Below are 112,765 nucleotides of genomic sequence, written 5' to 3' on the forward strand. Positions count from 1 at the left end.
CCGGGCTGTGCGCGGGCCGCGACCGCGAGCTCCCGTACCCACTCGTCGAGCGCAGTCGGGCGCCACGAGAGCACCAGCGCGACCCGCTCGATGCGACCGCCACGCGTGTCGGCCCGTGCACAGTCAGGTTGCCGGAGCCGCATGGGCGACGCCGAAGCCGAACTCGCGGCGTCGGCCGGGTTCCAGGGCGAGGGCGGCGGCGTGTTCTGGGCGGTTGAAGGCGTTGGTCATCGTCTCGACGGGTTCGAGTGCGATGGAGGCGCGCCGGTCGCGGGCCAGGGTGTCTCCGGTGAAGACGTGCATGTAGCCGCGGTCCTGCCAGACCCGCAGTTCCTCACCAGTGGCCGGGTCGGTGAGCGCCGTCTCGATCCGGCCGCCAGGGCCGGGGGTCAGGTCCGCGTAGCAGGCGTCGATGACCGCGTCGCCGAGCCGCTTCGGTGCCCGGAAGTCCATGCCAGGGCAGTCGTCCAGGGCAAGCAGGGCCGCATCGCCGGTCAGGGGGATGAGGGAGGCGTCGGTACGGATGAGGGTGTGGGCGGGGATGTGCAGGAGCAGGTCGTCGATGGGGCGCGACAGTGTGAAGTAGGGGTGCCAGCCCGCTGCGAAGGGGGCTGTGGTGTCGCCTACGTTCGTCGCGCGGATCTGGATGGTCAACTCCGTTGCGGTGACGGTGAATTCGACTTCGACGTCGAGTGCGAACGGGTAGCCGGGGTACCGGTCCGGTCGGATGCTCGTGGTGTGCAGCAGCAGACGGGCGGAGTCGGTCGTCGTGGTGGTGTGGACGAGGTCGAACGGTGTTTCGCGGACCAGGCCGTGGTAGATCGTACGGTCGCCGAGGCGGCCGGGCAGCAGGTCGTGGTCGTGTCCGTCGTAGCGGTAGCGGCCGTCGGCCACGCGGTTGGTGAAGGGGGCCATCAGGCCGGCGCGTACGCCGTCCTGGGAGAGGAGTTCCTCTTCCTCGCGGTAGCCGTCGGTCAGCTCCTTCAACCGGCCTGCCGCTCCGTGCCTGACCTGCCAGCTCAGCAGCGTCGCCCCGCGCAGGGCGAGGACGACGCGTGCCGAATCGTCGGGCGCGGAGACGACAAGGGTGGGTTCGCCGCCGAGGCGGTCCTCGGCGATCCGGTACTCGGCGGTCATTCCCCCGGTGTTCCCTTCAGCCCGCTTCGGGGGCGAGCTTCTTCGCGCCCGTCATGATGGCCACCGCGTCCTCCATCGAGTGCGACTGCGGCGTGATGACGCCCGCGCAGCCACCCAGTCGCTGGATGTGGATGCGGTCGGCGACCTCGAAGACGTTGGGCATGTTGTGGCTGATGAGGATGACGCCGAGGCCCTGGTCGCGCAGGTCGCGGACGAGCTTGAGGACCTGGCCGGTCTCGCGGACGCCGAGGGCGGCGGTGGGTTCGTCGAGGATCACCACCCGGCCGCCGAAGGCCGCGGTGCGGGCGACGGCCACGGACTGCCGCTGGCCTCCGGAGAGCGTCTCCACCGCCTGGTTGATGTTCTGCAGCGTGCCGATGCCGAGCCGCTTGATGTGGTCGGCGGCCTGCTTCTTCATCTCGCCGGTGTCGAGCATGCGGAACACCGAGCCGAGGATGCCCTTGCGGCGGATCTCGCGGGCGAGGAAGAGGTTGCTGGCGATGTCCAGGGCAGGGGACACGGCGAGGGTCTGGTAGACCGTCTCGATGCCGGCGTCGCGGGCGTCCTGGGGCCGCTTGAAGTGGACCTCCTTGCCATCGACGAGGATGCTGCCCTGGTCGGGTACGAGGGCCCCGGACAGGCACTTGATCAGCGTGGACTTGCCGGCGCCGTTGTCACCGATGACGGCGAGGACCTCGCCGGGGTAGAGGGTGAGGTCGACGTCGTTCAGGCCGACGACCCTGCCGAAGACCTTGACCAGGCCCTTGGCCTCGAGAACGGGGGCGGTGGCGGTCGTCACGACTTCACACTCCGGATCCACTGGTCGACGGAGACAGCCGCGATCACGAGGACGCCGACTGCGAGGACTTGGTAGTTCGGGTCGATGCCGGCCAGCGCGAGGCCGTTGACGAAGACCTGGACGATCAGTGCGCCGATCAGCGAGCCGAAGACGACGCCGCGCCCGCCGAAGAGGCTGGTGCCGCCGATGACGACGGCGGTGATGGACTGCAGGTTGGCGTTGAGGCCGCTGTTGGGGTCGCCGCCGCCGACCCGGCCGACGAGGACCCAGGCCGCGACGGCGATGGTGAGGCCGGCCAGCATGTAGGCGCTGAGCAGCACCCGGTTGACGGAGATGCCGGCGAGGCGGGCCGCCTCGATGTCGTCGCCGACCGCATAGAGGTGGCGTCCCCAGGCGGTGTAGCGCAGGGCGTAGCCGACCACCGCGTACAGGGCGATCATGAGGAGGACGCCGTACGTCAGGTTCAGCTGGCCGAGGGAGACCGTCTGGCCGCTCCACATGAGGATATTGCCGGGCTGCAGCGCGATCGTCTGGCCCTTGGCGTAGATGAGGGTGATGGCCGTGAAGACGCTGAGCGTGCCGAGGGTGACGATGAAGGGCGGCAGCTTGACCTTGGTCACCAGCATGCCGTTGACGGCCTGGGCGGCTATCGCGACGACCGCGCCGGCCAGCAGGGCGAGCCAGCCGGGCCAGTGGCTGTCCGCGACGAGCTTCGACATCAGCAGCGACGCGAGCACCATGACGGCACCGATCGACAGGTCGATGCCGGCCGTGAGGATGATGACCGTCTGCCCGACGGCGAGTGAACCGATGACGGCCACCTGCTGGGCGACCAGCGAGAGGTTCTGCAGCGCGTAGAAGCGTTCGTTCACCAGGGAGAACACCACGGCGGCGAGTACCAGGACAATGGCCGGGCTGAGCGCCGGCTGACGGTGCAGTACCGAGTGGATGCGCTGGCTGAGGGTGGCGGGCCGGTTGAGGAACTCCTCCGCCGGCGCCGGTGCGGCTTGAGGGTCCACGTGAGTGGTCACAGGGGGTCCTTCCGGTGTCTTCCCTGGTACGGGCTCATGGGCTCGTGTGGTACGGGTGCGACGCCGGTGCCATCGCGGTGGCTTCCGGCGTTGCACCCGGCTCCGGGGCGGTCGCCCGGTCGGGCGCGGTCGCCCGTCGGGGGGGTGGCACCCGCTCGAGGTGTCAGCTGCCCCAGCAGGCGGAGGCGGCCTGAGACGGGGACTGGACGGTGATGCCGCTGAGGGGCTTCGCGGCGGCGAGGGCGGTGCCGGTGTCGTAGAACGCCTTGCCGTTGGTGACGCTGGGCTTGCTGCCGCCGCGGGCGAGCTTGGCGATGGAGTCGACGCCGAGGGCCGCCATCTTGCCCGGGTACTGCACCGCGTCGGCGGCGAACTCGCCGGTGGAGAGGTTCTTCAGGCCGGCGCAGCTGCCGTCGATCGCGTAGATCGCGACGTTCTTCTCCTTGCCGGCCGCCTTCAGCGCGTTGTACGCGCCTTCGCCCGCGGGCTCGTTGATCGCGTAGACGACGTTGACGTTCGGGTTGGCCGACAGGCAGTTCTCCATCGCGGTGCGGCCGCCGTCGATGGCGCCCTGGGTGGGCTGGTGGCAGGCGATGGTGTAGGTGCCGCCCTTGCCGCCGGTGTACTTGCCGGACTTGGCTTCCTTGCCATTCTCGGTCTTGCTGCCGGGGTCGATGCCCATGCCCTCCAGGAAGCCGTGGTCACGGTTGATGTCGACGGAGACGACCTGGTTGTTGAACAGGTCGAGCATGGCGATGACCGCCGGCTTGCCGTTCAGGGCGGCCGCCGCGTACTGACCGTCGAGCTTGCCGGCCTGCTCGTTGTCGGTGGCGTAGGTGATGTCCGCCGTGCTGGGCGGGTTGGGCGCGGTGTCCAGGGCGATCACGAACAGGCCTGCCTGCTTGGCCCGGTTCAGGGCCGCGTTCACCGCGTCGCCGTTGGTGGTGATCAAGATGCCCTTGTCGCCGCGCGATATGGCGTTGTCGATGGCGGTGATCTGGGTCTGGGTGTCGCCGTCGCTGTTGCCCGCCGCCACCGTGAGACTCACGTTGTCCTTGGCCGCCTGGGTCTTGGCGTCCTTCTCCATGCTCACGAAGTACGGGTTGGTGAGCGTCTTCAGGATCAGCGAGACACCCACCTTGCCGCCACCGCCCGACGCGGACGAAGAGGAGCTTCCGTTCGAAGATCCGCAGGCAGCGAGCGTGGCGCCGAGGCAGACGGTGACGCCTATCGCTGCCGCCCGGGTACGCCGACCGCGGCGGCTCGACACCTGGCTGGTGGAGATGTTCATGGCTTGATCCCTTTCGGAGCCGTCCCTTGGCCGACGCTGAGACAACGTTGACTGGGCGAGATACTGGGCCTGTATGGACGAGCCCGTCAAGACGCTGATAGACATGCGCGGGCAACGAGTAGGTAACGCACAACCGGTTGGAGACAACGATGACTCAGGGCGAGGCCGCGCCCCGGTCCACCCGTAGCCGCCCCACCATGCGTGAGGTCGCGGCGCTGGCCGGAGTGGCCATCAAGACCGTCTCGCGCGTGTTCAACGGCGTCCCCACCGTCGATCCGGCGATCGTCGCCAGGGTTCGCGAGGCCGCCGACAAACTGGGTTACCGGCCCAACCTCACGGCCAGCAGCCTGCGCCGCGGCGACGGCCGCACCGCCACCATCGGCATGCTCGTCGAGGACGCGGCCAACCCCTTCTCCGCCGTCCTGACCCGCACCGTGGAGAACGTGGCCCGGGAACGCGGAGTGCTGGTGCTGGTCGGCAGCCTCGACGAGGACCCGGCCCGCGAACGGGAACTGGCCCAGGCACTCATCGACCGCCGGGTCGACGGCCTGGTGATCGTCCCGGCCGGACGCGACCAGAGCTATCTCATCAACGAGCAGCACACCGGCACCCGCATGGTCTTCGTCGACCGCGAAGCCGGCCTGCTCGACGCGGACGCCGTCGTCTCCGACAACCGGCAGGGCGCCATCACCGCCGTCAACCACCTGCTGAAGGCGGGCCACCGCCGCATCGCCTACCTCGGCGACCGCGCCTCCATCCCCACCGCCGCCCAGCGCTTCAACGGCTACCAGCACGCCCTCGAAGTCGCGCACATCGAGTACGACGCGGAGATCGTCCGCCACGTCGGGTCCAGCGAGGCGGCCGCCATCGCCGCGACCGAGCAGGTCCTGTCGCTGCCCGATCCGCCGACGGCACTGTTCACCAGCCAGAACTTCGTGACCATAGGCGCCGTCCGCGCGCTGCGCGCCATGGGCCTGCAGGACACCGTCGCCCAGGTGGGCTTCGACGACTTTCCCCTGGCCGACATCCTCAGCCCGGGCATCTCCGTCATCGCCCAGGACGTCGAGCAGGTGGGCAGGACGGCCGCCGAGATGCTCTTCCGCAGGCTGGACGGCGACGAGTCGCCGACCCGCACCGTCACCGTGCCGACCCGGCTGATCGAGCGGGGCTCCGGCGAGATCGGAAGGACCACGCCATGACTGAACCTGCGGGGCTGCCCCCGGCCGTGACCGTGATCGGTGAAGCACTCATCGATCTGGTACAGCTCGACGTGCCCGGGGACTACCGCGCTCGCCCCGGCGGCAGCCCGTTCAACGTCGCCGTCGGCTTGGCCCGACTCGGACACCGCACCGCGCTCATGGCACGCCTGGCCGACAACAGCTTCGGCCGCATGCTCCGCGCCCAGGCCGAGACCGAGCGCGTCGACCTGACCTACGCCCCGGCAGCCGCCGAACCCACCACGCTCGCCGTGGTCTCCATGGACCCGGAGGGAAGGGCGAGTTACGACTTCTACCTGGACGGCACCGCCGACTGGCAGTGGACCGAGGCCGAGACCGCCCGCACCCCGCAGGACACCGCCGTACTGCACTTCGGCTCGGTCGCCTCCTGGACCCCGCCGGCCGCCGAGCACATCCACTCCACCGTCCAGCGCCTGCGCACCTGCGGTACGGCGCTGATCAGCTACGACCCCAACGTCCGCCCCGCCCTCCTGAGCGACCCGGCGCGTGGCAGGCACGCCGTCGAACGCAGTGTCGCCACCGCCCACCTGGTCAAGGCCAGCCGCGAGGATGTCGAGTGGCTCTATCCCGAGACCCCCATCGAGCAGATCGCCGCCCACTGGCTGGACCTCGGCGCACTCCTCGTCGTCATCACCGACGGCCCCGACGGGGCTCACGCACTCCACGCCCGTGCGGGCAGCCTGAGCCGGCCCGGCCGGAAGGTCGCGGTGGTGGACACCGTCGGCGCGGGCGACGCGTTCACCGCAGGACTGCTCGGCGCCCTGCTCCGGCACGGCCTGCACTCCCCGCGGACGCTGGCCACGGCCGACCCCGGCGTGCTGACGATCGCCGTGGACGACGCGATCCTCGTGTCCGCGCTGACCTGCGAGCGCCTGGGCGCCGACCCGCCCAGCGCCCTGCCCCGCCGCGACCTGCCTGCTCAGGCGCCCCTCACGGTGACGGATCTGGCCTTCGCCGGCGGCACCGGCTGGGACGAGCCGGCCAGTCAGGCACTGGAGGCCATGAACGGCGGTCATTGATGCGGAGCCGAGTCCCGGGCGTCCGCGATCAGCGGTGGGTTCGAGGCGGATGGGTCTGTCGCCGGCTGCCGGCGGTCGAGGGGGCTCTGCACGCTGGCTCTGCACGCCCCCGAACCGTGCGCCCGCCTTCTCGATCGCCGTCTGCGGACCGCTGTTGCGCCGCGTCGGTCCTGGCGTCGACACGGCCCTCGGCCTCGGCGGTCGTGGGAACCCGGGCGCATCGGTACGACCTTCGGTCCTCCTGGTCGGTGAGGACGACCTGCCGGCCGGAGGCGTTCTCGGCGCAGACCTCGACGGAATCACCGAGCAGGCGGCGCGCCAGGATGGCGACTCGACCCGTACGCCTCGCGACGGCGGTCACCGCCTACCACTTCGGCTCCCCGCTGGGAAGGCTGCCACACGGTTCCTGCATATTTCTACCGCGTGTCGTCCCCCCTCGCTAGGCTGGCCAACAGGCTGGTGAGCGAGGGGAATAGCGTGCCTGAGCAGGAGCGCAGCGAGAGGCGAGTTGGTCCGTCAGGCCCCGGCCGGGCGGGAACGCCCCTGTACGAGCGTGACGATGAGGTGGCCGCGGCGCGGGAGGCAGTGGAGGCGCTGTGCACCCGCCCGGCGGACAGCGGTGGTCGGCGTGGCGGGCTGCTGTTCTTGAGCGGCGCCGCCGGACTGGGCAAGACGACTTTGCTGGCCGAGATCCGAGGCATGGCCTCTGCCCGAGGGTGCACGGTCCTGTCCGCGCGCGGCAGCGAGCAGGAGCATACGGTTCCCTTCCACGTCGTCCGGCAGTTGTTGCAACCTGTCCTGGCATCCTGCACCGAGGCCGAGCGTCGCGAGATCTTCGGTGGCTGGTACGAGATCGCGGGGCCGGCCGTCGGCCTCTTCGCTCAGCAGGCCGGTGCCGCCGTGCCGGATCCACAGGGCGTCCGGGACGGTCTTGACTGGGTCCTCACACAGCTCGCCGTGCGCAAGGCACCGATCATCACGGTCGTTGACGATGCTCACTGGGGTGATGCGGAGTCCCTCACCTGGCTGGCCACGTTCGCCCTGCGTGTGCAGGAACTTCCCGTCCTGATCGTCCTGGGGTACCGCCCGGACGAACTGCCGGCCGAGGCCACGGCGTTCCGTGAGCTCGTCGGCGGCCGCGGGTCACACCCGATCGCCCTGCGCGCCCTCAGCCCCGAGTCGGTCGCGAAGCTGGTCCGAGTCGCACTCGGGCCGGACGCGGATGATCCCTTCTGCCGCGAGTGCTGGGCCGTCACCGGCGGCAACCCCTACGAGACCGTCGAACTCATCGCCAAGGTGCGGGAACGAGGGCTCTCCCCCGCCGAGGAGTCGGCTCCTCTGCTGCGCGACCTCGGTGCGTCGTCCCGCGGCACCGGACTGGTCAAGCGACTGGAGAGGCTCGGCAACCGAGCCGTGAGGCTTGCCTGGTCGGCTGCGGTACTCGGTACCGAGATCTCTCCCGAACTGGCGGCTTCAGTGGCCGGGCTGCCACCGGCCGAGGCTCAGGACGCCACGGACACACTGCGAGTCGCTCGTATCCTGACCGGCACCAGGACGCTCGAGTTCGTCCACCCCCTCATCGCCACTGCCGTGTACCGGGCCATCCCGCCGGCGATGCGGACCGCCATACACGGACAGGCCGCAAGCGCGGTGACCGACGCGGGCTTGAACATCACTGTCGCCGCCCGGCATCTGCTGGAGACCCATCCGAACAACGACCCGCAGACCGTGGAGCAGCTACGCGCGGCCGCGCGGGAGAACCTTCGCCAAGGCGCTCCGGACGCCGCTCGTCGCTGCCTGGAGCGTGCGCTGCGCGAACCGCCCCCGGCCGAGGAACGTGCGGCCGTGCTCTACGAGCTCGGCTGCTCTGCCTTGCTCACCTCCCCGGCCACCACGGTCAACCACCTCTCGGCGGCCTTGGAGCTGCCCGACCTCGACCCCACGCTCAGAGAGGATGCCACTTTCCGGTTGGCCCAGGCTCTCGCCCACAACGACCAGCTCGGAGAAGCAGCTGCCGTGGTGGGGGCCGAGGTCGACCACGCACGGACATACAGGGCGCGGCTGCGCCTGCAGGCGGCACACCATCTGTGGCGGGTCTTTGACACGCAGGAGGTGCACGCGCCTGTCCGTTCCCGCCGGCTCGCGCGCCTCGCCGGACATCTGTCCGGGCAGAACGTGGGAGAGAAGGCCTTGTTGTGCCTGCGTACCTGGGATGCCACGCTGCGCGGTGAGCCGGCTGAACACGCGTTGGCCGTCGCCACACGCGCCGTGGGGCTCAGGTACACCGACCCCGACTGGGGCTTCGAGCTGCCCAGCATCACCGCGCTCGGATACATGTACGCCGACGAGTGCGACCGCGCGGAGGAGCTGTTCAGTTCCGCCATCGCCGAGTGTCAGCAGGTGGGATGGAGCGGAGCCCACCTCTCCTTCGGCTTCAGCCTCCTCGGGCTGGTCCACTTCCGGCGCGGACTGCTCGTCGAGGCCGAGCGCTGCGCGCGTGAGGCAGTCCGGCTGGCGGACCGCGTCGGACCCAGGTTGCCCGCCAAGTGGTACGCCGTCGGTCTGCTGCTCGACGTCCTGCTGTCCCGCGGCCGCTTCGAGGAAGCGCTGAGCGTCGCCGAGGTGCACGACTTCGCGCCTCCTTACCCCAACGCGGTGGTCTTCCCGGACCCCCAGACGCTGTATGGACGCCTGCTGCTCGTCCGTGGCCGACGTAAGGAGGCCATCGCGCAACTCACCGCCGCCGGGGAACGGCTGGAGGACAAAGGCATGTTCAATCCGACCTGGTGTCCCTGGGCGGGACACCTCGCCCTCGCCCTCGCCCCGGAGGACCCCGCGGGCGCCCGCGCTCTCGCAGCACAGACACTGCGCCGTGCGGAGCGTTACGGCACGCCCACCGCCAAAGGTGAGGCACTGCGCTTCAGCGCGGCGGTGTCCGAGGACGGGGACACCATGGCGCTGCTGGAGCGCGCGGTGGAGACGCTCAGCAAGTCCCCGAACCAGTACCTGTACGCCGAGTCACTGGTTGACCTCGCCATCGGCCTCCGGCGCCGCGGGCATGCGCACCGGGCGGCGGAACCGCTCTTCGAGGGCGCCAACTTGGCGGAGAGGTGCGGCGCAGAACATCTCGTGGCGCGAGCGCACGCGGAGATTGCCGCAGCGGGCTCACGCCCGAGTCGCTGACGCATTCGACCTCTGGACCGTGCCGCGCGAGCACGGACGGAGGAGCAGGGCGAAGTCGGGGCGCGGTCGGTCGGCCGTGGGCCCCTCCCGCCCGGGAGCCCACGGCCGTTGCTCACAGGGTGTGCTCCCGCACCACCCTCCGGGCCTGGGCGAACAGCATGCCGACGTTCACCGACTTACGGCAGACGACGACGGCGACGACGTCCTGCTGGTCGTTCATCCGCAGGAACAGGTGGGTGAGGTTCTCGCTGTTGACGAGGATCTCCTGGAAGAAATGGCTGTCGTCGCTGACGCCGCGACGCTCCTTGAAGACATCCTCGATCATGACCACCGTACGCCCCTGGAACAGGTCGAGGGTCGCACCCGCCAGCAGATCCAGGACCTCGGGCGGGTGGTTGTCGACCGTCTCGTACGACAGCAGCATGCCGGTGGCCATGTCGACCACACCGGCCGCGACGCAGTCGGGCGCCTCGGTGCGCAGCGTCTTGACCAGACTCATCACCTGGTCGGAGAAACCCGTCAAGCGCTTCGTAGCCATCCGTCACACCCCCTCTGGCGTCTTCTCGGTGAGGATCGATCCGATGCGGTCGAGGGCTGGGTGGGTCGCCCGGTGCAGGCGGCTCACGTCCATCCCCTCGTCACCGAGGACCACCATCAGGGCGGTGTCACCGACGGCGTAGAAGGCGACGCAGCCGTGGCTGCCGTACGTCACCGTCTGGCGCAAGGCTCCGCGCGCCGTGGCGGCGGCGGTGCGGCGCGCGAGGCCCAGGCCCGCCGCCGCGAGCGCGGCGAGCCCCTCCGGGTCGATGGACTCCGCGGTGTCGGCCGCGATCAGCATGCCGTCGGCCGCCGCGAGGGCCGTGTCGGTGATTCCGGTCACCTCCTCGCGCAGTCCGCGCATCTCACGCGCCAGGGCTTCGTGGTCCATGTGCTCAACTCCCTTGTTTTCCTTGTCGGTTCGACCCTCGCTGCCATCGACTGACCCCTGTCATCCAGCGGTTTCGTGGCGCAGCCGGAAGAACCCTTTCCAGCCCGCCCCGCTCGCCGGCGGGACGAGGACTTCGGTGATGCCGCTGGCACCGGGTGCGCGGCGCGGCAGTTCGGCGGGGTCGGTCGCCTCCGGCTCCGCCGGGGACTGCTCGCGGTGCCGTACGACAGGAGCCTCGGGCGCCACCAGGAGCGGGGCCCGGGCGAGCGGGTCCGCACACTCCAGCAGCCCGTCGCTCAGCATCCGCGCGACCTCCACGGTGACCGTGTAGACCCCGCGGCCGGTGCGGAAGGCAAGGTCGCGGGCGGTACGGCGGCCGTCGGCGGACGCGAGCACCTCCCGTCGCAGCGGGGTGCACGCCTGCTCCGGTGAGGCCACGGGCAGGGGCCGTTCCCGGTCGGGGCGCACGGGGTACGGCAGCGCGTCCACGGCGGCCACCTTGCGCACCGCATCCTCCACCAGCCGGGCGGGCCGCTCGCCGACGGCTACCAGGGCGTGCGGCTCGGTGCCGGTGACCCGTTCGCAGGCGTCCACCCGCCCGGCGACAACGGCGAAGGCCGCATCCCGCAGCGCCAGCAGGCACACCACCCGGAGCTGGGCGGCCCCCGCATAGCCGTGCGCGATCAGCCCGGTGGCCGGCCAGCGCGCCCCGGACTCGCGCACCAACTCCGCCCACTGCTCTCCGTCGATGCGCTCGGAGCGCAGGAGCAGCGCCTCGGCGCCGGGGGCGCCGGGGCTCTCGGCCGCCACGACGAGTCCGTCCCGCAGATGGAAGGCGCCGCCGGGGCTGCCCGGCACCCGCAGCTCCCCCGTGAATCCGTCACGCTCACACGCGGTCAGCGCGTGCGCGAGCCCGCCGTGATCCATCGCTCCCCTTCACATTTCGCACAGACGCCTGACGTGTCGCACCGAGGGGGTATGTGTATCAGTCGATCGACATATTTCAGCCGAAGTTTTCCCATCTGATCCCGACTGACGAAAGTTGGAGTTTGGAGCCGTTCACATCGCTTTGTTCGACACTCATTTGATCGATCGGCAGGCTCAGGCGTCCCGGTCGAGCACCCGCACCGGCGGTGACCGCAGCTCCCCGCGCAGGGCCGCCGCCAGTTCCTCGTACTCGGCGCACCGGGCCGCACCAGGTACTGGTGCTAGGTCGGGCTCCGGTCATCGTCTCCCGGATCGGCGAGGGTGCCGCGACCCGGGGACGAGCAGAAGCAGTGTGTGCCGCAGCGACCGGGTTTCGTCGGTGCACCCCGAGCGATCGCCCTGCCGGCACAGGACCAGATCGTTGCACGTTCAGTCGCCGCAGCTCCGATCAGGCCATCACACAGCGTTACGAGCCATGACTTCTCCTGCTCTGATTCGGTGCCGACGACCTTGTTTCAGGCCTCAACCCTTACATCTCAGAAACAAAGCGACATTCATCACAGACCGGAATTATTAAGCAAGGCGACAGGCCTCCCTTAATGTAGTCGGACATCAGGCCCAAACCGGATGTACCAATCATCTCCATCGACAGCGGGGGTCCGGGGCCGGGCGACGAAGGCCGCCGCCAGACCGACCCCCGGAGCGCTTGGAGCGACCGGTAGCCCCTGTGCGCCGGCGCACAGGGAAGCAAGTCACCAGCGGACCCCGACTACGGGTGCCGCCGTGCCGTCGACCGGCAGCGCGCCTGCGCTCAGCCCTGCCTCGACGTGACCAGTACCAGCACCGATTTGAGCACCGAGTGGTGCCGACGGAGGTAGATCTGTGGCGTTGGCCAGAATCAAAGCGGCGACCGCAACCGCCCTGACGGCGGCGATCGCAGGAGCCGTGATCACGGCGTGCGGGCACCACGCAGGCGGGCACACACCCCAGAGCTCGCCCACCAGCGTGACTCCCTCGACGACGCCGTCCTCTTCCAGGCCGCACTCGTCGTCCCAGGCGCCGTCGCCCTCGCACGCTTCACCGTCCGCGTCGACATCCGGCCGCGCCGCAGGAGGAACGCGGTCCGGCCGCAATGGAGCCTCCGCCGCGGTGCCGTCCGCGCCCGCTTCGCCATCGGGCCCGGCGAGCACCTTCGGGCACCTGCCGAGCGCCCCGACGGGCTCCGACGCGCTGGTCGGCCACGGAGTGGAGGGCAGCGGCAAATCCGTAGCGCTCACCTTCGACGACGGCCCGGACCCGCGATGGACCCCGCAGGTACTCGCACTCCTCGCTCAGCACCACGCGAAGGCCACCTTTTGCGAGATCGGGCCGCTCGCCCAGCGCTACCCGTACCTGACCAAGGCGATCGTCGCGGACGGGGACCGGCTGTGCGACCACTCGGTCCATCATGACGAGCAGCAGAACCGCAAGTCGCTCGAGTACAACATCCACGAGATCGTCGACGCCAAGCGCGACATAACCAACGCGGCGGGAAACGCCGTGAAGCTGATGTACTACCGGGCACCCGGCGGCGACTGGAGCCCTACGATCCGCGGGATAGCCGGAGCCAACCGCCTGCAGCCGCTCGGCTGGAGCGACGACGCCAACGACTGGCGGCGCCCGGGTGTGGACGGCATTCTGCGCAACATCAACCAGGACCTGCGACCCGGCGCGATCATCTTGATGCACGACGGCGGCGGTGACCGTTCGCAGACGGTGCAGGCACTCGCCCGTCTCCTCAACCAGCTGGATTCTCAAGGCTACGGCTACGGCTTCCCGGCCTGAGCCCGACGCCGTCGCGCTGCGCGCCGACGCCTGCTGTGGCGGCGCGGATCCGTCCCGTGATCGCGAGGAGAGCAAGCCACACGGCTCCGGCCTGGGCGTCTTCCGATGTCGTCGAACGAATGATCGCCTGGCTGCACGGATCCCGTCGCCTGCGCATTCGCCGGGAGCGACGGGACGACATCCACGGAGCCTTCCTCGGGCTCGCCGGTCTTCCGGGTCGGCGGGCTCAGGGGTAGAGGCCGGCCCGGAAGGTGAACGAGACGAGTTGCGCTCGATCACGTGCACCGACCTTCGTCATCGCCCGCACCGCATGCGTCTTCACGGTGAACGGCGACACGGACATCTGGGCCGCGATCTCATCGTTGCCGAGACCGCTCGCGACGAGCACGACCACGTCCCGCTCCCTCGGTGTCAGAGCGTCGAAGCGTCGCAGCAGTTCCCTGTCGATCACCGGGGGCGGGCTGTCGGTCATGTGACCGATGAGCGCGGCCGTCGCGGCGGCCGAAAGCGCACCGCCGCCACCGACGACCTCGGTGATTCCGGCGACGAGTTCAGCGGGGCTCACCGTCTTGCTCAGGAAACCGTTGGCGCCTGCGCGAAGGGCGGCGAGAACGATGTCGTCCTGGTCAAAAGTGGTCAGCACGATGACCCTCGTCTTTTGGGGAGGGTGCTCTTTGCGAATCCGGCGGGTGGCTTCGACACCGTCGATGCCTGGCATCCGGATGTCCATCAGGACCAGGTCGACGGGGTGGTCCCGGAGGAAGGGGACGACCTGGAGGCCGTCGGAGAGATCACCCGCGACAACGAGACTCGGGTCGAGCCGGAGCATCGTTTTGATGCCGGCCCTTATCTCGTCCTGGTCGTCGACGATCAGAATCCGCGTCGTCATACGACGGCTCCCAGGGGACTGAACTCCGCATGGACCCGGAATCTCCCGTTGTCGCTGTCGATCGTCAGCCGCCCGTTGGAGGACTCGACGCGTTCGCGCATCCCCACGAGTCCGAGTCCGCTGCCCGAGCCGGAGCCGCGCAGTGAGTGACCGACACGGTTCTTCACGGTGACGCAGATCCTGCCGTCGCGCTCGCGCACATCCACCGTGACCGCCCCCTCTCCATGCCGGTAGGCATTCGTGAGTGCTTCCTGAACGACCCGGTAGACCGTCACGCCGACGCTCGGCTCCACGAAACCGGCGGGGATGTCGATCGAGGGCCGGACGTCGAGGCCGATGCTCTCGAAAGAGGCGAGAAGGCCTTCCAGGCCGCTGAGCGCCGGGGTCGGCCGAAGCGCCTCGTCGTCGGAGATGTCGTCTCCGAGGCGGAGAAGCGCGAGGATGCGTTGCGTTTCGACGACGACGGTACGTGCGCTGGACCTGGCTGAGACGAGGGCCTGCCGGGAGGACTCGGCGTCTTCGGGCAGCCCGATCTCCGCGGCACCGAGATGCATGCTCAGCATCGCGACCTGGTGGCCGATGACGTCGTGGAGGTCCCGGGCGATGCGGAGTCGTTCCTCGGTCACCCGTCGGGTGGCTTCGATCTCGCGGGTGGCGATGGCGCTTTCGGCCCGTTCTTCCAGGGTGCGCCAGTGCTCTCGGTGGATGCGCAGCGCGGCCCCCGTCGCACCTCCCGCTATGGCCGAGAAGAGTGCGGCGGCTCCCACGACCGCGCCGCCACGGAATCCTCCCAGTGTCATGAACGCACCCAGGAAGAACGCCGCCACGATGCCGGTTCCGGCCACCGGCTGCTTCCCTCTGAGGGTGACGGAGAACAGCACGAGCACCGCCATCATCCACACCGACAGGGGGTCGTGGCCGACCGCCGTCACGGCGAAGGACGCCCCGCTCGCCACGACCAGTCCCGCCCACGGACTCCGCCAGGACAGGGCGACACCACCACCGGCGAGGAGCACGGAGAGGGCCGTCGGCCAATCCGACCCTCGCAGGATCACTGCCACGATCTGGCCGGTGAACACCAGCGCGGCCACCGCATAGGCGACGAGGTGCAGCGCCTCGGGACGGCGGACCCACAGGGGTGCCACGGGCCCGTCCTGATCGTTCTGCGCCTTGGCCATGGCCCAATTCTCGTCCACGCGCGCTGCGGCCGTGTACTTCGAATGATGTAGACGGCGAGCCCGGTCCGGGCGATGGCCGGCAGAACTCATTCGATGCGAGGTGGACGGCAGACCTACTTCGTTCGAAGTACACGGCCCCGCCCGAGGCCGCTGAGACTCCTCATCGAGGCGACCGTCTCACACCGACACGATCACACCACGGGACACCCGATGACGCAGACCACCGTGACTTCGAGCACGACCACGACCACGACGACGCCCTCCGGGCTCCGATCGCTCCACCTGATCCGAGTCGCCTTCTCCCTGATCTGGGTGGCACTCGTCATCACGACCTCTGCCTCGCTCGTGTCGACGGACAGGCCCACAGCGATCGCGGCCGTGCTCCTCGTGATCTACCCCCTGTGGGACGCCGTCGCCACGCTGCTCGAACATCGCATGGCCGGCACCGGCTCCACGGACCGCGTCGGTACCACCAACGTGGCTCTCGGCCTCGCCACCGCCGCCGGGATGATCGCCGCCGTCTTCTCCACCATCGGGACGGCCCTGCTCGTGTTCGGCGTCTGGGCCCTCCTTTCCGGAGCGATCCAGCTCGTCGTGGCGATCCGGCGCCGGAGCAGCGTCGGCGCCCAGTGGCCCATGGTCATCAGCGGCGGACAGTCCGTCCTCGCCGGTGCCACCATCGCTGCCACGTCCGCTTCGGCGACGAGCAACCTGTCCACCATCGCCGGCTACTCAGCCTTCGGTGCCTTCTGGTTCCTTGTCTCCGTCGTCGCCCTGAGCATCCGCACCCGACGCGAAAAGCGTTGACCACCGCCGTCGGACTCACCGCCTCTCCCGGAGGCGCGGTGCCTTGCGACCTGCTGATACGGCACCGCCCCGCGCCGCCGACCCAGTGCGGGCCGGAACACGGCCGTGATCAACCCCAGCGCGTCGTACGGCGCGGTAGCCGGTCGTGGCGGTCCGCTGGTCTGCGTCGGTGCTGGTCAGCGGCCGTCCCGACCACCCGCTGAGCCGACCCCGCGGCCGGGGTCAGTGCGGGGCGGAGAGCCACTGGCTGAGCCAAGCGAACGCCGGCGGGTACTCCGCGGACCAGGTGTTGTAGTTGTGGCCGCCGTTCGGCAGGAACAGCGTGCGCACCGTGACCGGCGAGGACCCCGCGGCCGCCTGGAACTGCGTGATGTAGGAGGGCGGGCTGAGACGGTCCTCGCGTGAGGTGGCGAGGAACAGACTGACGTGGGGTTTCGTGTGCCGAACCAGGTAGGTCGGGCTGTTGAGCCGGCGCACGGTCGGGTCCGGGAGGACGGACTCGTCGCCGGTCAGCGGGTCGGGGTCGAGAGCGGCGCCCGCACCGAAGACCTTCGGGTACTGCAGGGGCAGTTTCGCGGCGCAGAAGCCGCCGGTCGAGAAGCCCATCACGCCCCAGCCCTCGGCACCCCGCAGGGTGCGGAACTTGTGCCTGATCAGGTCCGGGACATCCACCGACATCCAGGTCGCGACCTTGCGGTTGGGCAGGTCGGTGCAGTCGGTGTCCACACTGCCCGGGTTGACCACGGGCATCACCAGGATGAAGGGGTGCACCTTGTTCTGCTTCAGCAGGTCCGAGAAGGCGCCCGGCATACCGCCGTGCTCCAGCCAGGACTCCGGTGATCCGGGCACGCCGTGCAGCAGCATGATGACCGGGAACCGCTTGTTCTTGTAGGCCGGCTCGTCGTACTGCGGCGGCTTCCACACCAGCACCTGCCCGGACAGGGCGGACTTCTGGCCGTGGAAGTACGTGTCCAGGACACCGCCCTTGGTGCTGTGGTTGAACTTCGCGCGTTGCACCGGCGGCCCCGGCATCGCGACCGCGTTGGTGTTGTCCGTGTTGCCCATGAGGTCGTCCCAGGACGCATACAGCCCGTAGCTGTTGTTGATCCAGGTGGCCACGACGCTGATCGCGGTGAGCTGGCACAGGCCGATCATCACGGCGTGTGCCAGCCAACGCACCGGCCTGGGCCCGCGGATCCTGGCCCACAGGGCGATCGTGCCAACCATCGCCACGACCGTCGCGACGATGAGGGCGACGAAGAACGACGTCCCGGTGAGAGACACACGACCACCTTTCTGGACCACTGAGCGAGAGTGAAACGGGCGCCACCCGGCTGTGGCGTCCGCAATGACGACGCATGCCGGCTGCTTGGCTAGAGGGGACCCCACGCTCACCGGTTCCGTCCGACGGGACAGGACAAGGCAAGTGATCGTCGGAGGGGGGTGTGCACGAGCGACGGCAGCCTGCGGGGCCCGGGGTGCTCGCATCACGGCCAGGGCCGGGCAGCCGGGCCTTCCGGCCGGGCCTGAAGGCGTGACCGCGGACCCCCTCGGCCGGTGGGTCGGCGCCGTCGGCAGGGTCTGTCTCCGGATGGTCCCGGGCCGACGGCATGCGCTCGGCCGACGCCGCTGGACGCGGGGCAGTCCAGGGCCTCGTCGTGGAGTTCGTCCAAGTTCGGGGGTCTTCCCCTCGTGCACTTGCTCATCGGTGCGTTCGCGCAACGCCGGCGAGGACGGCGGTGATGCGGACGGACACCGCGGCGACGAGCGCGCGAGTACCCCGAACCGGCGAGTTCAGGACGGGCGGTCCTGCCGGTTGGGCCCGCGGCTACGCGTGGGCGCTGATCACGCCGCCGTCGCTGAGCACGAGGTAGACGCGGTCGATCTCGACTCCGGCGTCGTGCCCGTTCGCGTCCAGCGTGGTGGACACGCCGCCGGCGTCGCCGAGGATCCGCGCGCGGTAGTGGTCCTCGCCAACCTTGGTGATCTTGGCCGTCCAGCCGCCCATGAGCTCGAAGGTGCCCGGCCCCTCGTGTCCGCCGCCCATCCAGGCCTGGACCCGGCCGTCGGGCGTGAGCACGATGAACATGTCGTTGGCGTCGAGCCCGGCGTCCCGGTGGTTCGCCTCCATCGTGCCCAGGACGTCGCCGCGGTGGACGAGCTTGAGCAGGTAGTGCTGGGCACCGAGCTTGTAGATCTCGGCCTTGCTGCCGTCGGGCAGGGGCTGGGTGCGGACAGGGGATGCCGCCTTGGGCCTGGGGGCAGGAGTGATGGTCCGGTGCACCGGGGTCGTCTGGGTACGCATGCCGGTCTGGGCCCTGTCCCCGCTGGGCTTGGGCTTGTCCTCGCCTCCCCTGGCCCCGCCGAGCCCCCCACCGTCACCGGTGGAGGGGGAGGCGGAGGCTTTCGTCTCCGACCCGGCGGCGGCGTTCTTGCCCCCGCCCTGGCAGGCGGTCAGCGACACTGCCGCTGCTGCGGCGACGACCACCAGGCCGGTGGAACGGGCGGTACGGCGGGCACGGTTCATGGTCATGATGAAAGCTCCCCCACGGACTGTCGGGACGCGGCGCCTCCCCCTGCTCCCACAAGGCGACCGGCCGCATCGCTGTTTCGCTGCACCCCCTGAGATGGCGCCGACGGGGGTGTCGTTCACCCGGGTCTGTCCGCATTCGGTAACAGGACACAGAGCGGTATCCGGGAGCATGAAGCAGCGGGTGGCGCGCTCGGCCAGGGCGCCGATGGCCGATCCGGGCGGTGGATTGTGACGGGAGCCTCCCGGCGAAGCACCTCCCGTAACACCCGGCCCGCGTCGATAATGACCTTGTGCGCTCGCTGGTCAGGAATTCCGTCCTGCCCCTGATGCTGGTCATCATCGGGGCAGTCGCAGTGATGGGCGACACCGCGGGGGAAACCCATGCGGCCAGAAGCGGCGGACGCAGCGGTTTCGGCAAGTCCGGCGAGCCGGGCCAGTCCTCGCAGGACCAGGACCTCCCCGCGACGGCACCGGCCAAGGACGGCACCGCATACACCCCTCGCAGGACCGAGGAGAACGCCCGGATCGGCGCGGTCTTCGAGAAGGACGACCAGGGCGCCCACTTCTGCACGGCGAGCGTGGTGCGCAGTCCGGGCCGGAACATGCTGATCACCGCGGCCCACTGCGCCTTCGACGCCGACTCCGGACAGCCGCTGAACGACCTGGTCTTCGCCCCCGGCTACCGCAGCGGCGACGAGCCCGCCGGCCTGTGGAAGGTCAGCAAGGTGGTCGTCGACGACCGCTGGGCCACGTCGCAGGACGAGGACCTCGACGTCGCCTTCCTCGTCCTCGACCAGAAGGACGGCAAGGACATCCAGGACGTCCTGGGCGGCAACACCCTCGGCATCAACCGCGGCTTCGACAACAAGGTCAAGATCACCGGCTACCCCAGCAGCCGTGACACCCCCGTCTCGTGCCAGAACCGCACCACGAAGTTCAGCGACACCCAGATGCGCATCCAGTGCACCGACCTCGAGGACGGGACCAGCGGCAGCCCCTGGCTCGCCGACTACGACCCCAAGAGCCACACCGGCACCGTCATCGGCGTCCTGGGCGGCCACGAGGGCGGCGGCGACCAGGACGATGTCTCCTACGCCGCGTACTTCGACGACGACATCGCCAAGCTCTACCGGCGCGCCCAGGACGAGGACTGAGCCCAGCTCATCCGCACCCCACCCACGGCGAAAGATTGATCTCGACGTGGTCCTGCTGGGCAGAGGTCGGTGGCACGTGGTGGAGACGCCGGTCCAGCAGTTCAGCAGGTCCTGCAGGGCGTCGAGGATCTGGTGGAGGGTGAGTCTGCCGTATCGACTTTTGGGGCCAGCCACTGCTCGGTGAGGTACGGGATCAGGCAGCCGGCCAGGTTGACCTGAACCTCCGGCGTCCCGGCCTCACTTCTCGGCCCGCTGGGTGATGGCCGCCTCGGTACGATCTCCCAGGAACTCGTACCACCGGCGTTCGAGGCAGACGTAGCGCACGTCCGCTTCGACGAGGCTGAGGAAACCCGCCACCGTCTCGGTGAGACGTTGCTGGAGCCCCGGGTCCGCCAGCGTGCCGTCTTCGGCGAAGGCCTGGTAGCTGTTGGCCACGCTGAACATGTCCGGGTAGACGCGGGTGCCCAGGTGCTCCAGGGGAATCCTCAGCGCCCACAGTCCGCGGTTGCCCCCGACCAAGGACGGTGAGGCGGAGACGAGCAGCGCGTGCTTGGTCTTGAACGGCTGCGGCCGGACACGCGAGACCCAGTCGATCGCGTTCTTCAGCACGCCCGGCACGGAGGCGTTGTACTCCGGCGAGGAGATGACGAAGGCATCGCTCTGCTCAAGCCGGTCACGCAGGGCGAGGGCGCCCCGCGGCAGCCCTTCGCCGGCCTCCATGTCACCGTCGTACAACGGCATGTCGAAGTCGCGCATGGTGGCGAGGTCGACGGCGGCGCCGGTGTCGGAGAGGAGCCGCGCGACGAGGGAGGCGAGGCGGGTGTTGCTCGAATCGGCCCGCAGGGCCGCGCCGAAGACCAGGAATCGCAGCGGGCCGGGCAGCGTGTCCGTGGACATGGGTCCGTCCTTCCGTCGCGGGCAAGCGCCTCCAAGAGAGCACCCACCGACCAGTGTGATTCCCCGGCCCGCGTCACGCGACAGGGCCAATCTCACCGCGGCGAAGATGTTCATGTACGGGGAGCAGAACAAAACCCTGTCTGGGCGGTGTCAGGCGCGGGTGAGCCAGTTCGGGCGGCTGGAACCGCGGGGGACGAGGACGGAGTCGGTCCACGGGGGCCGGGCCGGGTGGCGGAGAAGGGGACCGGTGGGGCGCGAGTGTGCAGATCACCGGGCGGGGTGGCGGCGTCGTAGGCGTCGGGTTCGCGCAGGGTGTGCCCGTCGTCGCTGTCGGCGACGGCGGCGGCGTCGACCAGGCCGAGGCTCTGGCACCACATGGCAGTGCGGGTAGGTTGACGGTGACGTGCCGGCTGCCGCCCTCGGTCGCCCGCTTGTGCAGGGCGGCGGGGCGCCGAGGGCGCCAATGCAGCCGGTGATGAAGTCGTTGATCATGCCGGTGACCGGCTCCGAGACGCTTTCCATGCCCGGGTGGCGCCGGGCCGGCTGGTGCGGGTCGAGGCCGATTTTCTCCGGCTTGCCGCCGCGGTGGTTGTTGACGACGACATCGGCGCCGGTCAGCAGGTCCTCGGCGAGAGCGCGGCCGGGCGCGGTGGTCAGGTCGACGCAAGCGCTGCGGGAGCCGATGTTGGCCTCGTCGTAGATGAAGTCGTGCTCGTAGTCGTTGGGGCGGGTCGCGCACAGCACGTCCGCGCCCTGCTCGGCCAGGGGGCGCCCGACGGTGGGGCCGGCGATGGCGTGGGTGAACGACAGCACGCGCACGTCCTCCAGGGGCCGGGGAGCGGCAGGGAAGGCACGCGGCGGGCGTCGCCGAAACGCTCCAGCCCGCACACGGGCCGGAGCGCCGGCAGCCGGCCGCACTTCCGGCGACCGGCTGGGCCCCGCAGCCAGAGCTTGAGCACTGCCTTTTCCGCCGTACTGTTCGTTACCCTCGCCGCCACTCCACGAAAGGGCGTAGACGTGGAGTTGCTCCCCGATGATGCGAACTTCAGTCGGCCCGCCGGAGAAGCCTGAGCGAGGACGGCACAGCAACGGCGCTCGGGCCGAGAGCCGTCGGCTCGAGCACCTTCTAAGGGCTCAGCGTGCGCAACAGCGCGGGCGCGGCCAGGCTTTCTCGTAGTCTCACACAAGGGCTCTCGAGCGGACCGACGGCCAGTCAGGCACTCAATCGCCCTTCAGGTACCAGCGGCTGGCACGTCTACGCTGGCGGCGTGACAGTGGTGTGGGTGACCGGCAATTCAGGGACTGGTAAGTCCACGGTCTGCGGGGTGTTGCGAGCGCGTGGCCACGTCGCGCTCGACGCCGACGAGGACGGCTTCAGCCGCTGGATCGACCGAGCAACGGGTGAAGTCGTGACGGATCCTCCGTATCCGGTACCCCAGGGCTGGCTCGATCGGCATGGGTGGGCCATCGTCCGCGAGCGCGTTGAGGCCCTCGTCGAGGAGTCTCGTTTCCGAATCGCGTTCTTGTGTGGGTCGGCGGAGAACGAGGAAGACGTCCGCGATCTTTTCGACGTCATCGTGTGCCTGGTGATCAACGAGGACACCCTCCGCCACCGGCTCGCGACCCGCACCACGAACCCATTCGGTCAACATCCCGAAGAGCTCGCGGCGGCCCTGGAGTGGAATCCTCGGATGCGAGCGATCTACGAAAGCCGTGGCGCGACGATCATCGATGCATCCAAGCCGGTGACCGAGGTGGTGGACCGCGTGATCGACGCTGTTCAGGAGCTGAGAGGCGGTGGGTGAGTTGATGTCCGTTTCCGCTGCTGGTAGGCCGGGTGGTCCGGCAGCTTCGGGGCCGGCGCTGCGGGCGGCTGCGGATCGGGCAACTGGAGGAAACCGGCCAACGACTCAGCCGCCACCCACAGTCCGCTTCGCCTCTGCCACCACCGGCCTGGTCCGCCCGGGCAGCCTCTGAGCACTCCCTGACTGCGCCCGCGCCGCCCTGGAGGCCAGTCGCGGACAGGTCCGAGCGCGGCACCCTCGACAAGTAGGCCCAGTCACCACACAGCGCCCCGGTCTCCGCCGCCGACCAAGTACACCGAGTGCTCGGTGCATCGTCCGATCGCCGTTTGTCCGGTGCCCGTGCCACGGCGGCACGGGCACCGGACCAGTTCCGCCTGTCCGTCCGGCCGCCCGGCACACTGCTTCCGAAGGAGCGCGCGGACGGGCTGTGCCCTGCGTATCGTCGGGACCGTTGCCGGACTTACGGATAGCTCACCAGGTAGGCCACGTTGCTGCTGGGTGTGACCTGGTTGCCGGTGTTGTCGATGATGTGGTTGATGGTGCCGTCGCCGCCCAGGACCGTGGTGACCATGCTGTGGAACTTCACCGCTGACGTGGTGGGCACCTCGATGGCGTGGCCGAGCACCACGGAGGGGTTGTCGCGGAGGTAGGCGTAGACGCCCACACCCCAAGCCTCGTGCGAGGTGACCGAGTTGGCGACCTTGTACGAGGCGTAGCCGAGGTCGCCCCCGCTGGTGGTCCAGCTGGACTGGTCGGGCACGTCGTAGGGGGTCTCGCTCTGGTAGAAGTACGTGCGGCCGCCGTTGCCGTTCCAGGTGGTCTGGTACTTCTGGAAGTGCTCGACCGCCAGGCCGTACATGGTGACGTTGTTGCCGTTGACGATCAGTCCGTTGGCGGCCGGGTTGGTCGTCCAGCCGACGCCGTCGGTGTGGTCCGCCCGCCACAGCCACAGGTCGTCGCCGACGACGTCGTTGCTGTTGACCACCAGCGTCTGGGTGGCCTTGCCGGCGATGTCGCCGCCGATGCGGAAGAACACGTCGTGCAGCACGATCGGGTCGGCGGCGTGAGTGGCACTCGAGCCGGTTGGGCCGACCTGCATGAGGGTGTTGGAGTTGGTGGTGTTCGCGCTGATCAGCAGCCCGGCGATGTCGATGCCGTCGACGTCGGCGGTGGTGATCGCGGTGACGCCGTTGTCCGGGACGAGGGTGGCCAGGCCCAGGCCGAGGACCACGGTGTCGGGGCGGGTGATGTTGAGCGGGGCGGACAGGTGGTAGACACCCGGGGTGACGATCAGGTTCTTGCCCGCGGCGAGCGCGTCGTTGATCGTCGTGGCGGTGTCACCGGGCTTGACGATGTAGAACTGGCCGATCGGCAACGAGGTGCCCGGGGCACTGCCGTTCGTCCAGTCCGGCCCCTGCACGTTGGTGCGCACGGACGGGACGAACACCTGCCAGTTGCCCGAGCCGTCGACGTAGAGGAACGGCTTCTCGCGCATCACCGGGCTCTGGGTGACGGTGGTGTACTGCGGGTTGGGGAAGCTGGTCGCCGGGGCGCCGGTGTCGCCGACGAAGACCATGTTCCAGTTGTGCCCGGTCCAGCCGCCGTTCAGGGCGGTGTCCTGGGTGAGGAACTGCTGCTGTGTCCCGGAGTTGATCTGGCCGGAGACCCGCGAGTCGCCGATGTAGCCGCCGCTGGACCAGTTGGTGCTGGTGCCGTGGGTGTCGTCCCACAGCTTCATGCTGCCGTGCACGTCCATGCGCCTGAACGGGTCGGCCTGCGAGACGGCCCACATGGTGCTGCCCGAACTGGGGCTCACCGACATGTTCTCCGCATCGCGCCAGAAGTTCTGGGTGGCGTTGCCGTCGCTGGTGTGCCCCTCGACGTGCACGCCGCCGCCGGTGATGGACACCTGGTCCGGTGACAGGCCCAGCCCGGCGACCTGGGTGTAGTAGCCGACGGGTATGTCGACGTCGTAGGTGCCGGGGGTGAACAGGAGGGCGTTGCGCTGGGTGCCGAACTCGTTGGTCTGCTGGGTGCTGTAGACCGAGTTGATCTTCGACTGGATGGTGGCCGTCGACATCGACGGATCGAACACCGTGACGTTGGGGCCGAAGTCCGGGGTGCCGGCCGGCGGAGTGACGCCGGCGGAGAGCGAGAAGGACTGGGCGGCGGTGCCGTTGCAGGTGTACTGCTGCAGCTGGACGCCGTCGGCGGTGGACGCCGACGGCACATCGAGGCACTTGCCGCTGTTGCGGTTGACGAAGTGGTACGTGCCGGAGGCTTCCGCGACCGGCTGCCACTGCTGGTTGGCGCCGCTGCCGTAGAGCCACAGCTGGGTCAGCGCGCCGTCGGCGGTGGAGACGCCGGTCTCGTCCCACACCTGGTCCGGCGCGGAGGCCACGCCGATCCGGTAGTAGCCGCTGTCGGTCGGGGTGAACTGCCAGGACTGCGCGCCGGTGCCGTTGCAGGTGTACTGCTGTACGGCGGTGCCGTTGCCGGTGGCACCGGCGCGCGCGTCGACGCACTTGCCGCTGCCTGCGTTGACGACGGTGGTGGCAGCGGTGGGGATGCTCGCGGCGGCGGCGCTCGGGGCGGAAGCCAGCGCGATACCGGCGGCGGCCGGCAGCAGAAAGGCTGTCGTGAGGGCGGCCGTGCGTCTGCGCCGCCGAGGGGCGTTGACGCACGCGGCGAGAACGTCGGTCACACGTGTCTCCTTGGTCGCGATGTGGGGCGCGATGCGGATCGGACGCTAGGGCCGACACGCCCAGCCGTCAATACATCAAAATATAAGTCGTGAACTATGTTGTACAAAAAGGGGGTTGGACGAGCACGCCCCCAACGGAGCCCACCATCAAGAGCATCCTCGTCGCCGGGACCGCGAAGGTCTCGGAACTGACGACGCGGTGCCACCGGCCGTGTCATGGCCTGGCGTGGTGCGCGACGCCTGGGAGTTCCAAGGGCCGAGTGTCGGGCGGGTCATCGGGGCGGTGGCGCCGGGCACCTCCCAGTCATCGGCCCCGCCGATGATGTGGCCCCCGACGGATGCGGCGGCGGTCAGCACATCCTCGCGTTGCCGCTCCGGAGACGACGTGGCGAGCTTCATCCGCGACAGCCGTCGCACGCCGAGCAGGCACGCCCCGTATCCGCCGTAGGGGCGTTCGGTCATGTTCAGGTTCGGACGGGATGATCTTGCTCAGCCCAGGAAGCTCAGTCGAACCTGACGGTTGGCATTGGAGATGTTGGTGTCGACCAGGCAGACCGACTGCCAGGTGCCCAGCTCCAGGCGGCCGCCGATCACCGGGAGGGTCGCGTGCGGCGGGACGAGCGCCGGGAGGACGTGGTCGCGGCCGTGGCCGGGGCTGCCGTGGCGGTGCTGCCAGCGGTCGTCGGCAGGGAGCAGGGTGTGCAGGGCGGCAAGGAGGTCGTCATCGCTGCCGGCGCCCGTCTCGATGACGGCGATTCCGGCAGTCGCGTGCGGGACGAAAACACTGAGCAGGCCGTCGCGGCCGGCCGCCGCCTCGCGCAGGAAGTCCTCGCAGTCGGCGGTGAGGTCGACGACGCGCTCCCGGGAGCCGGTGGAAATGTGCAGCATGCGGGTGGTGAAGGCATCTGGCATGCCCCCATCCTGGCCCATACGCCGGGTTTCGCACCCTGTAGCACGAGCACGTGCTGAGACGACTGGTCCACCGGACGAGACCCCGTTGACCTTGATGCGGCCATCTGGCTGCGTTCGGCCGCAGGTTGCGTTCAGCCCTGCTCGCCACGCACGGTCGCATCGACCTGCTGCGGGTGGCCTTCGCCGCGTGTCGTCGCGGCCACTGACACCCTTTCCCACTTCCTTCTCTTCTTCGGCTGCGCCGCTGCTGCTGCGACCACCCGCTGTTGAGGCGGGCATGACGTGTCGGCGTGCGAGCCGAGCCCCCGATACCGCCGGATATTTCCGGTACGTCCAAGTCCCATGACCCCGAGGCGCCACACTCCGACACGCACCACCCCCGGACCTCCAGCCCGTCGTCCCCGCATCCTCACGCCACCTCCGCATCCCCCGCTGGCAGCACCGCACGGCGGGGCCGGTCCTGCTGCTCGGCCTCTGGCAACTCCTCGGTGCCACTGGTGTGTTGACGGCCGATGCGCTCGCCTCGCCGGACCGGATCGCTCAGGTCGGCTGGGCCCTGGTCAGTGACGGTTCGCTGCCGTCGGCGGCACCTGGTGCGAGGACGCCTGGCTGATCACGGCCGCGCTCGCGCAGCACACCGAGCGGCTGACGTTCCTGGTGGCGTTCCGGCCGGGGCTGCTCTCGCCCACGCCGGCCGCGCAGATGGCGGCCACTGTCACCAGGTGACCCGTGGACGGCTGCCGCTCGACGTGGTCACCGGCGGAGACTCCGCCGAGCAGCGCCGCTTCGGCACCACCTGGACCACGTCCGGCGGTACGAGTGCACGGACGATCACCGCCGCGCAGGCCGCGCAGGCCGCGCTCGGGCGCCGCAGGTGGGGCGCCACTGCTGGTGGCCGGCGGCCGCTGACCGCGGTGGCAGGTGTCACGCACGGCTCCGCGGCCCTTCCTGGGAAGATCCGCAGCCGGATTCCGGTTAGTAGAATCGTGAACGAATCGCGTCAGGTCGAGGTCGTCGTCATCGGCGCTGGTCAGGCCGGGCTCTCCAGCGCCTATCACCTGCGGCGCACCGGTTTCGAGCCGGACCGCGACTTCGTGGTCCTCGACCACTCCCCCGCGCCGGGCGGTGCCTGGCAGTACCGGTGGCCCTCGCTGACGTACGGCAAGGTGCACGGGATGCACGCGCTGCCCGGCATGGAGCTGACCGACGCCGATCCCGCCCGGCCCTCGGCGGAGGTGATCGGTGAGTACTTCGCCCGGTACGAGCGCACCTTCGGCCTGCGCGTACGACGGCCCGTCGACGTACGGGCGGTGCGGGAAGGCGACGGCGGGCGGCTGCTCGTGGAGACCTCGGCCGGCACCTGGTCGACGCGCGCCCTGATCAATGCGACCGGCACGTGGGACCGGCCGTTCTGGCCGCGCTATCCAGGTCAGGAGGCCTTCCGCGGGCGGCAGTTGCACACCGCGCAGTACGCCGGACCCGAGGAGTTCGCCGGACAGCGCGTCGTGGTGGTGGGCGGCGGCGCGTCGGGCACCCAGCACCTGCTGGAGCTGGCCCCGTACGCGGCCGCGACCACCTGGGTCACCCGGCGGCCTCCGGTGTTCCGCGAGGGGCCGTTCGACCAGGAGGCGGGCAGGGCGGCCGTCGCGCTGGTGGAGGAGCGGGTGCGTCGGGGACTGCCCCCGCGCAGTGTGGTCTCGGTCACCGGGCTGCCTCTCAACGACGCCGTCCGGCAGGGGCTCGCGGACGGGGTCCTGGACCGGCAGCCGATGTTCGACCGGATCACCCCGGACGGCGTGGAGTGGGACGGCGGACGGCACGTCACCGCGGATGTGATCCTCTGGGCGACCGGGTTCCGTGCCGCGCTGGATCATCTCCGTCCGCTGCGGCTGCGCGAGCCGGGCGGCGGGATCCGGGTCGAGGGCACCCGGACGGTGGCCGATCCACGCGTCCATCTGGTCGGCTACGGCCCCTCGGCCAGCACCATCGGCGCGAACCGGGCGGGACGCGCGGCCGTCCGGGACATCCGGCGGCTGCCGGCCGAGGCTCGGCCCCTCGCCGCGTGACGTCCCACCGGCTCAGCGGGCCTGGGACCGCGGGGAGCCCGGACCCTGGCTGTGGCTCGGGCTCTGCGCCCCAGGCGTGCCCTGGTGGAGGGAGTTGAACTCCGCCACGTTGCGCATGTGCGTCGCGTAGTCGGAGGTGAAGCGGGTGTCCCCGGGCCTGACCGTGACGAAGTACAGCCAGTCGCCCGGCGTCGGGTGTAGCGCGGCACGCATCGCATCCTCGCCTGGATTGTCGATCGGTGTGGGCGGCAGGCCCATGCGCTGGTAGGAGTTGTAGGGACTCTCGATGCGCGTCTCGATCCGGCCGGTGTGGACGGTGTTGCGGTTCAGCGCGTAGTTGATCGTCGAGTCCATCTGCAGCGGCATCCCGCGCTCCAGTCGGTTGAAGACGACCCGGGCGACCTTGCCCATGTCCGCCCTGGTCGCGGCCTCGGCCTGGACGATGCTGGCGATGGTGACGGTCTGGTAGGGGTTCTTCGCGTCGCGCTGCGCCCCGGCGGCGACCGGCGCCGCGTTGAACCTGCTGTCCGCGGTGTCGACCATGAAGCGCAGCAGGGACTCTGGCGTCGCTCCCCTGCGGAGGGGGTACGTCGCCGGGAAGAGATAGCCCTCCGGGTTGCCCGCTGCTTCGCTCGGCAGCTTCAGACCGGCCTTCGCCACGGACTTGCGGGTGCTTCCGCCAGGCAGCCGAAGAGCCCGGTCGATCGCGTCGTACACCTGGCTCGCGCGCCAGCCCTCCGGGACGACCAGCGCGGCAGTCGGTGCCTGGCCGGGCCCGCTGTCGAGGGTCAGCAGCGGCACCACCACGGCGGTGCCGGCCACGAAGGCGCCGGCCACGACGAGGACGAGTCTGCCCCGGCGTGTCAGTCGAATCGTGCTCCGTGGCGGAATGTTCGTCTGCATGCGGGAACGGTAATACGCATATCGCCGCAAACCTGGCATATGTTCAGCTCGTCGCCCGCAGCGTCAGCGCCTCGGTCACGGCCGCGTTCGAGCCGTCCGACAAGGCCGCGTTCAGCCCCTCGGTCAGGGCTGGGGTCAGTTCGTCGGTTCGAGCTGCGCGTCCCGGCGCACCAGTGCGGCGTACCGCCCGTCCAGTTCCAGCAGTTCCTCGTGGCTGCCGCGTTCGGCGACCCGTCCGGAGTCGAGGACAATGATCTGGTCGGCGCCGCGGATCGTGGACAGACGGTGGGCGATGGTGATCGTCGTCCGGTCGGCCGAGAGGGCGTCGATCGCATCCTGGACCGCCGCCTCCGTACGGGTGTCGAGCGCGCTGGTCGCCTCGTCGAGGATGAGGACCGGCGGATCACGCAGGATGGTGCGGGCGATCGCGAGGCGCTGCTTCTCACCGCCGGAGAAGCGGTGGCCGCGTTCGCCCACGACCGTGTCGTAGCCGTCCGGCAGCGCGGCTATGTGGTCGTGTATCTGCGCCGCACGGGCAGCCGCCTGCAGTTCCTCGTCCGTGGCGTCCGGCTTGGCGAAGCGGAGGTTGTCGGCGACCGAGGCGTGGAAGAGGTAGGTCTCCTGCGAGACGACACCGACCGCGCGGGCGAGGGTGTCGAAGTCGAGGTCCCGGACGTCGGCGCCGTCGATGGTGACGCGGCCGCCGGTGACGTCGTAGAGGCGGGGCACCAGATAGCCGAGCGTGGACTTGCCGGCGCCGGTCGGACCGACGACGGCGAGGCTGCCGCCCGCGGGCACGGTGACGTCGATGCCGTCGAGGACGGGGCGGGTCCGGTCGTCGTTGTCGTAGCGGAACTCGACGCCCTCGAAGCGGACTTCGCCCTTGACCTCGTCGAGGTGGACGGGCCGCTCGCGCTCGGTGATGTCGATGGGCAGGTCGAGGTACTCGAAGATGCGCTGGAAGAGGGCGAGGGAGGTCTGGATCTGGACACCGGTGGCGAGCAGGCTCACGGCGGGCCGGAACAGCCCCTGCTGGAGCGAGACGAAGGCGACGATCGTGCCGAGCGAGACCTTGGGGCCGCCGAACTGCAGGGCCAGGCCTGCGGTCCAGTAGATGACGGCCGGCATCGCGGCCATGACGATCGTGATCACGGCCATGCGCCAGCGCCCGGCCATGTTCGACTTCACTTCAAGGTCGACCAGGCGCTCGGACTCCTCGGCGAAGGACGCGGTGAGCGAGTCGGAGCGGCCCATGGTGCGACCGAGCAGGATGCCGCTGACCGAGAGCGACTCGGTGACGGTGGCCGCCATCGCGGCCATCTGCTTCTGCCGCTGTGTGGTGATCTTCTTGCGTTCATTGCCGACGCGGCGGCTGATCCACACGAACACCGGCAGCAGGAGCAGGGAGACGATCGTGAGCCGCCAGTCGAGGGCGACCATCGCGACGATCGTGGCCACGACACTGGTGGCGTTGGAGACCAGGGAGGTCGCCGTCGAGGTGACGGTGGCCTGCATGCCGCCGATGTCGTTGGCGATCCGGGACTGCACCTCGCCGGTGCGCGTGCGCGTGAAGAAGGCGAGCGACATGCGCTGCAGACGGCCGTAGACGGCGGTGCGCAGGTCGTGCATGACGCGCTGACCGACGGTGGTCGAGATCAGCGTCTGGAGCACGCCGAAGACGCTGGAGAGGACGGCACTGAGGATCATGCCGAGGGCGAGCAGGCTGAGCAGGCCGGTGCGGCTCTGCGGGATCGCGACGTCCAGGGTCTCCTTGAGCAGGAACGGCGTGGCCACCGAGACCAGCGAGGAGGCGCCGACCAGCAGGCCGACGATCGCGAGCCGCCCGCGATAGGGACGGAAGAGCTTCAGGATGCGGCGCACCTGCCGGGGTTGTTCCTTGGCATCGGCAGGCGGGGTCCAGGAGGGTTCTCGGTCGGGATGCATGGGCTCCTACGGAGGTGAACGGGCGTCGGTCGGGGATCGGCCGACGATGACGAACGGATCGTAGCTCATTGTTACCTATACTCACAATGAACGGCATCCTGATATTGTTCCCGCATGACCACCCCAGATCCCGACGGCCTGCTCGCCGAGCAGTTGCTGCGGCTGACCCGCCGGGTGCACCGCATCCAGAAACGCCATCTGGAACGGCACGACCTGGGCGTCACCCCGGCCCAGTCCCGGCTGCTGCGGACCCTCGCGCACTACGCCTCGCCTCCGCGCATGGCCGATCTCGCCGCGCGCCTGGAGGTGGTGCCGCGCGCGGTGACGACGCTGGTCGACGGGCTGGAGGCGAGCGGGAAGGTACGGCGGGTGGCTGATCCGGCGAACCGGCGGGTGACCCGGATCGAACTGACGGACGAAGGGCGCACTACGCTGCGAGCGCTGCGCGGCGCACGCCACTCGGCGGCAGAGGAGATCCTCGCTCCCCTGACGGAGAAGGAACGCCAGGTGCTCGGCGTGCTTCTGGACACCCTGATCGAGGGGGACGGCGGCCAGCGCTGCTGACCCTGCGCACCGGGCTCGGCGCACAGCGCGACGGGCCGCACACCACCTTCGGTGCACGGCCCGCCGGCATACGGTCAGCCCGCCTGCGGCGAACTCCCTGCCCGTCAGCCCTTCGCTCGTCCCGGCAAGCGAGCCGCCACCCGTCTGCGCGTCGACCGCCGACGACGATGCCGAGCACAAACGCGCAGGCGACCGGTACGAAGAGCCCGGCCGGCGCGTCGTGCGCCGGTCACCTCAGCAGCCGTCGCGATCCTCGGTCAGTACCCCTTGAACCGTGGTCAGCGAACGGTCGTAGCAGCCGTCGGAGCCGTACAGCCGATAGTGCTCGCTCGATGTGCCGACCGCGTGCCGCTGGTCGCGCGGGACATTGATCGTGTACGCGGCGTCACCGCTGTAGGTGTCGTCGAGCCGTGACCACGTGGTGCGCCGGCCGTCCCGCAGTTCCAGGACCGAGGCGCGGTCGCCGAGCGTCAGCACGGTGCGCAGCCGGTCGTCCGTGCCGACGGTCGTGGTGCCGTTCATGGTGTACGTCCGGTCGGTGTGCGTCGTCCGCTCCGGACCGTCTCCGCCGACGGTGACCGTCTGGTCGTCGGCCCAGGTCGCGTTCAGTCCGTCGGTGTTCTCGCCGTCGGTCCAGCGATGGACGGAGGTGTTGGCGAGCGTCCGGGTGACGGTGGTGGTCACGCGGCCGTGCGAGGTGTCGAGGTATCCGGACACGGTGAGCCGGTGTCCGGCGTCGGTGTTGACGCGGTTCTCCGAACCGGGCGTGTAGGTCGAGGAGTCGGCGATGTCCGTCGCCTTGTTCGCGGTGAGCGCCCCCGTGACGTGGGCGCGGTGCGTGTCCTGCCAGACCAGCACGTTCACCGGTGTGCTCCAGCCCGACTGGCCCGCGGGCACGCCGACGACGGAGACCTCGACGCGGTGTGGCCGCCCGTCGTTGAGCAGGCCCGCGAAGGGTGTGAGGTCGTATTCGATCGGCCGGACGTCGAAGGCGCCCGGCGCCGGAATGACGTACCAGAGGAAGGGGTTGGACCAGCCGCCCGTCCAGACGTTCGGAAACGGCGCGGCGATTCCGGCGAGTTGGCCGTCGACCTTGATCTGCACTTCGCGGTAGGGGCCGTGATCGGCCTTGCAGGAGTACGACGCCGGGTCGGCCACGGTCAGGTACCAGAACTCCTCGCAGCCGCCGCCCGAACCGGTCGCGTAGACCTCGGCGACGATCCGCTCGCTGTTGCGCGGGGTGGTGAGTGTCGTGCCGTCAGGCGTGTCGGCGAGGGTGAGCACGCGGTCGGGGGTCCGCTGCGAGGGGCGCCCCGCATAGAAGGTCAGGGTGACGTGTACGTCGATGACGCCGGTGTAGGTGTCGTCCACGACGTTGCCGATGAGCATCTCGACGTCCTGCGGGCCGCGGAAGGTGTCGCTGTAGCGGGTGACGTCCTTCTCGACGTGCCATGCGATGCCGTCGGGCGAGGGCTCCGGGGTGGAGGTGCGCAGGATCTCGACCCCGCCGACATGCAGATAGCCGAGGCGGTCGTACTGACGGCCCTTCACCTTGCCGTCGAGCCGCAGGACGACCTTGCTCCAGTGGTCGCCGCAGCCCTGGGGCGGGGTGTATGCGCCCCGGTACGGCGTGAAGTCGCGGAACTGCGCGTCGGCGAGGGTGACCTGGCACGACGTGCCGTGCGGCCGTTCGACAGGGGGTGCCGCGGTGACCGGGTCGTGCCAGTCGGTGCCGAACTCGGCCGGGATGTCGGCCGCTTGGGCCGCAGCGGTTCCGGCACCGAGGAACGCGCTCGCCAGGAGGGTCACTCCGGCAATCATGGACATGACTATCCGTCTTCTCATGGCCGGTGTTCTACGGCCAGTCGGGGCCGGGCCGCAATGACACCTCGGGGAGAACGGCGCGATCGCGTCCGGGGCGCGACGAACCTCGGGCACGCCCTTTCGGACACGGCGGGTCGGCCCGGTCAGGCGCTCAGTTCCGCCCGGTCGCCCATCACCATCACCGGATGCCGGTCCGGGTCCAGCGTGCGCAGCAGGAACTCCATGGCGTCCTTGGACACGCTGACGCACCCGGACGTGCCGTCGCCGTGGTCGAGATGCAGCCAGATGCCGCCGCCCTTGTCGTCACCCTCGGGGCGCGTGGGGTCGTCCGGCGCCGTGCCCGGGAGACGGTTGTAGTCGATGGCGATGACGTAGTCGAAGTCGTGCTGATGCACCTCGCCCCAGTCGTTCGGCGGAGCGTAGGCGCCCTCGTCCTGGTCGTATGGCAGCCTGGTGCCGGGGTCGTCGAGCACACCCCCCGCGCCGGAGAGACCGAACACGCCGACAGGACTGCGCTCGTCGCCCATGTGATGGTCCATGGTCCAGCCGTTCCGGCCGTTGTGCCCCGGCCAGTCGGCGACCGGCCGCCACGCCGGGCCCTCCCGTGTGTACAGCACGACCGTGGAGTCGGCCGAGTCCTCGCCCTCGCCGTACACCGCGACGACCTGGTCCGAATCACGTGGGATCTGCCGGAACAGCCGGTCACCGACCCCCGGGATGCGGGTCGGGTCGGTGGTGGGGACGGTCGAGACCGTCGGGCGCGGCCCCGCCTGGCCGCGGGAGCCCGTCGCCCCGCCCGCGCGGGCCGGGCCGGCGGCTTCGCTGCCACACGCCGACAGAGCCCCCAGAAGAGCCCCAAAGGCCGTCGCCGCTGCCGTCATTCGCCGCACACCGTGGATCCGCACACGTCCATCGTGTCACCACGTATCAGTTGATTGTGCAATCTTCTGGACATTCGAGTGACAGCCGCTCGCGCGTGGTCGACCGGCCGCACGACTGCCCGACGAGCGCCGACCGCAGAGGCCCGACCGGCACCGGACCCGGCGGCCAGTGGCCGGAAGCCGGTGGATTTCTGCGCCCCGTCAGGAAAACCGTTTGAAATGCACCACGCAGTGACGCGAACCTTGCACGGCTTGTCACCGCTTTGCGCCGCCTCCCCACTTCACCCCCTCCCCTCGTCATCCCTTCCCTCCTGACACGAGCCACTGGGACGTCATGCAGATCCAAGACCTTCCGTACTCCGATCCGGGTGCCCCGGACACACGTTCGGGGCCCCGATTCCTGTGGTGGCTCGGGCGCAACCAGCTGGGCGGCCAGCTGAAGTCGCTCGCCTGGGGCCTGCTGCACTTCGTCTCCGTCTCTGCCCTGCCCTTCTGTGTCGGCCTCGCTGTCCAGGCGGTCGTCGACCGCTCCGGCAGCCGGCTCGCCCTGACGGGTGGTCTGATGCTGCTGTGCGGCACGGGCATCGCCCTCGGCGACACCTTCCTGCACCGGGCCGCCGTCACCAACTGGATCACGGCCGCCGCCCGTGTCCAGCAACTGCTGGCGCGCAAGGCGGCCCAGTTGGGCTCCGCGCTGACCCGACGGGTCGCCGCCGGCGAGGTGGTGGCGGTCTCCACCGGCGACGTCGAGAAGATCGGCTGGTTCGTCGAGGCGGTCTCCCGGTTCACCGCGGCCGCGCTGACCGTCGTCGTGGTCTGTGTCGGCCTCCTCGTCTACCAGCCCGCCCTGGGCGTCGTCGTCGCCGTCGGACTGCCGATCGTGGCGCTCGCGGTGCTGCCGCTGCTGCCCCGGGCGACGCGCCGCGCCGATGTGCAGCGCGAGAAGGCGGGCCGCGCCACCGAGCTGGCCTCGGACACGGTCGCCGGGCTGCGGGTGCTGCGCGGCATCGGCGGCGAGGAACTGTTCCTCGACCGCTACCGCCGCGCCTCGCAGGAGGTACGGCACGCCGCGGTGCGCAGCGCCCGGATGTGGTCACTCATCTCCGCCATCCAGGTGCTGCTGCCCGGACTGCTGCTCATCGCCGTCGTCTGGCACGGCATCCACCTGGCCCGCCAGGGCCGGATCACCGTCGGTGAACTCGTCACCGTCTACAGCGCGGTGATGGTGCTGAATTATCCACTTCGCCATTTCGAAGAGATCGCGATGGCCTATTCCTTCTCCCGGCCCTCGGCCAAACGGGCGGCCCGTGTGCTGTCGCTGGAGCGGTCCACAGCCGCCGAGGGCACCCTCGAGGCGCAGGTGCCGGGCGGGGACCTGTACGACCCCGCGACCGGTCTGCTCGCTCCCGCCGGCCGGCTCACCGCCGTGGTCTGCGGCGATCCGGACGCGGCGGGCAGACTCGCAGAGCGACTGGGCGGCCACCCGACCGAGCCGGGCCGCTCGGTGCTGCTCGGCGGCGTCGCCCTGGACGAACTCCCCCTGGACAGCGCGCGTACCGCCGTCCTCGTCCAGGACAAGGACCCGGTGCTGCTCTCCGGCACGCTGCGCGAGTTGCTCGACGTGCCGGCCTCCGGTGCCGTACACCCCGCGGACGCGCTGGCCGCGGCGCAGTGCGACGACGTCCTGGACGCGCTCGCCCAGGGATCCCTGGACACCGTCGACCCGATGGACGCCCGCATCACCGAGCGCGGACGGTCCCTGTCCGGCGGCCAGCGCCAGCGGCTCGCACTGGCCCGGTCGCTGATCACCGACCCCGAGGTGCTGGTGCTGGACGAGCCGACCTCCGCGGTCGACTCGCACACCGAGGCACGGATCGCGGACGGAGTGCGCCGGCTGCGCTCGGGACGCACGACCGTGGTGTTCACCTCCTCGCCTCTGCTGCTCGACCACGCGGACCGGGTCGTCCTGGTCCACGACGGCGAGGCCGTGGCGGTCGGCGTGCACCGCGAACTGGTGGAGAGCGAGCCCCGATACCGGGCCGTGGTCACTCGGGAGACGGACGACGAACTGACCGCGGCCGACGAGGGCGCCCTGGTGGGCGCGCGCCCGAAGCTGGAAGAGATCGAGGAGAGCGCATGATCGGCGTTGCGCCACCGGCGTACGACCCAGCGGCCCCGACGACCGCCACCACTCTGCCCGTCGGCGCGGCCGCGACCGTGCGCGGCTACGTCGCCGAGCTGTTCCGCCGGCACCGCCGGGCGTTCCTGCTGCTCATCGGCGTGAACACGGTGGCCGTGATCGCCTCCATGGTGGGTCCCTACCTGCTCGGCAGCCTGGTCGAGCGGGTGTCCGACCGGTCGCGCGAGCTTCATCTGGGCCTGATCACCGGGCTGTTCGTGCTCGCGCTGGCCGTGCAGGCGGTGTTCACCCGGCAGGTGCGGCTGCGGGGCGCGATGCTCGGCGAGCGGATGCTGGCCGACCTGCGCGAGGACTTCCTCGTCCGGTCGGTCGGGCTGCCGCCGGGCGTGCTGGAACGGGCGGGGACGGGCGACCTGCTCTCCCGCATCACCACCGACATCGACCGGCTCGCCAACGCGATGCGCGAGGCCGTGCCGCAACTGGCGATCGGAGTCGTGTGGGCCCTGCTGCTGCTCGGCGGGCTCGTCGTGACGGCTCCGCCGCTCGCGGCCGCCGTACTGCTCGCCGTGCCGGTGCTGGTGGCCGGGTGCCGGTGGTACTTCAAGCGTGCGCCCGCCGGATACCGCTCCGAGGCCGCCGGATACGCGGCGGTCGCCGCCGCGCTCGCCGAGACGGTGGACGCGGGTCACACCATCGAGGGGCACCGGCTCGGCGCGCGCCGCGTCGCCCTGTCGGAGCGGCGGATCAAGGAGTGGACGTCCTGGGAGCGGTACACGCTGTGGCTGCGGTCCGTGCTGTTCCCGGTCATCAACGCCGTGCACGTCATCGTGCTCGGCTCGGCGCTGATGGTCGGCGGGGTGTTCGTCCTGAACGGCTGGATCGGTGTGGGGCAGCTGACCACGGGCGCCCTCGTCGCGCAGATGCTCGTCGACCCGGTGAACCTGATCCTCAGGTGGTACGACGAGGTGCAGGTCGCCCAGGTGTCGCTGGCCCGCCTGGTCGGGGTGCGGGACATCGAGCCGGACGCCGGGGACACCTCGCTGGCGCCGGACGGGCGGGACGTGCACGCCGATCGGGTCCACTTCGGCTATCGCGAGGGCGTCGACGTGCTGCGCAAGGTGTCCCTGGAGGTCGCCCCGGGCGCCCGGCTGGCCCTGGTGGGCCCGTCGGGCGCGGGCAAGTCCACCCTGGGCAGGCTGCTCGCCGGGATCTACGCCCCCCGCGAGGGCCGGATCACCCTGGGCGGTGCGGAGCTGTCCCGGATGCCGGCGGAGCGCGTCCGTTCGCACGTCGCCCTGGTCAACCAGGAGCACCACGTCTTCGTCGGCTCCCTGCGCGACAACCTCCTGCTGGCCCGTACCGATGCCGCGGACGCCGAGCTGTGGGCGGCGCTGGGTGCGGTCGACGCGGACGGCTGGGCACGCGCACTGGGCGACGGCCTGGACACCGAGGTCGGCTCCGGAGGTCTTGCGCTGACCCCGGCGCAGGCCCAGCAGATCGCCCTGGCCCGGCTGGTGCTCGCCGATCCGCACACGCTGGTCCTGGACGAGGCGACCTCGCTGCTGGACCCACGCGCGGCCCGGCATCTGGAACGTTCCCTGGCCCGGGTGCTGGACGGCCGCACCGTGGTCGCCATCGCCCACCGGCTGCACACCGCCCATGACGCGGATGTGATCGCCGTCGTGGAGGAAGGCCGCATCAGCGAGCTGGGCAGCCATGACGAGCTGGTCGCGGCGGACGGCGCCTACGCGGCGCTGTGGCGGTCCTGGCACGGGTGAGGATCCGGCGAGCGTGCGGGCGACCGGTGCTTCGGCGCAGTGCCTGCCGGCAAGGCCGGTCCCCGCGATGGCGGCGGCCCTGCCGGCGGTGGCCGGGGGCGTGCCGCCGGGGGCCGTGGCCCAGGCTGCCGGTTCTTGGGACTGCCTGTCCGCCGCGGGCGGGCGGGCGGAGAGGTCCGCCCTCGGTCCTGGGCCCCGCCGCGTCACGGTGGCCGTGTGCACACTTGCACCTTCCAGGCACTTCAGGCCCTCCAGCCACTCCTGGCGCTCCCGGCGCTCCGGCACTTCCGGCACTTCCGGCACTTCCGGCACTTCCGGCACTTCCGGCACTTCCGGCACTTCCGGCACTTCCGGCACTTCCGGCAGCAGCCTGGCCATGGTGCGCGGGCGCACAGTGGGGTGTGGCCGGTGCCCGTACCGGGGTGCGGGCACTGACCGGCGCCCGTGCCGTTGCGCGGTCCCGAGCAGGGGTGGAAGTCTGGAGAACGGCACCGGTGCGGGGAACGCCCCGGAACCACCCGGTTCGCGGCGTGTGAGCCTCGTCCTCGTGCCACGCGTGCCGGCGGCCCGCCGCCCGTTGTGGTGGCACATGGCCGTCCTCACCACCTGGAGGTACTCGTGGACAGCGCCGACGGCTGGGGGGACGACGTCTACCAGCCCGATCCCTCGGAGATCCGGGAGGATTCGGGGGTGCTCGACGTCGAGGACACACTGGACTTCGACGGCGTCGCCGACCCGCTCGACCGTGGCTGGTCCCCTCCCGAACGCCCCTGGGCGGTGGAGCACATCGGGGTGACGGCGGCCGAACGCCAGGCCGGCGAGACCCTGGACCAGCGGCTCGCCGAGGAGCAGCCCGACCTCGTGGCCCGCGACGGCGACGACATCGGTGACCACGATGCCGACGGGGAACTCCTCGACAACGAGGTCGGCAACCTGCGCTCCGGCCGGCTGGTGGCCCCGGACGAAGGAGCGCACGAGGACGAGGAGGCCGCCCTCGTCGCCACCGACGTCGGCATCGACGGCGCGGCCGCCTCCGCCGAGGAGGCCGCGATGCACATCGTCGACGAGGATTCCCTGCCCGGCTGACCCACGGGCCCCGGCCGGTCCGCCCACGCCTTGCCCGACCGCCTCGCCCGAGGAGCCGCCATGCCGCAGGACAAGTACCCCGACTACCACCCCGTGGTCTTCCGCGACCGGGCCGCCGGCTACGCGTTCCTGACCCGCTCGACCGCGCGGAGCGAGCAGACCATCGAGTGGGACGACGGCCGGACCTACCCGGTGATCGACGTGGAGATCTCCTCGGAGAGCCACCCCTTCTACACGGGCAAGGCCCGCACGGTCGACACCGAGGGGCGTATCGCCCGCTTCGAGCGCCGGTACGGCGGGGCCGGGGGCGGCGAGACTCCCTGAGCCACCGCTCAGCCGGCCGATCCGGGCCGGGTCCCTCAGATCACGTTGAGAGCCGCGGCGCAGCCCACACCGCCGAGCAGCATGAACACGGGCATCAGCACCTTCAGCTCCACCCAGCTCCCGGCCCGGAACCGCAGGGCCTTCGGCGGCCCCACGGGGTACCAGCGCTTGCGACCCACCGGGATCGGCCACAGGATCGGGCAGCCGGACACCGTCAGTGCGTCCCCGATGTCGTGCACGAGTGCACCCAGCACGACCGGCAGTCCCAGCCACAGGTACTGCTGGCCCGGTGCCGTGAACAGCCAGTCGGAGCCGTTGCCCGGCTTGTCCAGGATCCCCGCGAGGATCCATGCGCTGGTCGCCGCCAGCAGCCAGACCAGGACATCGGCGCTGGAGCCCCGGGTCGCCCTCCACAGCAGACCCTCGATCGCCAGCACCATGTGCACGAACAGGATCGCCAGCACCGCCCAGCGGCCCCCCGAGATCGCCGCCGCCGAGCAGCCGGCGCCGATCAGGACCGCCCAGACCCAGGTGTGTGTCAGCGTGCGGTGCCCGCCATTGCGCCGCGGGTCGCCCTTCATACGCGTCGCCTTGTAGACGGCCCAGGACAGCTTGTCCACGATCTCGCAGATCCAGTGGGAGATCGGACCGAAGGAGCGCGAGATGGTCGCCGCCTTGTGGTCGAGGTCCGGGGCGAGCGCGGCGCCGGCGCAGATCAGGGCGCCGCAGAGGAGGACCGGCCAGGGCATCGGATGCCCGGCCGCGGCGGCTGCCGCTCCGACGCCGAGCCAGGCCGCGGCCCCCGACAGTGAGTGTGCTGGTCCCATCATGGCCGCTTCCCGCCCCATTCCTCGTGTGCCGCTGTCCAGTTGACCTGGTGCACTGACGTCCCGTCGGCGACACAGCGTAGCGGCCATGATCTTCGCGCCCGCAGCCGATTCCCCTCTCGGCGGCAAGGCCAGGCAAGATGGGTGCGTGACCCTCATCGATCAGCTGCCGCCGACCGCAGACCCCGACGCCCTGTACGAAGCCTTCGAGTCGTGGGCGCAGGAGCGCGGCCTCACCCTCTACCCCCACCAGGAGGAGGCGCTGATCGAGGTGGTCTCCGGGGCGAACGTGATCGTCTCGACTCCCACCGGCTCGGGCAAGAGCATGATCGCCGCGGGGGCGCACTTCGCCGCGCTCGCCCGGGACGAGGTCACCTTCTACACGGCCCCGATCAAGGCCCTGGTGTCGGAGAAGTTCTTCGAGCTGTGCAAGCTGTTCGGCACCGAGAACGTCGGCATGCTCACCGGCGACGCGTCCGTGAACGCCGACGCCCCCGTGATCTGCTGCACCGCAGAGGTGCTGGCGTCGATCGCCCTGCGCGACGGCAAGAACGCGGATGTCGGCCAGGTCGTCATGGACGAGTTCCACTTCTACGCCGAGGGTGACCGAGGGTGGGCCTGGCAGATTCCGCTGCTGGAGCTCCCCCAGGCACAGTTCATCCTGATGTCGGCTACTTTGGGTGATGTGTCCTTCTTCGAGAAGGACCTCACCCGTCGCACCGGTCGCCCCACGTCGGTGGTCCGCTCGGCGACCCGCCCGGTGCCGCTCTCCTACGAGTACAAGCTCACCCCGCTCACCGAGACGCTCACCGACCTTCTGGAGTCCAGGCAGGCCCCGGTGTACATCGTCCACTTCACACAGGCGCAGGCCGTGGAGCGGGCGCAGGCGCTGATGAGCATCAACATGTGCTCGCGCGAGGAGAAGGACCAGATCGCCGAGCTGATCGGCAACTTCCGCTTCACCACCAAGTTCGGCCGCAACCTCTCCCGTTACGTCCGGCACGGCATCGGAGTCCACCACGCCGGCATGCTGCCCAAGTACCGGCGCTTGGTCGAGAAGCTCGCCCAGGCGGGTCTTCTGAAGGTCATCTGCGGCACGGACACGCTCGGGGTGGGCGTCAACGTACCCATCCGTACCGTGCTGTTCACGGCTCTGACCAAGTACGACGGCAGCCGCGTGCGCACGCTGCGGGCCCGGGAGTTCCACCAGATCGCGGGCCGGGCCGGCCGGGCCGGGTTCGACACGGCGGGGCTCGTCGTGGCACAGGCGCCGGAGCACGTCATCGAGAACGAGAAGGCGCTGGCGAAGGCGGGCGACGACCCGAAGAAGCGGCGCAAGGTGGTCCGCAAGAAGGCGCCGGAGGGTTTTGTCGGCTGGACGGAGAACACCTTCCAGAAGCTGATCGAATCGGAACCGGAGCCGCTGACCTCGCGTTTCCGGGTGACGCACACGATGCTGCTGTCGGTGATCGCCCGCCCGGGCAACGCGTTCCGGGCGATGCGCCACCTGCTGGAGGACAACCACGAGCCGCGCCGGCAGCAGCTCAGGCACATCCGCCGGGCCATCGCGATCTACCGGTCGCTCCTCGACGGCGGGATCGTGGAGAAGCTCGACAAGCCCGACGCCGAGGGCCGTATCGTCCGGCTCACCGTCGACCTGCAGCAGGACTTCGCGCTCAACCAGCCACTGTCCACGTTCGCCCTCGCCGCGTTCGAACTCCTCGACCCCGAGTCGCCGTCCTACGCCCTCGACATGGTCTCCGTCGTCGAGTCCACCCTGGACGACCCGCGGCAGATCCTCGTCGCCCAGCAGAACAAGGCGCGCGGCGAGGCCGTTGCCGCGATGAAGGCCGACGGCGTCGAGTACGAGGAGCGCATGGAGCGCCTCCAGGACATCACGTACCCGAAGCCGCTGGAGGAGCTGCTCTTCCACGCGTACAACACCTACCGCAAGAGCCATCCCTGGGTCGGCGACCACCCGCTGTCGCCTAAGTCGGTGATCCGGGACATGTACGAACGGGCAATGTCCTTCACCGAGTTGGTGTCCTTCTACGAGCTCGCCCGCACCGAGGGCATCGTGCTGCGCTACCTGGCCAGCGCCTACAAGGCCCTCGACCACAACATCCCTGACGACCTCAAGTCCGAGGACCTGCAGGATCTGATCGAGTGGCTCGGCGAGATGGTGCGGCAGGTGGACTCCAGCCTGCTGGACGAGTGGGAGCAGCTGGCGAATCCGGAGGAGATGACCGCCGAGGAGGCCCAGGAGAAGGCCGACGAGGTCAAGCCGATCACCACCAACGCGCGCGCCTTCCGGGTCCTGGTCCGCAACGCCATGTTCCGCCGCGTGGAGCTGGCCGCCCTCGACCAGGTCGAGGAACTGGGCGAGATGGACGGCGAGTCCGGCTGGGATGCCGACGCCTGGGGCGAGGCGATGGACAAGTACTGGGACGAGTACGCCGACCTCGGCACCGGTTCCGATGCCCGCGGCCCCAAGCTGCTCGTCATCAACGAGGAGCCGGAGAACGGCCTCTGGCGCGTCCGGCAGATCTTCGACGACCCGAACGGCGACCACGACTGGGGCATCAGTGCGGAGATCGACCTCGCGGCCTCGGACGCCGAGGGCCGTGCCGTCGTCCGCGTCACCGACGTGGGCCAGCTGTGAGCAGTCTGCGACCCGGTGTGAGCCGGTCGGTTGTGAACCAAGGAGAATCCCACCGATGACGAACCCGGCCGAGCGACTGGTCGACCTGCTCGACCTGGAGCAGATCGAGGTCAACATCTTCCGTGGCCGCAGCCCGCAGGAGTCGCTGCAGCGGGTCTTCGGCGGCCAGGTGGCGGGCCAGGCACTGGTCGCCGCCGGCCGCACCACGGACGGCGACCGCCCGGTGCACTCGCTGCACGCGTACTTCCTGCGCCCGGGCCGCCCCGGCGTGCCCATCGTGTACCAGGTGGAACGGGTCCGCGACGGACGCTCGTTCACCACACGCCGGGTCACGGCCGTGCAGCAGGGCCGCACGATCTTCAATCTGACCGCCTCCTTTCACAAGCCTGAGGAAGGACCGTTCGAGCACCAGCTGCCGCCGGCCCGTGAGGTGCCGGACCCGGAGTCGCTGCCGACGGTCTCCGAGGAGATCCGCAAGCACCTGGGCGCGCTGCCGGAGCAGTTGGAGCGGATGGCGCGCCGCCAGCCCTTCGACATCCGCTATGTCGACCGGCTGCGCTGGAACGCCGAGGACGTCGAGGGCGCCGAGCCGCGCAGCGCCGTGTGGATGCGCGCGGTCGGGCCGCTCGGCAACGACCCGCTGGTCCACACGTGCGCGCTGACCTACGCCAGTGACATGACCCTCCTGGACGCGGTCCGCATTCCGGTCGAACCACTGTGGGGCCCGCGGAACTTCGACATGGCCTCGCTGGATCACGCGATGTGGTTCCACCGGCCGTTCCGCGCGGACGAGTGGTTCCTGTACGACCAGGAGTCGCCGATCGCCACCGGTGGCCGGGGGCTGGCGCGCGGGCGCATCTACGACCTGCAGGGGCGTCTGCTCGTCTCGGTCGTCCAGGAGGGCCTGTTCAGGTCCCTGTGACGAGCCTGGGGCCGGGCGCCGCGGCCGGGTGTTTCAGACCCGCGCGTGCCGGGGCCTTCTCCCTCGCAGCCAGGCGCGCAGGCCTCGCTTGGTCCGCGTCGGGGACTGCTCGGCCCTGCGGTGTCCCCGGCGGGCCGAGGGCGGCGCGGCCACGGGCGCCGTCGGCGTCGCGTGCCACTCGAACGCTCGGACCACGGGCTCGTCCTTCGGCTCGGGCGGCCGCGGCAGTGGTCCGCCACTCGGTCCGCCGGCCACCGTCACCGGCCTGTTCTCCGGCGCGGGCAGTTCCAGCAGCGGCTCGGCCGCCCGGGCCACGGCCCGCTCCGCCCCGGGCTCCGAGGGCGCCGGCAGGGTCGGCGCCGTGGGCCGTGTGACCGTGCCGGCCATCGGCGGCACGGGCCGTGCGACGGCACGCACGGTCGGCGCGACGTGACGGGCGGCCGGACGCGGGGCCCGTGAGACGGCGCGCGCTTCCTCGAGCAGATGGACCAATTCGCTGCGGAGCCACCGGATCTCGTCCGCGTCCTGCGCGGTGGTGATCCGCTCGGCAAGGTGCGCGGCAGGCGATCCCGAACTGCCCTGACCGGGTGGCGCGGGCCGGAACCGGTGCAGATAGGAACGATCGTAAGGATCCTGGACGACGTCGGCGATCTCGACTGCTGAGAGGAAGGCTGCGACGGCACCGGCCCGAATCCATGGATCCTCTGCCTGCCGCAGCAGGAATCCGAGGTGGCGCCCCCGCCAGTTGCGGGCGCGCAGGTCCACACCGGCCTCCAGCTGGCCGCGCAGGTTCTCGGGCATGCGCCCCTTGAGCAGGTGGGTGTTCTTGGTGTCCGAGGTGAAGTTCCGCAGGTCTTCGGCCAGATACAGCCAGACCACGGCCCGGTAGCGGTTGAGGTACCACTTCACCGGCACGAGCAGGCCCAGGCGGGCGAGGCGGGTGAACCGCCCGGCCGGGATCTCCATGAGGGACGCGCCCTCGGTCGTGCCGACCACCCGCACGCGCTCACGGAGGGTGTCCTGGTAGCCCTCCCGTGCACGAAGGCGGTCGATCTCCGCGCGCACGACCCTGCGGCCTCCTCCCCCGGCGTCGTCGGGCACGGTCCGGATGTGGCCGAGATGCACTGCGAGATCGAACTCGCCCCGCTTGAGGCCCAGTTCCCGAGCGGCATGGCTCGGGGTGCAGGTGGTGGGCCGGGGCGGACCGATGGTGCTTGCCGACATGGTCGTACTCCCCCGTGGAGTCGTTTGGCTCACGCCTCGTGCGTTCGCCGTGCACACACGGTAGCCAATGCGGCGCAGGGCGTGGCGACCCTGTGGAAAACTCCACGACTCCGAGGAGAAACCACAGGTCAGGCGTCTGTGGTGGGGGTGCGCTCCGGTTGTCTGACGTCGACCCCGAGGTGCTCGCCGACGCGATTGACGAGCAGGGCCATCTCGTAGGCGATCTGCCCGATGTCGGCCTCCGCGCCGCTGAGCACGCACAGACAGCTGCCGGTGCCTGCCGCGGTGACGAACAGCACCGCGTCGTCGTACTCGATCATGGTCTGGCGTACCGTGCCGGCGCCGAAGTGGCGGCCCGACCCCTTGGCGAGGCTGTGCAACCCGGATGCCACGGCGGCCAGATGCTCGGCGTCCTCGCGGCGTAGGCCCGTGCTCGCGCCCGTGACCAGCCCGTCGTTCGACAGGACCAGCGCGTGCCGCACGTCGTCCACTCGCTCGGTCAGATCGTCCAGGAGCCAGCCGAGTCCCTGGTTCTGCGCCATCTCCGTCTCCCCGTGTGATGTCTCCCCCTGGCTGGAGGAACTCCCCGCCAGCCTTCCCCACGTCCGGCGTCCGGGCAAGCAGGATGGGCGTATGGCACAGAAGATGACCGACGAGGAATGGCGGGCGTTCGTCTCGCACGGCACGCGGACCGGCAAGCTGTCCACCGTACGGGCCGATGGGAGCCCTCATGTGGCCCCGATCTGGTTTCTGCTGGACGGGAACGAACTGGTCTTCAACACGGGCAAGGACACGGTCAAAGGGCGCAATCTCGCCCGGGACGGGCGGGTCGCCCTGTGTGTGGACGACGATCGGCCACCGTTCCACTTCGTGGTGCTGAACGGCCGCGCGCGGCTGTCGGAGAACCTGGACGAGGTGCGACATTGGGCCACCCGGATCGCCGCCCGGTACATGGGAGAGGACCGCGCCGAGGAGTACGGCGCCCGCAACGGCGTTCCGGGCGAGCTGCTGGTCCGAGTCCCGGTCGACCAGGTGGTCGCCGTGAAGGATCTGGCAGCCTGAGCGGCGGGTCAGCCGACCGAGTCCAGGAGCCGGGCGGTGTGCATCCGCCCGGCGTACTCGACGAGCCGGATCAGAACTTCCTTGCCGGAGTCCCGGTCACGCGCGTCGCACAGCACCACGGGGGTGCCACGGTCGAGGTCGAGGGCGCGTGAGACGTCGTGGGCGCCGTAGGTGCGGGCGCCCGCGAAGCAGTTGACGGCGACCACGAACGGGATGCGCCGGTGCTCGAAGTAGTCGACCGCGGGGAAGCAGTCCTCCAGGCGCCGGGTGTCCGCGAGGACGACGGCACCGAGCGCGCCCTGGGACAACTCGTCCCAGAGGAACCAGAAGCGGTCCTGTCCGGGAGTGCCGAAGAGGTAGAGGGACAGGCCGGAGCGGATGGTGATGCGGCCGAAATCCATGGCGACGGTGGTGGTGACCTTCTGGTCCACGCCGTCGGTGTCGTCCACCAGTTGCCCTGCCTCGCTGAGGAGTTCCTCGGTGCGCAGCGGCCGGATCTCGCTGACGGCCCCGACCAGGGTCGTCTTGCCGACTCCGAAGCCGCCGGCGACCAGTATCTTCAGCGCCAGGGCGGTGGTGTCGCCGACGGCTTCGGAGTGCTCGGTGACCATGATCACTTCTCTCGGGAGGGTCGGCTGCGGTCGGCGTCCGTCTGCTGCGGGCGCGAAGGCAGCATCATGACAACGAAGCCGCGCCTGCGGGCTGTTGGACCGGAATGCACCTGATGTGACCGACTCGCGTCCGGTCGGTGGCAGAGCGCGTACGGATCGGGATGCTGCGCGGCGCACGGCGGCTTCGGCACGTTCATCTACAGCGCCCGCAATCCCTCGATGACCTCGCGGAGAATCCGCTCGTCGGGCAGGTGCGCCGGCGGCACCGGACGGCTGATGACCACGCAGCCGAGTTCCAGGAGGTCACCGAGGAGCACCCTGACGACGCCGACGGGAAGGTCGGCGTCCGCCGCGAGTTCCGCGACGGACTGTGTCTCCGCGCGGCACAGCTCGATCAGAGTCCGGTGCTCGGGTCCGAGCGCGGCCTCCTCGATCGCCGGTGCCGCGGGGTCGAGGGTGACGAGGGCGATCAGGTCGAAGCGCACCCCGGTGGGACCCGGCTGGGTGCGCCCGCCCGTCATCGCGTACGGACGCACGAGTGGTCCGGCCTCGCCGTCGTACCACTGACTGCCGGGCTCCCACGCGCCGGTGCCTGGGTTCTCGGTCATCGGTGCCGCCTGTTCCGGGTCATCCGGCCGCGGGCGGCTGCGCGGCGACGCGCGGCGGCGTGTACAGGTGCTCGCCGACCCGCTTGACCAGGCGCGCCATCTCGTAGGCGACCAACCCGATGTCGGCGGTGACGGCGGTGAGCACCGCGAGGCAGGAACCGTCGCCGGCGGCGGCCACGAAGAGGAACGCGTCGTCCATCTCGACCATGGTCTGCCGCACGCCGCCCGCTCCGAAGTGCCGTCCCGCGCCCTTGGCGAGGCTGTTGAACCCGGAGGCCACGGCGGCGAGGTGCTCGGCGTCCTCGCGCGCGAGACCGCTGGAGGCACCGACGGCCAGTCCGTCGTTGGAGAGCACGACGGCGTGGCGTACCTCGCTCACGCGCATCACCAGGTCGTCGAGCAGCCAGTCCAGTTCGCCGGAGCGCTGGCCGGTCCTCGTGGTCGGGTCCTGGATCATGCCGGGTCTCCTTCGCTGCTGTCACTGCCCGTTCCGGGTTCCGGGGCGGCGCCGCGCCCGGGCTGTCTGCCGCCGCCGCGCGTCCAGCCGTCGCGGTAGGCGGCCATGCGGTCCCGTACGAGTTCGGGGGTGCGCCGTTCGTCGCCGCGCTGTCCGCTCTCCTGCGCCGGCGCTTCGGGACGCTGCTGTCGTAGCTGGGGCGCGAGGCTTGCCTGGCGCACACGGCGTGGGAGGTCGTCGGAGCCCTCGGAGTCGTTCGGCGGTCGGTGCGGCCTCAAGGCGGTGACTCCGGGGGGTGTGGTGTCGTCGGTTACCTGCGGGCGCGGGTCGTCGACGGCGCCCTGGAGGCCGGGGGCGGTGGCCGCGAGGGCGGGCCGGTCGGACCGTGCGGCCACGGCCTCTTGAAGCGGACTTGTACCGGGCACGCGCGCGTAGTCGCGTTCCAGCTCCTGACGGGACTGCTCGCCTCGGTGGGAGCCCTGGCGGGAGGGACGTTCCGCCGCGCCGCTGTGCAGCAGGGCGGTGGGCACCAGGACGACCGCGGTGGTTCCTCCGTAGGGGGAGGTCCGCAGGTGCACCTTGACGTCGTGCCGGGAGGCGAGCCGGCTGACCACGAAGAGTCCGAGCCGGTCGCTGTCGAACAGGTCGAGGGCCTCCGACTGTTCGATGCGGCGATTGGCCTCCGCGAGGGTCTCGGCGCCCATGCCGAGTCCCCGGTCCTCGATCTCCAGGGCGTAGCCGTTGCCCACGGGCTCGCCGGTGACGCGCACGCGCGTGTGCGGCGGGGAGAACTGGGCGGCGTTCTCGACGAGTTCGGCGAGCAGGTGGGTGAGGTCGGCGACGGCGGCGCCGATGACTTGGGCCTCGGGGAGCTGGCGCACCTCTACGCGCGCGTAGTCCTCGACTTCCGACACGGCGGCCCGTACGACGTTGGTCAGGGACACCGGCATGCGCCAGGCCCGGCCGGGTGCGGCGCCGGAGAGGATGATCAGGCTTTCGGCGTGCCTCCGCATGCGCGTGGTGAGGTGGTCGAGGCGGAACAGGTCGCTCAGCTCGTTGGGGTCGTCCGAGCGGCGCTCCATGCTGTCGAGGAGGCTGAGCTGGCGGTGGACCAGCACCTGGCTGCGGCGGGCCAGGTTGACGAAGACGCCGGAGATGCCGCTGGCGAGTTCGGCGCGTTCCACGGCGGCGTGCAGGGCGGCGCGGTGCACGGTGGTCAGCGCTTCCGAGACCTGACCCGTCTCGTCCTCCGCGGGTGGTCCGGCGGGTGCCTCCGCCTGGATGTCGATCTCCTCGCCGGCGCGCAGTCTGCGCATCGCTTCGGGGAGTTTGCGGCGGGCGATCTCCAGGGCGTCGTTGCGCAGGCTCACGAGCTCGACCACGAGACCGCGTCCGATGCGGACGGAGATGACGAGCGAGGCGGCGACGGCGGCCAGGCCGAGGAGCACGGCGGCGCCCGCGGGGCTGAGCAGGCCGCGCGTGACCGGGTCGGCACGGCCCGCGACGGCGCGGCCCGTGTCCGCAGCGATGCCCTGCATTCCGTCCTGCACGCGCGCGTGGGCGGCGTTCCAGACGGCCTGTGGTGCCGCGTCGGCCGGTCTGCCGCCGGGCCCGGCGGCGACGATCCTGTCCTCTGCGGCACCGAGGGCGGTGTACGCGTCGCTGCCGGTCAGATCCTGCCAGGCGGCACGCTGGGCGGCGGGCAGATCGGCGACCGCGGCCTCGGTGAGGGTACGACGCGCGGCGACGGCGGCGTCGAACAGCCGTAGCCGTTCGCCCTGCAGCTGCCCGGCGGTCCGCGCACTGCCGAGCAGCGTGTCCTCCTGGGCCAGTGCCTCGGCAGCGCGGCTGAATTCGAGCAGCACGCGCGCGTCGGAGCCGACGTCGGCCTGCTGGATGCCGGTGAGGGCGCCGTCCACGGCGTAGGCCGCGCCGATGGTCTTCGTGTACTGCGCGTACACCGTGTCCCAGCCGGTCCTGCGGTCGAGTACGGCCGTGCGCAGGGCGCGCAGGTGCTCGGCACCGGTGACGAAGGCGTCGAGGCGCCCGGAGACGTCCGGCGGGAGTTCCTCGCTGTCGGCGACGGTGTTGTGGCCGCCGAGCCGCAGCTTGGCCACGGCCTGGTCGGTGCGGGCGGCCAGGCTGCGCAGGTCGCCGCCGTCGTCCGTGCCCGGCGCGGTGGCGTGGCGCACGGCTGTGGTGCGTTCGGCCTGGAGGGCGGTGACGGCCGCGGCCAGCGGGGTGCGCAGTTCGGCATCGACCCGCTGGGACTGCCGCAGCCGGGCCACGTCCTGGGCGGTGGTGACGGTGGCGTAGGCCCACAGGGCGAGCAGGGAGACGACCGGCACCATCAGCAGGCTGACCACCTTGGCGCGCACGGTGCGGGGGCGCAGGTGCCGGCGGTTGCCACGCACGCGTGCCTTGGCCGTTGGGGTGCCGAGCGGGCGGTCGCCGCCCTCGGCGGCGGGCGGTCCGGCGTGTGCGCGGCGCCCGCGTGGCGGATGGGCGCGGGTGCCGGCTTTCGGGGTGGTACGGGGTGGGCGCATGGCCTCCTCGCTCGGGACGTGGGTCGGGGCGCTCGGGCCGGGCCCCCGCTAGCGGGCGATGCTCTCGACGGCCCGCTGGGCGGAGGCGGACGCCTTTCGCTCGTCGGCCGTGGGCGAGAGGGCGACGAAGGCCGAGGTGATGAACAGGTAGGACCCGAGGCCGACGGCGAGGGGGAAGATGAACTGCATCGCCGTGGCCCCGGGAAGGGTCTCGCCGGAGGGGTTCACCTGCACGCTCACCGCGAACATCCCGGTGTAGTGCATGCTGCTGACGGCCGCTCCCATGACGAGGGAGGCGACGGTGACCGCGAGGGGCGACTTGATGTTGAGCCCGGCCCACAGGGCCGCGGTCGCCGCCACGACGGCGATCAGCACCGACACTCCGACGAGGACGGGGTCGTACCGGATGTCGCCGTGCAGCCGGACCGCCGCCATGCCCAGGTAGTGCATGCTCGCGACGCCCAGCCCGGTGGTGAGACCGCCGAGGAGGAGCGCCCGGGTGCGGTCGCGGCTGTAGCCGACGGCGAAGACGCCGGCGCAGACGACGACCATGGCGACGAGGAGGCTGAGGATGGTCAGGGGCACGTTGTAGCGGATGTCAGTGCCGCTGACGCGGAAGCCGAGCATGGCCACGAAGTGCATGGTCCAGATGCCGGTTCCGATGGCGGAGGCCGCGGTGACGAGCCAGTTGCGGCGCGAGCGGCCGGTGGTGGCGAGCGCGCGTACGGTGCAGCGCAGTCCGAGCGCGGCGCCCACGCAGGCCATGACGTACGACAGTGCGGGGGTCAGCCAGCCGAAGGCGGCGTGGTCCAGGTGTCCCATGGCCAAGGGACGCTAGGGGGGCACGGGCGCACAAAGGGGGCGCATTTCGAAAGCTGTTGGAATATGACACGCAGATGCGACGGAACGATCGGGTCCGGCCCGAACATGTGCACCTATGAGTCCCCCGCGACGGTGAGGAATTATGCGGAACATGAGCGACGACCACACACACGTGCAGGAGTTCTTCACCGCCCGTGCGGCCGACTGGGACAGCAGGTTCCCCCACGACGGCCCCGCCTACGCGGCCGCCGTCGCCGATCTCGGACTGCGGCCGGGCGACCGCGTGCTGGACGCGGGCTGCGGCACGGGGCGCGCCCTGCCGCCGCTGCGGGCCGCCGTCGGTGCGTCCGGAGTGGTGATGGGCGCCGATCTGACGCCGGCGATGCTCGAGGCCGCCGTGCGCGCGGGCCGGGACCGGGCCGGGCGGCTGCTGCTCGCGGACGTCGCCGCGCTGCCGCTGCGGTCCGGGGCGTTGGACGCCGTGTTCGCGGCCGGCCTGATCGCCCATCTGCCGCACCCGGAGAAGAACCTGCGGGAGCTGGCCCGGGTGGTGCGGCCCGGCGGCACGCTCGCGCTGTTCCATCCCATCGGGCGCGCGGCCCTGGCGGCACGTCAGGGCCGCCAGATCACGCCCGACGACCTGCGTGCGGAGGCCAACCTCCGGCCTCTGCTGGCCCGTTCGCGATGGAGCATGACGTCGTACGTCGACGAGGACGCCCGTTTCCTGACGCTCGCGGTGCGTGAGGCCTGAGCGTCCTGTCGCTGAGGCCCGGGCGGCTCAGTCCGTACCGGCGACGGCCGCCGCGAAGGCGTCGGGGTTGTCGAACATGACGTTGTGCCCGGCGCCCGGCACGGTCACCACACGCACCCCGGCGGCTTCCAGGCTCTCCCGGCCTGCCAGTTCCCCGCTCAGTTCGCCCTGGAGGTAGACCCGCTCGACGGGCAACTTCTCCAGGATCGTGCGCATCACAGGGTGCGATCCCTGGCGCAGGCCGACGGCGCTGCGGTGCAGGGCGCGTGGGTCGGCCAGCCGCATGGTGGCCGCCCACAGCGGTCCGACGGCCGCCAGCACGCGCGCGTGCTGCTCGTCGACGAATTCGTTCTCTTCGTATGCGGCGATTCCGCTGCTGGCGGCCGTGAGCGGCGGGGAGGCGTCCAGGTTGGCCTCGGTGAGGACGAGCCGGGAGACCAGGTCGGGCCGCCGGTGGGCAAGGACGATGGCCACGGCACCACCCATGCTGTGCCCGATCAACTCGGCGCCGCGGACGCCCGCTTCGTCCAGCACGACCGCCACCGCGTCGGCGTGCTCCTCCAGCGTGTATCCGAACGCACCGGGCCGGTCGCTGAGTCCGTGGCCCGGCAGATCCACGAACAGGCTGCGTCGGCCCGCGAGTTCGGCGCGGGCCGCGATGTGCGCGTGATAGACGGCGGACATCGAGCCGAGCCCGTGCAGATACACCCGCGCGGGTTCCGCCCCCGGCGCCTCCGTCCAGCGGATCCGGCTGCCTTCACTGTCGAACACGGCCTGCTTCACAGTGCTCTCCCCCTCGTCCTCCGACATGGCAACCATACATCGATACCGATGTATAACCGCAAGGGGGTATTTGGTTGTCGAGGTAGACCGCCCCGCGCGACAATGCCGCCGTGCTCGAACTCGCCATCCTCGGTTTCCTCTACGACGTCCCGCTGCACGGATACGTCCTGCGCCGGCACATCGCGGCCCTCACCGGCCATGTGCGGCCCGTGGCCGAGAGCACGCTGTACCCGGCGATCAAGCGGCTGGAGAAGGCGGGCCTGCTCGTCCGGGCCACCGAGCCGGGCGCGGTGGCCGCGCCGCGCCACGTACTGAGGCTGACCGAGGAGGGCAGGCGTGAGCTCAGGCGCCGGCTCGCCGAGCCCGCACAGCGTGAGATCACCGACGAGAACCAGTGGTTCACGGTGCTCGCGTTCCTGCGGCACCTGCAGGATCCGGCCGCCCAGGCAGCCGTACTGCGGCGCCGGCTGGCCTTTCTGGAGGAGCCGGCGAGTTTCTTCTACGACGGCGAGCGGCCGGTGCGCGCCGAGGAGTTGGACGACCCGTTCCGGCGCGGTGTCCTCACCATCGCGCGGGCCACGAGCCGGGCCGAACTGGCCTGGCTGCGCGACACCCTCGCCTCACTCGACGACGTCGGTCGCTGAAGCGTCCCGGTGTCGCACGGGGCAGCCACGCAGCCCGGGAACCGGGCGGGTGCCCAGGTCCGCCACCCGGTAGCCGTCCGGATAGCCCTTGACCTCCCAGTTCTGCCGTGCAAAGTGTGGGACACGGCGCGGCGGCAGCAGCCGGACCAACCGGCCGCGCGTGCGTACGGCCCGGCGCACGAACGCCGAGGTGGCCGCTCCGGGCGGGATGTAGCGGAAGGCACGCAGCAGTGGCTCGTCGAGCAGGGCGAGCGTCGCGGTGCGCAGCAACGGCGCCAGAGGGCGCGGATACCAGGACGCCATCAGGTCGAGTGTGGCGTCCGATACGCGCCGGGACTGCTCGTCCCAGCCGAATTGTTCCTCCTCGTACGCGTCGAGGAGCGCCTCGAACCCCTCGTACGTCGTGGGGATGCCGGGGATTCCCATGTGCCGGCCGAGGGTGCGGTAGTACTCGGTGGCGGCGACGATCTCGTGCCGCGACAGCCGTCGCCAGCCGTAGGCGTCGATCCAGCGCCTCGGCATCACGACGAAGGTGCTCAGCACGTACCGCATGTCGTCGTCGCTGATGTCGTAGCTGCGGTGCATCTGGTTGATGCGGCGGATCGCGGTACGGCCCTCCTCGGAGGCGAAACCGTGCTCGACGACGGTGTCGAGGAGCAGCACGGTGTCGTCGTACCGCTTCTGCGTGCGCTCGGTCAGCTCCGCCGTCCGCGCGAGCAGGCGCCCGATGCTCGGCACGGCGTACGTGCGGTACAAGGCCAGCTCCAGGGCGCGGGTGTAGTCCCAGGGGAACTCGAACGCCACACTGAGCCGGTAGATCTCGAGGGCGTCCGCCACCGGATCCAGCCGACGGATCTGTCGAAGCCGCTCGAAGCGCTTCACCACGTCGTCCCCCTTCTGCCGCAGAAATTCCAACTCTACGTTGAGAGAGAGCAGATGAACGATCGACGACGACCCCGTTCGGGGGGAGGGTGGTCCGCGTGTTCGGTCAGATACGCAAGTACGCCGCCAGACTCCGTACCTCCACGCACGCGCAGCCGGCGAGCACTCGGGCAGGACGCGCGCACAACTTGTTCGAAGCCGCGGCCACGTATGTCGTGGCGCGTGCGGAGGACGATCAGGACCGGATCGAGGAGGCGGCGGCCTGGGTGTCGCCGGAGGCCCTGTCGTTCGGGGTGAGCGAGCTCGCCTGCCGGGCCGTCGTCGCGTTGGCCCGGGAGCGCGACACGTCGCCCGCGGCCGTGGCCCGCGATCTCCTCGGACTGCCCACGGGCTGAGCGGAAGCTCCCCGTCCACCGTGGTCGTTTCGCCCCCGTCCAGGCGGAAACCTGCAGCTCCGCGTGGTGTGAGTAGTCGTGACAAGCGGCTTGCGCTCGCACTAGGGTGCGCGCCGATGGACGAACCACTGGGGAGGCAGGGATGGCCGGAGCCGACGATGAGGCCGTCGCCGCCGCGGACGATGCGCTGTACGTGCTGACGGCGGTGCTGCTGACGCCGGCACAGTTTCCGAGCGTTCTGGGCGACGACTATCCGGAGGCGTGTGCGGCACTGGGGCTGGCACCGCTCGCCGACGGGTACGGTCTGGTGCTGGGCCAGGACGGAGAGGGCGCGCGCTGGACGGTCGTGATCGACGACGTCTCGCTGGTCGCCGTGGCGATCGCGTCCTGGGACTGCGGCATGGAGTACGAGCTGTCCCCGGACGAGCGCGCCGTCGTGGCCGCCCTGCCGGGCTGGCCGTTGGCCGTCGCCGTCGCCGCTCCCGGCGTCCCCGCCCCGCACGACCCCGATCCCGAGGTGGCGGACCGGCCTGCGCTGAGCCCGCCGGACACCAGCATCTGGGGACCGGCCCAGCGTCGTCTGGGCGCCGACGAGATAGCCCTTCAGTGGGCGACGTGGCGGGAGCAGATCGACGACGAGCGGTTCTCCGCGCCGGACGGGCAGACGGATCCGGACGGGCAGAGGAAGCCCGGCGAGCCGGAAAAGGCCGCGGAGTCGTCGCCGGAGGGCGGACAGGGCGTGCCGCAGAGCGGCCACCAGGGGATCAGGCGGGTGCTCACGGAGGCACGCGCCTACGTCGACTCGCCGCCGCCGCTCGGCCGGGTCCGCTCGTCGTTCGCCCCCGGTGACGCCCGTACGCTGCGCGCGGACGGCCCCGGCTGGTCGATCGTGGCCCGCACGGACGACATCGCTTTCGTCCTGCTCGACGAGGAGCCCGGCGAGGTCCTGCCGGTGGGTCGGGGACCCGAGTTGCCGGGCCTGCTGGAGGCACTCGACAAGATGGCCGTACGGCCCATCTGAGGCCGGACGGCGCCGGGGCGGGCGCGCCAGGCGGGAGCGCACCGCCTGATGCACGCCCCGCGGCACCTGCCGCCTGTCGCCGGGCGCACGTACGGTCGCCGTTCGAGGGGCGACGAGCGGCGGCAAGCTCGCCATCCGGGGCGGGACGATCGCAGGCCCGCAGTCACCGAGGCCGGACGGCGCCCGCACGGTTCACGCGGGGCCCTGGACCGGGTGCCTGCCCGCGTGTGCCCGCAACCGCGGCCTGGCCGGTGCTGAGCGCCGGCGGCCACGCGGTGGTGGCAGGCCCTCGGGTCAGGTGCCCGGCGCTGCCGCGAGGGCCAGGTGCACCCCGAGCGTCGGGCAGCCCCGAGGCTCATCCGGCGCCCGCGGTCACCTCCGCGCGCCTCCCGACGGCGTCAGCAGTCCCATCAGCGGCCGAGTTCCTTGCGTGTCACCCTCCGGAGCCTGCGCCGCTGTGAGGGGTCGAGGGCGAGGTACGCGGCCACCGGAACGCCGACCACGATCAGGAACGCCACCCACCAGGGCAGCCAGATCAGCAGGATCAGCCCGACCGCCACACCCCCGACGGCGATCTTCGCATTGTTGGACATGAGCGTCGCCTCCTTCGCGGCCACTGCCGCTCTCTGCTCTGAGAACGGTGCCCCGCCCCGCGCGGTTCCAGAGCCGCCCCTGAGACATCCCTGAGGCCCACCCCTAGTGGATCCGGCTCGCTGCCCTTTCGGACTGCCGTGCCCGCGAGTGCCACGATGGTTGGCCACCACTCGAACACAATGTGAAGTGGCCCGGATCACGACGCCAGTATGCCGGGGCCGCCCTCGGCGTGCTGTACCCTCGGCGACTCCGACCCCAGGTAGTCAAATTTGAGGAGTGCGGCAGAGCTGTGCAGAACCTTCCCACGGCACCACCCTCCGAGCTCTCCGAACTGGCCCGCTGCTGTGCGGTGTTCCTGCCGTCCGACCCGGCGCGCACCGGCCGGATCGCCTTCTGGCGACCGGAGGGCGAGGCCCCTCCCGCCGCAGCCGATTCCGTCGTCACGGACGGCACCCCTGCGGAACTGGACATCGTGATACCCACGGCGGACGGCGGCGTCGAGCCGGTCCGTACGCCCGCGCTCCTGCTTCCCGTGCATCACGCCCTGCCGTTGCTCACGCGCACGCGTGCACTGCGCCAAGGGCATCGCTCGGCCGGCTTCTGGGGCGCCGCCTGCCAACTGGCCCTGCACTTCCTCGCGCGGGGCCTGCTGCTGCCGGGGCTGTCCCCCGGCGATCACGATGCCTGGCGGGTGGGCCCGCTGTCCGCGCGGGACGCGGAGCTGGTCCGCCGACTCGCCGCCGCCATGCCCCCGGAAGCCCATGCGGTGCCGCTCGCGGCCGAGGGGCCACCCCGTCTTCCGGACCCGGAGCGGCTGCTGCGCGCTTTCCTGGACGCGGTCGCCGATGTACTCCCGCGCTCCCCCGCGGCCGAGGCGGTGACCGGTGGCCCCGCGTACGCGGCGCCCGAGCCGCAGCGGTTGCCCGCGTTGCGGGCGTGGGCGGACGACATCGCCGCCGGTCATGACGCGGGCGTCCGGCTGTCACTGCGGGTGGAGGCCTCCGGGCTCGACGAGGCCGCGGAGCAGGACGACGTGCCCGTCCGGTTCCGCGCGGTACTGCAGGTGCACGGCGTGAGCGGAGCGGCGGACGTCCTCGATGCCGCCGCCCTGTGGACCGGACCGGGAGGCGAGTCGGTCGCTCCACGCGCGCGTGCCGACGCGTTGCTGGCGCTGCGCCGCGCCGCCCACGCCTGGCCGCCGTTGACCCCGCTGCTCTCGGCCGCCGTACCCGACACCGTGGACCTCGCCGACGACGAGATCGCCGAGCTGCTGGGCGACGGCGCGCGGTCCCTGGCTGCGGTGGGTGTCGACGTGCACTGGCCGAGGGAGCTGTCGCGCGGTCTCACGATGCACGCGATCGTCGGCCCGCCGGACGACGGCGCCGTGGTCCCGAGGGATGCGGCGGCGCCCTCGTCGCTGCTCTCGTCGGACGCCATGGTCTCCTTCAGCTGGTGGTTCGCGCTGGACGACAGGGAGTTGTCCCGGGAGGAGCTGGACCGGCTCGCGGAGAGCAGGCGGCCCCTGGTGCGGCTGCGCGACGGATGGGTCCTGGTCGACCCGCGGCAGGCGCACCGCGCCCGGACCAGGAAGGACCGCGCCCTCGCCCCCGTCGAGGCGCTGGCGGCCGCCCTGACGGGATCGGCGGAGGTCGACGGGCACCGGGTGGACGTGCGCTCCTCCGGGTGGCTGGACCGGCTCCGGGAACGGCTCACCGGCACCGGTACGGCACGCACCGTCGGGCAGCCGCCCGGACTGGCCGCCACGCTGCGCGACTATCAACTCCGCGGTCTCGACTGGCTGGCCGAGATGACGGCTCTCGGGCTGGGGGGCTGTCTGGCCGACGACATGGGCCTCGGCAAGACGGTCACGCTGATCGCGCTGCATCTGCACCGGCAGACGGACGAATCGGCCGCCGGTCCCACGCTCGTCGTCTGCCCGGCCTCCCTGCTCGGCAACTGGCAGCGGGAGATCGAGCGGTTCGCTCCCGGTGTGCCGGTGCGCAGGTTCCACGGTCCCGGGCGGGCGCTCGGAGCCGTCGCGGACGGCGAGTTCGTCCTGACCACGTACGGCACGATGCGCCTGGACGCCGAGCGGCTCGCCGCGATGCCGTGGGGGCTGGTGGTGGCCGACGAGGCGCAGCACGTGAAGAACCCCTACTCGGCGACCGCGCGGGCGCTGCGTTCCATCGGGGCACGCGCGCGCGTGGCGCTCACCGGCACCCCGGTGGAGAACCACCTCACCGAACTGTGGGCCATCCTGGACTGGACGACTCCCGGGCTGCTCGGCCGGCTCGGCACGTTCCGCGCACGATATGCGCAGCCGGTCGAGGGCGGCCTGGACCCGGCCGCGGCGCAGCGGCTCGCGAGGCTCGTCAGGCCGTTCCTGCTGCGGAGGCGCAAGTCGGACCCCGGCATCGCCCCGGAGCTGCCGCCCAAGACCGAGAGCGATCACCCGGTGGCCCTCACGCCCGAACAGGCCGGGCTGTACGAGGCGTTGGTCCGCGAGACGCTGGACCGGATCGCGGCGGCCGACGCCATGGCCCGACGCGGCCTGATCGTGCGGTTGCTGACCGGCCTGAAGCAGATCTGCAATCACCCGGCACAGTTCCTCAAGGAGGACGAGCCCCGGCTCACGGGGCGCTCGGGGAAGCTGGAGTTGCTGGACGAACTTCTCGGCACCATCCTCGCGGAGGGGTCGGGGGTGCTCGTCTTCACCCAGTACGTGCGCATGGCCCGGCTGCTCGAACGGCATCTGGCGGCCCGTGGGGTGCCCTCGCTGCTCCTGCACGGCGGCACCCCGGTCACCGTGCGCGAAGAGCTGGTACGGCGTTTCCAGGACGGCGAGGTGCCGGTGTTCCTGCTGTCCTTGAAGGCCGCGGGGACGGGCCTGAACCTCACCCGGGCCGAGCATGTCGTGCACTACGACCGCTGGTGGAATCCGGCGGTCGAGGCCCAGGCCACCGACCGCGCGTACCGCATCGGGCAGACCCGCCCGGTGCAGGTCCACCGGCTGATCGCCGAGGGAACCCTGGAGGACCGCATCGCCGATCTGCTCGGCCGCAAACAGGAGTTGGCGGAGGCGGTGCTCGGGGGCGCCGAGGCGGCACTGACGGAACTGGGTGACGCGGAATTGGCCGCACTGGTGGAACTGCGCGGGGAGGCACGATGAGCCGCTACGGCGTCGAACGCGAGCAAGGCCGCGAGGCGGGTCGTACATTCGCCGCACTGCCGCCCGCGGGCGGGCGTGGGTTCGCGCAGAGCTGGTGGGGTCGCGCATGGCTGCGGGCACTGGAGGACGCCGCCCTGGACGCGGCGGCGATCAAGACGGGCCGCCGGCTCGCGCGGGCGGGCGGAGTGGGCGCGGTGACCGTGCGGCCGGGCCGGGTCACCGCGGTCGTACGCGACCGGTCAGGGGCGGCCCACCGGGCCGACGTCCTGGTGCCGGAGCTGTCCGAGGAGGAGTGGGGACGGTTCCTGGACATGGCCGTGGAGCAGGCCGGGCACATGGCTGCGCTCCTCGACGGCGAGTTGCCGCCGTATCTGACCGAGGACGCCGCAGTCGGCGGGATCGAGCTGCTGCCGGGCCTGGGCGATCTGGAGCCCGAGTGCGACTGCGGGACGTGGGACCACTGCGGGCACACCGCCGCACTGTGTCACCAGGTGGCGCGGCTGCTGGATGAGGATCCGTTTCTGCTTCTGCTGCTGCGCGGGCGCGAGAAGGAGGCCTTCCTGGCGGAGCTGCATGTGCGCGGTACGGCACCCCGCTCGGAACCCTCCACGTCCGCCGTCGGGGGCATGGACGCGGCGGAGGCGTGGGCGGCCGGCGACATCCTGCCTCCGCTGCCCGAGCTGCCGGGTCTCCCCCAGGCGCCGGGCTCGCCGCCGGCCCTGACCGCCGGGACGGCACCGGTGCCCGGGATCGACCTCGTGGCGCTGGAGCACCTCGCGCGCCGCACCGCGGTGGAGGCGTTCCGGCTCCTCACGGAGGCCTTTCGCCCGGGCCCTTGGGACGGCACTGCTCTGACGGCCGCCCAGGACGCCGTGCGGCTCGCGTGCAAAGCGCCCTCCGGCGCCGTCATGGAGCGGCTCGCGAAAACTGCGGGCCGTGGCAGCACGGGGCTGGCGACGGCTGTCCGCGCCTGGTGTGCCGGTGGCGTGCCGGCGCTGGCCGTGCTCGACGAGGAGTGGCAGGTGGAGGGTGTGGCGCTCGCACGCGCGCGTGCGGCGCTCGAATCGGCCTGGGAGGAGGACGAGCGGCCGCCGTTCGACGCGGGCGGCAATCGGTGGACGGTTCCAGCGGAAGGGGTCCAGCTGCGCCTCGGCCGGGACGGCCGCTGGTGGCCCTATCGCGAGGAGGCGGGTCACTGGGTTCCTGCGGGCGGGCCGGACCGTGATCCGGTGACGGCACTGGCCGCGGCACGTCTCGGCACCGAGCAGGAGGACGGCCTTTGACGAGCCATCACCTCTGAGGCACCGGTGATCCGATGAGCGGCCGACGCGGACTGTTCACCCCGCGGCCGCGCGGCGTTCCTCATGGGGCCCAAATCTGGCCGCTGTCAACGAACTTGTCCCCCAGGAGGCCCGATGTCCCCGCACGATGCCGGCCGGCTCCGCGTCCACCGTTCCGTCGCCACGGGCCTGCCCCTGGCCCTGGCAGCCGTTCTCGTGGCCGCGGGAACGGCGACGGCGGCGTCGTCCCGGGACGCCCGCGTCATCCGCACGGCGGCGCTCGGCGAGATCCCGCTCGGCGCGTTCAGCAACGCACTGCTGCCCGGCAGCGTCGACGACGACCACGGGGTGAAGCTCGGCGGCATCGGCAGTGACATCTACCCGGCGGGCCGCAAGGGCGAGTACTGGACGGTGACCGACCGCGGCCCCAACGGGCAGATCAAGGTGGCCGGCAAGAAGCGCCGTACGTTCCCGGTGCCGGGATTCGACCCCGCCATCGTGAAGATCCGGGTGTCCGAGGACGCGGTCCGGGTCGTCGACGCGATCCCGCTGACCACCACCTCCGGGAAGGCCGTCACCGGGCTGCCCGATCAGCAGGGCCGCGACGAGGCACCGTACACCTTCGACGCCACGACGCCGCTGTCGTACAACCCGAACGGCCTGGACACCGAGGGCATCGTGCGCGCCGCGGACGGTACGTTCTGGCTCGTCGACGAGTACGGCCCCTCGCTGGTCCACGTCTCCGCGCGCGGGAAGGTGCTCACCCGGTACGTTCCGAAGGGGCTCGCCCTGGAGGGCGCCGACTACCCGGTGGTGGAGGCGCTGCCGTCGGTCTTTCTGCACCGCAAGATCAACCGCGGTTTCGAGGGACTGGCGCAGCTTCCCGACGGTGACCTGGTGATGGCTCTGCAGAGCCCGCTGTCACTGCCGGACGGGGATGCCGGGGACGCCTCGCGCACCACCCGGCTGCTGCGCTTCTCGCCACGCGAGAAGGCCGTCACCGCCGAGTACGCCTACCGTTTCGACCCGGTGGACGTGGTCGACCCGAGCGAGGACGACACCTCCGAACTGAAGATCTCCTCGGTGATGGCCGTGGGCGGCGACCGGCTGCTCGTCGAGGAGCGCACCGACAAGGCGGCCCGGCTCCAACTGGTCGAGCTGGCACGCAAGTCGAGCATCCTGGGCAGCCCCTGGGACGACGACACGACCTCGCCGTCCCTGGAGCAGCTGGACGATCCGGCCGCCGTCGGCGTGCCGGTGCTCGCCAAGCGGCTCGTGGTCGACCTGAACAAGGTCGACGGCGTGCAGCACAAGATCGAGGGCATCGCGCGCGTGGACCGCGACACGCTCGCCTTGATCAACGACAACGACTTCGGAATGACCGACGGCGCGGGCGCCTTCGACGCGCAGGGCCGACTCGTCGACAGCGGCATCAAGACGATCGTGACGCACGTGCGGCTGCCCGAGGGACTGTGACGCCCCTGAACTGCGTGGTTGGGACAGTGGGCCGACGGAGGGCCGGGGCCGGCGGCGCCGTGCCGCACCCCGGCTCTCCTGGCGTTCAGCCCCGGGCCCCCAGCAGATGGTCCATGGCGAGCTGGTCGAGGCGTTCGAAGGCCATACCACGTGCGGCAGCGGCCTCGACGTCGAAGTCCTCGAATGCGGAGCGGTCGGCGAGCAGGGCCTGCAGGCCGTCCGCGGCGGTGGGCTGGGCCAGCTGGTCCAGGCGCGCGGCGCGCAGCGCCTCCTGCACCTCCCCATCGGCGCGGAAGGCGGCCGCCCGCTCCTTGAGGATGAGGTAGTTGCGCATGCATCCGGCCGCCGAGGCCCACACGCCCTCGAGGTCCTCGGTCCGCGGCGGCTTGAAGTCGAAGTGCCGCGGACCCTCGTAGCCGGCGCTCTCCAGCAGGTCCACCAGCCAGAACGCCGCCCGCAGGTCGCCGGCGCCGAACCGCAGGTCCTGGTCGTACTTGATGCCCGACTGGCCGTTGAGGTCGATGTGGAACAGCTTGCCCGCCCAGAGCGCCTGCGCGATGCCGTGCGGGAAGTTCAGGCCCGCCATCTGCTCGTGGCCGACCTCCGGGTTGACGCCGTACAGCTCGGGGCGCTCCAGCCGCTCGATGAACGCCAGTGCGTGGCCGACGGTGGGCAGCAGGATGTCGCCGCGCGGCTCGTTCGGCTTGGGCTCGATGGCGAAGCGGAGGTCGTAGCCCTGGGCGGTGACGTACTCGCCGAGCAGGTCGAAGGCCTCCTTCATCCGGTCCAGAGCGGCGCGGACGTCCTTTGCGGCACCTGACTCGGCTCCTTCGCGGCCGCCCCAGGCGACGTACGTCTTCGCACCCAGCTCGACCGCCAGGTCGATGTTGCGGATCGTCTTGCGCAGCGCGTAGCGGCGCACGTCGCGGTCGTTGGCGGTGAACGCGCCGTCCTTGAAGACGGGGTGCGTGAACAGGTTGGTGGTGGCCATCGGCACGGTCATGCCGGTGGCGTCCAGGGCCTGGCGGAACCGCTTGATGTGCGACTCGCGCTCGGTCTCCGACGACCCGAAGGGGATCAGGTCGTCGTCGTGGAAGGTCACCCCGTGGGCGCCGAGCTCGGCCAGGCGCTGCACCGTCTCGACCGGGTCCAGGGCACGGCGGGTGGCATCGCCGAACGGATCCCTTCCCTGCCAGCCGACGGTCCACAGGCCGAAGGTGAACCTGTCCTCGGGGGTGGGCTGGTAGCTCATGCCGCGACTCCTTGCTGCGTACGACTATTTCGTCATGGCCGTTTACAAATTAGTATGCGCTCGCACCTCTGGGAAGAGACAAGATGTCTTTGTCCCGCAGAGTCGCGGAAAATCACGGACGTCGCGGAAGTCGCGGAAAAGGGAGAGCCCGATGTCAGCAGCCGAGGGTCCGCTCGTCGTCGGCGTGGACACATCCACCCAGTCCACGAAGGCACTGGTCGTCGACACGGCCACCGGCCAGGTGGTGGCGAGCGGCCAGGCGCCGCACACCGTGACCGCCGGCGCGGGCCGCGAGAGCGACCCGCGTCAGTGGTGGGACGCGCTGTGCGAGGCCCTGCGCCAGTGCGGTGACGCGGCACACGAGGCGGCCGCGGTGTCCATCGGCGGCCAGCAGCACGGCCTGGTCACCCTGGACGAGCGGGGCGAACCGGTGCGTCCGGCGCTGCTGTGGAACGACGTCCGCTCGGCGCCGCAGGCCCGCCGGCTGGTGGAGGAACTGGGCGGGCCGAAGGCCTGGGCGGAGCGCACGGGCAGCGTGCCCGGCGCGTCGTTCACGGTCACGAAGTGGGCGTGGCTGGCCGAGCACGAGCCGGAGTCGGTCCGCGCGACCAAGGCGGTACGGCTCCCCCACGACTACCTCACCGAGCGCCTGACCGGGCAGGGCACCACCGACCGCGGCGACGCGTCCGGCACCGGCTGGTGGGCCTCCGGCACGCAGACGTACGACGCGGAGACCCTCGCGCACGTCGGTCTCGACCCGGCGCTGCTGCCCCGGGTGGTGCGGCCCGGAGAGGTGGCCGGCACCGTGCGCGACAGCCATGACCTGCCGTTCTCCAAGGGCACGCTGGTCGCTCCCGGCACCGGCGACAACGCGGCGGCGGCCCTCGGGCTCGGCCTGCGGCCCGGCACCCCGGTGCTCAGCCTCGGCACGTCCGGCACCGTGTACGCCGTCTCCAGGCACCGCCCGGCCGATCCGACCGGCACGGTGGCCGGGTTCGCCGACGCGCACGGGGACTGGCTGCCCCTGGCCTGCACCCTGAACTGCACGCTGGCGGTGGACCGGGTCGCGGCGCTGCTGGGCCTGGACCGCGAGGCGGTGGAGCCCGGCGGCTCCGTGACCCTGCTGCCGTACCTGGACGGCGAGCGCACCCCGAACCTGCCGAACGCCTCCGGACTGCTGCACGGACTGCGCCACGACACGACCGCGGGACAACTGCTGCAGGCCGCGTACGACGGCGCCGTGCACTCGCTGCTGGGCGCGCTCGACCTGGTCCTGGACGAGGACGCGGACCGCAGCACCCCGCTGCTGCTGATCGGCGGCGGAGCCCGCGGGACGGCCTGGCAGCAGACGGTACGGCGGCTGTCCGGGCGGCCGGTCCAGGTACCCGAGGCCAGGGAACTGGTCGCCCTCGGCGCCGCGGCACAGGCCGCCGGCCTGCTCACCGGCGAGGACCCGGCAGCGGTGGCCCGCCGCTGGAACACGGCCGCGGGCCCGGTGCTGGAGGCCGTGGAGCGGGACCGGGGGACGCTGGAACGGATCACCGGGGTACTCTCCGACGCGGCCCCGCTGCTGGAGCGGGCGACGGAGACCGAACCGCGCGCATGAGCCGGGCGGCAGAGACCGAGGACTGACTTCAGGCATGACCGCACCGCTGCACGAGGCCCGCCCGCCGGGCGCCGGCCGCGCTCTGCCCGACACCCAGCAGGGCATGCGCCGGCGCAATCTGGCCCGCGTGCTGCACGCCGTCAGCGCGGAGGGCTCGCTGTCGCGGGCCGCGGTCGCCTCTCGCATCGGGCTGACGCGGGCGGCCGTGTCGACGCTGGTGGACGAGCTGATCCGGTGGGGTCTGCTGGAGGAACTGGGTCCGGAGCGGCCGGGCCGGGTGGGTCGGCCCGGTTCGGCGCTCGCGGTGAGCGGCCGCGGGCCGGCCGGAATCGGGGCGGAGATCGGCGTCGATCACCTCGCGGTGTGCGCGGTGGACCTGCGCGGCGTGGTCCGGGCGCGGGCCGTACGGCACCGAGCGAACCGGGGCCGGGCACCCGGACCGGTGGTCGAGGAGCTGACCGGGCTGGTGCACCGGGTCGTCGCGGAGGCCGAGCGGGAGGCGCTCTGGCCGGCCGGGCTCGCGGTCGCCGTGCCCGGACTCGTGGCGCGGGACGGCCGTACGGTGGTACGCGCCCCGAACCTCGACTGGCACGACACCGACCTCGGCGCCCTGCTGCCCGACGCGTGGCCGCTGGCCGTGGACAACGAGGCCAACTTCGGTGCGCTCGCCGAGTTGTGGCTCGGCGACGGCACCCCGCGTGACTTCCTGCACGTGTCGGCCGAGATCGGCATCGGCGCCGCGGTCGTGGTGGACGCCGGCCTGCTGCGCGGCACCCGCGGCTTCGCCGGCGAGCTGGGTCACGTACCCGTACGGCCGGACGGACCGCCCTGTCCGTGCGGCGGCCGGGGCTGCCTGGAGCAGTACGCGGGCGAGGAGGCGGTGCTGCGCGCGGCGGGGCTGGAGCCGCGCGAGGACCTGGTGGGACTGCTCGCGGAGCGCGCCGAGCACGGCGACGAGAGCGTGCGGGCAGCCCTGCGGGACGCCGGTACGGCGCTCGGCATCGCCCTGACCGGCGCGGTGAACCTCCTCGACCCCGAGACGGTCGTGCTGGGCGGCGCACTGGCCGGTCTCTCCCCCTGGCTGCTGCCGTCCCTGGAGACGGAGCTGACGAGCCGCACGGCGGGCCCGCCCTGCCCCGTGACGGTGTCCCGACTGGGCCCCGAGGGCCCTCTGCTGGGCGCGGCGCACTCGGTGGTCCGGGGCGTGCTGGACGATCCGGCGGTGGTGGCGGGACGTCCCTGACCTCGCTGAACGAGCCGTCAGGGGCTCCTTGGGCCGCCCGCGTTCGAGGTCGTGGCAGCTGCCATGTTCACCCGATCGGGTGGCCGGGTTATCCACAAGTGGAGGCTTCTCCACGGATGCGGTGTGCGCTCTTCTGCCCAACCCGCCCGCGCCGTACCGTGATTCACGCGATGGCACGGCCGACGGACCGTCGAGGTCGTCGGTGGCCGGACGGTTGACTGTATCTCACAGGCATCGGGTGGCAGTGGGCTGACAGGCATCGGGGGACACACATGCACGAGGAGACGACCGGGGCGCTACGGCGTGACGCCGTCGGGTTGCGCGAGGTGCTGTTCCAGAGCGTCACCGCGATGGCGCCGGCGGCCGCGGTGGCCGCGTCGATACCGGCCGGTGCCGCCTTCGCGGGCGGCAGCCTCCCGCTGGCGGTGCTGATCGCCCTGGTGGCCTGTCTGTTCACCGCGTCGTGCGTGGCCGAGCTGGCCCGGGAGCTGCCGGCCGCGGGCTCGGTCGCCACGTATGCGGCGCGGGGGCTGCACCCCGCCGTCGGGTTCCTCGTCGGCTGGGGCTACGTCTTCGTTGAGATGCTGGTCCCACCGCTGCTGCTCCTCCAACTGGGCTTCACGGCGGCGGGCACGCTGCACGAGGAGTGGTCCTCGTATCCGGCGGACCTGTGGTGGCCGTGGTCCCTGGCGGGCGTCGGCGTGATCGCCGCCGCCGGTTATCTGGGGGTCCGTGCCTCGGCCCGCTTCGGCACCGTCCTCGGCGTCTTCGAGATCCTCGTCCTGCTGGTGTTCGCGGTCCTGCTCATCGGCGAGGCGGGCGACGCCAACACCCTGTCGGTGTTCGGCACTTCGCACACCGCCGACGGATATCCCGGGATCGGTGGCGTCTTCGCCGGGTCCGTGTACACGGTGCTGGCGTTCGCGGGGTTCGAGGCCGCGGCGCCGCTCGCCGAGGAGACGCGCGACCCCCGGAGGACTATGCACCGTGCGGTCCTCGGAGCGGCCCTGGGCATCGGCCTGTTCTACGTGATCACCACCTATGCGATGACCGTCTACTTCGGTCCGGACCGCTTCGCGAAGTTCGGTGCCTCGGGCGCGGCCTCCTGGGACGGCGTCGCCCGGGCCTCCTTCGGTCTCTTCTGGGTGCTGGTCTTCCTGGCGGTGATCAACTCCACGATCGCCAACGCCAACGCGTGCGCCAACGTCTCGACCCGTACGGCCTTCGCCCTGTCCCGCATCCGGGTGCTGCCCCGCCCGCTCGCCGCACTCCACCCCCGGCACCGTTCCCCCGTGGCCGGTATCGCAGTGCAGAGCCTCGTGGCGGTCGGGGCGGTCCTGGGACTCGGTTTCGGCTACGACCCCGTGACGGCCTTCCTGCTGCTCGCCACGGTGATCGTCACGGTCGTCGTCGGTGTCTACATCGTCGTGAACCTCTCCTGCGCCGGCTACTTCCTGCGGGCCGGCCGGGCCGCCGTCAGGCCGGTACGGCATCTGCTGTTCCCGGTGCTCGGCATCGCGGCCTTCGTCCCCGCCCTGCTGACGGCCGCCGGCCTCCCCGTCTTCGACTTCGTCACCGAACTGACGGCCCCGGTCTCCTACGCCGGCCCGATCGTCGGCGTCTGGATGGCCGCCGGTTTCGTGGTGCTGCTCCTGCTGATACGGCGTCACCCCGAGCGCATAGCCGAGACCGCTCGGGTGCACCTCGACTCGTACGACCCGGCCGCCGGTCCGCGGACGGACGGGCCCGTACCCCGTTGACCCGCCGGAGCCGTGCGGAGAGCCCTCACCGGCCCGCGCAAGCCCCGTCCACGACCGCTCCCGTCAGAAGGGACCACCTCCACGATGACCGAGCCCCGGATCCTCACCGTGCGCCCGGAACCGGACGCATACGCCTGGACGTTCGGCGGCGCAGCGCCCGTGGCGCGGATCGCGCCAGGCACGATTCTCGACCTGTACACGGAGGACTGCTTCGCCGGCCGGGTGCGCTCCGAGAAGGACCTCGTCTCCGAGGTCTGCGAGTTCCCCTTCCTGAACCCGCAGACCGGCCCCTTCCACATCGAGGGCGCCGAGCCGGGCGACACGGTGGCCGTGCACTTCGTGTCGATCGAACCGGCCCGCGACTGGGCGGCGTCGACGACGGTCCCGCTCTTCGGCGCGCTCACCTCCACGCACACCACGGCCACGCTGCAGCCCCCGCTGCCGGAACGGGTCTGGATCTGGCAGCTGGACCGCGGGCGGCGCACCGCCCTCTTCCAGGCGCAGGACAGCGACATCGAGGTGGAGCTGCCCATGGACCCGATGCACGGCACGGTGGGCGTGGCCCCCGCCAACCTCGAGGTGCGCTCGGCCCTGGTGCCCGACGCGCACGGCGGGAACATGGACACACCCGAGATGCGGGCCGGCGTCACCTGCTATCTGGGGGTCAACGTCGAGGGCGCCCTGCTCAGCCTCGGCGACGGACACGCCCGGCAGGGCGAGGGCGAGACCTGCGGTGTGGCCGTGGAGTGCGCGATGAACACCGTGGTGGTCGTCGAGCTCCTCAAGGACCTCGCCACGCCGTGGCCCAGGCTGGAGTCGGACACCCACATCATCTCGACCGGTTCGGCCCGCCCGCTGGAGGACGCGTTCCGGATATCGCAGCTGGACCTGGTGCAGTGGCTGGCACGCGACTACGGGTTCAGTGAGCCGGACGCGTACCAATTCGCAACCCAGGCGGTCGAATCGCCGTTGGCCAACGTGTGCGACACGAACTACACGTGCGTGGCCAAGCTGCGCAAGGAGTGGCTGCCGGAACGGGAGACGTACCGGGGCGTGCACGCGCGGCTGCGGGAGACCGCGCGGGCCCTGCGGGGCTGACGCCGGCCAGGTCCCCAAGACGCGGTCCCGACGCGTGACGCCCCTCCCCACCCCGACAACTTCCGAAGCCCCCACACCCCGAAAGGCATCCGCGCGATGGACATGGAAATGGAGCCGTCCGGACCTGCAGGGCGAAGAGAGCCGGTGCGACCGGCGAGCCAGGGCGGACCGCGCCTGAGCCGACGACGGCTGCTGAAGGGTGCGGCGCTCGCCGCCGTCCCCTACGCGCTGCTCCCCGACCCCCGTGCCGATGCGCAGTCCGGGACCGTCGACTACCCGCCGGCCGAGTGGCGGCCGGCGAGCCCCTCCAACTACACCGCGTCCGACCGCCCCGGCAGCTACGTCATCGACCGTGTGATCATCCATGTCACGCAGGAGACGTACGCCAACACGCTTTCGATCTTCGGCAATCCCGAGAAGAAGGTGTCCGCGCACTATCTGGTCCGCTCGGCGGACGGGCACGTCGCGCAGTGCGTGCACGAGGCCGACATCGCCTGGCACGCGGGCGACTGGGACTACAACACCCGCAGCATCGGCATCGAGCACGAAGGATGGGTGGACCGGCCGGCCTACTTCACCGACGCCCTCTACGAGGAGTCGGCCAAGCTCACGGCGGCGATCTGCGACAAGTACGGCATCCCGAAGGACAGGGAGCACATCATCGGCCACTACCAGGTGCCCGGCACCGATCACACCGATCCGGGCCCGTACTGGGACTGGGTCCGCTACGTGAGGCTGGTCAACTTCGCCTAGCCGGACGACGATGGGCGCAGGACCGACACAGATGTTCCACCGTCCGGGGAGGCCGAGTTGACCGATCCGTGGGTGGCCCTGGAGCCCGGGGCCGATCCCGCCGAACGGGTCCGTGCGCTGCGCCGGGCGCACGAGACGTTCACCACGGTGGGCACGGTGCCGCGCCCGGTGCGGTCGGTGGTGGCGGAGTCGTGGCGGCGCAGCGCGCGGGCCGGTGTCGGGCCGGACGGCACCGCGAGCGTGGAGCTGACCGACGGCGACCTCGGCGCCTACCGGGCCGAGCACCCGCTGGCCAGGGTGATGCCCCTGTTCCGGGACCTGCTGGGCACCTTCGCGGCCGATGGCGAGCATCTGCTGGCGGTGTGTGACGCGCACGGCAGGCTGCTGTGGGTCGAGGGCCACCCGGCGACCCGGCGCCGGGCGGACGGGATGAACTTCGTACCGGGGGCACGCTGGTCGGAGAGCGCGGTCGGCACGAACGCGCCGGGCACCGCGGTCGCCGTGGACCGGCCGGTGCAGGTGTTCGCCGCGGAGCACTTCATACGCCGGGTCCAGCCGTGGACGTGTGCGGCGGCGCCGGTGCACGACCCGCGCACCGGGCGGGTCCTGGGCGCCGTGGACATCACCGGCGGGGACGGGCTGGCGCATCCGCACAGCCTCGGGTTCGTGCAGGCGGTGGCGCGGGCCGCGGAGGCACAGCTCGCGCTGCTCGATCCACCGGGGAGCGCCGTGGACACGCCGCTGCTCGGCGCGCTGGGCCGGGACGAGGCCGAGTTCGTCCTGGACGGCACCCGGATCCGGCTCAGCCGACGGCACAGCGAGATCCTCCTGCTGCTGGCCCGGCATCCCGAGGGGCTGAGCGGTGACGAGCTGCTGTGCGCGCTGTACGCGGACGAGTCGGTGACGCCGGTGACCCTGCGGGCCGAACTGGCCCGGCTGCGCAAGCTGTTGGGGCCCGGACTGCTCGCCTCGCGGCCGTACCGGCTGACGGCCGCGGTCGAGTCGGACGTCACCGTGGTGGAACGGCGGCTCAGGGCGGGTGCCGTCATGGCGGCGGCGGAGGCGTACGCCGGTCCGCTGCTGCCCGGTTCGCGGGCGCCGGCGATCGTACGGCTGCGCGACCGCCTCGCCGACGGGCTGCGGACGGCACTCATCGCCCACCGTGACCCGGACCTGCTGGCCGACTGGGCGCACGCGCCGTGGGGCGAGGACGACCTGGAGGTGTGGCGGGCGCTGGCCGCGGTGCGGCCCACGGCGCCGGTGCGGTCCCGGCTCGCCGCGCTGGAGGCCGAGCTGGCGGCGCCGGTCGGCCGGGCGCCGGGGCGGGCCCGCGGCGCAACGTGGTTGCAACGTCCGCCCGTCTAGCCTCGCGCCCGAGAGCTGCCCAACGGCGGGCAGTGCTGCACCAGGAGGCAGACCAGCATGACTCGTTACGCGGCGCCGGGCACCGAGGGCGCGATCGTCTCCTACCAGGCGCGCTACGACCACTTCATCGGCGGGGAGTACGTGCCGCCGCTGCGCGGGCAGTACTTCGAGAATCCGTCGCCGGTCAACGGACAGCCGTTCACCGAGATCGCGCGCGGAACCGCGGAGGACGTCGAGCGGGCGCTGGACGCGGCGCACGAGGCCGCGCCGGCGTGGGGCCGTACGCCGGTGGCGGAACGCAGCGACATCCTGCTGAAGATCGCCGACCGCATGGCGGCCCATCTGGAGCCCCTGGCGGTGGCCGAGAGCTGGGAGAACGGCAAACCGGTCCGCGAGACACTGGCGGCCGACATCCCGCTGGCGATCGACCACTTCCGCTACTTCGCGGGCGCGATCCGGGCGCAGGAGGGGTCGCTCGGCGAGATCGACGACGACACGGTGGCGTACCACTTCCACGAGCCGCTCGGGGTCGTCGCGCAGATCATCCCGTGGAACTTCCCGATTCTGATGGCGGCGTGGAAGCTCGCGCCGGCGCTCGCCGCGGGCAACGCGGTCGTCCTCAAGCCGGCCGAACAGACCCCGGCCTCCATCCACTACTGGGTGAGCCTGATCGCGGACCTGCTGCCGCCCGGTGTCCTGAACATCGTCAACGGCTTCGGGGTGGAGGCGGGCAAGCCGCTGGCGTCCAGCCCGCGCGTGGCGAAGGTGGCGTTCACCGGGGAGACCACGACCGGGCGGCTGATCATGCAGTACGCCTCCGAGAACATCAAGCCCGTCACCCTCGAGCTCGGCGGCAAGTCGCCCAACATCTTCTTCGACGACGTGTGGGCGCAGGACGACGACTTCCGGGACAAGGCGCTCGAGGGCTTCACCATGTTCGCCCTCAACCAGGGCGAGGTGTGCACCTGTCCGTCCCGGGCGCTGATCCAGCGTGGCCACTACGCCGAGTTCCTCGAGGCCGCGGTCGAGCGTACCCGGCGGATCAAGCCGGGGCACCCCCTCGACACCGACACGATGATCGGCGCCCAGGCCTCCAACGACCAGCTGGAGAAGATCCTCTCCTACCTGGACATCGGCCGGCAGGAGGGCGCGAGGGTCCTCACCGGCGGTGAGCGCATCGAGCACGACGGCGAACTGAAGGGCGGCTACTACGTGCAGCCGACCGTCTTCGAGGGCGACAACCGCATGCGGATCTTCCAGGAGGAGATCTTCGGCCCGGTCGTCTCGGTGGCCTCGTTCGACGACTTCGACGACGCCATCAAGATCGCCAACGACACGCTGTACGGCCTCGGCGCGGGCGTGTGGACCCGGGACGCCAACACCGCGTACCGCGCGGGCCGCGCGATCCAGGCGGGCCGGGTGTGGACCAACTGCTACCACGCCTACCCCGCGCACGCGGCGTTCGGCGGCTACAAGCAGTCCGGGATCGGCCGCGAGACGCACAAGATGATGCTGGAGCACTACCAGCAGACGAAGAATCTTCTGGTGTCGTACTCGCCGAAGAGGCTCGGCTTCTTCTAGCGGCAGGAGACCGGACTCCGCGGGTCCGTGGTAGTGATGATCAACGGCCTCATCGTCGCCGGCCGCCGGGCGAAGCCCTGTCAGGGGCCGTCCGAACGGGATCCGGAGAGTCGCCGACAGTACTGGTGAGCCAGTCCCGGTGCAGTAGTGGCAGGGTGTGCTCCACGTCCCGGACGGTGGCGGCCGGCAGCCGTACCTCGAAGCGTGTGCCCGGGCGGCGGTCAGGACGGTCCTGCACGGTGATCCGGCCTCGGTGCAGGGCGACCTGCTGGGCGACCAAGGTCAGGCCGAGACCGGAGCCGGGGCTGTCCGGGCCCCGGCGGAATCGCTGGAAGATTTCCTCGTGGCGTTCGGGAGGGATGCCAGGTCCGTGGTCGTCCACGGTGAGCACCGCGGCCGGCTGGTGCGGATCGCCGGACGAGCGCAGGGTCACTTCGATGTGGGCGACGCCGTCTTCGGCACGGGCGTGGGTCCAGGCATTGACAAGTAGGTTGTCCACCGCCGAGCGCAGGCCCTGCTCCCAGCCGTGCACGCGCACCTCCGCGGCGGCATGCACGGAAACGTCGGCGTCGGGGTGCGTACGCCGCAGGTCGCAGACCGCCGCGTCCACGAGCTCCGCGAGATCCAGCGACGTGAAGGCGTCCGCCTCGATCAGATCACCCTGCGCGAGTGCCTTCAGCATCACCAGCAGCCCGAGCAGCCGGGCGTGCTCGCGCTCGAGGTCCCCGAGCACCTCCACCCGGTCCTCGGGGTCGAGATCGGGATGGTCGGTGAGGATGTCGAGGTTGGTGCGCATGCTCATCAGGGGGGTACGCAGCTCGTGGGAGGCGGTAGCGGCGAACGCGCGAGCGGTGGCCAGTGCTTCCCCGGTGCGTGCGACCTGTTCGTCGTAGCGGGCGAGCACGGTCTGCACCGTGTACGCCAGGTCGTCGACCTCGGCGACACGGGACGGCGTGTGTTCCAGGCGCGTGGAGTTCGTCCGGGGGTCGAGACCGCTGGTACGCCTCTGCAGCCGCCGCAGCGGAAGAACCGCCCGGGCGGCGATGGCCCAGGCGGTGACCCCGGCCAGTGGCGCCGCCAGCAGCGCCCCGGTCAGCACACGTCGGCGGACCAGCGACAGCTCGTCCTCGGCGGTGTCCGGTGACAGCAGCCACAGATTTGGCGTGGTGCCCTCCTTCGCGGCGCCGACACGCAGCGACAGGACCACCCAGTCCTTGCCGTCACAGGTCACGGTGACCGGGTCCGGGGCACTGCGGGGCAGCGTGGGGAACGGGTCGGGCTGCGGGCCCGCCGAGATCGTGCCCCCCGGTGTGGTCAGCCGGACGCCCACGTCCCGCGCGGAGTTGACCAGTCGCCGCCGCCGGACCTGTTCCAGGAGCGGGTGGTCGGTCCCGGCGATGTCCAGATAGGCCTTGGCGTTCTTGGCGACGACCGTCGCCCGGGCACGCAACTGATCGTCCTGGTGTGCGCGCAGGTCGCCGGTGACCAGGTGCACCAGGAGCCAGCCGGAGGCGAGGACCAGCAGGGGCACGCTCGCGCCGACCGCGAGCGCGATGCGGGTGGTGAGTTTCACGGCGCGTCCTGGGTGTGCCGGTCCTCGCCCTCGGTGCGCGGGACGAAGCCGGCTCCGCGCAGGGTGTGCGGGATCCGGGGCCGAGTTGGAGGCGTCACCTGGTCCAGCGGCCGCCCCTGGGTGAAGACGGTGCCGGAGTTCTCCCCCCTGCCTTCCTGCGGACCGGCCGCCCGGTCGGCCACGCCGTCCGGTGCGGAGTGCATCGGCACCGGCATGTCGTCGCGGTCGGCGCGCGGATCCCGGCACACGTCGATGCCGTTGTGGTCGGGGCGGTCGGTGCGTGTCTCCGCCAGACCGGCGCGACCGCCGTCGGCGAGTGCCACCCGGAATCCGTTCAGCCCGGGTCCTCGCTCCAGGCACCGCCGTGAGGCCGCGTCGTCGTCGACGAACGGCATCCGCCTGGGTTCGCCTGCCATGCACACCTCGGTTTCGCCGCGTTGAACGAGTCTTGCCGGAGGGATCCCATCACAGCATCGGCAGGGCCCCGGGCTCCGGGCCGAACAGCATCCGACCGTAGTCCTCAGCGACGGTGCGGGGCTGAACCATGGGTGGCGTGTGACGGCCGCCACGTGGCGGCGGAAGCGCCGCTGCGAGCAGGCCCGTTCCTGGAAGTCCTTTGCACCTGGAACACACGCCCTCTGGTCACCGGTCGAGCTCCGTGGGGCTTCAGGCACGCGTCACCCGATACTGGGACGGCGTGCATCCCATGATTCGCCGGAAGCACCGCGAAAAATGCTCGGGCCCGGAGAATCCGCAGCGCTGACCTATGCGGGCGATCGTGTCGTCGCCGCTCTCCAGATATGTGCGAGCCAGGTCGATCCGGAGTTCGGTGAGGTAGCGATACGGAGTTGAACCCGTGGCGGCCTTGAAACATCGTACGAAGTGGAAGCGACTGAAAGAGACCAGGGACGCCAGGTCGTCGACCGAGACGGGTTGCCCGAGGTTCTCCCGCATGTACGTGAGGACCGTCTCCAGTTGCCGCGGATTCAGCGCCCCGGCGGACTTCGCCGAACCTGCGAAGTGCGGAGAAAGGACATGGGCGGCGATGAACTGCGCCGCGGACTGTGCGTACAGGTCGTCCGCGCCGACCTCGTTCGCGGCCGCGACCGCCTTCACCACCGCTGCGAGAACCGGGTCGAACCGCATGGCCGGATACCTGTCCCGCAGCTGCGAAACGCGAGACTGCAGGTCCTCCTCGCCGATGAACCGGTGCAGCGCCTCGAGTGAGACGGTCAGGGAGGCGATCGTCGCGGGCTCGTCTCCCTTCGGTGCGACGATCAGCGTCCGGCCGAGCCCCGGAGGGATGATGCACACGTCGTCGGGGAGCGGAAACGTCTCTTTTTCCGCAACCCTTTCCAGGTCCTCGCGGATTCCCATCCGACCGCTCAGGTGAGCGTTCAGCGTGATTCCCGATGAAGACGGTAGATGGAGCGTGTGGACGCCCTTTTGAAACGTTCGCTTCCACACCTGAAGGCAGCGCCACCCTCCTGCGTCCATCCCGCTGACCACTTCCAAGGCCCGGTTTCCTCTCTGCCGGTTCCCTCCGACTCTCGGTTCACGCACTGCATTGAGAATGCAGCCACGACGGAAGCGGTCGCAAGGCGTCCGGTGCCGGATTAATTCGCCTCGACTCCGGAATAATTCCGCCGAGGCCAATCGGATATTGACCGCTGCGGAATCACACTGGCACGCTGCTCGCATGATTCGCACTCGTCAATTGCTGACAGGGATCGTCGGCGTGGCGGCGCTGGTGTTCGCCGCCCAGAGCGGAGTGAGTGCGGCGACGACCGGCGCCGCCGTCACCACCCCGACCACGGCCCTCACCCCGACCTCCGTCACGCAGCCGGCCGCAGCCGCGGCGAAACGACCGAACATCGTCTTCGTGCTCACCGACGACATGTCCTCCAACCTCCTTCCGTACATGCCTCAGGTGCGGAAACTTCAGTCCCAGGGCATGACGTTCAACGACTTTGTGGTCAGCAACTCGCTCTGCTGCCCCTCCCGTTCGACCATCTTCACCGGCCTGTACCCCCACAACACCGGAGTCCTCGGCAACGACGGACCGAACGGCGGTTTCGACGCCTTCCACAAGAACGGACTTGAGCGGGACACCTTCGCCACGGCCCTGAAGGCCAAGGGCTACCGGACCGCGATGATGGGCAAGTACCTGAACGGGTACGACCCCAAGGCCACCGTCGACGGACAGCAGCCGTACGTGCCGCCGGGCTGGAGCCAGTGGGACGTCGTCGGCGACGGGTACAAGGGGTACGACTACAAGCTCGCCCACAACCACAAGATCGAGCCGCACGGCAACAAGACCAAGGACTATCTGACCGACGTCCTGAGCGAGAAGGGGCAGTCGTTCATCAAGAAGTCCGCGGCGGCGCACACGCCGTTCATGCTGGAGGTCGCCCTCTTCACACCGCACGGACCGTCCGTCCCGGCCCGCCGGGACAAGCACGACTTCCCCGGTCTGAAGGCGCCGCAAGGCCCCGCCTTCGACAGGCTGCCGACCAACGCCCCGCCGTGGCTGGCCAGGCAGAAGCCACTGACCCGGAGCGAGAAGGACACGATCGACAAGAAGTTCCGCAAGCGCGCGCAGTCGCTCCAGGCGGTCGACAAGATGGTGGGCAAGCTGCGCGACACCTTGGCCAGGGCCGGCGTCGCCGACGACACCTACATCGTCTTCAGCTCCGACAACGGCTTCCACCTGGGTGAGTACCGGCTCAAGGCGGGGAAGCAGACGGCCTTCGACACCGACGTCCGGGTGCCGCTGGTGGTCTCCGGTCCAGGTGTCGCGGCCGGCAGGACCAGCAACGCCCAGGTGTCGAACATCGACTTCGCGCCCACCTTCCAGCAGATCGGCGGCGCCCCGGTGTCGTCCCGGGTGGACGGGCACAGCCTGCTCCCGCTCCTGGACGGCGGATCGGACGCCGGCTGGCGCACCGCCAACCTCATCGAGCACCGCCACGCCAAGAAGTCGCCGGACGACCCCGACAACCACGGCGGGGAAAGCATCAGCCCGCCGAACTACCATGCCATGCGCACGGTTTCCTACACCTACGTCGAGTACGACAGTGGTGCGAAGGAGTACTACGACCTGCGTACCGACCCCGACGAGCTGCACAACACCGTCGGCCGGTTGAGCAGGGCCCGCCTCGCTGAGCTGCACGATGCGCTCACCCGCCTGAAGGACTGCCACGGCGAAGGCTGCTGGAAGGCTGGGCACCCGTAGCCCTGCCTGCTCCCAGGTCATCTGGTGGCCTGGGAGCGTCACGCTGTCCTCACGCAGCGGCCTTTGACGGGCCGCTCAGGACGAGTTCTCACTACAAGAGGAGCGACAAGGGACCACGTGGTGCCCGGGCTGTCCCCCGCAGCCCGGGCACACCACGTGGTCCATGTGCTGCTGGAGCAGGGCTATGGCGCCGAGGGCTGCGCCGGAATCACCGAGCCCGGCCGGACGCACCCGCAGCGGCCCGCACGAGCCGCGCAGCACGGTCGTGTTCAGCGTGTGTTCGATCGGCTCCATCAGGGCCGGCCCGGCCTCCACCAGCTCACCGCCCACGACGATCACGTCCGGGCCCACGGCATGGCACACATCCGCCAGCACCCTCCCGGCATGTGCGCCGGCCTGCGCCAGAACCGCATGCGCGGTCCGGTCACCCGAGTCCAGCGCGGCCACCAGCTCCGGTACGTCCGCGGCTGCGCCCCCGGCGGTGCGGTAGGCGTCCAGCACGGCCCCGACCGAGGCCACCGTCTGCAGGCACCCGGTTCCGCCGCATGCGCACCGCACACCGGCCGGGTCCACGGAGACGTGGCCGAACTCCCCGGACGCGCCGTGAGCGCCCCGATGCAGTGCCCCGGCCACCACGAGGCCGCCGCCGACGCCGTGCGACAACCGCAGGTACAGCACGTCCTGTTCACCCGCGGCGGCACCCCAGACCGTCTCGGCCAACGCGGCCAGCCGTGTGCTCTTGTCGATCAGCGCCGGTGCTCCGAAGCGCTCGCGCACCAGCGCGGCGACGGTGTCGTGCGGGGGCGTCCGCCGTGCGCAGCGGTCCGGCGAGCCGGCCGGTCCGCACACCCCCACGCCGATGCCGTTCACAGCGCCCGATCGCAGCGTCCCGCCCGTCAGCGCGTCCGCCAGCCGCCACGCGGTGTCGACACGGTCCTGCCACGGGGTGTCGGAAGCCTGCGGCTCCCCCGCGGTACCGACGATCTCGTGCCCCGCGTCCATCGCGGCCACCCGCACGGCCCGTCGCGCGAATTCGATGCCGAGCACGTGCCCGGCCGCGGAGTTGAGGGCCAGTAACTCCGCCGGGCGGCCCCGCTTGCGCCGGGCCGCCTCCGGTACCGAGGCAACGACGGTGCCGTTGTCCATGAGCGCCGCGACGACGTCGTAGAGCGTGGTGCGGGACAGGCCGCACAGGGTCCCCAACTGTCCCCGCGTCAGCGGACCGTGCTCGCGCAACAGACGCAGCACCAGGGCCTCATGTCCTGCCCGTGACCGGGCCGGCGGGTCCTGTCGGCGCGGTACGGCGGTCGAGACGGAGGACCGTGTCATCTCAGTCAACATCGCGGAAGGTATGTCCCCTCTGTGATCACAGCTGTGACGCGCTGGGACGGATGGGAGTCCGTCGCTTGTGGCGCGAGGAAGCTAGAGGGCGTTCTTGTGCGAATTCTGTGATCTTCCGGTGTGCTGACCGGCCGACTGTGACGCGCCCCTCACCGTTTCGCGGCACGTCATTTCTGTCACCACTTGGCGGAAAAATTCACGCTGCGTAACGTCCCTTCTCGCCGGTGGCCGTTCCCGCCGGATCCCAACGGGCACCCTGTGCGCGCCCGTTCCCGCCCGTCTTCCGTCCTGCACGGTGCAAGGAGAGAGGAACCCCTGCATGACCCCGCCCAACCCCTACGTGTTCACCCGCCGGAGCCTGCTCAGCTCGATGGCCGCTGCCGCCGTAGCAGGATCCGCGATCGTCTCCGGCGCCCCACGCGCCTTCGCCGACTCCGACGGCGACCTGGCCGCCGAGGCCGGCCACGGGCTGCCGCTGACGGTCCTCAACAACAGCGGAGAGTTCGCCAACCGTTCGGTCCACCTGTACATCGTGGGCACCGAGGGAGACCGGCAGGTGCGGGTCACCCGGCACGGCACCCTGGCACCCGTCAAGCTCTCCGACAACCACGCGGGCGGCTTCACCGACTACGCCATCCCCCTGGCCGCCCGGGGAAAGACCACGCTGCGGCTGCCGTTCATGTCCGGTCGCATCTACGTCGCGCTGGGCGACAAGCTGAAGTTCAGGGCCGTCACGGGCGCGGACGGCAAGGTCGCCCTGCAGTACCCCGCGGGCTGGGTGGAGTCCGACCCCAACTACCCCGTGCTGCACGACTTCGTCGAGTTCACCCACAGCGCGTCCGGCATGTTCTGCAACACGACCATGGTCGACATGTTCAGCGTGCCGATGATGATCCGGCTGAACGGGACGAAGGACCACAGCACCGGCAGGCTGCGCGACGGCGGCCGCGCCCAGGTCTTCCACACCGTGAAGAACGACCCGGACTTCTCCCGCCTGGTCGTCGGCGACCGGCGCATCATCGCCCCGAGTCACGGCCTCGACGTCGGCCGGTTCCCCCAGCACTACTTCGACGCCTACATCGACAAGGTCTGGCACACCTACCGGAACAAGAACCTCGTCGTCAGGACGAACGCCGGAACCTTCACCGGCCGGGTGAAGGACCACAGGCTCACCTTCAGCGGCCCCGCATCGGTGTCCTTCGCCAAGCCCTCCACCCGCGACGTGCTGTACTGCGACGGCGCACTCGCCGCTCCCAACGACGGAACCACCGGCCCCGTGGCCGCCGTCCTGGGCGCCGGCTTCAACCGTTCGACGCTGGTGAGCCACAGCAAGCAGCCGACAACCCATGCGGCCGCCTTCTACGACACCGCCGTCACCAACCACTACGCCAAGGCCATCCACGCCGCGACCACCAACGGCAAGGCCTACGGCTTCCCCTTCGACGACGTCGCCGACTGGGCCTCCTACATCCAGGACGCCAGGCCCCGGCACATGCACCTGACGCTGACCGCGTTCTGAACCGTGCGACCGTCCGTGAGTTGCTTGTCGCGGCCGTCCTGTGTCTCGCGCCGGCTGCCGCGACCGCCGGTACCGTGCACGCCGCCGTGGCCGACGACTTCCATGCCGTGCCCACCGCCGCCTCGCCCGAGACCGGTGCGGCAGCAGCGGTTCCCCACACGGTGACGTTCGTCAACCGCTCCGGGGCGAACAGCCGATCGGCCTGGCGGAATTCAACTTTGCCATGAAGGACCGCGACGCCCCCTGGTACGACGTCAGCTATGTCAACGCGTTCTCCCTGCCCATCACCATTGCGCCCAGGGGCGCCGAGAACGTCACCAAGAACGGCTCGTGCTCGAAGCAGGGCTGAAAGAAGAGCCTGCTCCGTTACTGCCCCGAGAACGACGCCAGTGCAGTCGGTGCAAGGGCTTCGTCGTCACCTTCTGGTAGTCGGGTTGCGATCTATTGCCATGCGACTGCCCATTCTTGCGCTTGCGCGTCGAGCAACAACTGCCGCTTGCGCAGCAATTTTTCACCATTTTCTCCGGGCTGCGAAAGGTAGGTTCATCACCGGATGCCCGCAGAGCAACCCGCTTTGAGCAACCCGCTTTTATTCCGAGGAGTTTTGGCATGCGAAAGCTACGCGCTGTCTACGCCGTGCTCACCGCCGTACTGGTTGCCGTTACAGCGGTCGATCTGACCGCCACCACGGCGTCGGCCGCGGAGCACCGGGGTGGCTTCGTCGTCAGCAAGGCGCAGTACAACAAGATGTTCCCGAAACACAAGAAGGTCTACAGCTACCAGGGCCTGGTCAAGGCGATGAAGGCCTTCCCGGCGTTCGCGCACACCGGCGACGCCAGGACCAGGAAGCGTGAGGCCGCCGCGTTCCTCGCGAACGTCAGCCACGAGACCAGCGGGCTGATCTACATCAATGAGCAGAACAAGGCCGCCTGGCCGACCTACTGCGCCGACGAACCGTACGGCTGCCCGGCCGGCCGGTCCGCGTACCACGGCCGCGGCCCGCTCCAGATCAGCTGGAACTACAACTACAAGGCCGCCGGCGACGCGTTCCACGTCGACCTGCTGCACCACCCGAACCTCGCGGCGAAGAACCCCACCGTGACATGGGAGTTGGCGCTCTGGTACTGGATGACCCAGGCCGGTCCGGGCACCATGTCGTCGCACCAGGCGATGGTCAAGAGCCGAGGTTTCGGCGAGACGATCCGCAGCATCAACGGCGGTGTCGAGTGCAACGGCGGCAACCCGGCCGAGGTGCACGACCGGATCGCGAAGTACAAGAAGTTCACCAAGATGCTCCACGTCAGCACGGCCGGAAACCTCAGCTGCTGACGCCCCCGTGACCGCGGCGGCACGTCGACATTCTCCGTGCATTGCTGAATTCACCCATCGCTGGTCGGCGCCTCGCGGCGCCCGTCAGCCGCTTGGAGAGGCCATGCGAAAATTACGCACCCTAGCCCTGATGCTCGTGCTGACCGCGGTACTCGCGGTCAGTGGTCCGGGCGGCACATCCACGGCGCTCGCGTCCGGCAGCCATGCCGGTGTCTCCGCCGCCCCGGTGAAGAAGAAGGGCATCAGTGCCTGGAACTTCCATGGGGTCACCAAGGCACTGGCTGATGCGAAGGTCGGCTGGTTCTACACCTGGTCCTCGGGCAAGGAGGGAATCAAGGCTCCGCGCGGTGTCGAGTTCGTGCCCATGATCCACGACGCGGGCTCGGTGACCGAGAGGGAACTCGACCGGGCCAAGAAGCAGGGCGGGACGTTGCTCGGCTTCAATGAGCCCGACAGGCCGGATCAGGCACACATGACGGTACGTCAGGCACTCGGTTTGTGGCCCCGGTTGCAGTCCACCGGTATGCGGCTCGGTGCGCCCGCCGTGGCCACCGGAGGCGATGTCGCCGGTGGCTGGCTGGACCGGTTCATGAAGGGTGCCGCCGCTCATCACTACCGGGTCGACTTCATCCCCCTGCACTGGTACGGCGCGGACTTCAACGCCCAGCGCGCGACGGCACAGTTGCGCAGCTACCTCCAAGCCGTGCACCAGCGCTACAAGAAGCCGGTCTGGCTCACCGAATACGCGCTGACCGACTTCTCCTCCGGCTCCCCGCGCTATCCGACAAAGGCGCAGCAGGCCGCGTTCGTGAAGCAGTCGACGGCCATGCTCCAGAACCTGTCCTACGTCCACCGGTATGCGTGGTTCACCCTCTCCACGAACCGCGGCGACGGCACCGGTCTTTACCACGGCGCGAAGGCCAACCGGGTGGGCGCTGCCTACCGCGTGGCGGGCTGAACGGAACATGCGCCCCAGAAGCCACTCAATCCAACCCGAATCCAACTGCAAGGGAAACGAGGCACGAAACATGAGCAAGCGGATCCTGCGACTCTCGCTCGCGACCGGCGTCGCCGCGCTGACCGCGACGGTGGCGCTCGCTCCGGCGAGTTCAGCGGCCCCCGACTCCGCGCAGGCCCACAGGAGGACGTGCTGGGCGTCGCACTACGGCCCGGTACCCGCCGGCAGCCAGACGTCCAGCGGCGACGTCTTCGACAACAGCAAGAACACCGCGGCGACATCGCTGACCCGCAGGCCCCAGCTGCCGTTCGGCACCAAAGTGAAGGTCACCAACGTGGCCAACGGCAAGTCCCTGGTCGTGCGCATCAACGACCGGGGCACCTTCCGGCGGACGCAGCAGATACCCCTGTGCCTGGACCTGACCGACGGAGCCTTCCGCCGCCTCGGCGGCAGCCTCAACCCCGACGCCGGGCACATCGTCGTCCGGCAGAAGGTGCTGAGGTGACCTCCACCGCGGTGTCCGGCTGACGGAACACCCGAACAGCGCGGCGCCCGTCCCCGGGCTCGGGGACGGGCGCGTGGTGAAGGCGGCCGATCGGTCGGCCTCTGGAGCTGGTTTCTGAGCCCCCAACGGTAGGGGCGGTCACCGGCGGGCTCCTCCCGCGGCTCGGCGAACACCATGGGGGTCTGCGAGGAGCAAGGATCACCGTCATGGCACACCCTTCCTGCCCGACCACCTGGTGTCGTACTCAGGGGGCGGCGCTGCGCCGCCCGGAGTCGGGACGGCGATCTCGTGGCCGGCTTCCTTGAAGACGGCCTACGAGCTGACAGGCGCCCCTTCCCTGGTCACGGTGGAGCGGGCAGCCCGGCCCTCATGGCTCTGCAGATTCCACGACAGCGCTGGTCACAGCCCTTCGCCGGAGGAAACCCGTCCGATCCGCACCAAGCGGGGCACTCCGGCCGGGGAACAAGGCCGCCCGGCCCTTCGCTCTCCTGCCCGCCGGCGAGTGACGATGGTGTCAGGAGCCCTGTCCTGCGGGTCCCGCAACCCAGGACGACCTGGGGAAGGGAGGCGGAGATGATGTTCTGGTACGGCCACGGCATGAACGGCTGGGGCTGGTTGGTGATGTCGCTCGGTACGGTCCTGTTCTGGGTGCTGATCATCGTCGTCGGCGTCCTGCTCTTCCGGGCTCTGGCTCGCCCCGCTCCGCCGGGCACTGAACGCGGCGCTTGGCAGAGGACGCCTTCGGGCAGCGGCCCCGAACAGATCGTGGCCGAGCGGTATGCGCGCGGCGAGATCGACGAGGAGGAATACCACCGCCGCCTGGCCACCCTTCGGGGATCACCCCCGGGCGAGTGGAAGTCTCCGCCCTCTTGACCGCATCAGAGCCGAGTCGGCTGCTCGACGTGGGCGGATTGCGGCCGGTCGTCGTGGCAGGAGCAGGACGGGCTCCAAGCGGCTCGTGTTCTGCGGTGGCGGGCTGCTGGTCGTGCTGGTGGTGCACGGTCAGATCCACCGGTACGACGTCGGAGACGGCGCCCTCGACGCCGTAGCCCCGGCGAACTCCCCGCAGTCGACCGCGCAGTCCCCGACCGCGACCACCGGACGGGGCTCGCCCATCGCGGCGACCGTGCGGCGCAGCGGCTCGGCCATGTTCCGGGTCACCGGGCCGGTCACCAGCGCTACGTCAGCGTGCCGGGGCGAGGCCAACAGCCGTGCCCCGTACCGCTCGTGCTCGGCGTCGTACACCGGATGGAACGCGGCGGCGATCTCGATCTCGCAGCCGTCGCAGGACCCCGCGTCCACGCACCGCGCCTGCGCCGAGCCGACGCCCAGCTGCCGCGCCTTCTCGGGGACTTCCCCCTCGGGGCGCGGCGGAGGGGGCTCGGCGACCAGACGCTGGAGTCACGCCAGGAGGCGATCGCCGCCCGGGGCCGCCTCCCCGGCGGCGACCGCCGTCCCGTGCCGTCGGTCGCTACGACGGCGGCTCTCGCCCTGGCGGGGCGGCTTTCAGGTCGGCGAGCAGTTCCGCCTGTCCCGCCAGCACGCCCGACAGGATCGAGCGCGCCACCCGCAGCAGCTCCGCCACCTCGGGGCTGGTCAGCGAGTAGTACACGTTCGACCCTTCCTTGCGGGTCCGCACCAGGTTCGCCCGCCGGAGCACGGCCAGCTGCTGGGACAGGTGCGCGGGCTCGATGCCCACCTCGGGCAGCATTTCCGCGACCGCGTGCTCGCGCTCGCTCAGCAGCTCCAGGACACGGATGCGGGCGGGGTGTCCGAGCGTCTTGAAGAACTCGGCCTTCAGCTGGTACAGCGGCGCACTCACCGTGCCGTCCTCTCCCCGGCACGGCGCGACCCGACCGGCCGGACCACTCGGCATCGCATCCGTCCACTCGTCATCGACATGCGTCCCATCCTCGCGTGCGGCACCGACAGGCCCGAACCCGCAGCGAGGAGCCAGGCCACCCATATTCAACGGTGCTGACCTCAAGAACGGCCCGCGCTGTGGCGATGCCCGTATGCTCCGGCTGTCCTTCGGCGGCCGTCGCGAGCAGCCGGTTCAGGGCGGCAACCGCGGCTGAACGGCGTCACCGGCCCGGCGGGGCGCCGGATCAGACCTTCTTGACCACGCTGGACTTCAGCTGCATGGCGCCGAACCCGTCGATCTTGCAGTCGATGTCGTGACCGTCCACGCCGTCGACGAGCCTGATGCTGCGCACCTTGGTACCCGCCCTGATCCCGGACGGGCTGCCCTTGACCTTGAGCGCCTTGACCACGGTCACGGTGTCGCCGTCGGCGAGCACGTTGCCGACCGCATCCTTGATGACCTTGCCCGCATCGACGGATGCGTCGGACGGCGACCACTCGTGGCCACACTCCGGGCAGACGAGAAGCGCGCCCGTCTCGTACGTGTACACGCCCGAGCATTCGGGGCAAGGGGGAAGAGTCTCACTCATGGAGTCAATATCCTTCTATTGGTAAATAGATGCATTTATCGTACGGGTGAAGTCGGGATGGCCGGTCATCTGTGCGCCACTCCTGCCGGCCCTCCCCCAGTGCCGACGGTCCTCGGCCGTGGGCGGCGGGCGGCCTCGGTGATGGCCTGCCGGCCTTCGGCGGACCAGTTGCGCAGTTCGGTCAGGTGCTGCGGTCCGGTCACAGGGGCAGAGTGATCCAGATGCCCTTGCCCCGGCCGTCCGCGTCCGGGCGTACGGCCGCGGTGCCACCCAGGCCGAGAGTGACCTCCATGACGGTGGCCAGCCCAGCAGAGCCTGCGCCGGCGAATGCGCCGTACAGCGGGGGCTGGTAGGGATGGCGGTCGTGGACGGCGAAGGCGAAGCAGTCCCGGCCGGCCGCGTAGATGACCGTGACCTGCGGGGAGAGCACGGCGGCGTGCCGGACGCTGTTGGTCACCAGCTCGCCGAGGACCAGCAGGGCCGGGTCCACGGTGGGGTGCCGCAGCCCGATGCCCCATTCCACCAGCGCCTGCTCGGCGGTCTCCCGAGCCAGGCGGACCGCGGCCGGCTCGGCAGGCAACGTGAGCACGTGCCGGTGGGGAAGGACTTCCTGAACCTGTGACATCACTTCTCCGTCAGGACCAGCCGGAATCCCGACACGGTCTTGGGCTGCATGCGCAGCACCGCGTCGTGCGGGCCGTGGGTCCAGCCGCGCAGGGTACGCCGGTAGTGGGCTGCCTCGTCCGGGTCGGTGACCGGTTCCACCGGCCCGGACATCGTGGCGGTCCAGCCGGCGCCCGTGGACGCACTGATGTCGTCCACGTGGTACGTCGCCTCCGCGGGGATGGCCGCGGCCGACGCGGGTGTCCGGATGATCAGTCGGCCGAGTTCCCAGACGTGGTGCGACGGCCGGACCAGGATGGTCTCCTGCTGGTTGTAGACCAGCCGCCCCAGTCGGCTCCCTTCCAGGAGCCAGACGGCCTCCGCGCCGGGAATGCCGACCATGCGCAGAGCAGTGGCGGATGTGCTCATTGGAGGGCTTCCTCACTGAGTGCCGCTTGAGCCTGCCGTGTCTGTTGCGCCGGGACGGCGGGCAAGATCCCGGCGGTTTCCAGGTGGTCACGCGCGCCCCGGATCGCTTCGGGAGTCGTGGCGTAGTCCCGGCCCCCGTGGCGCAGCAGTTCCAGTGCGCCGACGGAGTCGAGGACCTGTCGCTGACCGGGGCGTATGCCGGAGGCCAGGACGAGGATGCCGCGCCGGTTCAGCTTCTCCACCGCGTCCTTGAGGACGAGGGCGCCGGTCGCGTCCATCGTCGACACCCGCGACATCCGCAGGATCACGACCCGTACGTCCGCCACCTCGGTCAGCTCCAGCAGGAAGCGGTGGGCCGCGGCGAAGAACAACGGGCCGTCGATGCGGTAGGCGACGATGTGCTCGGCCAGCAGCGCGTACTCCTCGGCCGTGTGGTCGTCCCGGTCCAGCGGCGCCTGGTCCAGGCGGGCCTGCGTGGCCACCGCGCGCAGCGCCAGGGCGCCGGCGACGACCAGGCCGATGATGACGGCGTAGACGAGGTCGAGGGCGAGGGTCGCGGCCGCGGTGAGGACGAGTGTCGCCGCGTCGGACCGGGTGGCCTTGGCCATCGCTTTCAGCGAGCCGACCTCGACCATGCGAATCGCGGTGGCCAGCAGGACACCGGCCAGTGCCGCGAGCGGGATCTTCGACACCAGCGGTGCCGCGGCGAAGACGATCACGGCGAGGACCGCGGCGTGGGTGAAGGCGGCCAGCCGGGAGCCCGCGCCCGTGCGGACGTTGACGGCCGTGCGGGCGATCGCGCCGGTGGCCGGGACGCCGCCGAACAGCGGGGCGGCGATGTTGGCCAGGCCCTGGCCGAGCAGTTCCCGGTCCGGGTCGTGACGCTGGCCCACCGTCATCGCGTCGGCGGCGGCCGCGGACATCAGCGACTCCAGCGCGGCCAGCGCGGCCACCGCCACGGCCGGGGCCAGCAGTGAGCCGAGCGAGCCGAGGTCGAGGAAGGACAGGGAGGGCGCGGGCAGCCCGGCGGGCAGGTCGCCGATCGGCTTCGCGTCCAGGTGGGCGACCTGGGCGATGACCGTGGCGGCGATCACCGCGATGATGGAGAACGGCACGGTCGGCCGCCACCGTGCACCGGCCAGCATGAGCACGACCACGCCGACCACGAGACCTGCGGCCGTCCAGTTCGGTGCCTTCACGAACTCCTCGACCGCGTGCCAGGTGACGACGAGCACCTGGTCGCCCTCCGGCTTGGGCACGCCGAGGGCGTTCGGCACCTGCTGGAGACCGATCACCCCGGCGATGCCGAGCGTGAAGCCCTCGATCACGGAGGCGGGCACGTACTGCATATAGCGCCCGGCCCTCAGAGCGGCGAGGACGACGAGCAGCACGCCGGCCATCAGCCCCACCGTGAGAACGGCGGTCGGGCCGTACTGGGCGACGATCGGAACCAGAACCACCGTCATGGCCCCGGTCGGCCCCGACACCTGCACGTCGGACCCACCGAAGAAGGCGGCGAGCGCACCGGCGACCACGGCGGTCGCCAGCCCCGCCTCTGCGCCGAGCCCGGAGGAGACCCCGAAGCCCAGCGCCAGCGGCAGGGCGACGATCGCGACCGTGAGCCCGGCTAGCAGGTCCCGGCGCGGATCGCGCCGTACCGCCACCAGGTCGGCACGGGAGGGCAGCAGCGAGCCGATCCGGGCGCGGACCACCTGGGTGGACGAGGAGCTCATCGCGCGGCGACCTCGGTTTCCCGCAGCTCTGCCAGCAGTTCGTTCCGCCCGGAGAGCATCTCGGTGAGGATGCGGCGCGCGGCCTTCATCAGGTCGGCGACGTCTCCGCCGGCCAGCTCGTAGACGACGGTCGAGCCCCCGCGGGTGGAGGTGACGATCCCCGAGCGGCGCAGCACCGCCAGTTGCTGGGACAGGCTGGCGGGCTCCACCTCGATGGCGGCCAGCAGATCCCGCACTGCCATCGGCCCGTCCTGCAGCAGCTCCAGCACCCGGATCCGTACGGGATGCCCCAGCATCCGGAAGAACTCGGCCTTCGCCTGGTACAGCGGCACCGACACGGCAGGCCCCTCTTCTCCTCGCAACGCCCCTACCAGGGGTGGGACACACAGAACCTGTGCCCGCGGCTACCTACGGGCACAGCGAAGTCAGCATCTTACCAATTGCAAAATTTCGCAATTCGCATATCCGATTTATCCTGCTTCACGCAAGAACTGCACGCTGCTGCGCCACTCGTGGGGGTCCCCGCCAAGGACGACTCCGACCGCAATGGCCGCATCCTCCGTCTCACCGTGCCGGGCCACCCGGGATGCGCAGGGCGAGTACGGCGACATCGTCGTCGAACACCTGGCCGCTTCGGGTGATCACGGCGTCGCACTGCTCGTCCAGCGGAGCCGCGGCCAGGGAGGCGGCCTGCTCGGCCAGGCATTCCAGACCGGTATCGATGTGCTGGTCGCGGCGCTCCACCAGGCCGTCGGTGAACAGCAGCAGCGTGGCGCCCGGCGGGAGCGGGTGCGTGTGGTTGAACCGGGGGACGGACGCGTCGATGCCCACCGGGATCCCTTGACGGGCGGGCGCCAGCGTGGCGGTCGGCGGGTCCTCGAACATCGTCAGGGCCCGGTCGAGGCGCGACACGACCAGGCCGCGCGGCCCGCACCGGTCGAAGGCGAGCGCTCGCAGCATGTTGCGGATCTGACTCATCAGCTGGATCTTCTCCCCGGTCTTCGAGCCCGACGGCTCCCTCCTCGCCACGGGCAACGGAGTGACCGGCGCGGCCGAACCAGACAGGCACCGAACACCCACAGGTCGCGTACGCACTGACGAAACGGTCTTGGTGGCGCGAGGGAAGCTCTACCTCTGCTGAGGTGTGCCAGGAGACAGGGTGACCCGCAGAATGGCGTGACGTGGCACTTGGCTGCCGGGCGAGGGTGTCTGCTCGCATACTCGGCCGACGGGCGTGCCGGGGTGAGGGCACACCCGGTGTCGGACGGGCTGGACGCGTACGCCGCGTGCCTGGGCGCTCGACCGGGCTTCGGCCATCGTCTCGCCGATCAGCGTGGGTGCCGCGACCCGGGGACGAGCAGGGGCGTGGTATCCGGTGATCACGTAGGTGCAGGCGGCGGCCGCCAGCAGCACCGCCATCGCCTGGAGCGGCCGGCGGATGCGCCGGCGGCGCACAGGGCGTTCTTTCCGGGGATCCGGGGGTGGGGGCAGCCGGGTGTGCCGAACCTCCGCAGGCGGAGCCGGCGGCGCCGTGGTGACCGCCGGGGCACGGCCTGCCAGTACCTTCCCGACCGCGTCGCGCATCTCTTCCGCGGTCTGGTACCGGTCCGCACGGTCCTTGGCCAGCGCGCGCAGCACCAGGGTGTCGTAGGCGGCGGGCAACCGCGGGGCGTGGGCAGAGGGAGGCACCGGTGGTTCCGACAGATGCTTCATGGCCACGGCCAGCGGGGTGTCACCGGTGAACGGGGGGCGCCCGGTGAGCAGTTCGTACAGCAGGCAGCCGGTCGAGTACAGGTCGGTGCGGACGTCCACCTGCTCGCCCCGGGCCTGTTCCGGCGAGAGGTACTCGGCCGTCCCCACCACCACCGAGGTGCGGGTGAGGGTCGTACCCGCCCGGTCCACTGAGCGGGCGATGCCGAAGTCCGTCACCTTCACGGTGCCCTCGTCGGAGAGCATGACGTTCGCCGGTTTGATGTCCCGGTGCACGATGCCGTGGCTGTGGGCGTGATCGAGCGCCTCCAGCACGCCGGCGGTGAGTTCCAGGGCGTGCTCGGGTTCGACGGCCGGTGCCTCGCACACGAGTTGGAGCAGCGTGGTGCCCTTGACGTATTCCATCACGAGGTACGGGACGAGGCGGCCGTCGATCGTGTCCTCGCCCGCGTCATAGACGGCGACGACGGACGGGTGGCCCAACAGGGCCGTCGAGACGACCTCACGGCGGAATCGCGCCCAGTGTTCGGCATCGGCCGCCAGTTCCGGCCGGAGCGTTTTCACGGCGACCCGGCGGAACAGCAGCAGATCGTACGCCAGCCAGACTTCGGCCATCCCCCCGTGTCCCAGGACGTGTTCCAGACGGTAGCGCCCGCCCAGATGACGTAAACGATCCATGGTGCTCCCCCTCGTTGCCGACTTCCGCCGGGCACCGTAGGGGCGGTTCTTGTGGGATCTCTGTGATCCGGGGCCGCTCCCGCCTGATCCGCCGTCTACGGAGTCAGCCCCGCCTTCGTGCAAGCGGTCCGCAGGTGCGGTGGGCAGATCTGGGCGATGGTGTACACACCGTCCTTGACGAGGGTCTGCTTGATGTTGGCGGTTGTCACGGCGACCGGGGTGAGGAGCACGGACGGGATGTGACGGGTGGTGGGGCTGTCGATCGTCGTCGTGGCGATGGTGTGCAGCTCTTCGCCGCGGCCCAGGGCGACGGCCATGGCAGCGGCTGCCTCGGCCTCCGCGCGGAAGGACTTGTACACCGTCATGAACTGCTCGCCGTCGACGATGCGCTGCACCGCGTCGAGGTCGGCGTCCTGGCCGGTGACCGGTGGAAGGCGCCTGACGTGGGCGCTCTTGAGCGCGGAGATGACGCCTGCGGCCATGGCGTCGTTGGCGGCCAGGACGCCGTCGATCCGGCCCGGGCCCAGGGCCGAGACGGCGGCGGACATGTTGGCGTTCGCGTTGTTCGGGCTCCAGCCCGGTGTGTCGTAGGAACGGCCGATCCTCACCCTGCCCCGCAGGACCGACAGTGCACCCCTCTTGAACAACGCGGCGTTGGGGCTGGTCGGGTCGCCGTTCATCATGACGATGGTCCGGTCCTTGGCCGGGGCGTGCATGGCCCTGAGGAGGGCCCGGCCCTGCAGGATGCCGACCTGTACGCCGTCGAAGCTGACGTATCCCGAGACCGGGCCGTCGGCGAGCCTGTCGTAGGCGACGACAGGGACGCCCGCGTCGTGCGCCGCCTCGACGGAGGAGCGCTGCGCCCTGTTGTCGGTGGCACCGAGGACGAGGACCCTGACCCCCATGGTGATCATGGCGATCATCTGTTGGCGCTGGGCCGTCGAGTCGCCGCCGGCGTTGGCATAGGTGACGTTGCAGTGCGGGCAGAGCTGCTTCACCTGTTGCTCGATCAGCGGCTTGTCGGAGCTCTCCCAGCGCGGCGCCTCTCGGCTCGGTAGCAGCAGGCCGACGGTGAAGCCGTCCGTGGTCACCTTTCCGTCTCCTGTGCAGGCAGCCGAGAGCATGGTCAGCAGGCCCGCGACAAGCGCGCCGACGACATACCGCGTACGGGGCCCCACGTTCCGCCTACGGCACGTCATGATCCGTCCCCGTCCTCGCGTCCGGTTCCGCGCCCACCGGAGCCGGTTCACGACGCCGTACCGCTATCTCGCTGCACACCTGCTTGCCGCCGGCCACCGGCACCGTGCCGAAGGACTCCGACATCGCCTCGACCAGGAGCAGCCCCCGGCCACCGGTCGACTCCCAGTCCACGATCACGGGCTTGGCGGGCGCCCGCGGAGAGGAGTCGCTCACGCAGACACGCACCCGGTCCCCGCGGAGCACCAGGTCGAGACGGACCGGGCCCTGCGTGTGCACCAGGGCGTTGGTGACGAGTTCGGACACCACCAGCAGCACCGGGTCGGTGGCTTCTTCGACCTTCCAGCGGCGCAGCGTGCGCGCGGTGAACCGGCGGGCGTGCATGACGGCGTCGGGCAGCCGCCACACCAGCCAGCCCGACCGGATCGGCCGGGTCTTCATGCCGTCGTAGCGCAGCAGCAACAGCGCCACGTCGTCCTCGCGACGGCCGACGTCACCCAGCAGGTCGTCGGCCACCTGCCCGGGATCCGAGGGGTCGGCCGCGGCGAGGGCGGCGCGCGTACGGCGCATGCCCTCGTCCAGGGACAGGTCGGCGGCCTCGATCAGCCCGTCGGTGACCAGGGCGAGCATCGATCCGGGCGCCAGCGCCACCGCGGTCATCGGGAAGTCGGCGTCCATGGAGATGCCCAGCGGAAGGCCGCCCTCGACCTCGACCTCCTCGGTGCTGCCGTCGGGATGGCGCAGCAGCGGTGCGACGTGCCCGGCCCGCACGAACAGGACGTCGCCCTCGTCCAGGTCCAGTTCGGCGTAGCAGCAGGTGGCGAAGAGATCCGTCTCCATGCCGACGAGGAGGCGGTTGGCGTGCGAGACGACCACGTCGGGCGGGTGGCCCTCCACCGCGTACGCCCTGACCGCGGTACGCATCTGGCCCATGATCGTCGCGGCCGCGGCGCTGTGCCCCTGCACGTCGCCGACGACCAGCGCCACCCGGTCCTCGGAGAGAGAGATCACGTCGTACCAGTCGCCGCCCACCTGCAGTCCTCGCCGGGCGGGCAGGTAGCGGGCGACGGCGATCCCGCCGGGCAGCTCGGGCAGGCGTCGCGGCAGCAGGCTGCGCTGCAGCATCGTCGCGAGTTCCTGTTCGGCGTCATGGGCGTGGGCGCGGGTGAGGGCCTGGCCGGCCAGTGAGGCGGTGGCGGTCAGCAGCGAACGTTCCTCGGGGGCGAACTCGTGCGGCCGGTCCCAGCCGATCAGGCACACGCCGACGACCCGGCCCCTGGCGGGCAGCGGCAGGACCGCGAGGCCTCCGGGGCCGATGCCGTCGAGTCCCGGTTCGAAGGAGGCGCCTGCCGGCAACAGGTCCATACGTCCGTCTCGCAGAGCCATCTGCAGGGTGGGCAGGGCCCTGAGGGGTGCGTCGGGCCACTCCGAACGCCACTGGCCACGCCATGTCCGCGGCCAGGCAGCGGGTTGCGGCGGGTCGAGCAGGGTGACCTGGAGCCGTTCGTGCCGCAGTTCGGCGAGCGCCACCCGGTCGGCGCTCAGGGGCTCGCGCAGGGCGGTGATCACCACCTGGCTGACGTCGCGCACGGTGGTGGCCTTGTCGAGTGCGGCGGTCAACCACTGGATCCGGGAGACGTCGTCGGCGCCCCGGTGCAGGACCGAGGTCGCCGTCACCACGCCCAGCACCTGCTCCGGCCGGTCGTCGGCACCCGCCGCCACGCGGCACCTCAGACTCAGCCAGCGCATCTCACCAGTGGGGCAGCGGACACGGAAGTCCAATTCCCGTCGGCCGGACGTCCGGGTGGACGGCTCCAGCACCGACATCAGCGCGTGCAGGTCTTCCGGCAGTGCGTGCGCGAGCAGGGAGTCCGCCTTGCCGTCGAAGTCCTCCGGCCTGATGCCGACCAGTTCGCACAGCGTCTCGTCCGCGTCGATCACGCCGGTCTCCGGTACCAGGACGAAGGAGCCGACGCGCATGCGGCGCAGTGCGGAACTCAAGGGTGCCGGCGGCGCCCCTCCCCCTCCCCCGGCCCCGGCCTCCAGCACGCCGGTGACCACGTCGGCATAGCGCTCCAGGAAGCGCTGCTGCACGGGTTCGAAGCCGTTCTCACCGGCGCCCACGACGACGAGGCAGCCGAGCCGTCCGCCCTCGGCGCCGAGGGGCAACGCGCCGAGCGATGTCCGGGCTCGCGGCGGCGCCGGACCTCCCTCGGGGTAGGCGGCGAGTGCCGCGGAGGTCAGCCACACGGGGTGGGGGGCACGGAAGGCGTGGGCCGCGGGCGAGCCGCCGGACAGGGGCAGGCGCTCCGGCAGCCCGTACTCGGCAGGAGCGCATCCGGCCGTGTCCACCGACCGAAGGTCGTCAGAACCTGCTCCGGGCACATAGAGCACTGCCAGCTCCACTCCGGCGAACGCCAGGGCGCGGACGCTCACGGGGGGCTCCGGCTCCGGCGGTGAGCCGGTGTCCGCGGCGCCGGCCTCGGCTGTCCCCGGCTGTGGGAGTCCGGCCCGGGCACTGCCGTCGTGAGGCATGTCCGCATCCACCTCCCGTCCGTGCCGGGGTGCCGACCGGCTGCCACCGGGCACTCCCCCCTACCAGAATCGCATAGAGGGATGAACCGGACAGATTGGCTTCATGTCGGCTGCGCGGCACCGAGTTCGCAGTTCACCATGGCCGGTGTCACACTGACGAAGTGGTCGTTGTGCCGCTTTCGTCCGGTCCGGCCGGGTGCTGGCCGAGACCCCGCCTCGCCCCGGTGGGCCGCGCTGCTGCACCGCGGCCGCAGCCGCGTGGCTCCAGGGAGGAGGGACGCCTCGCGCATGAATGCCTGCGTTCGGGACACCGCCCTTGCCCTGGCCGCGTTCTCGACGGCCGTGTCCCTCGCCGCCTGCGGATCGGGCGGTGGGAACACCTCCGGCTCCGGGAGCGCGCGGAAGATCGGCGTGCTGCTGCCGGACTCCATCACCGCCCGCTGGGAGACGCAGGACAGGCCCCTGCTGGAACAGAAGATCCGGCAGTCGTGCAGCGACTGCACGATCGAGCACGCCAACGCCAAGGGTGACGTGGCCATCCAGCAGGAACAGATGGACTCGGCGATCGCCGACGGGGTCGATGCCATCGTGCTGACGGCCGTCGATGCCAGGGCCATGCGCCCCTCGGTCGACAGAGCGGCAGCCGCGCACATCCCGGTCATCGCCTACGACCGCCTCGCCGAGGGCCCGATCTCGGGCTACGTCTCCTTCGACGGCCAGGAGGTCGGCAGGCTCCAGGGCAAGGCGCTGCTGACGGCCATGGGCGCCAAGGCGCACGCCGGCCGGATCGTGATGATGAACGGCGACCCCAGCGACCCCAACGCGCTGTTGTTCAAGCAGGGCGCACTGTCCGAACTCCGGGGGAAGGTGACGATCGCCAAGGAGTACGACACCCCCCAGTGGAGCGCGGCGGCGGCGAACCTGAACATGTCCGGAGCCATCTCCGCCCTGGGCGTCGGCCACATCAACGGCGTCTACGCCGCCAACGACAGCCTCGCCGCCGGCAGTATCACCGCCCTCAAGGCCAACAAGGTCAGCCCGCTGCCACCCGTGACCGGGCAGGACGCCGAGCTCGCAGCCGTACGGCGCATTGTCGGCGGCGACCAGTACATGACGGTCTACAAGCCGTTCGGACCCGAGGCTGCCGCCGGCGGCGCCATGGCCGTGGCCGCCGCGCGTGGCCAGAGCCTCGACGGGGTGGCCACCGGGCGGGTGAAAACCCGCGGCGGTACCGAGGTTCCGGCCGTGCTGCTCACCCCAGTGCCCGTGACTCTTGCCACCATCAAGAACACCTTGGTGAAGGGCGGCGTGTACACGCTCGCACAGATCTGCGCCCCGCCCCTCGCGGGCGACTGCCACAAGGCCGGGCTGACCTGACAGGCGGGACCGCCCGGCCCAGCCCCGGGAAGGAGATGAGACTCTGTTGCCGCCCCCCTTGCTCGCCCTGCACGGCGTGTGCAAGCGCTTCGGCGTCGTCGAGGTCCTCCGGGACATCGAGCTGGAGATCCACGCCGGCCAGGTCCTCGCCCTGCTCGGCGACAACGGAGCGGGCAAGTCCACCCTGGTCAAGGTGATCTCCGGGGTCGCTCCCGCGGACAAGGGGAGCATCGAGTGGGAGGGCCGGACCGTTCACATACGGCGGCCCCAGGAGGCCCGGGACCTCGGCATCGCCACCGTCTACCAGGACCTGGCGCTGTGCGGAAGCCTTGACGTCGTGGGCAACCTCTTCCTCGGGCGGGAGATCCGCAGGTTCGGCTTCCTCGACGAGGTGGAGATGGAGCGCCGCTCCATGCAGCTGCTGGAGCGCCTGACCCGGAGCATCCCCGATCTGCGCGGTCCCGTGGTGTCACTGTCCAGCGGCCAGCGGCAGACCGTCGCCATCGCCCGCTCGCTTCTCGGCGACCCGCGCGTCCTTCTTCTGGACGAACCGACCGCGGCGCTGGGGTTCGAGCAGACCACCGAGGTCCTCGACCTCGTCGACCGTCTCCGCGACCACGGCCTGGGGATCCTGCTCATCAGCCACAACATGGGCGATGTGAAGGCCCTCGCGGACCGGGCCGCCGTGCTGCGGCTCGGCCGCAACAACGGTTTCTTCGACGTGAGCACCACCTCTCAGGAGCAGATCATCTCCTGCATCACGGGCGCCACGGACACCGCGCCCCGCCGGCCGGCCCACCGCGAGGCCGAGTGGTGAAAGGGATGCGTGACATGCCGGACGAGACGCGGGCCGATCCCGCAGCAGCCACCGCAGAAGCCCGTCAGCGCCGCACCGGGTGGGCGGTCACCCGTGCCGTGGCGGGCTGGATCGCCGTCCGGCGGCGCAGGCTGAGCGCCGGTGAGCTGGGCCACCTTCCCGTCACCCTCGTCCTCGCCGCGGTCTGGATCATCTTCCAGTGCATCAACTCCACCTTCCTCTCGCCCCGCAACCTGTCCAACCTCGGCGTGGACATCGTGGGTACGGGCCTCATCGCGGTCGGCATCGTCTTCGTGCTGCTGCTCGGTGAACTCGACCTGTCGGTCGGCTCGATCAGCGGGCTCGCCGCCGCGGTCTTCGCCGTGCTCAGCGTCAACAACGGCGTGCCGGAATGGCTTGCCCTGATCGCCGCCGTGCTGACGGGCACCGTGGCGGGAACCGTCCAGGGGTACTCCGTCGCCAGGACCCGGGTGCCGGCCTTCGTGGTCACCCTCGCCGGGCTGCTGACGTGGAACGGCCTCATGCTCGCCGTCCTCGGCACCAGCGGCACCGTCAACCTCGACGAGAACGGACTCATCGCCCACCTGACCAGCTACTACTTCGCCAATGCCGCCGTCGCCTACGCGGTGGCGGCATGCGCCACAGCTCTGGTCTTCCTCGCCTCCTACCTGGACAGGCTCCGCCGCAGGGAGGTCGGCATGCCCCACCGCCCGCTGCACACCATCTGGGTGCGCACGGGAGTGGTGGCGGTGATCGCGTTCGCCTCCGCCTACGTGCTGAACCAGTTCCAGGGCCTGCCGCTCGCTCTGCTGATCTTCCTCGCCGTGGTGGCGGGTCTCGACATCGTGCTCCGGCGCACGCCCTACGGACGGCAGGTCTACGCACTGGGGAGCAGCGTCGAGGCGGCCCGTCGCGCCAGCCTCAGCGTGACCGGCGTACAGACGGCCGTGCTCGCGGTCTCCGGCACCCTGGCGGCGACCGGCGGCCTGTTCCTGGCCTCGCGCATCACGTCGGTGAGCCAGAACTCCGGCTCCGGCGTCCTGCTGCTCAACGCCATCGCCGCCGCCGTCATCGGCGGCACCAGCCTGTTCGGAGGACGCGGTACGACCTGGTCCGCAGTGCTCGGCATGCTGGTCATCCAGTCGATCGCCTCGGGCATGGCCCTCACCGACACGCCCACCGCCCTCCAGCTGGTGATCACGGGCGGGGTGCTCTTCGCCGCGGTGGTCATCGACTCACTGTCCCGACACACGCAGCAGGCGCACGGGCGCGCCTGACACGTAGAGGGTGAATGACCTTTTCGCCGGTAGGTCAGGCAAAGAGGTAATTTGGTGTGAGCTGGGACTTCACCCAGCGCGAGGAAGTACCGATGAGGTTCAGATCCGTCCTCTGCTCCACCGCTTCCGCCCTCTCCGCACTGGGACTGCTCGGTGCCTGCGGCGGCAACGGCGGCACCACGGCCACGTCGAGCGGCGGCAAGCCGCTTGTCGGCGTCGACTACCCGCGCTCCGACACCGACTTCTGGAACGCGTACATCAAGTACACGCCGGAGTACGCCAAGCGGCTCGGCCTCTCGCTCAAGACCACCAACTCGCAGAACGATGTCGCCAAACTCGCCGCCAACGCTCAGACGTTCATCCTCCAGGGCGTCAAGGGCATCGCGATGGCCCCGCAGAGCACATTTGCCATCGCGCCGATCCTGGCGCAGTTGCAGGCGGCGAAGATCCCGGTCGTCACCATCGACACCCGCCCGGACACCGGCAAGCTCTACATGGTGGTCCGCGCCGACAACCGCGCCTACGGCGAGAAGGCATGCAGGTACCTGGGCACCGAACTGGGCGGCAAGGGCAAGGTCGTGATGCTCGAGGGTGACCTCGCATCGATCAACGGCCGTGACCGCACCCAGGGATTCAACGACTGCATGAAGAAGAACTACCCGGGCATCACGGTGTTCGGCGAGACCACCGACTGGGACGGCGCCGTCGCCGCGCAGAAGCTCCAGACCGACCTGACGGCCCACCCGGACATCAAGGGCGTCTACATACAGTCCAGCCTGGCCCTGTCCGGCACGCTCCACGTGCTCAAGCAGGAAGGGCTGTTGGCCGGCCCGAAGGACAGGAGACACGTGTTCGTCGTCTCCAACGACGGCACCCCCAGGGAACTCAAGAACATCTCCAACGGCACCATCGACGCCACCGTGTCCCAGCCGGCCGATCTTTACGCCAAGTACGCCCTGTACTACCTGAAGGCCGCGATCGACGGGAAGACGTTCAAGCCGGGCAGGACCGGCCACGAGAGCACCATCGTGCGGGTCCGCGACGGAATTCTGGAAGACCAGCTCTCCGCCCCGCTCGTCACCGTCGACGGCGGCACGTACGGCGGCGTCCCCAGCCTCAAGAGCACCGACACCTCCCTGTGGGGCAACAGCCTCGGCTGACACCACGTCGTCCTGATGCCCGCGGACGGCGGCCTGATCGGCGAAGAGCGCCTGACCTGGGCGGCGTGCGCGTCGCGGGAGTGAGCGGGGCGGACCACCGCGTCGATCAGCGGTGGCCCGCCCGGCCCGTGTCGTTCTGCTCGCGTTGCCGCTGATCCCTCCCGGGAGGATCCGCGAAGGAGTCAGCTCTTCTCGGTTTCGAAGGTGCGCACCAGATCCGCGGCAACGCTCAGGGCAATGATCGCGGGCTCCTTGCCCGTGATGTCGGCCAGCCCGATCGGGGTCTTGATCCGGTCGATGGTGGCCTCGTCGTGACCGCCCTCGGTGGCGAGGCGTTTGCGGAACCGCACCCACTTGGCCGCCGACCCGATCAGCCCGATGGAGCCGAGATGGTCGGTGCGCAGGGCGGCGTCGCACAGAGCGGCGTCCTCGGCGTGATCATGGGTCATGATCAGGATGTGGGTGCCGCGCGGCAACTCCTCCAGCACCTCCTCGGGCAACAGCGGCGTGTGATGCACGTGCACCTGCGCCACCGCATCCGCGAGCACGGCGAGCCGCTCCTCGGTGAGGATGTCGGAGCGCGTGTCGATCAGATGGAGGTCGAGGTCCTGACGCGCCAGGATGCGCGCCAGTTCCAGCCCGACGTGCCCGACGCCGAAGATCGCCACCGCCCGTACCACCGGCAGTGGTTCGAGCAGCACCGAGACCGTACCGCCGCAGCACTGCACGCCGTGCTGGTTGGTCACCTTGTCGTTCAGGGCGAAATCGATCAGCTCCGGCTCCGGCTTGGACACGGCGATCATCTCCCGGGCCCGGTCGATCGCGACGGCCTCGACATTGCCGCCGCCGATCGAGCCCCATGTCTCGGTCTGCCCCACGACGAGTTTCGCACCGGCGTCGCGCGGGGCATGGCCGCGCACGGTCGCGACGGTCACCAGCACGCCGGACTCCCGGCGTGCCCGCAACCGTGCGACCGCAGCGATCCACGTCATGTCAGGCACCGTGCAGCGCTGTCGCGTCGGCTCGGCTCTTACCGTTGGCGGCGACACCGTTGGCGGCGTGGCCGTTGCCGGTGTGGCCTCCCGCGGCAAACCCGTTGTGGGAGTGACCGATGTGCGAGGCGTCGTCCCGGCGAGCCGCCTGGATCGCCCAGTACACCGCCTCCGGCGTCGCGGGCGAGGCCAGATCGACGCTGACCCCGCTCGGCCCGAACGCGGCGGCGGCCTGCCGCAACGCCTCGCGCACCGAGAACGCCAGCATCAGCGGGGGCTCGCCGACCGCCTTGGAGCCGTAGACCGCGCCCTCCTCGGTGGCGTTCTCCAGCAGCGTGACGTTGAACTCCTCGGGCATCTCCGAGAAGCTCGGCAGCTTGTAGGTGCTCGCCGCCTGGGTCTGCAGCCGGCCTCGGTACGGGCCGTCGCTGGTGTCCCAGCGCAGGTCCTCGAGCGTCAGCCAGCCCGCGCCCTGCACGAAACCGCCCTCGACCTGACCGATGTCGATCATCGGGGACAGGCTGTCACCGACGTCGTGCACGATGTCGACCCGACGGATGCGGTAGGCGCCGGTGAAGCCGTCCACCTCCACCTCGGTCGCGGCCGCGCCATGGGCGAAGTACTTGAACGGCGAGCCCCTGAACGTCTTCGCGTCCCAGTGCAGACCCTCGGTCCGGTAGTAACCGGCCGCCGACAGCTGGACCCGCTGGAAGTACGCGGTGTGCACCAGGTCGTCCCAGGCCAGCTCCTTGTCGCTGCCGAGGGCGCGCGCGACGCCCTCGACGATGCGCACGTCGGAGCTGTTCGCACCCAGCTGGGTGGCGGCCACCTGCAGCAGCCGCTCGCGCAACTGCTCGCAGGCGTTCTTCACCGCCCCACCGTTGAGGTCGGCCCCGGAACTGGCGGCGGTGGCGGAGGTGTTGGGCACCTTGTCGGTGCGCGTCGGGGCGAGGCGGACCTTGTGCAGCGGGATACCCAGCGTGGTCGCGGCCACCTGCAGCATCTTGGTGTGCAGGCCCTGGCCCATCTCGGTGCCGCCGTGGTTGATCAGGACGGAGCCGTCCTTGTAGATCAGCACCAGCGCGCCGCCCTGGTTGAAGGCGGTGAGGTTGAACGAGATGCCGAACTTGATGCCGGTGATCGCGAGCGCCCGCTTGGTGTGCGGGTGCGCGGCGTTGAAGGCGGCGATCTCGCGCTTGCGATCGGCGATGCCGGCGGCGTCCTGGACCTGCTGCCAGACGGTGGAGATCCGTTCGGGCTGCGTGACCGGCTGTCCGTACGGCGTCGTCTGGCCCTGGCCCGGCTGGTAGAAGTTGCGTTCCCGCACCTCCATGGGGTCCAGGCCGAGCAGCGGCGCGCAGCGGCCCAGGATGTCCTCGATCACCAGCATGCCCTGCGGTCCGCCGAAGCCGCGGAAGGCGGTGTTGGAGACCGTGTTGGTCCTGGCGATGCGACCGGCGACACGGGCGTTGGGGATCCAGTAGGTGTTGTCGATGTGGCACAGCGCTCGGGCCAGTACCGGCTCGGAGAGGTCCAGGCTCCAGCCGCCGTCCGCGGTCAGGGTGGCGTCCAGGGCCTGGATACGGCCGTCCGCGTCGAAGCCGATCTTCCACTGGGCGTGGAACCCGTGCCGCTTGCCCGACATGGTCAGGTCCTGCGTCCGGTTGAGCCGGAACCGGACCGGCCGGCCGGTGAGCTTGGCGCCGAGCGCGGCGACGGCCGCGAACCCGTGCGGCTGCATCTCCTTGCCGCCGAAGCCGCCGCCCATCCGCAGGCACTGCACGGTCACCTCGTGGGCGGGCACGCCCAGCACGTGGGAGACGATCTCCTGGGTCTCCGACGGATGCTGGGTGCTGCTCTGGATGAACACCTGCCCGTTCTCGTCGACCTGGGCCAGCGCCGCGTGCGTCTCGAGGTAGAAGTGCTCCTGCCCGGAGAACTGGAACTCGCCGGTGAACACGTGCGCGGAGTCGGCGAAACCGGCGTCGACGTCGCCATGCACCATCACGGGCCGGGCGCCGTGATAACTGCCGGCCGCGATCGCGTCCTGCAGCGTGATCAGGGAGGGCAGTTCGTCGAGCTCCACCTCGACGGCCGCCGCACCGAGCCGGGCCGCCTCCAGGGTCTCGCCGAGCACCCAGGCGACCGCGTGGCCGTGGAACATGACCTCGTCGGGGAACAGCGGCTCGTCGTGCTTCATTCCGGCGTCGTTGACGCCGGGCACGTCGGCCTTGGTCAGCACGCGCACCACACCGGGCACGGCGAGCGCGGGCTCGGTGCGCAGCGCCGTGATCCTGCCGTGGGCCTTCATGACCTGGACGGGGTAGGCGTGCAGGACGTCCTTGGTGCGATGGATCAGGTCGTCGGTGTAGAGCGCGGTGCCGGTGACATGCAGGTTGGCGCTCTCGTGCGGCATCGAAACGCCGACGACGGGCTTTTCGGGGCGCTCGGACAGATGGCTCATGACGACACCGCCTCGGTGGTCTGTGCGTACAGCTTCAGCAGGCTCTGGCCGAGCATCGCGGAACGGTAGTCGGCGCTGGCGCGGTGATCGCTCATCGGCGTGCCCTGGCCCTGCAGCACCTGCGCCGCGGCCTCGACCGTCTCCGTCACCCACGGCTTGCCCTCCAGGGCCGCCTCGGTGGCGAGGGCGCGGATCGGGGTGGCGGCCACGCCGCCCAGGCCGATGCGCGCCTTGCGGACGACGCCGTCCGCGATGTCGAGCGCGAACGCGACAGCCACGCTGGAGATGTCGTCGAAGCGCCGCTTGGCGATCTTGTGGAAGGCCGTGACGGGCGACAGCGGCAGCGGGACGCGGACCGCACGGATCAGCTCGCCGGGACGGCGCACGCTCTGGCGGTAGCCGGTGAAGTAGTCGGCCAGCGGGACCACCCGCTCACCGTCGGCGTCGGCGAGCACCACCGACGCCTCCAGCGCGAGCAGCACGGGCGGGCTGTCACCGATGGGAGAGCCGGTACCCAGGTTGCCGCCGAAGGTCGCGCTGTTGCGGATGAGCCGGGATGCGAACTGCGGGAACAGTTCTGCCAGCAGTGGGACGTCGCCGTCGAGGCGGCGTTCGATCTCGGTGAGGGTCAGCGCCGCCCCGATCTCGATGTGGTCGGGCTCGACGCGCAGCTCCCGCAGTTCGGGCAGCCGGTCGAGGGCGACCACGCAATCCGCCCGGCGGGAACGGATGTTCACCTCGACACCCCAGTCGGTGGAGCCGGCGACCACCACGGCGTCGGGCCGCTCGCGCAGCAACCGCAGCGTCTCGGCCAGGGTGTTCTTCCGCAGGAACGCGCTGTCGCCCTGGGTGTATTCGGTGGCCACCGGTGCGGGCGGGGACTGCTCGCGGCGCTGCGCCAGCGGGTCCTCGTCGGTGGGCACACCGACGGCGAACGCGGCATCGCGGATCGGGCGGTAACCGGTGCAGCGGCACAGGTTTCCGCTCAGCGCGTGCAGATCAAAACCGTTCGGACCGTGCTCGGCGTCGGTGCCCTCGGCCGCGTCCGCATGCGCGCAGCGGTTCGGCCGGTAGTACTCGGCGGCCATGCTGCAGACGAACCCCGGCGTGCAGTAGCCGCACTGGGAGCCGCCGCGGACGGCCATCTCCTCCTGCACCGGGTGCAGGGTGGGCGGCGTACCGGGTGCGCCGGCGGTGGCGAGGCCTTCGGAGGTGACGATCTCCTGGCCGTCGAGCGCCGCGACCGGGACCAGGCAGGCGTTGACCGCCACCCAGTCGGTGGGCTTGTTCACCCCGGGACGGGCCACCAGAACCGAACAGGCACCGCACTCACCCTCGGCACAGCCCTCCTTGGTGCCGGTGAGGCCACGCTCGCGCAGAAAGTCCAGGGCCGTGGTGTGGGGCGCAGCCGGTGAAATAGGCGTTTCTTCCCCGTTGACAGTGATCCGCGCCGCTACCATGACGGGCCTTCGTTCCGGTGTGTGATCGATCGATTCATGATGTTCGCCAATTTCAGGCAGCTTTCTGTGTTCAGACGCGCCGGGTGAGAGAAGCGGGCGCAAAACGGCACGCCACAGCGACGTGCGGGAAGGTGGTGGCGGGAATCCCCGCATGTGCCGCGGACGGGCACATCAGAACGGCGTGCTCAGCAGCCGTGCGCGATCCGACCCGGAACCCAGACCGTGCACTGGGCGAGGCGACCGAGATCAGAGCTGGTGTACATCTGCTGGTCGCCTCCTTTCGGTCGTCATGGATCGGCTTCCGCAAGCTAGTGGCTGTCGTCACAGAGGTCAAGAGGTGTCGGCGATGTCGCTCGACAGGATCCGTCCTACGAGGGAGGCACCACCCGCCGTCGTCCGCGACCTCGTAGGGGATCACGGGCACGCGGGGAACGGAGCGAGGCACGGGTACGGCCCGGGGCGGGCGCTTTCGCGGCGGCCGGGTGATGCTGGTGAACGAGCAGCCCTGCGAGCAGGCCGGGAGGCGGGGCCAGGTGATAGCCGTCAATCCGCTGAACAGCGCCTCGGTGCTGGCCGCCTTCGGCGCGCTCGGTGTCCTGGTGCTGATCTTCGCGGAGTCCGGTCTGCTGGTCGTCGGCTTCTTCCTGCCCGGCGACACCCTGCTGTTCCCGGCCGGTGTGCTGTGCGCCGGCAGTGCGCACCAGCCGCCCCGGCTGGCATTGTGGCAGGTGCTGCTGTGCGCGGCGGTCGGGGCGGTGGCCGGCGGGCAGGCCGGGTATCTGATCGGGCGGCACGGCGGGCGGGCGCTGCTGGCCCGCACCTCCAACCGGCGGGTGAAGGCTGCGGCCGCCCGGGCCGAGGGGCTGCTGGCCCGGTACGGCTATGGGAAGGCGCTGGTCATCGGCCGGTTCGTGCCGTTGCTGCGGACGGTGCTGCACCCCGTGGCCGGGGTGCTCGACGTACCGGTGCGACCGTTCACGCTCTGGCAGACCGTGGGCGGGGTGGTGTGGTCGCAGTTGCTCGTCCTCGCCGGTTACACCCTCGGTGCCTCCGTCCCGCACCTCGACGACTATCTGCTGCCGCTGGTCGCCGTGGTCGTCGTCCTGTCGATGCTGCCTCTGCTGTTCGAGGCCCGCCGGACCCGCCGCGAACGGCGGGCCCGCGGCTGACCGTGCCGCTCCGCCCGTGCGGCAGCGTCGTGGCTGGTCGCGCCCACGCGGGTACGTCAGCCGACCCCCGACCACCGTGAGCACAACCGGCGGCTCGGCGAGATCGGTGTCGGGCGCCTTCAGCGGATCGTCGGCCAGGACCGTGAGGTCGCCGGCGGTGCCGGGTGCCCGCCATCACCTTCAGCGGCGGGTACGGCGCAATGGGCCAGTCGGAGCCGAGGACGACCCGGGCCCGCCTCCCACGGGTCACGGCAGCGGAACGCGCGCCCGGCACGCTCCGCGCCGAGCCGTGCCCGAACCGCCGTACGGTGTCGTCCGGGACGGTCTCGACGTGTTCGACCCCGGTGCCGTACCGGGTGGCCGGCTCCGGGGCCGCCGGCCTGCGCCTGCTCCACGGAGTCGAGCCCATGGCGCACCGCCGCGTCGCCGATCGCGTGGGTGGCCGTGGGCACGCCGGCCCGGTGCAGGGCGGCGATGACGCCGGTGTAGCGCTGCGGGTCGGGCCAGTGGGCGTGCGCCGACTCGCCGTGGCAGTCGGGGGTCTCCAGCCAGGCGGTGCCGTTGTCGACGGTTCCGTCCATGAAGAACTTCACGCCCGCCCCCCGCCACAGCGGACCGCCGGTGCCCTGGAGCCGGATGAGCTCGGCCACGGCGTCGTCGGCCGCCTCGGGCCGGCACCGGGGGCGATCCGCAGCCGCAGCGGCAGCGCCGTGGTGTGCGTCGACACCACGTACACCGGACCCGTGGCCGTCGCCCCTGGGCGGTGTCGACCTGGCCCTTCCGGCGGGCCTGATCGTGTCCTCGGCGGTGTACGCGCTGCTGATGCGCCGGATCCACGTCACCCGGTGAGCCACGGCCCGCGGCCTCACACCTCGCCGAGGAAGCCGGGGTCGGCCGGTCCGAGCTGCCGGGCGGATTCGGCGGCGCACCCGAGGACCTCCCGCATCGCCACCGCCCGCCGCCTCCTCGCGCCGGCCAGGCCCGCGCAGCCCGTCGTAGCGCGAAGTCTGTCATCGGTCCCGGCGCGCCGGGGCGGCCGGCGCGGACCGGGTCCGCGCCGTTGAGAAGAACGCCCCGCCGAGCAGCCGGCTAGTAGCCGAACCCGCGCCGCACGCCCTCACCCATGCGTCGTCGAGGACGGCGAGCAGGACCCGTACCGGTACGGGGTTCGCGGCGAACGCCTGCCGCCGGGTCCGGCGGTCCGGCACCGGGCACGTCAGCGGGGCTTTCGGCGCTTGCGGTTCGGGCGGCGCGGGCGGTGGACCGTGTCCATCTCCCCTATGGCGGCGCGGACATGGGCCGGATCGCCCGGGCGGGACGCCCCGGCGCACCACCAGGAAGGCCGTGCGGCGTCCTCGGTCACGTGCATCCCGAGTCCGTGCAGGGTGCAGACGGGCCAGGCCTGCCACAGGCGCTCGGTGACCGTCTCCTGGGCGGCCTCGGCGACGACCCGCAGGGCTCCGGCGCCGGATCCGGCCCGCCACAGGGGGTTGCCGTGCGAGTAGCCGTCCGGGAACCCGACGTGGACCCGCTCGTCCTCCTCGTCCCCGTCCAGGCCCGGGTGGGCGACGAGGCACAGCGGCCGCTGCTCGGGCAGGGTGACCGCCAGGTCCCGGTTGACCGCGGCGAGCGCCTCGTCCCAGAGCGGATGTTCGCCGGTCGTGACGAAGCGCAGGTCGGGCAGGCCGAAGGGCGAAGGACTCATGGGCCCATCCTCGCAGCCGGCCGCAGCGCTACTCTGACGTCTCCCGCACCAGCCGACCGACCACCGGAGCCGCGAGATGCACGTACGCCGTGTCGTGCCCAACCTCCAGTCGACCGCGCTGCCGCAGAGCGCGGAGTTCTACGGAGTGCTGGGGCTGGAGGAGGTCATGGACCTCGGCTGGATCAGGACACTGGCCTCCGCGGAGAACCCGGCCGTGCAGCTCAGCCTGATGACCGAGGACCGCACCGCGCCGCTCGTCCCGGACCTGAGCATCGAGGTCGAGGACGTGGACGCGGCGTACGCGGCGATGCGGGACCGCGGCGCGGAGATCGTGCATCCGCTGACGGACGAGGAGTGGGGCGTACGGCGGTTCTTCGTGCGGGACCCGGACGGCCGCGTGGTGAACGTGCTCCACCACCGCTGACCCGACCGGGCGGGCCGACGAGGCGTTCTGGACGGGCCGGTGACGATCCGTGAGACTGGGCCGGGTCCGGCGTCCCGCGCCCCGGCCCTTCAGGAGGGTGACCCATGGATGAGGAAACCCCGCGCGTCGAACTCACCCCCGAGGCCGCGGACCTGGTGCGGCGGCTGCACGCCGAGCACGGTCCGCTGATGTTCCACCAGTCCGGCGGCTGCTGCGACGGCAGCGCGCCCATGTGCTACCCGGACGGCGAGTTCCGCACCGGCGGCTCGGACGTGCTGCTGGCGGAGCTGACGGTGGACGGCGTGGCCGAGCCCGTCACCTTCTGGATGTCCCGGAGCCAGTACGAGGCGTGGAGCCACACCCGGCTGATCGTGGACGTCGTACCCGGACGGGGCAGCGGCTTCTCGCTGGAAGCACCCGAGGGGGTGCGTTTTCTCACCCGTTCTCGCGTAGTCGACGCCTAGTCGGCCCGGCGGTCGCCGCCCTCTGGTCCACTGCACCTGGAAGACACGTACGACAGGCCGTACGGCAGGGACAGTTGACGAGCCATCAGGGGGCAAGGTGATCAGACGTCGCAGGCGTTCGGCAGCGGGCAGAGCGGTTCTCACGGTTGTCACGGCGTTCGGTGTGCTGGCCGGTGCGGCCCTGGCAGGGGCGGCGCCGGCCGGTGCGGTACCGGACGGCAGACGCATCGCGCCGGGTGTCACCTACCGGCAGTTCGACGTCGACGCGGCCGCGGGCCGGACACACGCCCATCTGGTCACGGTCGACCTGGCCGATCCGCACGTCCGCGTGGACCTGCTGCACCCGGGCGCGGTGGCGGCCCGGGCCACCGTCTCGGGGATGGCGGACTCGGCCGGGGCGGTCGCGGGGGTCAACGGTGACTTCTTCGACATCAGCGAGACCCAGCACCCGGGCGTGCAGGCCACCGGCGCGAGCGTCGGACCGGCGATCGCGGACGGGCAGGTGCTCAAGGCCGCGGTGCCGAACGGGCAGCGCTTCGGGCCCGCCCTGCCGCCGGGCGCCGGCACGCAGGACGTCTTCGGCGTGGGCACCGACCGGCGGGCCCGGCTGGACCGCCTCTCGCTCGCCGGCAGCGTGGGCACTCCGGACGGCACGTTCCCGTTGAAGGGCCTCAACCAGTACGCGCTTCCGGAGAACTCCGTCGGCGCCTTCACCGCACGCTGGGGCAGCGCCTCCCGGATGCGTGCCGTGTGCGGCACGGACACCCAGCGGTCGGCACCGTGCAGCACCGACACCTACGAGGTGCGGGTGCAGGACGGCCGGGTGGTCTCCGCCTCCGACACCCCGGGCGGCGGCACGATTCCGTCGGGCACCACGGTGCTGGTGGGCCGCGAGGAGGGCGCGCAGCGGCTGCGCAAGCTCTCCGTGGGGGATGCGGTGAGCGTGACGGACAGCCTGGTGGCGGCCTCGTCCGGGGTGCCGTACGCCTTCGCGATCGGCGGCTTCCCGGTCCTCGAGGGTGGCGAGGCGCGGTCCGGCCTGGACGACACCACCTCGGCGGTGCGCACGGTCGTGGGCTTCCGGGACGGCGGCCGGTGGCTGCTGATCCTGGCGCTGGACGGGGCCGCCGCGTACCGGACCGGGATGACGGTCGCGGAGGAGGCCCGCACCATGCGCTCGCTGGGCGCGTCCGACGCGTTCAACCTCGACGGCGGCGGCTCGTCGGAGCTGGTCACCCGCGACCACGGGGCGCGCACCGTAACGGTCCGCAACCACCCGAGCACCGGCGCCGAGCGCCCCGTGGCGAACGGCATCGGGGTGTTCTCGGCCGGCTGAGCTCAGGGCCGCAGACTGCTCACCAGGTCGGCGGTCGTCATGAGCCCGCTGTGGATGGTCGGCGCCATGCTCGTGCCGGCCAGGAAGAATCCGAGCAGCATGCAGACCAGGGCGTGGGAGATCTTCAGCGAGCAGTTGCGAATGAAGATCACGGCCAGGATCAGGAGCAGCACGACCGCAGAGACGGGAATGACCACCAGGAACCTCCTCCGCCACGCCCCTTGAGTGGCGTTCCGGCCGCAAGTGTGGCGTAGCGGAGGGTTCGTCCGGGTGGCTGACGTGTCCCCCAAACGTGTGGTGTCACGCCAAGGGGCGGGCGTCCAGGAAGTTCTCCAGTCCGGCCAGGTCGTCGGTGTTCAGGTAGTCGACACCGGCGGCGAGCAGTTCCGTCCACAGGGCGTCGCGGGCCGGGCCCGCGGCGTCCGGAGTGGCCCAGAACCGCACCTGCTGCCCGCGCTCGTGCGCCGCCGCGGTGATGGCCCGCAGCTTCTGCCGTTCGGCGCCGGGGAAGGTGCCCTCGCCCGACCACGTGAAGTTCTGCGTCCAGTTGTCGCTGATCAGCGAGATGAAGGTGGCCGGGGCGGTGCCGCCGAGATCGGTGAGCCGGCCGTCGTAGAAGGCGCGCCGCTCCTCCTGCGCCGCCATGGGGATGCGGGCGGCGCGGTCGCCGGAGATGACGGCGGTGACCGGCCCGGGGTGCACCCGGCCGTGCGCGTACCGGGTGAACAGGTGCGGGTGGCGGCGCAGATGGCGGTCGAGTTCGAGGTACGTCGAGGAACCCTCGGTCTTGATGTCGATCAGGAGTTGCAGCGGCCTGCGCCAACGCCGGTACACCGAACCGTGGTTGTTCCGGACCAGGGCGGCGAGCGGGTCGAGGTAGAGGGATTCGAGGGTGCGGGACGGGTCGAGCTCGGAGCTGTCGTGCCCGATGAGGAGCTGGTCGCCGACGAGGAAGATGTCGGCCTCGACGCTGTTGAAGCGGTGGTCGAGCGCGTCGAACAGCGGCCGGGGGTGCTCGTAGTCGTTGTGGGCGTGCGCGTTCCACAGCGGGTGCGGACCGCGCTGTGAGGTGCCCGCCCGGGCCGGCGACGCGGGCAGGGCGACCGCGCCGGCGAGGGCGGCGCCGAGGGTGGTGAGGGCTCTGCGACGGGTGGTGAGGGCCATGCGCTGCCTCCCTGGGGGTGCCGGATGGGACCGAAGGGAGTATGCGTGTCCCTGTCACCGAAGCAGCCCTGGCTCGCGGGGAGTTGGCGCGTTGTTCACCTCTGCGGAATGGGCGCACGGAGAAGCCCGCCCCAGGTGGGGCGGGCTTCACACGGGTGGTGTCAGGGTGCCTGGAGGTCGACCAGTTCGGCCAGTGCCTCCCGGTGGGCGCCCGCCGTGCCGTAGGCGATCGAGTCCGCCTTGGCCCGCTTCAGGTACAGGTGGATCGGATGCTCCCAGGTCATGCCGATCCCGGCGTGCAGTTGCAGCGCCTCCTCGGCGGCGTGGACGGCGACGGGTGCGGCGTACGCCTGCGCAACGGCGACCGAGACATCCGTGTCCTCGCCGGAGGCCAACGCATCGGCCGAGGCCCGCGCGGCCGCCCGCAGGTTCACGACCTCCAGCCACAGCTGGGCGAGCCGATGCTTGAGCGCCTGGAACCCGCCGACCGGACGGTTGAACTGCTTGCGCTCCTTCAGATAGCGGACGGTCTCGGTCAACGCCCAGTCGGCGACGCCCAGTTGCTCGGAGGCCAGCAGCCCGGCGGCGGAGCGCAGGGCGCGTCGTACGGCGGGTTCGGCGGCGCCGAGGCGGCGGCCGGGGGCGCCCTGAAGCCGTACCGTCGCCAGCGGGCGGGTGAGGTCGAGGGTCGTCTGCGGGGTGACGGTCGCGGCGTCCGCGGCCACGGCGTACAGGCCGCCGTCGTCGGCCGGGACGAGCAGGACGTCCGCCACGGCCGCGTCGGCGACACCGGTCAACTCTCCGTGCAGGACACCGTTCTCGACTCGTACGGTCTTGACCGCGGCGCCCGGAGCCACGTGCAGGCCGACCGCGAGGGCGCCGATGGTGCGCCCGGAGGCCAGCTGTCCCAGCAGTTCCTCGTCACCGCAGGCCAGCAGGGCCTCGGTGGCCACGACCGCGCTGGTGAGATACGGCACCGGGGCGACCGCCCGCCCCAGCTCCTCCAGGACGACGGCGACCTCGCGGGCGGAGGCGCCCTGGCCGCCCTGCTCCTCGGGCACCAGGAGCCCGGCCAGGCCCATGCTCTCGGCGAGGGACTTCCACAGGGCGAGGTCGTGCGGGGTGTCCGACTCGACGCGGGCGATGACGTCCGCCGGCGCGCAGTGGTCCGTGAGGAGGTCGCGGACGGCGGCGCGCAGCGCCTCTTCCTCCTCGGAGTACAGCAGGTCCGGCGCTTTCGTCATCGGGCCAGGTCCTTCCATGCGACGTCCTTGTCGGTGCGCGGCTCGGCGGGCAGGCCGAGGACCCGCTCGGCGACGATGTTCAGCAGGACCTCGCTGGTCCCGCCCTCGATGCTGTTGCCCTTGGCGCGCAGATAGCGGTAGCCGGCGTCCCGGCCGGTGAAATCGACGAGTTCGGGACGGCGCATGGTCCAGTCGTCGTACAACAGGCCCTCGTCCGCCCGGAGTTCGACCTCCAGGCCGCTGATCTCCTGGTTGAGGCGGGCGAAGGCGAGCTTCATGCCGGCGCCCTCGGGGCCCGGCTGCCCCGCGACGAGCTGCTGACGCAGGCGTTCGGCAGTGAGCCGGGAGACCTCGGACTCGACCCACAGCCTCAGCAGCCGCTGGTGCAGGTCGTGCGTGCGCAGTTCGGGGCGCTCGCGCCAGGTCTTCGCGACCGGGCCGATCATGCCGCCCTCACGGGGCAGCCGCATACCGCCGATGGCCACGCGTTCGTTGTTGAGCGTGGTCTGCGCGACCCGCCAGCCGTCGCCGACCTCGCCGAGGCGCCGCGAGTCGGGGATGCGGACGTCGGTGAGGAAGACCTCGTTGAACTCTGCCTCGCCGGTGATCTGGCGCAGCGGCCGGACCTCGACACCGGGGTCGGTCATGTCGCAGAGGAAGTAGGTGATGCCCGCGTGCTTGGGCAGGTTCGGGTCGGTGCGGGCGATGAGGATGGCCCAGCGGGCGTTGTGCGCGCCGGACGTCCAGACCTTCT

101 protein-coding genes and 3 pseudogenes (1 of these 104 running past the window's edge) are annotated in these 112,765 nt (G+C 70.9%); 49 read left to right on the top strand and 55 right to left on the bottom strand.

The window, feature by feature from the left end:
- Positions 1-123 precede the first annotated feature (123 nt).
- The 4 genes from ACFYZB_RS12355 to ACFYZB_RS12370 form a co-directional block, all read right to left on the bottom strand.
- Positions 124-1,137 carry an aldose 1-epimerase gene (locus tag ACFYZB_RS12355; RefSeq protein WP_388757576.1) on the bottom strand — a complete coding sequence of 338 codons (1,014 nt, stop codon included), beginning with the start codon at positions 1,135-1,137 and terminating at the stop codon, positions 124-126.
- Between the two features lie 16 nt (positions 1,138-1,153).
- A complete protein-coding gene (locus tag ACFYZB_RS12360; protein WP_351204698.1) occupies positions 1,154-1,936 on the bottom strand; it encodes an ATP-binding cassette domain-containing protein in 783 nt (260 codons plus the stop codon).
- Entirely contained in the window at positions 1,933-2,967 is a 1,035-nt protein-coding gene (locus ACFYZB_RS12365; RefSeq protein ID WP_351204700.1) for an ABC transporter permease, read from the bottom strand. The genes ACFYZB_RS12360 and ACFYZB_RS12365 overlap by 4 nt, the downstream gene beginning before the upstream one ends.
- Before the next feature lie 163 nt (positions 2,968-3,130).
- Positions 3,131-4,258 (bottom strand): substrate-binding domain-containing protein, encoded by a 1,128-nt coding sequence (locus ACFYZB_RS12370; RefSeq protein ID WP_388757581.1) that lies wholly within the window; start codon positions 4,256-4,258, stop codon positions 3,131-3,133.
- Positions 4,259-4,407: 149 nt separating this feature from the next.
- Between ACFYZB_RS12370 and ACFYZB_RS12375 the strand changes: the two genes are divergently transcribed.
- The 3 genes from ACFYZB_RS12375 (at position 4,408) to ACFYZB_RS12385 (ending at position 9,698) form a co-directional block, all read left to right on the top strand.
- Positions 4,408-5,457, top strand: coding sequence for a LacI family DNA-binding transcriptional regulator (locus ACFYZB_RS12375; protein WP_388757583.1), 1,050 nt, complete (start codon positions 4,408-4,410; stop codon positions 5,455-5,457).
- Positions 5,454-6,515 carry a carbohydrate kinase gene (locus tag ACFYZB_RS12380; RefSeq protein WP_388757586.1) on the top strand — a complete coding sequence of 354 codons (1,062 nt, stop codon included), beginning with the start codon at positions 5,454-5,456 and terminating at the stop codon, positions 6,513-6,515. The genes ACFYZB_RS12375 and ACFYZB_RS12380 overlap by 4 nt, the downstream gene beginning before the upstream one ends.
- A 477-nt stretch (positions 6,516-6,992) precedes the next feature.
- Entirely contained in the window at positions 6,993-9,698 is a 2,706-nt protein-coding gene (locus ACFYZB_RS12385; RefSeq protein WP_388757589.1) for an ATP-binding protein, read from the top strand.
- Between the two features lie 112 nt (positions 9,699-9,810).
- Here the strand turns inward: ACFYZB_RS12385 and ACFYZB_RS12390 are convergent, their stop codons facing one another.
- Genes ACFYZB_RS12390 through ACFYZB_RS12400 form a run of 3 tightly spaced genes read right to left on the bottom strand, consistent with a single transcriptional unit; the run spans position 9,811 to position 11,553 of the window.
- Positions 9,811-10,236, bottom strand: coding sequence for a hypothetical protein (locus ACFYZB_RS12390; protein WP_351204710.1), 426 nt, complete (start codon positions 10,234-10,236; stop codon positions 9,811-9,813).
- Between the two features lie 3 nt (positions 10,237-10,239).
- Positions 10,240-10,626 (bottom strand): roadblock/LC7 domain-containing protein, encoded by a 387-nt coding sequence (locus tag ACFYZB_RS12395; protein WP_351204712.1) that lies wholly within the window; start codon positions 10,624-10,626, stop codon positions 10,240-10,242.
- 60 nt (positions 10,627-10,686) lie between these two features.
- Positions 10,687-11,553 (bottom strand): MarR family transcriptional regulator, encoded by an 867-nt coding sequence (locus ACFYZB_RS12400; RefSeq protein WP_388757593.1) that lies wholly within the window; start codon positions 11,551-11,553, stop codon positions 10,687-10,689.
- Positions 11,554-12,702: 1,149 nt separating this feature from the next.
- Between ACFYZB_RS12400 and ACFYZB_RS12405 the strand changes: the two genes are divergently transcribed.
- Together ACFYZB_RS12405 and ACFYZB_RS12410 are read left to right on the top strand one after the other, a co-directional pair.
- A complete protein-coding gene (locus tag ACFYZB_RS12405) occupies positions 12,703-13,377 on the top strand; it encodes a polysaccharide deacetylase family protein (RefSeq protein WP_388757596.1) in 675 nt (224 codons plus the stop codon).
- A 47-nt stretch (positions 13,378-13,424) separates the two neighbouring features.
- Positions 13,425-13,613 (top strand): annotated as a pseudogene (locus ACFYZB_RS12410) (hypothetical protein); the annotation flags it as partial.
- On the opposite strand, the gene ACFYZB_RS12415 reads toward ACFYZB_RS12410, so the two are convergent.
- A complete protein-coding gene (locus ACFYZB_RS12415) occupies positions 13,604-14,266 on the bottom strand; it encodes a response regulator (protein WP_388757601.1) in 663 nt (220 codons plus the stop codon). The pseudogene ACFYZB_RS12410 and the gene ACFYZB_RS12415 sit on opposite strands and share 10 nt — an antisense overlap.
- Entirely contained in the window at positions 14,263-15,444 is a 1,182-nt protein-coding gene (locus ACFYZB_RS12420; protein ID WP_388757603.1) for a sensor histidine kinase, read from the bottom strand. Before ACFYZB_RS12420 ends, ACFYZB_RS12415 begins: the two co-directional genes overlap by 4 nt.
- Before the next feature lie 210 nt (positions 15,445-15,654).
- Here ACFYZB_RS12420 and ACFYZB_RS12425 point away from each other — a divergent pair, with 210 nt between their 5' ends.
- The gene (locus ACFYZB_RS12425; RefSeq protein ID WP_388757606.1) at positions 15,655-16,251 is read left to right on the top strand and encodes a DUF308 domain-containing protein; all 597 of its coding nucleotides are present in this window, start codon (positions 15,655-15,657) and stop codon (positions 16,249-16,251) included.
- Positions 16,252-16,473: 222 nt separating this feature from the next.
- Here ACFYZB_RS12425 and ACFYZB_RS12430 read toward each other — a convergent pair whose 3' ends face one another.
- Positions 16,474-17,535 carry an alpha/beta hydrolase-fold protein gene (locus tag ACFYZB_RS12430; RefSeq protein WP_351204724.1) on the bottom strand — a complete coding sequence of 354 codons (1,062 nt, stop codon included), beginning with the start codon at positions 17,533-17,535 and terminating at the stop codon, positions 16,474-16,476.
- Positions 17,536-18,079: 544 nt separating this feature from the next.
- Entirely contained in the window at positions 18,080-18,784 is a 705-nt protein-coding gene (locus ACFYZB_RS12435) for a hypothetical protein (protein ID WP_388757609.1), read from the bottom strand.
- A 290-nt stretch (positions 18,785-19,074) separates the two neighbouring features.
- Between ACFYZB_RS12435 and ACFYZB_RS12440 the strand changes: the two genes are divergently transcribed.
- Positions 19,075-19,938, top strand: a complete 864-nt coding sequence (locus tag ACFYZB_RS12440) for a trypsin-like serine peptidase (protein WP_388757612.1) — start codon at positions 19,075-19,077, stop codon at positions 19,936-19,938.
- Positions 19,939-20,175: 237 nt separating this feature from the next.
- Here the strand turns inward: ACFYZB_RS12440 and ACFYZB_RS12445 are convergent, their stop codons facing one another.
- Together ACFYZB_RS12445 and ACFYZB_RS12450 are read right to left on the bottom strand one after the other, a co-directional pair.
- A complete protein-coding gene (locus ACFYZB_RS12445; protein ID WP_388757614.1) occupies positions 20,176-20,835 on the bottom strand; it encodes an NADPH-dependent FMN reductase in 660 nt (219 codons plus the stop codon).
- A 267-nt stretch (positions 20,836-21,102) separates the two neighbouring features.
- Positions 21,103-21,753, bottom strand: coding sequence for a CoA transferase (locus tag ACFYZB_RS12450; protein WP_388757617.1), 651 nt, complete (start codon positions 21,751-21,753; stop codon positions 21,103-21,105).
- A gap of 350 nt (positions 21,754-22,103) precedes the next feature.
- Between ACFYZB_RS12450 and ACFYZB_RS12455 the strand changes: the two genes are divergently transcribed.
- Complete coding sequence (locus tag ACFYZB_RS12455) at positions 22,104-22,640, top strand: AAA family ATPase (RefSeq protein WP_388757620.1); 537 nt, start codon at positions 22,104-22,106, stop codon at positions 22,638-22,640.
- Positions 22,641-23,100: 460 nt separating this feature from the next.
- Here ACFYZB_RS12455 and ACFYZB_RS12460 read toward each other — a convergent pair whose 3' ends face one another.
- Both ACFYZB_RS12460 and ACFYZB_RS12465 read right to left on the bottom strand, forming a co-directional pair.
- Positions 23,101-25,344 carry an RICIN domain-containing protein gene (locus ACFYZB_RS12460; RefSeq protein ID WP_388757623.1) on the bottom strand — a complete coding sequence of 748 codons (2,244 nt, stop codon included), beginning with the start codon at positions 25,342-25,344 and terminating at the stop codon, positions 23,101-23,103.
- A gap of 489 nt (positions 25,345-25,833) precedes the next feature.
- Positions 25,834-26,256 carry a secondary thiamine-phosphate synthase enzyme YjbQ gene (locus tag ACFYZB_RS12465; RefSeq protein WP_388757626.1) on the bottom strand — a complete coding sequence of 141 codons (423 nt, stop codon included), beginning with the start codon at positions 26,254-26,256 and terminating at the stop codon, positions 25,834-25,836.
- 320 nt (positions 26,257-26,576) lie between these two features.
- Here ACFYZB_RS12465 and ACFYZB_RS12470 point away from each other — a divergent pair.
- From ACFYZB_RS12470 to ACFYZB_RS12480, 3 genes and pseudogenes are all read left to right on the top strand, one after another.
- Positions 26,577-26,842: pseudogene (locus ACFYZB_RS12470) on the top strand (ABC transporter permease); the annotation flags it as partial.
- Positions 26,842-27,088, top strand: a pseudogene (locus ACFYZB_RS12475) (LLM class flavin-dependent oxidoreductase); the annotation flags it as partial. The pseudogenes ACFYZB_RS12470 and ACFYZB_RS12475, both read left to right, overlap by 1 nt.
- 154 nt (positions 27,089-27,242) lie before the next feature.
- Complete coding sequence (locus ACFYZB_RS12480; RefSeq protein ID WP_388757629.1) at positions 27,243-28,322, top strand: NAD(P)-binding domain-containing protein; 1,080 nt, start codon at positions 27,243-27,245, stop codon at positions 28,320-28,322.
- A gap of 12 nt (positions 28,323-28,334) precedes the next feature.
- Here the strand turns inward: ACFYZB_RS12480 and mltG are convergent, their stop codons facing one another.
- Both mltG and ACFYZB_RS12490 read right to left on the bottom strand, forming a co-directional pair.
- Positions 28,335-29,225 (bottom strand): endolytic transglycosylase MltG, encoded by an 891-nt coding sequence (gene mltG / locus ACFYZB_RS12485; protein WP_388757632.1) that lies wholly within the window; start codon positions 29,223-29,225, stop codon positions 28,335-28,337.
- A gap of 135 nt (positions 29,226-29,360) precedes the next feature.
- Positions 29,361-31,169 (bottom strand): ABC transporter ATP-binding protein, encoded by a 1,809-nt coding sequence (locus ACFYZB_RS12490; protein ID WP_388757634.1) that lies wholly within the window; start codon positions 31,167-31,169, stop codon positions 29,361-29,363.
- 114 nt (positions 31,170-31,283) lie between these two features.
- Between ACFYZB_RS12490 and ACFYZB_RS12495 the strand changes: the two genes are divergently transcribed.
- Entirely contained in the window at positions 31,284-31,733 is a 450-nt protein-coding gene (locus ACFYZB_RS12495; RefSeq protein ID WP_388757636.1) for a MarR family winged helix-turn-helix transcriptional regulator, read from the top strand.
- 234 nt (positions 31,734-31,967) lie between these two features.
- On the opposite strand, the gene ACFYZB_RS12500 is transcribed toward ACFYZB_RS12495, so the two are convergent.
- Both ACFYZB_RS12500 and ACFYZB_RS12505 read right to left on the bottom strand, forming a co-directional pair.
- Positions 31,968-33,578 (bottom strand): peptide-N4-asparagine amidase, encoded by a 1,611-nt coding sequence (locus tag ACFYZB_RS12500; RefSeq protein WP_388757638.1) that lies wholly within the window; start codon positions 33,576-33,578, stop codon positions 31,968-31,970.
- Positions 33,579-33,700: 122 nt separating this feature from the next.
- Complete coding sequence (locus tag ACFYZB_RS12505; protein ID WP_388757641.1) at positions 33,701-34,438, bottom strand: L,D-transpeptidase family protein; 738 nt, start codon at positions 34,436-34,438, stop codon at positions 33,701-33,703.
- Between the two features lie 334 nt (positions 34,439-34,772).
- Here ACFYZB_RS12505 and ACFYZB_RS12510 point away from each other — a divergent pair, with 334 nt between their 5' ends.
- The 5 genes from ACFYZB_RS12510 (at position 34,773) to ACFYZB_RS12530 (ending at position 39,766) form a co-directional block, all read left to right on the top strand.
- A complete protein-coding gene (locus ACFYZB_RS12510; protein ID WP_388757644.1) occupies positions 34,773-36,578 on the top strand; it encodes an ABC transporter ATP-binding protein in 1,806 nt (601 codons plus the stop codon).
- Positions 36,575-38,356 (top strand): ABC transporter ATP-binding protein, encoded by a 1,782-nt coding sequence (locus tag ACFYZB_RS12515; protein ID WP_388757647.1) that lies wholly within the window; start codon positions 36,575-36,577, stop codon positions 38,354-38,356. The genes ACFYZB_RS12510 and ACFYZB_RS12515 overlap by 4 nt, the downstream gene beginning before the upstream one ends.
- 216 nt (positions 38,357-38,572) lie before the next feature.
- Entirely contained in the window at positions 38,573-38,791 is a 219-nt protein-coding gene (locus tag ACFYZB_RS12520) for a hypothetical protein (protein WP_388757649.1), read from the top strand.
- Between the two features lie 183 nt (positions 38,792-38,974).
- Positions 38,975-39,442 (top strand): DUF5709 domain-containing protein, encoded by a 468-nt coding sequence (locus ACFYZB_RS12525; protein WP_351204755.1) that lies wholly within the window; start codon positions 38,975-38,977, stop codon positions 39,440-39,442.
- A 60-nt stretch (positions 39,443-39,502) separates the two neighbouring features.
- The gene (locus tag ACFYZB_RS12530; protein ID WP_388757654.1) at positions 39,503-39,766 is read left to right on the top strand and encodes a type B 50S ribosomal protein L31; all 264 of its coding nucleotides are present in this window, start codon (positions 39,503-39,505) and stop codon (positions 39,764-39,766) included.
- Between the two features lie 35 nt (positions 39,767-39,801).
- On the opposite strand, the gene ACFYZB_RS12535 is transcribed toward ACFYZB_RS12530, so the two are convergent.
- On the bottom strand, positions 39,802-40,596 hold the full coding sequence (locus ACFYZB_RS12535; protein WP_351204759.1) for a metal-dependent hydrolase: 795 nt from the start codon (positions 40,594-40,596) through the stop codon (positions 39,802-39,804).
- A 145-nt stretch (positions 40,597-40,741) separates the two neighbouring features.
- On the opposite strand from ACFYZB_RS12535, the gene ACFYZB_RS12540 reads away from it, so the two are divergent.
- Positions 40,742-43,255: a DEAD/DEAH box helicase gene (locus ACFYZB_RS12540; RefSeq protein ID WP_388757656.1), complete on the top strand. Its 2,514-nt coding sequence runs from the start codon at positions 40,742-40,744 to the stop codon at positions 43,253-43,255.
- Between the two features lie 55 nt (positions 43,256-43,310).
- Positions 43,311-44,177 (top strand): acyl-CoA thioesterase, encoded by an 867-nt coding sequence (locus tag ACFYZB_RS12545; RefSeq protein ID WP_388757659.1) that lies wholly within the window; start codon positions 43,311-43,313, stop codon positions 44,175-44,177.
- Between the two features lie 33 nt (positions 44,178-44,210).
- Here the strand turns inward: ACFYZB_RS12545 and ACFYZB_RS12550 are convergent, their stop codons facing one another.
- Both ACFYZB_RS12550 and ACFYZB_RS12555 read right to left on the bottom strand, forming a co-directional pair.
- Positions 44,211-45,401 carry a DUF6397 family protein gene (locus ACFYZB_RS12550; RefSeq protein ID WP_388757662.1) on the bottom strand — a complete coding sequence of 397 codons (1,191 nt, stop codon included), beginning with the start codon at positions 45,399-45,401 and terminating at the stop codon, positions 44,211-44,213.
- A gap of 128 nt (positions 45,402-45,529) precedes the next feature.
- The gene (locus ACFYZB_RS12555; RefSeq protein WP_351204764.1) at positions 45,530-45,943 is read right to left on the bottom strand and encodes a roadblock/LC7 domain-containing protein; all 414 of its coding nucleotides are present in this window, start codon (positions 45,941-45,943) and stop codon (positions 45,530-45,532) included.
- A 91-nt stretch (positions 45,944-46,034) separates the two neighbouring features.
- On the opposite strand from ACFYZB_RS12555, the gene ACFYZB_RS12560 reads away from it, so the two are divergent.
- Positions 46,035-46,463 carry a PPOX class F420-dependent oxidoreductase gene (locus ACFYZB_RS12560; RefSeq protein ID WP_351204766.1) on the top strand — a complete coding sequence of 143 codons (429 nt, stop codon included), beginning with the start codon at positions 46,035-46,037 and terminating at the stop codon, positions 46,461-46,463.
- Positions 46,464-46,471: 8 nt separating this feature from the next.
- Here the strand turns inward: ACFYZB_RS12560 and ACFYZB_RS12565 are convergent, their stop codons facing one another.
- From ACFYZB_RS12565 to ACFYZB_RS12585, 5 genes are all read right to left on the bottom strand, one after another.
- A complete protein-coding gene (locus ACFYZB_RS12565; protein WP_351204768.1) occupies positions 46,472-47,074 on the bottom strand; it encodes an ATP/GTP-binding protein in 603 nt (200 codons plus the stop codon).
- A gap of 197 nt (positions 47,075-47,271) precedes the next feature.
- Entirely contained in the window at positions 47,272-47,682 is a 411-nt protein-coding gene (locus ACFYZB_RS12570) for a DUF742 domain-containing protein (protein ID WP_388757666.1), read from the bottom strand.
- A 19-nt stretch (positions 47,683-47,701) separates the two neighbouring features.
- Positions 47,702-48,139, bottom strand: coding sequence for a roadblock/LC7 domain-containing protein (locus ACFYZB_RS12575; protein WP_351204772.1), 438 nt, complete (start codon positions 48,137-48,139; stop codon positions 47,702-47,704).
- Positions 48,136-50,685 (bottom strand): nitrate- and nitrite sensing domain-containing protein, encoded by a 2,550-nt coding sequence (locus tag ACFYZB_RS12580; protein ID WP_388757669.1) that lies wholly within the window; start codon positions 50,683-50,685, stop codon positions 48,136-48,138. The genes ACFYZB_RS12575 and ACFYZB_RS12580 overlap by 4 nt, the downstream gene beginning before the upstream one ends.
- A gap of 48 nt (positions 50,686-50,733) precedes the next feature.
- Positions 50,734-51,507: an MHYT domain-containing protein gene (locus tag ACFYZB_RS12585; RefSeq protein WP_388757671.1), complete on the bottom strand. Its 774-nt coding sequence runs from the start codon at positions 51,505-51,507 to the stop codon at positions 50,734-50,736.
- A 151-nt stretch (positions 51,508-51,658) separates the two neighbouring features.
- On the opposite strand from ACFYZB_RS12585, the gene ACFYZB_RS12590 reads away from it, so the two are divergent.
- Positions 51,659-52,258 (top strand): class I SAM-dependent methyltransferase, encoded by a 600-nt coding sequence (locus ACFYZB_RS12590; RefSeq protein WP_388757674.1) that lies wholly within the window; start codon positions 51,659-51,661, stop codon positions 52,256-52,258.
- Positions 52,259-52,285: 27 nt separating this feature from the next.
- On the opposite strand, the gene ACFYZB_RS12595 is transcribed toward ACFYZB_RS12590, so the two are convergent.
- Positions 52,286-53,041: an alpha/beta fold hydrolase gene (locus tag ACFYZB_RS12595; protein WP_388757677.1), complete on the bottom strand. Its 756-nt coding sequence runs from the start codon at positions 53,039-53,041 to the stop codon at positions 52,286-52,288.
- Between the two features lie 110 nt (positions 53,042-53,151).
- On the opposite strand from ACFYZB_RS12595, the gene ACFYZB_RS12600 reads away from it, so the two are divergent.
- A complete protein-coding gene (locus ACFYZB_RS12600; RefSeq protein ID WP_388757680.1) occupies positions 53,152-53,685 on the top strand; it encodes a PadR family transcriptional regulator in 534 nt (177 codons plus the stop codon).
- On the opposite strand, the gene ACFYZB_RS12605 is transcribed toward ACFYZB_RS12600, so the two are convergent.
- Entirely contained in the window at positions 53,662-54,567 is a 906-nt protein-coding gene (locus ACFYZB_RS12605) for an oxygenase MpaB family protein (protein ID WP_388758107.1), read from the bottom strand. The genes ACFYZB_RS12600 and ACFYZB_RS12605 overlap by 24 nt on opposite strands.
- 98 nt (positions 54,568-54,665) lie before the next feature.
- On the opposite strand from ACFYZB_RS12605, the gene ACFYZB_RS12610 reads away from it, so the two are divergent.
- Both ACFYZB_RS12610 and ACFYZB_RS12615 read left to right on the top strand, forming a co-directional pair.
- Entirely contained in the window at positions 54,666-54,962 is a 297-nt protein-coding gene (locus ACFYZB_RS12610; protein WP_388757683.1) for a hypothetical protein, read from the top strand.
- A gap of 142 nt (positions 54,963-55,104) precedes the next feature.
- A complete protein-coding gene (locus tag ACFYZB_RS12615; RefSeq protein WP_388757685.1) occupies positions 55,105-55,983 on the top strand; it encodes a hypothetical protein in 879 nt (292 codons plus the stop codon).
- Positions 55,984-56,393: 410 nt separating this feature from the next.
- On the opposite strand, the gene ACFYZB_RS12620 is transcribed toward ACFYZB_RS12615, so the two are convergent.
- The gene (locus ACFYZB_RS12620) at positions 56,394-56,576 is read right to left on the bottom strand and encodes a hypothetical protein (RefSeq protein WP_031226809.1); all 183 of its coding nucleotides are present in this window, start codon (positions 56,574-56,576) and stop codon (positions 56,394-56,396) included.
- Between the two features lie 290 nt (positions 56,577-56,866).
- On the opposite strand from ACFYZB_RS12620, the gene ACFYZB_RS12625 reads away from it, so the two are divergent.
- The 3 genes from ACFYZB_RS12625 (at position 56,867) to ACFYZB_RS12635 (ending at position 62,502) form a co-directional block, all read left to right on the top strand.
- Positions 56,867-59,746 carry a DEAD/DEAH box helicase gene (locus ACFYZB_RS12625; RefSeq protein WP_388757688.1) on the top strand — a complete coding sequence of 960 codons (2,880 nt, stop codon included), beginning with the start codon at positions 56,867-56,869 and terminating at the stop codon, positions 59,744-59,746.
- Positions 59,743-61,029 (top strand): SWF or SNF family helicase, encoded by a 1,287-nt coding sequence (locus ACFYZB_RS12630; RefSeq protein ID WP_388757690.1) that lies wholly within the window; start codon positions 59,743-59,745, stop codon positions 61,027-61,029. The genes ACFYZB_RS12625 and ACFYZB_RS12630 overlap by 4 nt, the downstream gene beginning before the upstream one ends.
- 132 nt (positions 61,030-61,161) lie before the next feature.
- Positions 61,162-62,502: an esterase-like activity of phytase family protein gene (locus ACFYZB_RS12635; protein WP_388757692.1), complete on the top strand. Its 1,341-nt coding sequence runs from the start codon at positions 61,162-61,164 to the stop codon at positions 62,500-62,502.
- An 85-nt stretch (positions 62,503-62,587) separates the two neighbouring features.
- Here ACFYZB_RS12635 and xylA read toward each other — a convergent pair whose 3' ends face one another.
- Positions 62,588-63,754 (bottom strand): xylose isomerase, encoded by a 1,167-nt coding sequence (gene xylA / locus ACFYZB_RS12640; RefSeq protein ID WP_351204793.1) that lies wholly within the window; start codon positions 63,752-63,754, stop codon positions 62,588-62,590.
- 151 nt (positions 63,755-63,905) lie between these two features.
- Here xylA and xylB point away from each other — a divergent pair, with 151 nt between their 5' ends.
- From xylB to adh, 7 genes are all read left to right on the top strand, one after another.
- Complete coding sequence (gene xylB, locus ACFYZB_RS12645; protein WP_351204794.1) at positions 63,906-65,360, top strand: xylulokinase; 1,455 nt, start codon at positions 63,906-63,908, stop codon at positions 65,358-65,360.
- Positions 65,361-65,394: 34 nt separating this feature from the next.
- Complete coding sequence (locus ACFYZB_RS12650) at positions 65,395-66,603, top strand: ROK family protein (protein WP_388757696.1); 1,209 nt, start codon at positions 65,395-65,397, stop codon at positions 66,601-66,603.
- Between the two features lie 272 nt (positions 66,604-66,875).
- On the top strand, positions 66,876-68,363 hold the full coding sequence (locus ACFYZB_RS12655; protein ID WP_388757698.1) for an APC family permease: 1,488 nt from the start codon (positions 66,876-66,878) through the stop codon (positions 68,361-68,363).
- Between the two features lie 84 nt (positions 68,364-68,447).
- Entirely contained in the window at positions 68,448-69,461 is a 1,014-nt protein-coding gene (locus ACFYZB_RS12660; RefSeq protein ID WP_388757699.1) for an acetamidase/formamidase family protein, read from the top strand.
- A 108-nt stretch (positions 69,462-69,569) separates the two neighbouring features.
- The gene (locus tag ACFYZB_RS12665; protein WP_388758108.1) at positions 69,570-70,214 is read left to right on the top strand and encodes an N-acetylmuramoyl-L-alanine amidase; all 645 of its coding nucleotides are present in this window, start codon (positions 69,570-69,572) and stop codon (positions 70,212-70,214) included.
- 57 nt (positions 70,215-70,271) lie between these two features.
- Entirely contained in the window at positions 70,272-71,579 is a 1,308-nt protein-coding gene (locus ACFYZB_RS12670; protein WP_388757702.1) for a GAF domain-containing protein, read from the top strand.
- Positions 71,580-71,636: 57 nt separating this feature from the next.
- Complete coding sequence (adh, locus tag ACFYZB_RS12675) at positions 71,637-73,160, top strand: aldehyde dehydrogenase (protein WP_388757705.1); 1,524 nt, start codon at positions 71,637-71,639, stop codon at positions 73,158-73,160.
- A 49-nt stretch (positions 73,161-73,209) separates the two neighbouring features.
- Here the strand turns inward: adh and ACFYZB_RS12680 are convergent, their stop codons facing one another.
- The 3 genes from ACFYZB_RS12680 to ACFYZB_RS12690 all read right to left on the bottom strand — a co-directional run bounded on the left by ACFYZB_RS12680 (position 73,210) and on the right by ACFYZB_RS12690 (position 76,242).
- The gene (locus tag ACFYZB_RS12680) at positions 73,210-74,733 is read right to left on the bottom strand and encodes a sensor histidine kinase (RefSeq protein WP_388757707.1); all 1,524 of its coding nucleotides are present in this window, start codon (positions 74,731-74,733) and stop codon (positions 73,210-73,212) included.
- A complete protein-coding gene (locus ACFYZB_RS12685; protein ID WP_388757710.1) occupies positions 74,730-75,149 on the bottom strand; it encodes a hypothetical protein in 420 nt (139 codons plus the stop codon). The genes ACFYZB_RS12680 and ACFYZB_RS12685 overlap by 4 nt, the downstream gene beginning before the upstream one ends.
- A 250-nt stretch (positions 75,150-75,399) precedes the next feature.
- Positions 75,400-76,242 (bottom strand): AraC family transcriptional regulator, encoded by an 843-nt coding sequence (locus tag ACFYZB_RS12690; protein ID WP_388758110.1) that lies wholly within the window; start codon positions 76,240-76,242, stop codon positions 75,400-75,402.
- A gap of 190 nt (positions 76,243-76,432) precedes the next feature.
- On the opposite strand from ACFYZB_RS12690, the gene ACFYZB_RS12695 reads away from it, so the two are divergent.
- Positions 76,433-77,968, top strand: a complete 1,536-nt coding sequence (locus ACFYZB_RS12695) for a sulfatase (protein ID WP_388757712.1) — start codon at positions 76,433-76,435, stop codon at positions 77,966-77,968.
- Positions 77,969-78,043: 75 nt separating this feature from the next.
- Here ACFYZB_RS12695 and ACFYZB_RS12700 read toward each other — a convergent pair whose 3' ends face one another.
- The gene (locus ACFYZB_RS12700) at positions 78,044-79,297 is read right to left on the bottom strand and encodes an ROK family protein (protein ID WP_388757715.1); all 1,254 of its coding nucleotides are present in this window, start codon (positions 79,295-79,297) and stop codon (positions 78,044-78,046) included.
- A gap of 331 nt (positions 79,298-79,628) precedes the next feature.
- Here ACFYZB_RS12700 and ACFYZB_RS12705 point away from each other — a divergent pair, with 331 nt between their 5' ends.
- The 6 genes from ACFYZB_RS12705 (at position 79,629) to ACFYZB_RS12730 (ending at position 84,493) form a co-directional block, all read left to right on the top strand.
- Complete coding sequence (locus ACFYZB_RS12705; RefSeq protein WP_388757718.1) at positions 79,629-80,828, top strand: beta-1,3-glucanase family protein; 1,200 nt, start codon at positions 79,629-79,631, stop codon at positions 80,826-80,828.
- Positions 80,829-80,868: 40 nt separating this feature from the next.
- A complete protein-coding gene (locus ACFYZB_RS12710) occupies positions 80,869-81,177 on the top strand; it encodes a thaumatin family protein (RefSeq protein WP_388757721.1) in 309 nt (102 codons plus the stop codon).
- 260 nt (positions 81,178-81,437) lie between these two features.
- A complete protein-coding gene (locus ACFYZB_RS12715; protein ID WP_388757724.1) occupies positions 81,438-82,157 on the top strand; it encodes a chitinase in 720 nt (239 codons plus the stop codon).
- 130 nt (positions 82,158-82,287) lie between these two features.
- Positions 82,288-83,115, top strand: coding sequence for a glycoside hydrolase family protein (locus ACFYZB_RS12720; protein ID WP_388757727.1), 828 nt, complete (start codon positions 82,288-82,290; stop codon positions 83,113-83,115).
- Between the two features lie 70 nt (positions 83,116-83,185).
- Positions 83,186-83,620 (top strand): septal ring lytic transglycosylase RlpA family protein, encoded by a 435-nt coding sequence (locus tag ACFYZB_RS12725; protein WP_388757729.1) that lies wholly within the window; start codon positions 83,186-83,188, stop codon positions 83,618-83,620.
- A gap of 573 nt (positions 83,621-84,193) precedes the next feature.
- Entirely contained in the window at positions 84,194-84,493 is a 300-nt protein-coding gene (locus ACFYZB_RS12730; protein WP_388757731.1) for an SHOCT domain-containing protein, read from the top strand.
- A 129-nt stretch (positions 84,494-84,622) separates the two neighbouring features.
- Here the strand turns inward: ACFYZB_RS12730 and ACFYZB_RS12735 are convergent, their stop codons facing one another.
- From ACFYZB_RS12735 to ACFYZB_RS12785, 11 genes are all read right to left on the bottom strand, one after another.
- On the bottom strand, positions 84,623-84,922 hold the full coding sequence (locus ACFYZB_RS12735) for an NADH-quinone oxidoreductase subunit B family protein (protein ID WP_388757734.1): 300 nt from the start codon (positions 84,920-84,922) through the stop codon (positions 84,623-84,625).
- Positions 84,923-85,091: 169 nt separating this feature from the next.
- Positions 85,092-85,442, bottom strand: coding sequence for an ArsR/SmtB family transcription factor (locus ACFYZB_RS12740; RefSeq protein ID WP_388757737.1), 351 nt, complete (start codon positions 85,440-85,442; stop codon positions 85,092-85,094).
- Between the two features lie 286 nt (positions 85,443-85,728).
- Positions 85,729-86,073, bottom strand: coding sequence for a zinc ribbon domain-containing protein YjdM (locus ACFYZB_RS12745; protein ID WP_388757740.1), 345 nt, complete (start codon positions 86,071-86,073; stop codon positions 85,729-85,731).
- A gap of 199 nt (positions 86,074-86,272) precedes the next feature.
- A complete protein-coding gene (locus ACFYZB_RS12750; protein WP_388757743.1) occupies positions 86,273-86,698 on the bottom strand; it encodes an ATP-binding protein in 426 nt (141 codons plus the stop codon).
- On the bottom strand, positions 86,698-87,105 hold the full coding sequence (locus tag ACFYZB_RS12755; protein ID WP_388757746.1) for a pyridoxamine 5'-phosphate oxidase family protein: 408 nt from the start codon (positions 87,103-87,105) through the stop codon (positions 86,698-86,700). Before ACFYZB_RS12755 ends, ACFYZB_RS12750 begins: the two co-directional genes overlap by 1 nt.
- Entirely contained in the window at positions 87,102-88,838 is a 1,737-nt protein-coding gene (locus ACFYZB_RS12760; RefSeq protein ID WP_388757748.1) for a SulP family inorganic anion transporter, read from the bottom strand. The genes ACFYZB_RS12755 and ACFYZB_RS12760 overlap by 4 nt, the downstream gene beginning before the upstream one ends.
- Positions 88,835-89,176 (bottom strand): ArsR/SmtB family transcription factor, encoded by a 342-nt coding sequence (locus ACFYZB_RS12765; protein ID WP_388757750.1) that lies wholly within the window; start codon positions 89,174-89,176, stop codon positions 88,835-88,837. Before ACFYZB_RS12765 ends, ACFYZB_RS12760 begins: the two co-directional genes overlap by 4 nt.
- Positions 89,177-89,402: 226 nt before the next feature.
- Entirely contained in the window at positions 89,403-89,816 is a 414-nt protein-coding gene (locus ACFYZB_RS12770) for a SpoIIE family protein phosphatase (protein ID WP_388757752.1), read from the bottom strand.
- A gap of 150 nt (positions 89,817-89,966) precedes the next feature.
- A complete protein-coding gene (locus ACFYZB_RS12775; RefSeq protein ID WP_388757754.1) occupies positions 89,967-91,226 on the bottom strand; it encodes a protein kinase in 1,260 nt (419 codons plus the stop codon).
- Between the two features lie 95 nt (positions 91,227-91,321).
- Complete coding sequence (locus tag ACFYZB_RS12780) at positions 91,322-92,425, bottom strand: sugar ABC transporter substrate-binding protein (RefSeq protein ID WP_388757756.1); 1,104 nt, start codon at positions 92,423-92,425, stop codon at positions 91,322-91,324.
- Positions 92,412-94,958: a SpoIIE family protein phosphatase gene (locus ACFYZB_RS12785; RefSeq protein ID WP_388757758.1), complete on the bottom strand. Its 2,547-nt coding sequence runs from the start codon at positions 94,956-94,958 to the stop codon at positions 92,412-92,414. The genes ACFYZB_RS12780 and ACFYZB_RS12785 overlap by 14 nt, the downstream gene beginning before the upstream one ends.
- Before the next feature lie 288 nt (positions 94,959-95,246).
- Between ACFYZB_RS12785 and ACFYZB_RS12790 the strand changes: the two genes are divergently transcribed.
- The 4 genes from ACFYZB_RS12790 to ACFYZB_RS12805 all read left to right on the top strand — a co-directional run bounded on the left by ACFYZB_RS12790 (position 95,247) and on the right by ACFYZB_RS12805 (position 99,589).
- Positions 95,247-96,335: a substrate-binding domain-containing protein gene (locus tag ACFYZB_RS12790; RefSeq protein WP_388757759.1), complete on the top strand. Its 1,089-nt coding sequence runs from the start codon at positions 95,247-95,249 to the stop codon at positions 96,333-96,335.
- Positions 96,336-96,378: 43 nt separating this feature from the next.
- On the top strand, positions 96,379-97,152 hold the full coding sequence (locus tag ACFYZB_RS12795) for an ATP-binding cassette domain-containing protein (RefSeq protein ID WP_351205204.1): 774 nt from the start codon (positions 96,379-96,381) through the stop codon (positions 97,150-97,152).
- 5 nt (positions 97,153-97,157) lie between these two features.
- Positions 97,158-98,429, top strand: a complete 1,272-nt coding sequence (locus ACFYZB_RS12800; protein WP_388757761.1) for a sugar ABC transporter permease — start codon at positions 97,158-97,160, stop codon at positions 98,427-98,429.
- A 92-nt stretch (positions 98,430-98,521) separates the two neighbouring features.
- The gene (locus ACFYZB_RS12805; protein ID WP_388757763.1) at positions 98,522-99,589 is read left to right on the top strand and encodes a sugar ABC transporter substrate-binding protein; all 1,068 of its coding nucleotides are present in this window, start codon (positions 98,522-98,524) and stop codon (positions 99,587-99,589) included.
- Between the two features lie 182 nt (positions 99,590-99,771).
- Here the strand turns inward: ACFYZB_RS12805 and xdhC are convergent, their stop codons facing one another.
- The 3 genes from xdhC to ACFYZB_RS12820 are packed head-to-tail and all read right to left on the bottom strand — an operon-like array spanning position 99,772 to position 104,505.
- Positions 99,772-100,581, bottom strand: a complete 810-nt coding sequence (gene xdhC / locus ACFYZB_RS12810; RefSeq protein ID WP_388757765.1) for a xanthine dehydrogenase accessory protein XdhC — start codon at positions 100,579-100,581, stop codon at positions 99,772-99,774.
- A 1-nt stretch (position 100,582) separates the two neighbouring features.
- Complete coding sequence (xdhB, locus tag ACFYZB_RS12815) at positions 100,583-103,045, bottom strand: xanthine dehydrogenase molybdopterin binding subunit (protein WP_388757767.1); 2,463 nt, start codon at positions 103,043-103,045, stop codon at positions 100,583-100,585.
- Positions 103,042-104,505 (bottom strand): FAD binding domain-containing protein, encoded by a 1,464-nt coding sequence (locus tag ACFYZB_RS12820; protein ID WP_351204826.1) that lies wholly within the window; start codon positions 104,503-104,505, stop codon positions 103,042-103,044. The genes xdhB and ACFYZB_RS12820 overlap by 4 nt, the downstream gene beginning before the upstream one ends.
- Before the next feature lie 533 nt (positions 104,506-105,038).
- On the opposite strand from ACFYZB_RS12820, the gene ACFYZB_RS12825 reads away from it, so the two are divergent.
- Positions 105,039-105,674 carry a DedA family protein gene (locus ACFYZB_RS12825; protein WP_351205206.1) on the top strand — a complete coding sequence of 212 codons (636 nt, stop codon included), beginning with the start codon at positions 105,039-105,041 and terminating at the stop codon, positions 105,672-105,674.
- 119 nt (positions 105,675-105,793) lie between these two features.
- Here ACFYZB_RS12825 and ACFYZB_RS12830 read toward each other — a convergent pair whose 3' ends face one another.
- Both ACFYZB_RS12830 and ACFYZB_RS12835 read right to left on the bottom strand, forming a co-directional pair.
- Positions 105,794-106,324: an amidohydrolase family protein gene (locus tag ACFYZB_RS12830; RefSeq protein ID WP_388757769.1), complete on the bottom strand. Its 531-nt coding sequence runs from the start codon at positions 106,322-106,324 to the stop codon at positions 105,794-105,796.
- A gap of 566 nt (positions 106,325-106,890) precedes the next feature.
- The gene (locus tag ACFYZB_RS12835) at positions 106,891-107,379 is read right to left on the bottom strand and encodes a hypothetical protein (RefSeq protein ID WP_388757771.1); all 489 of its coding nucleotides are present in this window, start codon (positions 107,377-107,379) and stop codon (positions 106,891-106,893) included.
- Between the two features lie 76 nt (positions 107,380-107,455).
- On the opposite strand from ACFYZB_RS12835, the gene ACFYZB_RS12840 reads away from it, so the two are divergent.
- The 3 genes from ACFYZB_RS12840 (at position 107,456) to ACFYZB_RS12850 (ending at position 109,603) form a co-directional block, all read left to right on the top strand.
- Positions 107,456-107,803, top strand: a complete 348-nt coding sequence (locus ACFYZB_RS12840; protein ID WP_388757773.1) for a VOC family protein — start codon at positions 107,456-107,458, stop codon at positions 107,801-107,803.
- Positions 107,804-107,907: 104 nt separating this feature from the next.
- On the top strand, positions 107,908-108,267 hold the full coding sequence (locus ACFYZB_RS12845) for a DUF779 domain-containing protein (RefSeq protein ID WP_208902193.1): 360 nt from the start codon (positions 107,908-107,910) through the stop codon (positions 108,265-108,267).
- Positions 108,268-108,364: 97 nt separating this feature from the next.
- Positions 108,365-109,603: a phosphodiester glycosidase family protein gene (locus tag ACFYZB_RS12850; protein WP_388757775.1), complete on the top strand. Its 1,239-nt coding sequence runs from the start codon at positions 108,365-108,367 to the stop codon at positions 109,601-109,603.
- A gap of 2 nt (positions 109,604-109,605) precedes the next feature.
- Here the strand turns inward: ACFYZB_RS12850 and ACFYZB_RS12855 are convergent, their stop codons facing one another.
- The 4 genes from ACFYZB_RS12855 to ACFYZB_RS12870 form a co-directional block, all read right to left on the bottom strand.
- Positions 109,606-109,800: a hypothetical protein gene (locus ACFYZB_RS12855; RefSeq protein WP_055708577.1), complete on the bottom strand. Its 195-nt coding sequence runs from the start codon at positions 109,798-109,800 to the stop codon at positions 109,606-109,608.
- 103 nt (positions 109,801-109,903) lie between these two features.
- On the bottom strand, positions 109,904-110,767 hold the full coding sequence (locus ACFYZB_RS12860; protein WP_388757778.1) for a phosphatidylinositol-specific phospholipase C/glycerophosphodiester phosphodiesterase family protein: 864 nt from the start codon (positions 110,765-110,767) through the stop codon (positions 109,904-109,906).
- A 161-nt stretch (positions 110,768-110,928) separates the two neighbouring features.
- Entirely contained in the window at positions 110,929-112,011 is a 1,083-nt protein-coding gene (locus tag ACFYZB_RS12865; protein WP_351204839.1) for an acyl-CoA dehydrogenase family protein, read from the bottom strand.
- Positions 112,008-112,765: the 3' portion of an acyl-CoA dehydrogenase family protein gene (locus ACFYZB_RS12870; protein WP_351204841.1), read on the bottom strand. It continues 424 nt past the right edge of the window; the window shows 758 of its 1,182 coding nt (coding positions 425-1,182); its start codon lies beyond the right edge, outside the window — the gene reads right to left on this strand; it ends in the stop codon at positions 112,008-112,010. The genes ACFYZB_RS12865 and ACFYZB_RS12870 overlap by 4 nt, the downstream gene beginning before the upstream one ends.

Source organism: Streptomyces sp. NPDC001852 (assembly GCF_042891825.1).
Lineage (GTDB): Bacteria > Actinomycetota > Actinomycetes > Streptomycetales > Streptomycetaceae > Streptomyces.

Excerpts from the sequence above, each read along its gene's own strand:
- ACFYZB_RS12355 (WP_388757576.1), bottom strand. The coding sequence starts at position 1,137 with ATGACCGCCGAGTACCGGATCGCCGAGGACCGCCTCGGCGGCGAACCC.
- ACFYZB_RS12370 (WP_388757581.1), bottom strand. The coding sequence starts at position 4,258 with ATGAACATCTCCACCAGCCAGGTGTCGAGCCGCCGCGGTCGGCGTACC.
- ACFYZB_RS12375 (WP_388757583.1), top strand. The coding sequence starts at position 4,408 with ATGACTCAGGGCGAGGCCGCGCCCCGGTCCACCCGTAGCCGCCCCACC.
- ACFYZB_RS12380 (WP_388757586.1), top strand. The coding sequence starts at position 5,454 with ATGACTGAACCTGCGGGGCTGCCCCCGGCCGTGACCGTGATCGGTGAA.
- ACFYZB_RS12390 (WP_351204710.1), bottom strand. The coding sequence starts at position 10,236 with ATGGCTACGAAGCGCTTGACGGGTTTCTCCGACCAGGTGATGAGTCTG.
- ACFYZB_RS12395 (WP_351204712.1), bottom strand. The coding sequence starts at position 10,626 with ATGGACCACGAAGCCCTGGCGCGTGAGATGCGCGGACTGCGCGAGGAG.
- ACFYZB_RS12400 (WP_388757593.1), bottom strand. The coding sequence starts at position 11,553 with ATGGATCACGGCGGGCTCGCGCACGCGCTGACCGCGTGTGAGCGTGAC.
- ACFYZB_RS12415 (WP_388757601.1), bottom strand. The coding sequence starts at position 14,266 with ATGACGACGCGGATTCTGATCGTCGACGACCAGGACGAGATAAGGGCC.
- ACFYZB_RS12420 (WP_388757603.1), bottom strand. The coding sequence starts at position 15,444 with ATGGCCAAGGCGCAGAACGATCAGGACGGGCCCGTGGCACCCCTGTGG.
- ACFYZB_RS12425 (WP_388757606.1), top strand. The coding sequence starts at position 15,655 with ATGACGCAGACCACCGTGACTTCGAGCACGACCACGACCACGACGACG.
- ACFYZB_RS12435 (WP_388757609.1), bottom strand. The coding sequence starts at position 18,784 with ATGACCATGAACCGTGCCCGCCGTACCGCCCGTTCCACCGGCCTGGTG.
- ACFYZB_RS12445 (WP_388757614.1), bottom strand. The coding sequence starts at position 20,835 with ATGTCCACGGACACGCTGCCCGGCCCGCTGCGATTCCTGGTCTTCGGC.
- ACFYZB_RS12465 (WP_388757626.1), bottom strand. The coding sequence starts at position 26,256 with ATGCCAGATGCCTTCACCACCCGCATGCTGCACATTTCCACCGGCTCC.
- mltG (WP_388757632.1), bottom strand. The coding sequence starts at position 29,225 with ATGCAGACGAACATTCCGCCACGGAGCACGATTCGACTGACACGCCGG.
- ACFYZB_RS12490 (WP_388757634.1), bottom strand. The coding sequence starts at position 31,169 with ATGCATCCCGACCGAGAACCCTCCTGGACCCCGCCTGCCGATGCCAAG.
- ACFYZB_RS12495 (WP_388757636.1), top strand. The coding sequence starts at position 31,284 with ATGACCACCCCAGATCCCGACGGCCTGCTCGCCGAGCAGTTGCTGCGG.
- ACFYZB_RS12500 (WP_388757638.1), bottom strand. The coding sequence starts at position 33,578 with ATGAGAAGACGGATAGTCATGTCCATGATTGCCGGAGTGACCCTCCTG.
- ACFYZB_RS12505 (WP_388757641.1), bottom strand. The coding sequence starts at position 34,438 with ATGACGGCAGCGGCGACGGCCTTTGGGGCTCTTCTGGGGGCTCTGTCG.
- ACFYZB_RS12510 (WP_388757644.1), top strand. The coding sequence starts at position 34,773 with ATGCAGATCCAAGACCTTCCGTACTCCGATCCGGGTGCCCCGGACACA.
- ACFYZB_RS12515 (WP_388757647.1), top strand. The coding sequence starts at position 36,575 with ATGATCGGCGTTGCGCCACCGGCGTACGACCCAGCGGCCCCGACGACC.
- ACFYZB_RS12530 (WP_388757654.1), top strand. The coding sequence starts at position 39,503 with ATGCCGCAGGACAAGTACCCCGACTACCACCCCGTGGTCTTCCGCGAC.
- ACFYZB_RS12535 (WP_351204759.1), bottom strand. The coding sequence starts at position 40,596 with ATGATGGGACCAGCACACTCACTGTCGGGGGCCGCGGCCTGGCTCGGC.
- ACFYZB_RS12545 (WP_388757659.1), top strand. The coding sequence starts at position 43,311 with ATGACGAACCCGGCCGAGCGACTGGTCGACCTGCTCGACCTGGAGCAG.
- ACFYZB_RS12550 (WP_388757662.1), bottom strand. The coding sequence starts at position 45,401 with ATGTCGGCAAGCACCATCGGTCCGCCCCGGCCCACCACCTGCACCCCG.
- ACFYZB_RS12555 (WP_351204764.1), bottom strand. The coding sequence starts at position 45,943 with ATGGCGCAGAACCAGGGACTCGGCTGGCTCCTGGACGATCTGACCGAG.
- ACFYZB_RS12560 (WP_351204766.1), top strand. The coding sequence starts at position 46,035 with ATGGCACAGAAGATGACCGACGAGGAATGGCGGGCGTTCGTCTCGCAC.
- ACFYZB_RS12565 (WP_351204768.1), bottom strand. The coding sequence starts at position 47,074 with ATGGTCACCGAGCACTCCGAAGCCGTCGGCGACACCACCGCCCTGGCG.
- ACFYZB_RS12570 (WP_388757666.1), bottom strand. The coding sequence starts at position 47,682 with ATGACCGAGAACCCAGGCACCGGCGCGTGGGAGCCCGGCAGTCAGTGG.
- ACFYZB_RS12575 (WP_351204772.1), bottom strand. The coding sequence starts at position 48,139 with ATGATCCAGGACCCGACCACGAGGACCGGCCAGCGCTCCGGCGAACTG.
- ACFYZB_RS12580 (WP_388757669.1), bottom strand. The coding sequence starts at position 50,685 with ATGCGCCCACCCCGTACCACCCCGAAAGCCGGCACCCGCGCCCATCCG.
- ACFYZB_RS12585 (WP_388757671.1), bottom strand. The coding sequence starts at position 51,507 with ATGGGACACCTGGACCACGCCGCCTTCGGCTGGCTGACCCCCGCACTG.
- ACFYZB_RS12590 (WP_388757674.1), top strand. The coding sequence starts at position 51,659 with ATGAGCGACGACCACACACACGTGCAGGAGTTCTTCACCGCCCGTGCG.
- ACFYZB_RS12615 (WP_388757685.1), top strand. The coding sequence starts at position 55,105 with ATGGCCGGAGCCGACGATGAGGCCGTCGCCGCCGCGGACGATGCGCTG.
- ACFYZB_RS12620 (WP_031226809.1), bottom strand. The coding sequence starts at position 56,576 with ATGTCCAACAATGCGAAGATCGCCGTCGGGGGTGTGGCGGTCGGGCTG.
- ACFYZB_RS12630 (WP_388757690.1), top strand. The coding sequence starts at position 59,743 with ATGAGCCGCTACGGCGTCGAACGCGAGCAAGGCCGCGAGGCGGGTCGT.
- ACFYZB_RS12635 (WP_388757692.1), top strand. The coding sequence starts at position 61,162 with ATGTCCCCGCACGATGCCGGCCGGCTCCGCGTCCACCGTTCCGTCGCC.
- xylA (WP_351204793.1), bottom strand. The coding sequence starts at position 63,754 with ATGAGCTACCAGCCCACCCCCGAGGACAGGTTCACCTTCGGCCTGTGG.
- xylB (WP_351204794.1), top strand. The coding sequence starts at position 63,906 with ATGTCAGCAGCCGAGGGTCCGCTCGTCGTCGGCGTGGACACATCCACC.
- ACFYZB_RS12650 (WP_388757696.1), top strand. The coding sequence starts at position 65,395 with ATGACCGCACCGCTGCACGAGGCCCGCCCGCCGGGCGCCGGCCGCGCT.
- ACFYZB_RS12655 (WP_388757698.1), top strand. The coding sequence starts at position 66,876 with ATGCACGAGGAGACGACCGGGGCGCTACGGCGTGACGCCGTCGGGTTG.
- ACFYZB_RS12660 (WP_388757699.1), top strand. The coding sequence starts at position 68,448 with ATGACCGAGCCCCGGATCCTCACCGTGCGCCCGGAACCGGACGCATAC.
- ACFYZB_RS12665 (WP_388758108.1), top strand. The coding sequence starts at position 69,570 with ATGGAGCCGTCCGGACCTGCAGGGCGAAGAGAGCCGGTGCGACCGGCG.
- adh (WP_388757705.1), top strand. The coding sequence starts at position 71,637 with ATGACTCGTTACGCGGCGCCGGGCACCGAGGGCGCGATCGTCTCCTAC.
- ACFYZB_RS12685 (WP_388757710.1), bottom strand. The coding sequence starts at position 75,149 with ATGGCAGGCGAACCCAGGCGGATGCCGTTCGTCGACGACGACGCGGCC.
- ACFYZB_RS12695 (WP_388757712.1), top strand. The coding sequence starts at position 76,433 with ATGATTCGCACTCGTCAATTGCTGACAGGGATCGTCGGCGTGGCGGCG.
- ACFYZB_RS12700 (WP_388757715.1), bottom strand. The coding sequence starts at position 79,297 with ATGACACGGTCCTCCGTCTCGACCGCCGTACCGCGCCGACAGGACCCG.
- ACFYZB_RS12705 (WP_388757718.1), top strand. The coding sequence starts at position 79,629 with ATGACCCCGCCCAACCCCTACGTGTTCACCCGCCGGAGCCTGCTCAGC.
- ACFYZB_RS12715 (WP_388757724.1), top strand. The coding sequence starts at position 81,438 with ATGCGAAAGCTACGCGCTGTCTACGCCGTGCTCACCGCCGTACTGGTT.
- ACFYZB_RS12720 (WP_388757727.1), top strand. The coding sequence starts at position 82,288 with ATGCTCGTGCTGACCGCGGTACTCGCGGTCAGTGGTCCGGGCGGCACA.
- ACFYZB_RS12725 (WP_388757729.1), top strand. The coding sequence starts at position 83,186 with ATGAGCAAGCGGATCCTGCGACTCTCGCTCGCGACCGGCGTCGCCGCG.
- ACFYZB_RS12730 (WP_388757731.1), top strand. The coding sequence starts at position 84,194 with ATGATGTTCTGGTACGGCCACGGCATGAACGGCTGGGGCTGGTTGGTG.
- ACFYZB_RS12745 (WP_388757740.1), bottom strand. The coding sequence starts at position 86,073 with ATGAGTGAGACTCTTCCCCCTTGCCCCGAATGCTCGGGCGTGTACACG.
- ACFYZB_RS12750 (WP_388757743.1), bottom strand. The coding sequence starts at position 86,698 with ATGTCACAGGTTCAGGAAGTCCTTCCCCACCGGCACGTGCTCACGTTG.
- ACFYZB_RS12755 (WP_388757746.1), bottom strand. The coding sequence starts at position 87,105 with ATGAGCACATCCGCCACTGCTCTGCGCATGGTCGGCATTCCCGGCGCG.
- ACFYZB_RS12760 (WP_388757748.1), bottom strand. The coding sequence starts at position 88,838 with ATGAGCTCCTCGTCCACCCAGGTGGTCCGCGCCCGGATCGGCTCGCTG.
- ACFYZB_RS12770 (WP_388757752.1), bottom strand. The coding sequence starts at position 89,816 with ATGAGTCAGATCCGCAACATGCTGCGAGCGCTCGCCTTCGACCGGTGC.
- ACFYZB_RS12775 (WP_388757754.1), bottom strand. The coding sequence starts at position 91,226 with ATGGATCGTTTACGTCATCTGGGCGGGCGCTACCGTCTGGAACACGTC.
- ACFYZB_RS12780 (WP_388757756.1), bottom strand. The coding sequence starts at position 92,425 with ATGACGTGCCGTAGGCGGAACGTGGGGCCCCGTACGCGGTATGTCGTC.
- ACFYZB_RS12785 (WP_388757758.1), bottom strand. The coding sequence starts at position 94,958 with ATGCCTCACGACGGCAGTGCCCGGGCCGGACTCCCACAGCCGGGGACA.
- ACFYZB_RS12790 (WP_388757759.1), top strand. The coding sequence starts at position 95,247 with ATGAATGCCTGCGTTCGGGACACCGCCCTTGCCCTGGCCGCGTTCTCG.
- ACFYZB_RS12800 (WP_388757761.1), top strand. The coding sequence starts at position 97,158 with ATGCGTGACATGCCGGACGAGACGCGGGCCGATCCCGCAGCAGCCACC.
- ACFYZB_RS12805 (WP_388757763.1), top strand. The coding sequence starts at position 98,522 with ATGAGGTTCAGATCCGTCCTCTGCTCCACCGCTTCCGCCCTCTCCGCA.
- xdhC (WP_388757765.1), bottom strand. The coding sequence starts at position 100,581 with ATGACGTGGATCGCTGCGGTCGCACGGTTGCGGGCACGCCGGGAGTCC.
- xdhB (WP_388757767.1), bottom strand. The coding sequence starts at position 103,045 with ATGAGCCATCTGTCCGAGCGCCCCGAAAAGCCCGTCGTCGGCGTTTCG.
- ACFYZB_RS12820 (WP_351204826.1), bottom strand. The coding sequence starts at position 104,505 with ATGGTAGCGGCGCGGATCACTGTCAACGGGGAAGAAACGCCTATTTCA.
- ACFYZB_RS12835 (WP_388757771.1), bottom strand. The coding sequence starts at position 107,379 with ATGAGTCCTTCGCCCTTCGGCCTGCCCGACCTGCGCTTCGTCACGACC.
- ACFYZB_RS12840 (WP_388757773.1), top strand. The coding sequence starts at position 107,456 with ATGCACGTACGCCGTGTCGTGCCCAACCTCCAGTCGACCGCGCTGCCG.
- ACFYZB_RS12845 (WP_208902193.1), top strand. The coding sequence starts at position 107,908 with ATGGATGAGGAAACCCCGCGCGTCGAACTCACCCCCGAGGCCGCGGAC.
- ACFYZB_RS12860 (WP_388757778.1), bottom strand. The coding sequence starts at position 110,767 with ATGGCCCTCACCACCCGTCGCAGAGCCCTCACCACCCTCGGCGCCGCC.
- ACFYZB_RS12865 (WP_351204839.1), bottom strand. The coding sequence starts at position 112,011 with ATGACGAAAGCGCCGGACCTGCTGTACTCCGAGGAGGAAGAGGCGCTG.